Consider the following 111480-nt stretch of genomic DNA (forward strand, 5'->3'; position numbering starts at 1 on the left):
GTCGTTGAAATACCAGTCTGGTCGTGCTGGATGTCTAACCTGGGTCCGTGATCCGGATCAGGGACAGTGTCTGATGGGTAGTTTAACTGGGGCGGTTGCCTCCTAAAGGGTAACGGAGGCGCCCAAAGGTTCCCTCAGCCTGGTTGGCAATCAGGTGTTGAGTGTAAGTGCACAAGGGAGCTTGACTGTGAGACCGACGGGTCGAGCAGGGACGAAAGTCGGGACTAGTGATCCGGCGGTGGCTTGTGGAAGCGCCGTCGCTCAACGGATAAAAGGTACCCCGGGGATAACAGGCTGATCTTCCCCAAGAGTCCATATCGACGGGATGGTTTGGCACCTCGATGTCGGCTCGTCGCATCCTGGGGCTGGAGTCGGTCCCAAGGGTTGGGCTGTTCGCCCATTAAAGCGGTACGCGAGCTGGGTTTAGAACGTCGTGAGACAGTTCGGTCCCTATCCGCTGTGCGCGTAGGAGTCTTGAGAAGGGCTGTCCCTAGTACGAGAGGACCGGGACGGACGAACCTCTGGTGTGCCAGTTGTTCTGCCAAGGGCATGGCTGGTTGGCTACGTTCGGGAGGGATAACCGCTGAAAGCATCTAAGCGGGAAGCCTGCTTCGAGATGAGGACTCCCACCTCTATAAGAGGGTAAGGCTCCCAGTAGACGACTGGGTTGATAGGCCGGATCTGGAAGCACCGTGAGGTGTGGAGGTGACCGGTACTAATAGGCCGAGGGCTTGTCCATAGAGGCTCGTGTCCACTGTGTTGGTTCTGAGACAACGACCGTGTCATCGTCCGGTCGACAGTTTCATAGTGTTTCGGTGGTTATAGCGTGAGGGAAACGCCCGGTTACATTCCGAACCCGGAAGCTAAGCCTTACAGCGCCGATGGTACTGCAGGGGGGACCCTGTGGGAGAGTAGGACGCCGCCGAACAAATTGTAGGAAAGGCCCACGCCGTATGGCGTGGGCCTTTTCGCGTTTCAGGACGGGGTTACGAGTCCTGTGTCGTAAGCCAGGATCACCGCCTGAATTCGGTCCCGTGAGCCCGTCTTGGCGAGGATGCGGCCGACGTGGGTCTTCACCGTGGACTCGGCGAGGTGGAGGCGGGCGGCTATCTCTGTGTTCGTCCAGCCCCTGCCTACCACCGTGAGGATCTCGCGTTCGCGGTCGGTGAGGGGGGACAGACGTGCGTCCGGGGCCGTGGACTGCTGGTCGTCTGTGGAACTGCTGGGCGGTAGGTGGTGGACGTACGCGTCGAGGAGGCGGCGGGTCAGGCTGGGGGCGACCACCGCGTCGCCGGTGGCGACCGCTCGGACGCCGGAGAGGAGTTCCTCCGGTTGTGCGTCCTTGACCAGGAAGCCGGAGGCGCCTGCGCGCAGGCCGGCGTAGGCGTACTCGTCCAGGTCGAAGGTGGTGAGGATCAGGACCCGGGTGCGGTCGCCGGCGGCGGTGATGCGGCGGGTGGCCTCGATGCCGTCGAGGCCGGGCATGCGGACGTCCATCAGGACCACGTCGGGGCGCAGTTCCGCGGTCATGTGGACCGCCTCGCTGCCGTTGGCCGCCTCGCCCAGTACGGACAGGTCGTCCTGGCTCTCCAGCAGCATCCGGAAGCCGAAGCGCTGCAGGGGTTGGTCGTCGGCGATGAGGACGGTGGTCACTGCGGGGATTCCTCCGGGAGGTGAAGGTGGACGCGCCAGCCCTGCTCGGGGTGCGGGCGAGGGCCGGCCTCAAGTGTGCCGCCGTACAGGGCGGTTCGCTCCTGCATTCCGGGCAGGCCGCGACCGCCGCCGCGACGAGCTGTGCGGTCGGGGGCGCCGGTGCCGGTGTCGGTCACGGTCGCGGTGACGGCGCCTTTCTCCTCGTACGACAGCTCTATGTGGGCTCGTGTGCCGGGGCCGCTGTGTTTGAGGGTGTTGGTGAGGGACTCCTGGATGACGCGGTAGACGGTGAGTTGGCGGCCCGGGGAGAGGGTCGGGCTGCCGTGGGTGGTGGTGTGGACGGGGAGGCCCGCGGCGCGTACGCCGTCGATGAGTTGGGTCAGGTCGGTGAGGGTGGGTTGGGGGGTCAGTTCCGGGTGGGGGGCCCGGGTTTGTTCGTCCTCGCGCAGGACGTCGAGCAGGCGGCGAAGTTCGCCCAGGGCCTGGCGGCTGGTGGTGGCGATGGCGTGGAGGGCCTGGGCGGCGCGTTCGGGGGACTTGGCGGCCGCGTACTTGCCGCCGTCGGCCAGGCCGGTGATGACGGAGAGGTTGTGGCCGATGATGTCGTGCATCTCGCGGGCGATGCGGGCGCGTTCGGCGGCGGCGGCGAGCTGGGCCTGCTGGTCGCGTTCGATCTCCAGACGGCGGGCGCGGTCCTCGAGGGCCTCGGTGTGGTCGCGGCGGGTGCGGACGGTGATGCCGATGGCCGCCGCCACGGCGATCGACATCAGCACGGGGGCGATGTCCTGGTCGGGGCTGCCCTGTGGGTGGCGGGCCGCCATCACCGCGACGGGGGTGGTGATCAGGGCCGTCGCCCACCACAGGTTGCGTGCGGGGCGGCGCAGGGCGATGTGGAAGACGACCAGGAGCTGGAGCATGGTTGCTTGGAGCGCGATGCCGGTCCAGGCGTTGACCAGGGCGAGGGGGGCCAGCGCGAGGAGTACGGCGCGGGGGTGGGCGCGTCGGCCCAGGAGGGGGAGGGAGAGACCCAGGCTGAGGGCCAGGACCAGCCAATCCGGGTTGTCGCGGTCCCGGGTCACGTTGAGCCAGCCGCCGCCGTGGTAGTCGATCAGGGCCGCCGTCATCCAGAAGCCGGTGAGGTGCAGGTCCCATACGAGGGGGTGGCGGTGGTCGAAGGCGCGTATGCGCCGGCTGATGCGCTGGATGTGCTGGGTGAGGGGTTCCGTCGCCCGCTCCTGCCTCGCTCGCTCTTCCGTCACTGGTCCATGGTGCGCGATCTTGACGGGCGGTCCCAGGGCCCTGGGCAGTATTCCGGGTGAGGGATGTCGTACCCGGGTACTACGGTTGCCGTCATGTGCACCATGAGCCCTGGGGCCTACGTCATCCGGTCGATACGTGCCGACGAGTGGCCCGCCGCGAAGGAACTGCGGCTTGCCGCGCTGCGGGATCCCGTCGCGCCGCTCGCCTTTCTGGAGACGTACGAGGAGGCTCTCGCGCGGCCGGACTCCTTCTGGCAGGAGCGGGCCGCAGGGGCCTGTGAGGGGGCCGACGGGGCGCAGCAGATCGTGGCCGAGGGGCCGGACGGGGGCTGGGTCGGGACGTTGACGGTGCTGCTCGAGGAGCCGGGGGCGACCGACTGGGCCGGGTTTCCGGTGGAGCGCAAGCAGGGGCATGTCGTCGGTGTGTTCGTGCGGCCCGAGGAACGGGGCAGTGGGCTGACCGACGTGCTGTTCGACGCCGGTCTTGAGTGGGCCTGGGCGCGGGGTGCCGAGCGGGTGCGGCTGATCGTGCACGAGGAGAACGGGCGGGCCCAGCGGTTCTACCGGCGGGCGGGGTTCGTGCCGAGTGGGCTGGTCGTGCCGTTGACCGGGAAGCCGGAGGAGAAGGAGCTGGAGTTCGTTCTCGAGCGGCCCTGACTGGACGTCAGACGGGCAGTTCGTCGTGCGGCCAGCGGGAGCGGGCCTGTTCGCGGGACCGGAGCAGGGCCAGGGACGGCATGCCCCGGTCCGCTCCGGTGGCCAGCAGCTCCGGCAGCTGGGGGAGCGGAGCCACGGCGGCGACGTCGTCCAGGACGAGCGTCATTGGTGGGTCGAGGCGACCGGAGGATGACCGTTCGGCCATGCGCCGGCCGCGCTCGACCACGCTTGCGGCGAGGGCCGTCAACAGTGGCATGGCGCCCGGGTTGGCTCGGGGGTCCTCGATGGATTCACCCACCACATAAAGCGTGCCCCCTTCATGGACGAAGGAATCCAAGGTGAGGGCATCAGTTCGGTTTGGAGTGCAGGACTCGCGGATGTTGACCGTGGAGAGGGCGGAGAGCGCTCTGGTGGTCAACTCCTGGGCCATGTCGCGGCGTTCGGGGTGGGCCGTGAGGGCGGCTTCGAGTTCGCCGGCCGATCCCGCGGCGGCCTTCGGGTTCGTACGGAGGATGCGTACGGCGTCCTGGATCTGGGCGCCCTGGGACCAGCGGTGGACGTGGCGGATGGTGCGGCCGTCGATGGCCGCGGCGTGCAGATAGCTGCGGAGGAGCGTTTCGGCGGTGTCGCTGACCGCTTGGTCCAGGCGGGAGGTGGGGCGGACCGGGGCGAGGAGCGCGGTGGCTCTCGCGACCGCTGTCTGCTTGTCCTCGCAGGCCGTCGTGGGGGACCAGTGCAGGCGGGCCGGGGTGTCGCAGAGGTGGGTGGGGTCGTAGAGGAGGACCGGGCCCAGTTTTCCGCGGGCGTCCTTGGTGTCCTCCCAGAGGGAGGGGTTGGAGGTGACCACGAGGGCGGGGCCCTCGGCGTCGTGCACGGCCTGGGCCGCGGTCTGGTGGCGGGTTTCCTTCGGGGCCACGAGGATCTTCTCCCGGCCGACCACCGGTTCGGCGAAGAGTGGGGTCGGGGGCGCTGCGGCAGGCGCAGACACAGGCACAGGCGCAGGCGCCGGCTCCGCCTCCGTCCGCGGTGCCGGTACCTCGCGCTGGGGCGGCGCCGGGGCTGCGGGCGGGGGAGCCTTCTCAACGGTCTTCTCGATGGACTTCCCGACGGCCTTCTCGGCGGTCTCCTCAGCGGTCTTCTCGACGGCCGTCGCTCCCGTGCGCCGCGCCGCCCGGACCGCTCGCCAGCGTGCCACCGTGCCCATCACGAACACCGTCAGCACGACCAGCACCATCAACTGGCCGATGAACAGGCCCCAGAACAGGCCGTAGCCCGACAGCTGCCCGGTCGGGGTGTCCGGCCAGGCGCCCGGGATGTCGTGGGGCTCGGCGATCAGGGAGCGCATCGCCAGGGGTGTGCGGGTGAAGGTGACTCCGGTCGGCCAGGTGCCGTGGGCGAACCACGCCGCCAGGCCCGTCGCCGTCCAGACCAGCAGGGTCATGCCGAGGAGGAAGGCGAGTATGCCGATCAGCAGGCCGTCGGGGACGCCTCCCTGGCCGTCCCTGCCGCCTCGGCCATGCTCCCGGTGGTCCCGGCCGTGGTCCGGTCTCACGCTGCCTCCTACGCCACCGTCGACTCGGAGTCGCCCAGGTGTTGCTCCACGAAGGCCGCCGCCCGCTCCTCGGCCTCCAGCTCGGCGGCGTGCAGCGCGTCGTCGGTGAGGTCGGTGGCCGCTTCGGTCATCGCGCGGTCGGTGAAGACCAGGGGGCGCTCGGTCTCGGTGATCAGGTGTTTGACGACCTGGACATTGCCGTTGACGTCCCACACCGCGATGCCCGGGGTGAGGCTGGGGATGATCTCCACGGCCCAGCGCGGGAGGCCGAGCACCCGGCCCGTCGACCTCGCCTCGTCGGCCTTCTGGGCGTAGATCGTCCTGGTCGAGGCCATTTTCAGGATCGCGGCCGCCTCCTTCGCCGCCGCGCCGTCGACCACGTCCGAGAGGTGGTGGACGACGGCGACGAAGGACAGGCCGAGCCGGCGGCCGAACTTCAGCAGGCGCTGGAAGAGCTGGGCCACGAAGGGGCTGTTGATGATGTGCCAGGCCTCCTCGACCAGGAAGATGCGCTTCTTCCGGTCGGGGCGGATCCAGGTGTGCTCCAGCCATACGCCGACGATCGCCATCAGGATCGGCATGGCGATCGAGTTGCGGTCGATGTGGGACAAATCGAACACGATGAGGGGCGCGTCGAGGTCGATGCCGACCGTGGTGGGGCCGTCGAACATGCCCCTGAGGTCACCGTCGACCAGACGGTCCAGGACCAGCGCCACGTCCAGGCCCCACGCCCGTACGTCGTCTATGGCGACGTTCATCGCCTCGGCCGACTCCGGCTCGGGGTGCCGTAGCTGCTCGACGATGTCGCTCAGCACCGGCTGGCGTTCGACGATCGTCTCGTTGACGTAGGCGTGCGCCACCTTGAGCGCGAAGCCGGAGCGCTCGTCCAGGCCGTGCCCCATCGCGACCTCGATGATCGTGCGGAGCAGCGCGAGCTGGCCGGTCGTCGTGATCGACGGGTCGAGGGGGTTGAGGCGGATGCCGTGGTCCAGGGCGGCCATCGGGTCGAGGCGGATGGGAGTTATCCCCAGCTCCTGCGCGATGAGGTTCCACTCGCCGACGCCGTCCTCGCCCTGGGCGTCGAGGACGACGACCTGGCGGTCGCGGAAGCGCAGCTGCCGTAGGACGTACGTCTTCTCCAGGGCCGACTTGCCGTTGCCGGACTCGCCGAGGACCAGCCAGTGGGGGGCGGGGAGCTGCTGGCCGTAGAGCTGGAAGGGGTCGTAGATGTAGCCCTTTCCGGAGTACACCTCGCGGCCGATGATGACGCCCGAGTCGCCGAGGCCGGGGGCGGCGGTGGGGAGGTAGACCGCCTGGGCCTGGCCCGTGGACGTGCGCACCGGCAGCCGGGTCGTCTCGACCTTCCCGAAGAGGAAGGACGTGAAGGCCTCGGTGAGGACGGACAGCGGGTCCCGCATCAGGTCCTACCTCCGAATGCCGGTGGCGAAGGGGAGTGTGTTCACGAATGCCCGGTGGTGCTCGCGGTCGCACCACTCCAGCTTCAGATACGACTTTCCGGCGGACGCCCGGATGGTCCGCTTGTCGCGCGCCAGCGACTCGGGGGAGCGGGAGGAGACGGTGATGTAGCCGACCAGGTTGACTCCGGCCGCGCCGCTCGCGAGGTCTTCTCCGCGCTGGTCGAGGCGGTTGTGGGCGGCGACGTCGCGGGGGTCGACGGTGCGGTTCATCTTGGCGGCGCGGCTGGCCTCGGCCTCGTCGTTGGTCTTCTCGGTGAGCATGCGCTCGATGGCGACCTCGGTGGGTTCGAGGTCCATGGTGACGGCGACCGTGCGGATGACGTCCGGGGTGTGGACGAGGAGGGGCGCCAGGAAGTTGACGCCCACCGGGGTCATCGGCCACTCCTTCACCCAGGCGGTGGCGTGGCACCAGGGGGCGCGGGTGGTGGACTCCCGGGTCTTCGCCTGGAGGAACGTCGGTTCCATGGCGTCGAGCTCGGCCGGCCAGGCGTTGCGCTTCGTCATCGCCTGGATGTGGTCGATCGGGTGGTCCGGGTCGTACATGGAGTGGATGAGCGACGACAGCCGCCCCTGGCCGAGCGGCTGCCGTACCCGGATGTCGGCCTCCTGCAGGCGCGAGCAGATGTCGGTCAGCTCGCGCGCCATGACGACCGCGAGGCCCGCGTCCCGGTCGACCTTGCCGCCGCCGTGCGGGCGGGCGGCGCGGGCCATCGCGATGGCCTCGGCGGCCAGTTCGCGGGTGTAGTGCATACAGGCGACGAGGTAGGCGCGGTGCTGCTCGCTGCTCGTCGACACCATGGACTGGAGTTGGTCGTACGACTGCTGCAGCCAGGCCGGGGAGCGGTCGTCGCCGCGTACGGCGACGTCCTTGGCGTGGGCGTCCGGGTCGGCGGGGAGGGTGCGTGCGAGCATCTGAAGGCGGGTCACGAAGCCGTCGCCGTTGGCGACATGCTTCAGCAGGGTGCCGAAGCGGTCGACGAGGGCTTCCTGGTCCTCGGAGTCGCGCAGGCCGACGCCCGGGCCCTCGATCTCGATGGCGGCGGTGACGGTGCGGCGGTCGGCGTGCAGCAGTACGGCGATCTCGTCGGGGCCGAACGGGGCGGCCAGCCAGTTGATGCGGCCGATGCCCGGCGGCGGGCCGACCTCGACCTCGCGGCCGTCGAGTGCGGTGCCGGCCTCCATGGCGGCGGAGCGGTAGGCGGTGCCCTGGCGCAGGGTGCGCTTGTAGCTGCGGTTGATCTCGAACCACTTGTAGATGGTCCGCTGCTTGTACGGCACGTAGACCGCGGCCAGCGCGAGCATCGGGAAGCCCATGAGCAGCACGATGCGCAGGGACAGGACGGGGACGAGGAGTCCGCACATCATGCCGAGGAACGCGCCCGCGATGATCAGCGCGATCTCGCCGGTCTCACGGTTGCGGCCGACGATCGCGTTCGGCCGGGCGCGGCCGATCAGATATGTACGGCGGGGCGTGACCGGATGGGACACATGGGACTGAGTCGTCAACGCCCGTCACCTCCTGAACGATTGCTGCTGCTGTTGCGGGTGTTGCTGGCGTGCGGGGTGTTCACGGGGCTGCCCGAGCGGGGCGCGGGTGCGGCGGAGGGGACGGATCCGCCGCCTCCGCTCGAGGAGCGCGCGCTGTGTGCGGCGACGCCGCCGGAGGCGGGGTTCGTGGGGCGGGGGGTGCTCGACTGGCCCCCGCCGCTGTTGCTGTCCGCGCGGGAGCTGTGGGTCTTGATGCCCTGGGCCACGAGGGTCGCCGGGGAGCTGATCACGGCGGCGGCCTTGCTCTCGGCGCCGCGCATGATGCGGTTGTTGCGGGTGTTCGCGATCTCGTCGCCGAAGCCGGGGACGAAGCGGTAGATCATCGCCGAGGCGAAGATCGCGAGCAGGATGATGGCGAGGCCGGAGACCACGGCGGCGAGGGAGTCCGGGCCCTCTTCGGTGGCGAGGGCGCCGGCGAGGCCGAGGACGATGACGATGACCGGCTTGACCAGGATGACCGCGATCATGATGCCGGCCCAGCGGCGGACGTGGCCCCACAGGTTCTTGTCCACGAGGCCGGCGTAGACGACGACGCCGAGCAGGGCGCCGACGTACAGCAGTACGGCCCGCAGGTACAGCTCCAGGTAGAGGACACCTGCGGCGAGGATGCTGATCAGCGACACGATGATCAGCATGATCGGGCCGCCGCCGATGTCGTTGCCCTTGTTCAGGGCCTCGGAGAACGTGCCGAAGAACGTGTCCGTCTGGTTGCCGGTGGCCTTCGCGAGTACGTCGCTGACGGCGTCGGTCGCCGAGACGATGGTGTAGAGGATGAGCGGGGTGAAGGCCGAGGCCAGCACCGTGAGCCAGAGGAAACCGATGGCTTCCGACAGGGCGGTGGTGAAGGGGACGCCGCGGACGGCTCGCTTGGCCACCGCGAGGAGCCAGAGGAGGAGCGTGAGGATCGTCGAGGCGGCGAATACCACGGCGTAGTGCTTCAGGAACGTGAGGTTCGTGAAGTCGACGTTCGCGGTCTCCTTTACGGCCTCGCTGAGCTTGTCGACGGTCCAGGAGGCGGCGTCCGCGCAGCCCTTGGCGAGGGAGGAGAGGGGGTCGAGGGTGGAGGTGGGGTCGGTTAGGGAGGGGCCGCCGGAGCGGTTGCCGGAGCCGCCGTTGTCTTTTTCGCAGTAGTCCTTGGCGGGGCCGCGAATCAGGTCACAGGGGTCGCTGCTCCCCGAGGGGGTGGGCGAAGGGGTGGGTGCGGCGACAGCGCGGGTGGCCAGCAGCACGGCGGTCGCCTGGACGGCGGTGAGGGCCCCGGCGACCTTGAGGAAGCGGCGGTTAGCGCGCATACGTGAACCCTCCGTACTCCTCAACGGCCTTCGTCATGTCGTCGGACGAGGAGGCTCGCTGGTCTCGCCCGACCGGTACTGGACCGTCCTTCTGCTGGAAGTCGGTGACCTTCCAGTCATTGCTGACCCACTTCAGCTGGTAGGTCGTGGTGTACCAGCTCTCGGACACCGGGTTGGTCGAACCTTCACCGGACAGGCCGAAGAGCGACGTGTACCAGACCTCCACGGTGGCGGCGCTCGCGCTGAACGACGTGGTCTTGGTGCCCACCGGGATGACTCGGGAGACGAAGGTCTGGCCCGACGGCGCGGCACCGTTCTTGTCGAGGCCGATGTTCGTGAGGAACTTCTCGCTGGTGTACGCGCCGTCCAGGTCCGTCTGCCGCTTGGCGGCTACATCGGGTGCGTAGACCGTGTCGACGATCTCGTGCCGTCTGGCCGTGTTGAACATGTCCGCCGACCCCAGCGCCACGGAGTAGTTGGCCGCCGCACTCTGTGCCCCCTGCTCATCCCGAGCGAACCCCCCGGGGATCCCCGCCGCCTTCCCGTCCACCGGTCGGGTTCCGCTCGCCGCCGTCGGGGAGGATTTCGGCTGGTTTTCGTCCCCGCCGGTGGAACCGGAGTTGTCTCCTCCACGGTTCGCGAAGGCGATCGCGGCGATGAGGAGGACCACTACGCCGACCACGGTCACCAGGCTCCGGGACGACGAGCGGCCGCCTCTGCGGGCGCCGCCGTACACGTCGCCGCTGGTGTCGGGCAGCCGGGTGCGGGTCTGGCCGGTGCCTCCGTAGCCGCCGGAGGGATCCCGCTCGTCTCCGAGACTCATGCCGCGTACGCCCCCTCGACGTCGGACAGATACACGTTGGAGTACGACGGTAGCCGTGCTGGTTCCCGCATGGGCGCGGTGTGGTGACTCGACATCAGGGAAACGCAACCTCAGCCGGTGGGCACGACGGGTGGGTGGGGGACTAGGGGGACCGGGCGTGCCCGGAGCGGACGGAGGGGGTCGGGCGCGTCGGCGGGGCTAGACGGCCATGCCGTACACGATGGTGAACAGCGTGCCCAGTGAGCCGATGATGAAGACACCCGTCAGACCGGCGATGATGAGACCTTTGCCCTGCTCGGCGCTGAAGGTGTCGCGCAACGCCGTCGCGCCGATGCGCTGTTTGGCCGCACCCCAGATGGCGATGCCGAGGCAGATCAGGATGGCCACGGCCATCACGACCTCGATCATCACCTTGGCCTCGTTGCCCAGGCTGCCGAAGGGGCCCCAGTCCGGAGCGATCCCGCCGATGATGGTGTTGATGTCGCCCTTATCGGCCGCAAAGAGCATGTAAGTCACCGCCCCTGGTGGGTAGTTCCGCATCCCCTGCAGGTGCGCAGAGGTCAGGCCTCATTGTCGTTGATTCTCGCCGACATTGTCGCCGCCGTATGTCGACTTGGCGTCATTGATGGGCGGGATTCGTACGAATACCTCGTACGGTCACTCTGTGTATCACGGCAGGTCACCCCGGGCAACGAGGCCTGAGCGGAACCTGTGGTGCGGTCGCGTCGTTAGCCCTCTTCACCCTTGGGGGCCGTTTCTGACGGCCGGTCGGGTGAGTCGTCGTGCCGGTGTTCTGCGGGTGAAGGCTATCCCGGGGTGGTTCGGCGGGTGTCGCGGGGGCGTGGTCGGGTGAGGTGGCCGTGGGGTGTGACGGGCTGTCAGTGGGGGTGGTTCCCTGTGACGTTCGTCGTCAGCAGGCGCAGGAGTTGTTTGGCCTGGGCGTCCTGTCGGGGGGTCAGGCCCATCGCCTCGCCGATCGCGAGGGGGACGTCGCCGGCGCGGTCGCGGAGTTCGGCGCCGGCCTCGGTGAGGCGGATGGCGACCGAGCGTTCGTCGTCCCGGCGGCGCTCGCGGCGCAGCAGGCCGCCGGCTTCGAGGCGCTTGAGCAGCGGTGACAGGGTGCTGGACTCCAGTTGGAGGGCGCTGCCCAGATCGCGTACGGAGATCGAGTCCCGTTCCCAGAGGACGAGCATGACCAGGTACTGGGGGTAGGTCAGGCCCAGCTCGTCGAGGAGGGGGCGGTAGCGCGCCGTCACGGCGCGGGAGGCGGCGTAGAGCGCGAAGCAGAGCTGGTCGTCCAGGAGGAGGGAGCCTTCCCGGGTGGCCGATTCGGTGGCCGGTTCGGACGATGGGGTCATGGGGGCTCCTGGCTCCTGGCTCCTGGCTCTTCGTTGGTTCGCTCGATCTTATCGCGAGCCAACTCATCGAGCACTAACTAGTTGCGTACGACTTAATAGCGCGCTACTTTCATTGTGTGTCGCCGAACCCGGCCGTACCGGTCGGGCGGGTCTGCCCGAATGTGTGGGGCTCGCGGCACCCGATCCGAGGAGATCGCCATGACCGACACCGCCAACCCCGTCCGTCCCGTCCTGGAGCCCGCCGCCCAGGCTTTCGTCGAGGCCACCGCGAATCCGCCGTACCTGTTCGACCTGGGGCCGGCCGAGGGGCGCAAGACCGTCGACGAGGTGCAGTCCGGGGAGATCGCCAAGCCGGACGTCGACGAGGAGTGGGTCACCGTCACCGGCGGGCCGACCGGCGAGGTCAGGGCCCGGATCGTCCGACCGGCCGGGGCCACCGGGACGCTCCCGGTGATCGTCTACATCCATGGCGCGGGCTGGGTCTTCGGCAACGCGCACACCCATGACCGGCTCGTGCGCGAACTGGCCGTGGGGACGGGTGCTGCGGTCGTCTTCCCCGAGTACGACCTCTCGCCCGAGGCGCGCTACCCCGTCGCCGTCGAGCAGAGCTACGCCGTGGCCCAGTGGGTCGTCCGCGAGGGCGCGAGCAACGGCCTGGACGCCGGGCGCATCGCCGTGGCCGGGGACTCGGTGGGCGGCAACATGAGTGCCGCGCTGACGCTGCTGGCCAAGGAGCGCGGCGATGTTCCGCTGGTGCAGCAGGTGCTCTTCTACCCGGTCACCGACGCGTCGTTCGACACCGGGTCCTATCGGCAGTTCGCCGAGGGGTTCTTCCTGCGCCGGGACGCCATGCAGTGGTTCTGGGACCAGTACACGACCGACGCGGCCGAGCGGGCCCGGATCACGGCGAGTCCGCTGCGCGCCGGCGTCGAGCAGCTGAAGGGGTTGCCGCCGGCGCTGGTCATCACCGCCGAGGCCGATGTGCTGCGCGACGAGGGAGAGGCCTATGCGAACAAGCTGCGGGAGGCTGGTGTGCCGGTCACCGCGGTGCGGTATCAGGGCATCATCCACGACTTCGTGATGCTCAACGCGCTGCGGGAGACACGGGCGGCGCAGGCCGCCATCGGGCAGGCGATCAGTGTCCTGCGGGAGGCGTTCGGCGTCCGTTGAGCGGTCAGCGCGGCCTCAGGCCGTGCAGCAAGTGGTGGACCAGGCCCTCCACGCCCTCCAGGGCCGCCTCCGGCGTCAGCCAGCCGCCCGCGATGAAGGCGGCCATGCCGTGGAGGGCGGCGCCCGTGACGAGGTTGAGCTCCTCGGGGTCGCCCTCGATGATCTCGCCGCGTTTCTGGGCGTCCCCCAGGACGCGTTCGAGGCTGCCGACCGTGCGCTCGACGGCGGCGGCCATCTGCTCCGAGGCGTCCGGGTCGTGCTTGCGGGCGTACATGAGCTCCAGGAGCTCGGCGTTGTCGATGGCGAAGCCGAGGTAGGCGCGGGCCAGGGCGGTGAGCCGGGGTTCCACTGCCAGCGCGGGGTCGTCGGCGGCGCCCAGTGCCCGCCCGAGCCGGTCGTAGCCGGCCAGCGCCAGGGCGTTGAGCAGGGCCTGCTTGTCCTTGAAGTGCCGGCCCGGGGCGGCGTGGCTGACGCCGACCTCGCGGGCCAGTTCGCGCAGCGAGAGGGAGGCGACGCCCTTCTCACGCAGGGTGCGTTCCGCTGCCGCGAGCAGGGCGGCGCGCAGGTCTCCGTGGTGGTAGGGGCGGGTCTCGGGCATGCGGACCATCCTAGCTCGATGTTGCCTTCGGCTACTTTGTTGGCGTCGTCACCATTGTTGTCATTGACAGCATTGTTGGCGACGCCTACATTCGGATGCATGGCTGACAACACGAAGACCAAGAGCAGGACCAAGAGCGGGACCAAGGCGTGGGACGCGACCCGCCTTCCCGACCTCACCGGCCGCACGGCCGTCGTCACCGGTGCCAACAGCGGCATCGGCCTCAGGGCGGCGGAGGAACTGGCCGGGGCGGGCGCACATGTCGTGTTCGCCGTACGGGACCTGGAGCGGGGGCGGGCCGCGGCGGCGACCGTGAACGGCAGCACGGAGGTACGGCGGCTGGATCTGGCGGACCTGTCCTCGGTGCGGGAGTTCGCGGCGGGATGGGAGGGCCGGCCGCTGGACATCCTGATCAACAACGCGGGCGTGATGATGGTGCCGCAGCAGCGGACGCGTGACGGCTTCGAAGTGCAGTTCGGCACGAACCACCTGGGCCACTTCGCCCTGACGAACCTGCTCCTGCCGCACATCACGGACCGGGTGGTCACGCTCGCGTCGAGCGCCCACCGCATGGGCGACGGCAGGATCCACTTCGACGACCTGAACCTGACGGCGAACTACGGTCCGGGCCGCGCCTACGCCCAGTCGAAGCTGGCGAACCTGCTCTTCGTCCTGGAACTCCAGCGCCGGTTGACGGAGGCGGGATCCGCCGTCCGTGCGCTGGCGGCCCACCCCGGCTGGGCGGCCACCGGCCTCCAGAGCCACCACGGCAATCCGGTGATGCGGGGGATCATGCGGGTGGGCAACCGGTTCTTCGCCCAGGACGACCGGGCGGGCGCGCTGCCGACGCTGTACGCCGCCACGCAGGACCTTCCCGGCGCGAGCTACGTCGGCCCGGACGGTCTGGGCGAGTGGCGGGGCGCACCCACGCTCGTGGGGCGGACCACGGCGGCCAGTGACGCGGGCGTGGCGCGGCGGCTGTGGACGGCGTCGGAGGAGCTGACCGGGGTGAGCTGGCCGCTGGAGGCGGCGAGCAGCGGGGCCGGGGAGCGGGTGGCGGCCGAGCGTTAGTACGCGCCCCGCCGTCCCCGTCCGTGAACCCGCCCAGCCCTTGTACCCGGCCGGCCTACGACTCCGGCTGAGTCACCGTCAGCGCCCACCGGATGGTGTCCGCCGAGGCGTCGACGCCGATCACGAAGGACCCGGAGCGGACCACGCCGGGGTCCATGGTCACCGAGCCCACCGCGGCCTCCCCGGCCGGGCAGTCGACGGTGAACGCGGCGACCTCCGACTCCTGCGACATCGTCACCCGGACATCGCCGCCCCCTTCGCACGCCACCGTGAGCACGGTCGGCAGCTTCTCCCACGCGCCGCCGGACGCGACGCCGCCGTCCCCGGTCCACTCCTCCACCCACACCAGGCCCTCCGGCCCGGGATGCGGCAGCAGGACGTCGCCCGACGCGGCGGCGGGGCCGGTCGCGACGCCGATCAGCGCGCAGGCCGTGAGTGCCGTGACGGCGAGAGTGCGCTCGGTGCGTCTCATGGTCGTTCCCCCTGATGGTCGTATGGGCCCTGATGGTCGTATGGGCCCCACAGTCTGCCGTGCCGGATGACCTTGCGCCTGAGTACCCGTACTCAGGGGTAGGCCTGACACGGAGGTGGTCGAGCGATGTCGATGCCGAGCCTGCTCGGGGTGTTCGCGCACCCGGACGACGAGTCCCTGTTCTCGGGCGGCGTCCTCGCCCGGCACGCGGCCGCGGGCGCGCGTACCGGCGTGGTGACGGCGACCTGGACCCCGGACACGCCGCGCGGTGCCGAACTCGCCGAGGCGCTGCGGATCCTGGGCGCCGGAAGACCACGGATGCTCGGCTATGCCGACGGCGGCGTGCCGCACTCCGCGCCGGGCAGCCCGCGGCTGTGCGACGCGCCGCTCGACGAGGCGGTGGGCCGACTGGTCGCCCACATACGGCGGTTCCGGCCGGAGGTCGTGGTGACCCATGACGCCTACGGCGGCGTGACCGGCCACCCCGACCATGTGCACACCCACCGACTGACCACGCTCGCCGTCCAGGCGGCCGCGCTCGAACGGCTCTACCCGGACGCCGGCGACCCCTGGCGGCCGGGCGCCCTCTACCTGGCCACGCACCCCCACTCGGCCCTCGACGCGCTCAGCGAACTGGCCCGTGCGGGCAAGGGCATGAACACGGTCCCGGACGAGTGGATCAGCGCGACCGTCGACGTGCGCCCCTGGCTGGAGCGGAAGTGGGCCGCCGTACTGGCCCATCGCACCGAGGTGGAGCGGGGTGCCGCGCCGGGTCTGCTGGCCGGTTTCCCGGCGGCCGTACGGGAACGGATCCTCGCCACCGAGTGGTACATCCGGCAGGACACGGTGTCGTCGTCCGCGGCGTGCCGGACCGAGCTGACGGTTTGAAAGGGCGGCCGCTGAGTGAGACGCGCCAACCCCGGCGGGGCTACTCGGCCGGCGACGCGTCCCGCAGGGCCTTCGCGGTGACCGTCGGGTCGTAGCCGTCGGGGACGCCCTCGACCAGGATGATGTCGCCCGCGATGTGCCGTGAGCGCAGGGGTGCGATCTCCTGGTAGGCGGGCGAGTCCCACCAGGCCCGCGCCTTGGCGATCCCCGGGAAGCCGATCACCACGACGTGCCCGGGCCAACTGCCCTCCTTGGTCTCGTGCGGCGTGCCGTGCACCAGGAAGCGGCCGCCGTACGGCTCGAAGGTGGCGGTGATGCGCTCGATGTACTCGGCGATCTCCGGGTGCGGGGCGGCTTCCTGGAGGTGGGCGATGGCGTAGGCGGGCATGGCGTCCTTCCGTTCGGCTTCGTCCGGCTCGGCTTCGTCCGGTTGGGCTCCGTACGCCGATGAGAGTGGCAGGCGAGCCCGGTCGGCGTCGATGACCCGTCAGGTAAGGCGACGGTGTTTGACGCTCCTCTCACCTTCGTCGGACACAGTGACTCCGATGCCCCGGATGAAGCGCACCTCACGCCTGTCCCTGTACGCCGCCACCGTCCTCCTCGCCCTGCCCTCGGCCTCCGCCGCGGCCGCCGGCGCCGGCAGCGGTCCCTTCGGTGTGACCGTCACCGCCGTGGCGAGTGCGCACAGTGCGCGGGTCGGTGCGCTGTTCGCGGCCGGTCGGCGTGACCGTCTGCGCGGTGGCCACTTCTGCACCGCGTCCGTCGTGCACAGCCCTCACCGGGACCTCATCGTCACCGCCGCGCACTGCCTGGGCGGCGGAACGGCGGGCGAGCTGGTGTTCGTGCCCGGGTACCGGGACGGCGAGGCGCCGTACGGGGTGTGGCGGGTGGCGAAGTGGTTTCTGCCGGACGGGTGGGCCCAGGGGCGGGACGAGGACAGCGACGTGGCGTTCGCGGTGGTGCGGGATCGGGGTGGGGAGGGGGTCGAGGACGTGGTCGGAGGGAATCGGTTCGTCGTCGGTACGGCCGTCGGCGCCACGGCCGTGACCGTCACCGGGTATCCCAACTCCCGTGAGGTTCCGGTCAGTTGCAGTAACAAGCCCCGTCCTCACAACCGTACGCAACAACGCATCTCCTGCCCCGGCTTCGGCGGCGGGACCAGCGGCAGTCCATGGGTCGACGGAGAAGGGCAGGTCGTGGGCGTGCTCGGTGGGCACGAGGACGGCGGGGCCACGGCCGATGTGTCGTTCAGCGTGGTGTTCGGGGCGGAGGCGGCCGCGCTGTACCGCGAGAGTGTCGGTTGCGACGAGCCCCACGGGGGAAGCTCCTAAACTGGCGCGGGCGGACTCCGGCGGGGTGAGGGGCGGTTGACGGTGCGTAAGGCATGGATCGTGGCGGGCGCCGCTCTCGCGGCGGGGCTCAGCTTCGTGATGCTGCTCGTCATCGGGGTCTACCTCGTCGCCGGGAACCTCGCGGGCGGGATGGGCGGCGCCTCCAAGGCGCTGGCCAAGGGGGCCGTGCCCGCCGCCTACCAGGAACTCGTGCAGAAGTGGGGCAATCTGTGCCCCGCCATCAACCCCGCACTGCTCGCCGCCCAGCTCTACCAGGAGAGCGGCTTCAACCCGAACGCCAAGAGCCCGGCGGCGGCGCAGGGCATCGCGCAGTTCATCCCGGGGACCTGGGCCACGCACGGCATCGACGGCGACGGCGACGGCGACCGCGACGTCTGGGACCCGAAGGACGCGATTCCGTCGGCCGCGTCGTACGACTGCAAGCTCGCCTCCTACGTCAAGGACGTACCCGGCGACGCGACGCGGAACATGCTCGCCTCCTACAACGCCGGGGCGTACGCGGTCATCAAGTACCGGGGTGTGCCGCCGTACAAGGAGACCCAGAACTACGTGAAGACGATCACGAGCCTTCAGGAGAGCTTCGCGGCGCCCGTCAGCCGGGTGGATCCCAGCAAGCAGGCCGCCGGGGCGATTTACTACGCGCAGAAGAAGCTCGGCACGCCCTATCTCTGGGGCGGTGACGGAACCGCCGCGGACGGTGGGCGGTTCGACTGTTCGGGGCTGACGAAGGCCGCGTACGAAAGTGTCGGGATCTCGTTGCCCCGGGTGGCCAACGACCAGTGGAACGCGGGGCCGCATCCGGACCGGGACGAACTGCTGCCCGGGGATCTCGTGTTCTTCTCGGACGACCTCAACAACTCCCGGGCCATCCGGCATGTGGGGATTTATGTCGGTGGCGGATACATGATCGACGCACCGAGAACGGGTGCTGTGATCCGGTTCGACCCGATCGACACCCCGGACTACTTCGGAGCCACCCGGGTGACCGAAGATGGCGCGAAAGCGCTGCCGACGACGGTTTAGACGGAGCGTGAACCCACCCCCTGAGCTGCGGCGATGAGTATCTCTTCGATAACGTCTGCGTGATCATTCAGTGGAGTGTGGAACGTATCAACAGGGGCCGTGCGTTCCTGGTGTCGTAGCCGTCAGCGGATCTGCAACCACGGGGGTGGGAGAGCGGCGCACGTAAGTGTGCGCCGGAGGAACGACGAAGGGGCCGCGGCATCATGGCTGGACTCGCAGAATCCGGGTCGAACCCCGACGTCGAGCTGCTCTATGACATCAATGGCCTGGCCAAGGACGCGCCGCACTGGTTCGACCGGGTCATGGGCTACGTCGGTGAGTACGGAGTGCTGCTCGCCCTGGTCCTGCTCGTGCTGTGGTGCTGGTGGTCCGTGCGGCGGCGGGGCGAGGACGACGCCGCCTCGTCGGTGGCCGCACTGGTGTGGGCGCCGCTGGCCGCCGGGGTCGCGGTGCTGGTGAACGTGCCGATACGAGGGTTCGTCGAGCGGCCCCGGCCCTTCAAGTCCCACCAAGGGCTCGAAGTGCTCGTCACCGGCAAGACGGACTACTCCTTCGTCAGCGATCACGCGACCATCGCCATGGCCCTGGGTGTCGGGCTGTTCGTCGCGAACCGGAAGTTCGGGCTCGCCGGCATCGGGCTGGCGCTGCTCGAGGGGTTCTGCCGGGTCTACATGGGCGTGCACTATCCGACGGACGTCGTCGGTGGCTTCGCGCTGGGCACGGCCGTGGCGCTGCTGCTGTCGCCGCTGGCCATGGCCCTGCTGACACCGCTCATGTCCGCCATCGAGCGGTCGTCGCGGGGTGGGTGGCTGATCAGGGCGCGGGGGCGGTCCCGGGCGGGCGGCGGGCAGGAGCCGCTGATTCCGGAGGCGCGGAAGGACAGCGAGAGCGCGGGGGCGGAGGAGCGGGATCTGGCGGCCTAGCTGTACCCGGCCGGGAGGTTGGTGACACGCCCGCTACCGGTTGTTGATCATGGAGGGACCTCCGGGCGTAGTGGAGATTGCCGTCTTCACTCACCTCGGAGGTCCTGGTGGCCCACGCTAATGCCCGGCTGACCTTTCACGGCAGATGCCTGCTGGTGCGTCGCGTTGTCTTCGACCGGCGCCCGGTCGCGCACGTCGCCAAGGAACTGGGAGTCTCCCGGCAGTGTGCTCACCGCTGGGTCAATCGCTATCGGGTCGAGGGCTGGCCGGGGCTGCACGATCGCTCCAGCCGCCCCCGCACCTGCCCCACACGCACGCCGGCCGAGGTCGAGGAGCGTGTTCTTCAGGCCCGCCGACGCCTGCGCCGGGGACCCGAGCAGATCAGCGAGGCCACCGGGGTTCCGGCCCGGACCGTGACCCGGATCCTGCGCCGCCACCACATGCCGCCCCTGGCAGCCTGCGACCCGCTCACCGGGCAGGTCATCCGGGCGGTGCGCAAAAGCGCCGCACGCTACGAGTACAACCAGCCAGGCGGCCTGGTCCACGTGGACGTGAAGAAGCTCGGCAAAATCCCCGACGGCGGCGGCTGGCGCGCCCACGGCCGCAGCGAGGACGTCCGCGGCCGCGGCATCGGCTACGACTACGTGCACGCCGCCGTGGACGACCACTCCCGCCTGGCCTACGCCGAAATCCTGGCCGACGAGAAAGGCGTCACCTGCGCCGCGTTCCTCACCCGCGCGGCCGCGTTCTTCGCCGGCCACGGCATCGCCCGCATCGAGCGCGTGATGACCGACAACGCCCGCAACTACCGCACCTCCGGCTCCTTCCGCGACGCCTGCCAAACCCTGGGCGCACAGCAGAAGTTCACCCGGCCCCACTGCCCATGGACCAACGGCAAGGTCGAACGCTTCAACCGCACCCTGCAGGCCGAATGGGCCTACCACCAGGTCTTTGCCAGCAACACCGAACGCGCCGACGCACTCGCACCCTGGCTGCAGTTCTACAACACTGGCCGCCGACACACCGCGCTCGGCGGCCAGCCACCAATCAGCCGACTGTCACCAAAGTCATGACCGGGTACACCTAGCGCGTGTCTCTTTGATGGGTTGGTCGGTTGATCGGATGTGTCCGTCCGGTTAGTGATCACTGATGCGATGTGGGACCGGATCGAGCCGCTGATGCCGGCCGATCCGGTCCGCGGACGGCGATGGGCCGACCACCGCCGAACGCTCGAGGCCATCGCGTGGAAGTACCGCACCAACTCGCCCTGGCGGGACCTGCCCGACGAGCTCGGCTCATTCCAAACCGCTCACAAGAGGCTGATCAGATGGGCCGTCGACGGCACCTGGGAAATGATCCTTGCTGCCGTCCTGGCGGCGGCGGACGCCGACGACGACATCGACTGGACGGTGTCGGTGGACTCCACGGTCGTCCGGGCCCACCAGCATGCTGCCGGAGCACTCAAAAAGGGGCGGCTCACTGCGGCGAGCCCGCCGATCACGCGCTCGGACGTTCCCGCGGCGGGCTGAGCACCAAGGTTCACCTGGCCGCAGACGGCCACGCCCGGCCCCTCGCCTTCACCGTCACCGCAGGCCAGGCAGGTGATGCACCCGCCTTCGAGACGGTGATGTCCCGCATCCGCGTGCCCCGCACTGGCCCGGGCAGGCCCCGGACCCGGCCCCTGGCCGTTCTTGCCGACCGCGCGTATTCCTCACGTGCCATCCGCAGCCACCTGCGGCGCCGGGGCATCCGTGCGGTCATCCCGCAGCCGTCCGACCAAGTTGGCCACCGCCTGCGGCGAGGCCGACTCGGTGGCCGCCCGCCCGGCTTCGACAGCGAGGCGTACAAGCAGCGGAACACCGTCGAGCGGTGCATCAACCGCCTCAAGCAGTGGCGCGGCCTGGCCACACGAACCGACAAACTCGCGATCGCCTACCAGGCCGCACTCCACCTCGCGGGCATCCTCATCTGGACCCGACGCTGACCAAAGAGACAGAACCTAAAGCGTGTTGCAGAACGCTGTGATCAGGGCATTTCCCTTGCATGGGTGGGGTGTTGAGGGCTGAGCCGGTCTGGGTGGAGACGTTCACCGGTCTGCGGGCTGAGCAGTTCGGGCGGCTGCTAAGGGCGGTTCGGGAACGTGGTGGTGAGGGGTGCGGGTGGGGTCGTCCGTGGCGGCTTCCGCTGGCCGAGCGGGTGCTGCTGGTGGCTGTCTACTACCGCACGAACCTCACGATGCGGCAGCTCGCCCCGCTGTTCGGCATCTCCCCGGCGACCGTGTGCCGGGTGATCCAGCGGCTGGGGCCGCTGCTCGCGCTCGAGCCGGTACGTGCCCCGCAGGAGGCAGTCGAGCGGTTGTGGATCGTGGACGGCACCCTCATCCCGGTCCGTGACCGAGGTGTGGGTGCCTCCTCGCGTAACTACCGTTTCTCAGCAAACGTGCAGGTCATCGTGGACGCAGACACCCGGCTCGTGGTGGCCGCGGCCCGTCCGCTGCCGGGCACCACCGCGGACGCGCACGCCTGGCGGCGCTCCGGACTGGCCGAGCACTGCGAAGGCGTGACGGTGCTCGGCGACGGCGCTTATCTCAACACCGGCCTGATCGTCCCGCACCGCAAACGCCCCGGACGGCCGCTACTCAAGGGCGAAGAGGAGGACAACGCGGAGCACCGCAAGGTCCGCGCCCGTGTGGAGCATGTGATCGGACGGATGAAGAATTACAAGATCCTGCGTGACTGCCGGCAGCGCGGCGACGGCCTCCATCACGCCGTTCAGGCCGTCGCCCGCATGCACAACCTCGCCCTCACCGCGTGACCAGACGCGACAAACGCCCAGTTCAGCCTGCCTGATCACAGCGTTCTGCAACACGCTTTAGGCCCAGCGCGTCGGCCGCGGTGGGGCTGACGGTGGCGGTGGTCTGTGGTCTGTGGTCTGTGGTTTGTGGTCGTGCGGCTATAGCGCCTGCGGGTACGTGAAGAGACCCTCTGGGTCGTACTGCTTCTTCAGCTTCGTGAGGCGCGTCGCCGCGTCCCCGTAGTACGCCTTGCGCCAGTTCCGCAGGGTCGGGTCGGTGTAGTTCTGGTACGCGGCGCCCGAGGCGTACGGGCGCATCGCGTTGTGGGCCGACGTCAGCCAGGACTGGGCCGTGGTGCCCGAGGTGCCGGCGCGCCAGGAGGCGATGTACTGGGCCAGCACCCGGGAGCGGCGGTGCACGAACGCCGTCGCGGTGGGGGAGACGCGGTTGACCGCTCCGCCGAGGGCCGTGAGCGCGATGCTGCCGGAGCCGCCGCGGACCGACTCCATCTGCTTGAGCAGCGTCTGGATGCCCGCCGAGGACAGCGTACGGTCGAAGAAGTCCGACTTGGCGGTGTACGTCTCGCGGCCCAGCGCGCCCTGCGGGGAGCGGCCCGGGGTGGAGCCGGGGAGGTGGCACTGCGCGTCCGTGGCGAAGGACGAGCAGCCGGCGTACAGCTCCATCGACTCCTCGTACGAGCGGCGCTTGATCGAGACGTTGGTCGCGGGACCCGGGCCGCCGGGGCGGTCGGCCAGGCGGTCCACCGCGTTCTTGAGTTCGCCGTGGGTGCCCAGCGAGAACGCCGCCACGGTGATGGTCGGGGTGCCGCCCGCGTAGGCCGAGATGCTCAGGGCCGACCAGATCTCGTCGGGCTGGGTCGGGCCCCACTCCTGCCAGGACCTGATCAGCCTGGCCGCCTTGGACCAGGGCCAGGTCATGTACGCCGTGACGGCCTGCGGGGCGGGGTGGGTCTTGAACTGCAGTTCCGTGACGACGCCGAAGTTGCCGTTGCCGGCGCCGCGCAGGGCCCAGAAGAGGTCCTTGTGGGTGGTGGCGTTGGCGGTGAGCTGCTTGCCGTCGGCGGTGATGAGGGTGGCCTGGGTGAGGCTGTCGCAGGTCAGGCCGTAGGCGCGGGAGGTCACGCCGTGGCCGCCGCCGAGGGTGAGGCCGGAGACGCCGACGGAGGGGCAGGAGCCGGCGGGGATGGTGACGCCCTTGGCGGCGAGGGCCCGGTAGACGTCGATGAGCTTGGAGCCGGCGCCGACCACTGCGGTGTTGCCGGAGGCGCGGATGCGGTTGAGCTTGGAGACGTCGATGATCAGGCGGTTGTCGCCGGAGGACCAGCCGGCGTAGGAGTGGCCGCCGTTGCGGATGGCTGGGCGGAGGTTGTGGGCGCGGGCGTAGGCGAGGGTGGTGCGGATGTCGTCGGGGTGGGCGACGTAGGCGACCGCGGCGGGCTTCAGGGCGTCGAAGCGGGTGTTGTAGAGCTGGTGGGCGGACTTCCAGTCGGCGTCGCCCGGGCGGATGAGGGGGCCGTAGAGGTTCTGGGCGAGGGCGGTCCAGTTGGCGGGGGCGGCGGGGCGGGTGGCGGCGGTGGTTTGGGTGCGGGTGCGAGTGCCGGCGCTGTTGCCGTTGCTGTCGGTGCCGTAGCAGGCGGTTGCCGTCAGGGCGGTGAGGGCTGCTGCGGTGCCGCCGCCGATGAAGGTGCGCCGTTCCATGTCGCCTCCTGGGGGTTACGTGGAACGAGACGGGGTGCTGAGGGGCGGGGTTCCATCACGCGCCGACCCGTTACCCCACCCTGGGATTCTCGCCCCCGCCGCCCCTACCCGTCCCATCCCCAGGGGCGCTGCCCCTTCGACCCCCACTGGGGCTGCCGCCCCAGACCCCGCTCCGGCCCTGAAGGGGCCTTGTCCTCAAACGCCGGACGGGCTGGATGGCGCGGGCTGGCGTTGGAAGGTGGCGGCCAGTGGGTGGGGGGATGGTGAGAGTCCGTCCTTGGGCGCGGGACGGGCTGGATTGTGCCGGTCGGCGGTTCGACAATCGGGGGGTGTTGGGGCGGGTGGGGTGCGTGGGGGCTACAGGAACGCCAGGTGGACGATGCCGAACGCCCCGGCTGCCACCGCCGCCGCTGCCGGCATGGTGATGAACCAGCCCAGGACGATGTTCTTGGCCACGCCCCATCGGACGGCGTTCACGCGCTTCGTTGCGCCGACGCCCATGATGGCCGAGGTGATGACGTGGGTCGTGGAGATGGGGGCCTTGAAGAGGAAGGCCGTGGTGAACATGATCGACGCGCCGGTGGTCTCGGCGGCGAAGCCCTGGGGCGGGTCCAGTTCGATGATCTTGCGGCCGAGGGTGCGCATGATGCGCCAGCCGCCGGCGTAGGTGCCGAGCGAGAGCATCACGGCGCACGCGATCTTCACCCAGACCGGGATCGGGTCGCCGTAGTCCTCGACGTCGGCGATGACCAGCGCCATCACCACGATGCCCATCGTCTTCTGGGCGTCCTGGAGGCCGTGGCCGAGGGCCATGCCGGCGGCCGAGACGGTCTGCGCGATGCGGAAACCCCGCTTCGCCTTGTGCGGGTTCGCGCGGCGGAAGATCCACATGATCGCCGCCATCACCAGGTAGCCCACGCCCAGGCCCACGATCGGGGACACGAACATCGGGATGACGATCTTCTCCAGTACGCCGTCCCAGTAGACCGTCGTTCCGCCTGCCAGCGCCGCTCCCACCATGCCGCCGAACAGCGCGTGGGAGGACGACGACGGGAGGCCGAAGTACCACGTGATCAGGTTCCAGGTGATCGCGCCGACGAGGGCCGCGAAGAGAATGCCCATTCCCTTCGAGCCCTCGGGTGTCTGGATCAGGCCCTCGCTGACGGTCTTGGCGACACCGGAGCCGAGGAAGGCGCCGCCCAGATTCATCACCGCGGCCATCAGCAGCGCGGCCCGTGGGGTCAGCGCCCGCGTCGAGACGGACGTGGCGATGGCGTTCGCCGAATCGTGGAAGCCGTTGGTGTACGTGAAGAAGAGCGCGACCGCAATGGTCACGACCAGCGCGAAGGTGTCCATGGACGGGCCTCAGGACTCCTTGACGGCGATGGTCTCCACCGTGTTCGCCACGTGCTCGAAGGCGTCCGCCGCTTCCTCCAGCACATCCACGATCTGCTTGAGCTTGAGGACCTCGATCGCGTCGTACTTGCCGTTGAAGAGATGAGCGAGAAGCTTGCGGTGTATCTGGTCGGCCTGGTTCTCGAGGCGGTTGACCTCGATCCAGTACTCGGTGAGGTTGTCCATCGTGCGCAGGTTCGGCATCGCCTCGGCCGTCAGCTCGGCCGCCCGCGCCAGCACCTCGATCTGCTGCTCGACGCCCTTGGGGAGTTCCTCGACGTTGTAGAGGACGACCAGGTCGACGGCCTCCTCCATGAAGTCCATGATGTCGTCGAGGGAGGATGCGAGGGAGTAGATGTCCTCGCGGTCGAACGGCGTGATGAACGAGGAGTTCAGCTGGTGGAAGATCGCATGTGTGGCGTCGTCACCTGCGTGTTCCGCGGCCCGCATACGCTCTGCGATCTCGACCCGGCCGGCGGTGTCCGCCCCGAGCAGTTCCATCAGGAGCTTCGAGCCCGTGACGATGTTGTCCGCGGACGCGGCGAACATGTCGTAGAAGCTCGTCTCCCGGGGGGTCAGACGAAAGCGCACGTGAGGGTCCTCAAGAAGCGTCGGTTCGGTCAGGCTGATGCTAAGTGCATCATCCGGCCACGGCTAATGGGCCGTCCCCCAGTGTCGCCCATGAGGCACAGTGGTCGGCACGGGGGCTGCCCAGTGGTCCAGTCCAGCGGCCGTTCGCGGCATCGGCCACAGGCCCTATACCCAGCAAAGTTCGGTACGATATACCCAGTAGGGGTATGTGAAGCCGTATACGCGGTTTACGTCTGGAGGACGCGATGACGACCACCGAGGCCGGCGCGACGGCGCCCTCCGAGGAGACCGGGACCCAGGCCGTGGTGACGGACCACGACCGGGGCATCCACGGCTACCACAAGCAGAAGGACGAGCATCTGAAGCGGCTGCGCCGGATCGAGGGGCAGATCCGGGGCCTGCAGCGGATGGTCGACGAGGACGTCTACTGCATCGACATACTCACGCAGGTGTCCGCCTCGACCAAGGCCCTGCAGTCTTTCGCCCTCCAACTCCTGGAGGAACACCTGCGTCACTGTGTCGCCGACGCGGCCGTCAAGGGCGGTGCGGAGATCGACGCGAAGGTGGAGGAGGCCACGAAGGCGATCGGCCGCCTCCTGCGGACGTGAGGTCCGCCTCACTCACCGGCGGTGTCCCGCTCCTCCGCGACGCGCAGCACCTCGTCGATGCTTTCCAGACTGAGCCGGTCCTCGCGGGCGGCCGAGGCCGCGATGATCAGCTCTCCGCACAGCTCGATCTCGGCGAGGGCCACGTGGTCCTGAACTGCCGTACCGCCGACCGGAGCCACGTGCATCACCTCTTCTCTGCCGTTACCGACTTCCTAGAGTAGGGAGCGGCCTACGCACCGCGCATGGCACGGACGGGCTAGTTCTTGACGCCCGTCACGCACGCGGACGCCGACCCTCAGTCCTCGGCGATCTTGCCGGCGTAGATGTCGTCGCTGTCGGGCAACCGTACGTCGGCGGGGGCCCCGAAGTCGTACAGCACGGTCGTCGAGGCCACGGCGACGGCGCCGTCCTGCTGTCCGTTGACGAAGCTGAAGCGGTGGCGGACCTTGCGGATCCGGCCGTCCTCGTCGAGGAAGACGTCGAACGGGACCTGGTCCGTGGCGAACCCTTTCGCCGCCGCCGCCAGGGCCTGCGCGTTCCCCCTGGAGGCTTCCTCGGCGGCGATGCCCAGGTCAGCGGTGCCGCGGTAGTGCCGCACCGCCGTGCCGGCGACCTTCTCCTCGCCCACGTACGCCGCCTTCCGCGCCCCGCGCAGCACCTCGGCGGCGGCGAACGGGTCGGTGGCGCCGCCGGTGACGAGGTTCCCGTCGGACAGCGTCTGGGTGTCCACGCGCACCCATTTGTCCTCCGGTACGCCGGCGCCGCGGTTCTTCATGTACAGCGCGCCGGGGGCGAGCAGTTCCATGATCGGCCGCTGTGCGGTGGCGCCCGCGGGATCCTGCGGCAGCAGCACCTTCAGCCGCCCGAGCTGCTTGCGGAAGTTGTACACGCCCTCGCCGCGGATGGTGACGCGGGTGCCGCCGGTGGCCATCTCCATGGAGGTGTGGGCCTTGGAGCTGCGGGCCTCGACGAGGGCGTCCGCCGCTCGCCGTACGACCTGGACGGCCCCCTCGCCGTGCGCGTCCTCGGCCGCGGCGCCCTGCTCCGCGCACCCGCTGCCGGCGAGGCAGGCACACAAGACCCCGGCCGCAACGCCCGCCCCGCGCATCCGCCTGTGCTGCTGCCGCTCCGTCATCGCCTGCCTACCCCCAGCCGGTACGTTTGTCACGGGCCCCCTGTCGTTCCGGTTAACGACGGGTAGGTGCCCCCGTCACGCATGGCGAGGAGTCGCACTTACTTGCCTTGGGTAACGTTGCCGGTGTGGTGCAGCAGGACGGACCGACCTCCCCCGGCAAACAGAGCACCCCCTCGGGCCACCGCACGACGACGGTCGAGAAGGGTGCCTTCTGCACGGCCCACTGCACCTGCGGCTGGCGGGGCCCCGCGAGACGCGCGCGAAGCCTGGCCCGAGACGATGCCGCCGGGCACACGACGGCCTGAGATCCCGGCGAACAAAGACACGGGCCCGCCCCCCGGGAGCCAGGGGGCGGGCCCTTTATCTGCCTCGCGGTGGCACCGCCATGCAGCACCGCGAGGGGTCTGTCAGCCGAAGCGGCCGGAGATGTAGTCCTCCGTGGCCTGGACCGACGGGTTGGAGAAGATGCGCTCCGTGTCGTCGATCTCGATCAGCTTGCCGGGCTGGCCGACGGCCGCCAGGTTGAAGAAGGCCGTGCGGTCCGAGACACGCGCCGCCTGCTGCATGTTGTGCGTCACGATGACGATCGTGAACCGTTCCTTCAGCTCGCCGATCAGGTCCTCGATGGCGAGGGTCGAGATCGGGTCCAGGGCGGAGCACGGCTCGTCCATCAGCAGGACGTTCGGCTCCACCGCGATCGCCCGGGCGATGCACAGACGCTGCTGCTGACCACCCGAGAGACCGGAGCCCGGCTTGTTCAGGCGGTCCTTCACCTCGTTCCAGAGGTTCGCGCCCTTGAGGGACTTCTCGACGATGTCGTCCAGCTGCGACTTCTTGTACGAGCCGTTCAGCTTCAGACCGGCCGCCACATTGTCGTAGACCGACATGGTGGGGAAGGGGTTCGGCCGCTGGAAGACCATGCCGACCTCACGCCGCACCGCCACCGGGTCGATCCCGGTGCCGTACAGGTTCTCGTCGTCGAGCATGACCTTGCCCTCGACCCGCCCGCCCGGCGTGACCTCGTGCATGCGGTTGAGGGTGCGGAGGAACGTGGACTTGCCGCAGCCGGACGGGCCGATGAAGGCCGTCACGGAGCGCGGCTCGACGGTCATCGAGATGTCCTCGATGGCCAGGAAGGAGCCGTAGTAGGCGTTGAGGCCGCTGACATCAATGCGCTTGGCCATGGGAATCACTGCTTCTTTCGGGTCGCTGACTGTTCGTCGATGGCCGCGTCAGCGGCCCGTCTTCGGGGCCTTCCAGCGGGCGATGCCGCGGGCGCCGAGGTTGAGGATCATGATGAAGGCGATGAGCGTCAGTGCCGCCGCCCAGGCGCGGTCGTACGCCGCTCCGGAGCCACCGCTGTTCGCCCACTGGAGGTAGATGTACATCGGCAGCGAGGCCTGCGGGTCGGAGAAGGGGTTGGAGTTGATGAAGTTCGTACCCCAGACCAGCAGCAGCACCGGAGCGGTCTCGCCGGTGATACGGGCGATCGCGAGCATCACACCCGTGGTGATGCCGCCGATCGACGTCGGCACGACCACCTTCAGGATGGTGCGCCACTTCGGCACGCCCAGCGCCAGCGACGCCTCGCGCAGCTCGTTCGGGACGAGCTTGAGCATCTCCTCGGTGGAGCGGACGACCACCGGGATCATCAGGATCGACAGGGCCATCGAGCCGGCGAAGCCGGAGTAGCCCATGCCCAGGATCACGATCCACAGGCTGAGGATGAACAGACCCGCGACGATCGACGGGATACCCGTCATGACGTCGACGAAGAAGGTGACGGCCTTGGCGAGCTTGCCGCGGCCGTACTCGACCAGGTAGATCGCGGTCAGCACACCCACCGGCACGGAGATCAGCGTGGCGAGGCCGACCTGCTCGAGGGTGCCGAGGAGGGCGTGGTAGATGCCGCCGCCCGGCTCGGTGTCGGTGACCACGCCCATCGAGTGGGTGAGGAAGTAGCCGTCGAGGACCTTCACGCCGCGCTTGACGGTCTCCCAGACGAGGGAGGCCAGCGGAATGACGGCGAGCAGGAAGGCGACCCACACCAGGCTGGTGGCCACGCGGTCCTTGGCCTGCCGGCGGCCCTCGACGCGGGCCGAGATGCCGTATGTGCCGAGGACGAACAGCAGCGCGGCGATCAGGGCCCACTGGATGCTGCTGTCCAGCCCGGCCGCGGCGCTGATGCCGAGGCCCAGGGCGACGGAGCCGGCGGCGACCAGGTAGGGGAACCACTTGGGCAGGGTCGCTCCGCGCAGGGAGCTCGGACGCTTGCCGGAGAGGGTTGCGTTGCTCATGCGTTGGCCCCCGAGTACTCCTTGCGGCGGGCGATGATCATGCGGGCCGCGCCGTTGACCAGCAGGGTGATGACGAAGAGCACCAGACCGGAGGCGATCAGCGCGTCCCGGCCCATGGGGGTGGCCTCGTTGAACTTGCTGGCGATGTTCTGGGCGAAGGTGCCGCCGCCCGGGTCGAGCAGGCTGGCGTTGATGTCGAAGCTCGGGGACAGCACCATGGCGACGGCCATGGTCTCGCCGAGCGCGCGGCCGAGGCCGAGCATCGAGGCGGAGATGACGCCGGAGCGGCCGAAGGGCAGCACCGACATGCGGATGACCTCCCAGCGGGTGGCGCCGAGGGCCAGGGCGGCCTCCTCGTGCATCCGCGGAACCTGCCGGAACACCTCACGGCTCACGTTGGTGATGATCGGCAGGATCATGATCGCGAGCAGGATGCCGACGGTGAGCATCGAGCGGGGGGCGCCGCCGTTCCACTCGAAGATGCCGGTCCAGCCGAGGTACTCGTCCAGCCAGCCGTAGAGCCCGTCCAGGTGCGGTACGAGGACCATGAAGCCCCACAGGCCGTAGACGATGGACGGCACCGCGGCGAGCAGGTCGATCACGTACGCGATGGGGCCGCCGAGCCTGCGCGGGGCGTAGTGCGTGATGAACAGCGCGATGCCCACCGCGATCGGGACCGCGATGACCATGGCGATGATCGAGGACACGATGGTGCCGTAGACCAGGACCGCGATGCCGAACTGCGGCGGGATGCCGCTGGGGTTCCACTCGAAGGTGGTGAAGAAGTTGGCCTCGTCCTTGCTGATCGCGAGGGCGGCGCGGTAGGAGAGGAAGACCGCGATGGCGGCCATGATGACCAGCACAAGGATGCCGGATCCGCGGGAGAGCCCGAGGAAGATCCGGTCTCCGGGGCGGGTGGCGCCACGGGCGGCGCGCTTCTGTTCTGCCTGGGGTGGCTCGGGGGTGGGGGGAGCGCTTGTGTTCTGTGTGGATATGTCCATCGGGTTCTCCGGTCTGCGGAGCCGCCCGCTTGTTCGGGGGCTCCTGGCGGCGGTGCACCGGACGGTGCGGCCCGACCCGTTCGGGGCCGGGCCGCACGCTCAGGTCAGCTCAGGCCCGAAATGGTGGAGCGGACCTTGGTGATGATCTCCTCGGGCATCGGGGCGTAGCCCTCCTTCTCCAGAAGGGCCTGGCCGTCCTCCGACGCGATGTAGTTCAGGAAGGACTTGGTGGCGGGCAGGGACTCCGCCTTGTTGCCCTTGTCGCAGACGATCTCGTAGGTCACCAGGACGAGCGGGTAGGCGCCCTCGGCGGCCGGCGTGTAGTCCAGCTCCAGCGCCAGGTCCTTGCCGGTGCCGACGACCTTGGCGGCGCCGATGGCCGCGGTGGCGTTGGCGATCGTGGCCTTGACCGGGTCGGGGGCCTCGGTCTTGATGTCGACGGTCTTGATGTCCTTGGCGTAGGACAGTTCGAAGTACGAGATCGCACCCGAGGTCTGCGAGACCTGCTGGGCCAGGCCGGAGGAGCCCTGCGCGGACTGGCCGCCCTTGGCCTCCCAGGACTTGCCCGGCTCGTAGCCCCAGTCCTTCGGCGCGGCGGCCTTGAGGTACTTGGTGAAGTTGTCCGTGGTGCCGGACTCGTCCGAGCGGTGGAAGGCCTGGATCTTGAGGTCGGGCAGCTTCGCCTCGGGGTTCAGCTTGGCGATCGCCGGGTCGTTCCAGTTGGTGATCTTGCTGTCGAAGATCTGGGCGAGGGTCGAGGCGTCCAGGACGAGGGTGTCGACACCCGGGACGTTGAAGCCCACGGCGATCGGGCCGCCGACCATCGGCAGGTCGATGCCCTGGCCGCCGCTGCAGACCTTCTTGGAGGCCGTGACCTCCTCCGGCTTCAGCGCGGAGTCGGAACCGGCGAACGCGGTCTGGCCCTGGGTGAAGGCGGTGATACCGGCGCCCGAGCCGTCGGGGCGGTAGTTGATCTGTACGTTCTTGCAGGCCGCGGTGTACTGCGCGACCCACGCGTCGATCGCGTTCTTCTGCGCGGACGAGCCGGACGCCTGCAGCTGGCCGCTGGCGTCACCGCAGTCGATCTTGGCGGCGTTGGCGGGCGTGGAGGCGCCGCCCTCACCGCCGCCGGTGTCGTCCGAGCCGCACGCCGTGAGGGCCAGGGCGCCGGAGACGGCGAGAGCGCCGAGGGCGAGGGCACGCCGGTTCTTGCGCTGAAGCTTCACTTGAGGGAGTTCCTTCCAGGAGCCGCCGTCCTGAATTCGGCGGCGTGCGAAGACTGGGTGACGAGGAACGCGTCCCCCGAGGGCGCGATCCGTCATCGTGCACGGCCGAAACTAGGCAGAACAGGTGAAGGCGCCGATGGGCGTAAATGAACGAGGGGTGAACCCCTGGGGACGGTGCGGTGAGGTAACGGAACGCTCACGTTGAGGACACGGGCGTATTCCGAGGCTCTGTCCGGGTTGACCGGGGCTACGCCAGCCGGAGCGACGCCAGCAGGGCGTCCACGAGCGAGCGGTCCCTCGGCTGGGTCAGCCGGCTCCGGGCGCCCGCCGGGGACAGCCACAACAGGCGGTCCACCTCGGAGTTCGGGGCGAAGACGCCGGGCCCCGCCTCGGCCGCCCAGTAGCGGACCTCCTTGGGGCGGCCGTTCGCGAGGTACCGCAGCGTCGGCAGCTCGGCGCCCGGCCGGGCGGCGCGGCCGGTCTCCTCCGCGACCTCGCGCAGCGCGCAGGCGAGGGGCTCCTCGCCGCGCTTCAGCTTGCCCTTGGGGTGCGACCAGTCGTCGTACTTCGGCCGATGGATGAGGCATATCTCCAGCTCACCGTCTACCGGCGAGCGCCGCCACAGGACGCAGCCGGCCGCGTGCACGGTGAGGTTCTCCGAGTGAGTCACCGGGGGTATGCCTCCTTCAGGTCCTTCAGGGGGTACCTACCGTCTGCATCTGCCAGGACTGCTGGAACGCGAACCGCGCCGCCTCCACCTCGTGCCGCTGGTCGGCGTGCAGCACACCGAGGGCGTAGGCCGTCGCCGGGGCGATACGCGGGGTGCGGGCCGCCTGGGCCGCGGCGGCCGCCGCCTCGGAGGCGTCACGGTGCCGGTTGAGGGCCTGGCCGGACGCCAGCAGCCGTACGTCCACCGGGCCGGTGCCGCCGTGGAGGACCTCGAGGGCGTAGCGGTGCAGGCGCAGCAGCAGCCGGACCTGGTGCCAGGGCGCGTCCTGCGGATGCGGCGCCGGGTCCGGGGACAGGCCGTGGATCAGGGCCTCCGCGTTGTACGGGCTGCCCGCGGTGACCAGCGGAAGCGCCGTCACCGCGTCGGTGAGCCGCTCCTCGGCGGAGGCCGCGAGCGGGCGCAGGTCGGCGGTGGCCGCGGCCGGAGTGAGGGGGACCTCGCTGGCCAGTACGGCGATGTTGTCGGCGACGGCGTGGAAGCGGGAGGAGCCGATGGCCTGGAGGGCGCTGGAGTGGGCGCGGGTCCGGGCCAGGGTGAGCTGGCGCTCGAGCAGGGCGCCCGCCTTGGCCGCGCCCACGGTGAGGTTGCCGCGCTCCGGGGTGGCCGCCGGGTGGGTCGGGGGAGCGGCGTCGGCCGGTTCCGTCTTCTGCGGGACCTCCGCCCCGCCGGGCGCGCCGACCGCGCCCGGCTGCGTGGGCAGCACCGTCGCCCCCGACAGCCGGTGCAGCGCCAGCAGCAGGCGCTCCAGGCGGGCCGCGTACGCGTGCTCCATCGCCAGGGTGCCGGAGAGCCAGGCCAGTTCCGGGCGGATGGCCTCCGACCAGTCGGTGTCCAGCAGCGGGCGGAACGTGTGCAGGCTGGCGCTGATGCGGCGGGCCGAGCGGCGCAGCGCCCGGGCCGCGTCGACGGACTCCTCCGAGCCGTTGTCCCCCGGGCGCGCCCTCGTTCGCGCCGGGACACCCGCGTCGCCGCCGGTCTCCCGGTGCAGGCGCAGGGCGCGCAGGAACTCCGTGGCCTGGGCGCGCAGGTAGCCCGCGAGGGCGTCCCCCGGCACGGCCCCGGCCGTGGGGTCCGTCGGATCAAGGTGTTGCTGTGCCACGCCGGCGCCTCCGGGCGTCTATGAGCATCTCCTGGACGTTGCGCAGGGGCTGGCCCTCCGCGTCCGTCGCGTGCCGGGTCCACTCGCCGTCCGGGCCCAGGTGCCAGGACGCGGTGGTGTCGGACATACCGGTCTCCAGGAGCCGGTTCAGCGCGGCACGGTGGGCCGGGTCGGTGACCCTGACCAGGGCTTCGATACGGCGGTCGAGGTTGCGGTGCATCATGTCGGCGCTGCCGAACCACACCTCGGGTTCGCCGCCGTTGCCGAAGGCGAAGACCCGGGAGTGCTCCAGGAAGCGGCCGAGGACCGAGCGGACGCGGATGTTCTCCGACAGTCCGGGTACGCCCGGGCGTATCGCACAGATGCCGCGGACCCAGATGTCGACCGGCACGCCCGCCTGGGCCGCGCCGTAGCAGGCGTCGATGATTGCCTCGTCGACCATGGAGTTGACCTTGATGCGGACGTAGGCGGGCCGCCCGGCACGGTGGTGCTGGGCCTCCTTGTTGATCCGCGAGACCAGGCCGTCACGCAGCGACTTGGGCGCGACCAGCAGCCGCCGGTAGGTCTCCCGGCGCGAGTAGCCGGACAGGCGGTTGAACAGGTCGGACAGGTCCGCGCCGACCTGCGGGTCGGCCGTCAGCAGGCCCAGGTCCTCGTACAGCCGGGCCGTCTTCGGGTGGTAGTTGCCGGTGCCGACGTGGCTGTAGCGCCGTAGCGTCTCGCCCTCCTGGCGGACCACCAGCGACAGCTTGCAGTGGGTCTTCAGACCGACCAGGCCGTACACCACATGGCAGCCGGCCTCCTCCAGCTTGCGCGCCCACTTGATGTTGGCGTGCTCGTCGAAGCGGGCCTTGATCTCGACCAGGACCAGGACCTGCTTGCCGGCCTCGGCGGCGTCGATGAGCGCGTTGACTATCGGGGAGTCGCCGGAGGTCCGGTACAGGGTCTGCTTGATCGCGAGGACGTCCGGGTCGTCGGCCGCCTGCTCCAGGAACGCCTGCACGGAGGTGGAGAAGGAGTCGTACGGGTGGTGCAGCAGGACGTCCCGGCTGCGCAGGGCGGCGAAGATGTCCGGCGCCGACGCCGATTCCACCTCGGCGAGGTCGCGGTGGGTGCCCGCGACGAACTTCGGGTACTTCAGCTCGGGCCGGTCGATGGAGGCGATGCGGAAGAGGCCGGTGAGGTCCAGGGGGCCGGTGAGGGGGTAGACCTCGGCCTCGCTGATCTTCAGCTCGCGCACCAGCAGGTCCAGGACCTCCTGGTTGATGTTCTCCTCGACCTCCAGGCGCACCGGCGGCCCGAAGCGGCGCCGCATGAGCTCCTTCTCCAGGGCCTGGAGCAGGTTCTCCGCGTCGTCCTCCTCGACCTCCAGGTCCTCGTTGCGGGTGACCCGGAAGGCGTGGTGCTCCAGCACCTCCATGCCCGGGAACAGCTCCTCCAGGTGCGCGGCGATCACGTCCTCCAGCGGGACGAACCGGCCGGGGGAGGCCTCCAGGAAGCGGGAGAGCAGCGGCGGCACCTTGACGCGGGCGAAGTGCGGGGTGCCGGTGACGGGGTTGCGCACGCGCACGGCCAGGTTCAGGGAGAGGCCGGAGATATAGGGGAACGGGTGCGCCGGGTCGACCGCGAGCGGGGTCAGCACCGGGAAGATCTGGTGCCGGAACAGGGTGAACAGGCGGGCCTGCTCCTTCTCCGTCAGCTCGTTCCAGCGGACCAGGTGGATGCCCTCCTCCGCGAGGGCGGGGGCGACGTCCTCGTGGTAGCAGGCGGCGTGCCGGGCCATCAGCTCGCGGGAGCGGGCCCAGATCATCTCCAGGACCTCGCGGGGCTGCAGGCCGGACGCGGACCGGGTGGCGACACCGGTGGCGATACGGCGCTTCAGTCCGGCCACCCGGACCATGAAGAACTCGTCCAGGTTGCTGGCGAAGATCGCCAGGAAGTTGGCTCGTTCGAGCAGCGGGGTGTTCGGGTCCTCGGCGAGTTCGAGGACGCGCTCGTTGAACGCGAGCCAGCTGCGCTCCCGGTCCAGGAAGCGGCCCTGGGGCAGCTGGACCCCGTCGACGAGTGAGTCCTCGTAGGCGTCGAGGTCGGCGTCGATGTCGGGCTCCAGGTCGGAGACCATGCCCGACGACACCGTGTGCGGGCGGTGCGCCGCTATGGAGCCCACGGAGGGCTGCGAGTGCTGGACCTTGGCCTGGGCGTTGGTGGGCTGGCTCATATGCCCATTGTTCCGCGCATCCAGGCTTACGGGCGCGTCGGAAAGTGCGGGTGGGAGCGTCGCGGGGAGGCGTCGTGCGTCCCCGTTCCCCACGCTCCCCTGCGCGGGAGGTGAAGGCTCTGGCACGGCGGCGGTCATTGGCCGAGCGTGGCAAGCCCGTCTGAACCAATGGTTACGGAGACATGGCGTGCGGGATAGCGGGGGGCGGCTCGCGGGCGTCTACGTGACCGGATGCCGGTGTCGAGGCCGCACGTCCCTCCCCCCGTGGAGGGACGTGCGGCTGTCCCTACGGGGTGCGGCGGCGCAGGAGCCAGAAGGCGGTGAGCGTCGCGGCGGCGGCCACGGCCAGCACGATGCCTGTTTCGACGTACTGGAGCGGCCAGAAGTGGGACTGAGGGTGGAAGGTCGCTCGGGTGAAGTGCTCGTTCCAGTCGAGCTGCCAGGCCGAGCGCGGCAGCTCGAACTCGCCCGCTTCGACGCGGGTGACCGACGGCCAGAAGTCCTCGCGGGAACGCTCCAGCACGTTGAAGAGGACGAGGGCGGCCACGAGGCCCGCCCCGGCGGCGGGCAGCGTCCGGCGCAGCAGCAGTCCGGCGAGCGCGCCGAGGGCGAGGCCGGCCAAGGGGTAGGCGACGGCGGTGGGGCCGGTGCTGATGAAGACTTCCGGGAAGTACCAGTCCCCGACCAGGCTGGGGTTGTCGTCCCCCATGGCCCCCTTCAGCAGCGCGACCGTGCCGGTACCGGCGGTGAGCAGGGCGGCCGGGACGGCGAGCTTGGCGGCCAGCCAGCGGACCGGGGTGACCGACTGGGTCCAGGCGAGCCTCGCGGTGCCGCTCTCCAGCTCCCGCCCGATGAGCGCGCCGCCCGCCCAGGCTGCCACGGGGAAGATCAGGTACGACAGGGCGTCGGCGACGAGCGAGAGGACAGTGCGGTAGGTGTCGTCGGCGGTGATCGCCACGACCGAGGCACAGGAGGGCAGTCCGTCGGCTGCGACCGGTTCGGCGCACGCGCTCAGGCCCCGGCGGGCCTCGTCGCCGATGACGTACACCCAGATCAGCGCGGCCACGGCGGCGGTCAGCGCCAGGCCCCAGAAGATCAGCGCCGTGCGGTGCAGCCGCAGAACGGTCCAGGTCAGCCCGCGTGGCCGCGGTGACTCACGGCCGGTGCGGGCCGCCGTCGCGGTGAGCGTGGTGGTCATACGGCGGCTCCGGTGGCGATACGGCGCTTCAGCAGCCGGAAGGCGACCAGGACCGTCAGCGCCGCCACGGCGAGGACGATGCCCGTCTCCAGGAGCTGAAGGGGCCAGAAGTGGGAGGACGGGTGGTAGTCGCGGTAGAAGCCCACGATGTCGTGCCGGGCGAGGCAGGCGGTGTCGTCGACACAGAGGGGGTCCGGCACGCGGGCGCCGGACGAGGTGAGCGCGCCCTCGTCGACGACCACGCCGATGTACGGCGGGTACCCGTCCTTGCCGACGAGGGTCTCGACCGGCCACAGGTGCGGGCGCAGTGTGGTCAACGTGGTCATGAGGAGCGCGACGCCCACGGCCGCGAGGCCGAGCGCGGGCAGGGCGCGGCGCACGAGCAGGCCCACGAGGGCGCCGACCGTGAGGCCGAGGAGGGCGTAGGCGGGGGCGAGGGAGCCGTTGGCCAGGAAGATGTCGTCCTCGTACCACTCCCGCCAGGCCGTCACCTGCCGCAGTCGGCCGTCCGACGACCACGCCAGGCGGTGCAGCAGCATGAGCAGGGTCGTGCCCGACACCAGCAGGACGGCCGGGACGGTGAGCTTGGCGGCCAGCCAGCGGACCGGGGAGACGGACTGGGTCCAGGCCAACTGGGCGGTGCCGCTCTCCAGTTCACGCCCGATGAGCGCACCGCCGGCCCACGCGGCGGCGAGCAGCGGTACGAAGCTCAGGAGCTGGTCGCCGAGACTGCCGGCGAGGTTGTAGCGGCTGATGGCGGGACCCGAGTAGTCGCAGTTCGGACCCTGAACCAGCGGTTCGCAGCCCATCGCCCGGAACTCGTCCCAGGCGGCGTCCGCGCCCCATCCGTACACCCACAGCAGCGTTCCCGCGCCGACGGCCACCAGCAGCAGCCAGAGCCACAGCGCCCAGCGGTGCACCCGCAGCAGCACCCAGACCAGTCCGCGCGGCCCCCCGGAGGACGCGACGGAGGTGGACCTTTGAAGCGTCACGGCGGTCATGCGGCGGCCTCCCGCACGCCGTCGAAGCGGAGCGTCGGTGCCTCGGAGGCGCGCAGGTGGGCGAGGACGAACTCCTCCAGGGTGGGGGCCGTGACCTGCCATTCCTCGCCGAGAGGGCCCTCGGGCCGTACGAGGGCGGTGAGCTGGCGCCCCGTGGTGCGGGACTCGATCACGGTGTGCTGGTCCAGGGACGCGTCCGCCCGGCCCCTGACGAGCCGGTGCGCGGCGAGCAGCTCGTCCAGCGGGCCGGAGAGGCGGACGCGGCCGGCGCCGAGCAGCAGGAGGTGGTCGCAGGCGCCGTCCAGTTCGGCCACGACGTGCGAGGACATGACGACCGTGGTGCCGCGTTCGGCCGCGTCGGCCATGAGCGCGGCCATCAGCTGATGCCGGGCCAGCGGGTCGAGGTCGGCCATCGGCTCGTCCAGGAGCAGCAGTTCGGGGCGCTTGCCGAGGGCGAGGGCGAGCGCGACGCGGGTGCGCTGGCCGCCGGAGAGGGTGCGGACCTTGGCGCCCGGGTCGAGGTCGCCCTCGGCGACGATCCGCTCGGCGGCCTTCGCGTCCCAGCGGCCGGGGTTCAGCTCACGCCCGAAGCGCAGGGTGTCGGCGACGGTGAGCTGGGGGTGCAGGGGCTTGTCCTGGGCGACGTACGCGAGCCGTTCGCGCACCGTCGCCGGGGCCTCGCCGAGGACGGTGAGGGTGCCGTCGGTGGGGCGCTGCAGCCCGGCGGCGAGCGAGAGCAGGGTCGACTTGCCGGCGCCGTTCGGCCCGACGACGGCGCACACGGTGCCCGCGGGCAGCCGGAAGTCGCATCCGTCCAGCGCGGTCTTGCCCCGCCGCCCGAACCTCTTGCCCAGCGCGGCCGCCTCGATGGCGGTCCCGGTCATGACTCGTCCCCCTTGAAGTGCGTGTCCAGTACGGAAGTGAAGAGCGCGTCCACGTCGTCGCGGTCCAGCCCGGCCCCGCGGGCCCGTACGGCCCACGCGTCCAGTTCTGCGCGCAGCGGTGAGTCGGCCGGCGCGGTGTTCAGCCCGCGCCGTACGAAGGTGCCGAGCCCCCGCCGTGCCTCGACCAGGCCCTCGCGTTCCAGTTCGCGGTAGGCCTTGAGCACGGTGTTGGGGTTGATGGCGGTCGCCTCGACGACCTCGCGGGCCGTGGGCAGCTTGTCGCCCGGCTCCAACAGGCCCAGGCGCAGGGCCTGTTTGGTCTGCTGCACGATCTGCACGTAGGTGGCGACGCCGGAGCGCCGGTCGATGCGGTAGTCGACCATCCGTTCCACCACCCTTTCACTAATTGAGTAGTGAAAGGGTGGTGCAAAGAAAGGGGCGGCGTCAAGATCGCCGCCCCTTAGGAGAGTTATGTCGGGTATCTGAGCCGGATGTCAGGTCTCCGTGCGGTACATCAGGTCCGTCTCGTACGTCGTGAACCCCAGCCGCTCGTACACCGACACCGCCGCCTTGTTGTCCGCGTCGACGTAGAGCATCGCCGTCGGCAGCCCCTGGGCCGCCAGATGCCGCAGGCCGATCGTGGTCAGGGCCTTGCCCAGGCCGCCGCCCTGGGCGCCGGGCCGTACGCCGAGGACGTACACCTCGCCCAGGCCCTCCGCCGCGTGGACCTTCGTCCAGTGGAAGCCGATGACCTCGTCGCCGCGCTCCGCCAGGAAGAACCCGGCCGGGTCGAACCACGGCTCGGCCTTGCGGTCGTCGAGGTCGCGCTGGGTCAGGGAGCCCTGCTCGGGGTGGTGGGCGAAGGCGGCGGCGTTCACCGCGAGCCAGGCCGCGTCGTCTTGGCCGGGCACGAAGGTGCGCACCGTGACGCCCGCCGGGAGCACCGGGTCCGGCAGGCTCAGGTCCGCCAGCGGGCGCCGCATCTGGCGCAGTTCGCGGAACAGGGTGAGGCCGAGGACCTGGGACAGGTGCCGGGCGGCGGAATGGCCGCCGTGGGCCCACACCCGCAGCCGCTTGCCGGACGCGGCGAGCAGGGCCGAGCCCAGCGCGCGGCCGTGGCCGTTGCCGCGGTGCGAGGGATGGACGACCAGCTCGGCGGCCGGGGCCTCCACCGGGTCGGTGTCCTCGAGCTGGGCGTAGCCGACGAGTTCGCCGGCCACGGTCAGCAGGAGGTGGGACACGCCCTCGCGCTCCCCGCCCGCCCGTCTCCCACCACCACCCTCAACGGAGTCGCTTCGCGACGCCATGCCATATCGCAGCTGGAGCCGGCCCTGTTCGGACACCGCCTGCTGCCCGTCGTTGCGGGCGGCCTCCGCGAGCAGCTCCAGTACGGCCTCGGTCTGCTCCGGGGAGAGCGCGGAGTAGGTCTCGATGGAGCGGGAGGGCAGAGGCTGTGCGGTGTCGTCGCTGGTCATGCGTACGAGGGTAAGGGGCGGTTCGGGCAAAGTCCCGGCACAGAAGCAATCAAGGTGTAACCAGGAACCCCCTGTCGCGCTACGCGCGTTGACTCTAGGCTGCCGCCCGACGGGGTCATGTCACTCACGACGCATATCTCACGACGCATTGGGGGGCGGATGTCAGCCACATCCCACCAGAAGCAGCACCGCAGACGGCGTACGTACGCACTCGTCGCGTCCGCGGCCGCACTCGCCACCGCCGGAGCGCTGGCCGCCGCGCTCCCAGCCACGGCGTCGGCGGGGGAGAGCTCCAAGAAGCACGGCGGCGGGTACCACTTCAACCGCTACCAGGACGTCCAGCTGCTGTCCTTCAACGACCTGCACGGCAACCTGGAGCCGCCGTCCGGCTCCTCCGGCCGGGTCACCGAGGTCCACGAGGACGGCACCACCGAGACCATCGACGCGGGCGGCGTGGAGTACCTCGCCACCCACCTGCGCCAGGCGCGCGAGGGCAAGAAGTACTCCATCACCGCGGCCGGCGGCGACATGGTCGGCGCCTCCCCCCTGATCTCGGGCCTCTTCCACGACGAGCCCACCATCGAGGCGCTGAACAAGCTCGACCTGGACGTCACCTCGGTCGGCAACCACGAGTTCGACGAGGGCGCCAAGGAACTGGGCCGCCTCCAGAAGGGCGGCTGCCACCCGACCGACGGCTGCTACACGGACCAGGAGTTCGAGGGCGCCGACTTCCCCTACCTCGCCGCGAACGTCCTCGACGAGAAGACCGGCAGGCCGATCCTCAAGCCCTACTGGGTGTGGAAGAAGAAGGACGTCAAGGTCGGCTTCATCGGCGTCACCCTGGAGGACACCCCGGGTGTCGTCTCCGCGGAGGGCGTGAAGGGCCTGAAGTTCAAGGACGAGGTCGAGACGATCAACAAGTACGCCAAGGTGCTCCAGCGCCAGGGCGTGAAGTCGATCGTCGCGCTCATCCACGAGGGCGGGGCGCCGGCGTCGTCGGCGTACAACTACGACTGTGACGCCCCGGGCGCCGGCGACGGCATCTCCGGCCCGATCGTCGACATCGCCAAGAACATCACCCCGCAGGTCGACGCGCTCGTCACCGGCCACACGCACGCCGCGTACGTCTGCACGATCGACGACCCGGCCGGCAAGCCGCGCATGGTCACCTCGGCCGCGTCCTTCGGCCGCCTCTACACCGACACCACGCTGACGTACGACCGCTTCACCGGCGACATCGCGCGTACGGCCGTGAAGTCCGCGAACCGCGTGGTCACCCGGGACGTCCCCAAGGCGCCCGACATGACCCGGCTGATCGACGAGTGGAACACCCTCGCGGCGCCCATCGGCAACCGCGCCATCGGCCACATCTCCGCCGACATCGCCAACTCCGGCACCGAGTCCCCGCTCGGCGACCTGATCGCCGACGCGCAGCTCGCGTACGGCAAGGAGCTGGACCCGGAGACGGACCTGGCGCTGATGAACCCCGGCGGCATCCGGGCGCCGCTGACGTACGCGGCCAAGGGCAGTGAGGGCGACGGCGTGGTGACCTACGCCGAGGGCTTCACGGTGCAGCCGTTCTCCAACACGGTGAACCTCCAGGACTTCACCGGTGAGCAGCTCGTCCAGGTGCTCAAGGAGCAGGTCAGCGGCACCAACGCGGCCTCTCCGAAGGTCCTGCAGATCTCCTCGGGGCTGACCTACACGCTGGACCTGACGAAGTCCGGCGCGGACCGTGTGGTGACGGACTCGATCAGGCTGAACGGTGCGGCGATCAACCCGACAGCCACCTACCGCGTCGCCACCAACAGCTTCCTCGCGGGCGGCGGCGACGGCTTCCCGACCCTCGGCCAGGGCACCAACGACCTGGTCGGCACGGACGACCTGACGGCGCTGGAGCGGTACCTGACGGCCAACTCCTCGGCGACCGACCCGATCGCGCCGCCGGCGGCGGACCGGATCACCGTCGTGCGGTAGTACGCGCCCCGGTTCGTGAAGTGGCGTGAACTAGATCGCAAACCTCCGGTAGAGGTTGCGGGTGGGGGGCGTGCGCATGGTCGGATGGGCCGATGCGTTCCCCCCACCACATAACGGCGCATCCCTATACAAATCCCTACGAGGAGCTCGGCAGCCTGGACGACGGTCCGCTGGAGGAGTTCCTCGTCGAGGACACACCGGAAGAGCGCGCGGAGGCGGCGGCCCAGGACGACCCCTGGGCCCCGCCCAACCACCGCCGGGGCAGCCGCCGCAAGCGGCGCGGCCGTCTCGCGGGCCTGCCGTTGGCGATGAAGGCCGTGGTCGGCCTCGTCGTCCTCGCCGCCTTCCTCACCCTCGCCGACCGCTGGGCCCTGCTCTACGCCGAGCGCAGAGCGGCCGACACCCTCAAGGACCGGCTGCACCTCGCCGCCGCTCCCGAGGTGGAGATCGACGGCTTCCCCTTCCTCACCCAGCTCGCCGACGAGCGGCTGGACTCGGTCAAGGTGACCGTCCCCGACGTCGCCGCCGACCGGGTCTCGCTCGCCCAGGTGACGGCGACCGCCCGCGACGTACGGCTGGACACCGACGGCCCGACGAACGTGCGCGGCGCCGACGTCCCCGACCTGGAGGGCGACGTCCTGCTCTCCTTCGCCGACCTCAACCGCGAACTCGGCGCCTCCCAGGTGACGTTCACCCCTGACGGCCACGACCGGGTCCGGGCGCGCGGCACACTGCCGGTCGCCGGGCACGATCTGCGGCTGCGCGCCGAGGCCCGCATCGTGCGCGAGGGCGACCGCGGCATCGCCACCCACATCGGCGGAATGCGCCTGGACATAGGGGAGCTGGCCACGTACCGCCCGGGCGCCCGCGCGACGGAGGGACTGCACCTGAGCCGGGCGTCGGCGGCCCGGCTCGCACACGAGACCCGCAAGGCGAAGGCGCTGCTGTCCGTCCCGGCGGTGGTACGGCGCCTGGGGGTGTCCGACTCCCTCGTCCGCGAGGCCCTGCGCAACGAGTCCAAGCTCACCGAACTGACCGGCACTCCGCGCTTCGTGCACCAGGCCATGCGCCTGAACCTCATCGACCTGGCCCTCGACCACCCGCAGGTGCTGGCCCTGCTGGGCTTCGACCCCGCCCTCCTCGACGCCCTGCCCCGCCTCACCCGCCCGGTCCTCGCCGACCGGCTGTCCCTGGGCTTCCGCCTGCCCGAGCCGCCGAGCGGACAGGTGCGGCTGCGGGACGTGCGGGTGGAGCAGGACGGGATCAGGGTGCGGCTGGAGGGGGCGGGGCTGACCGTGGGGCGGTGAGCGTCAGCAGATGCGGTGCACGCGCTGGGTCGTCAGTTCGTAGCGGGCTCCGACGACCGCCAGCCGGCCGTCGGCGATCCTGGCGGCGAGGTCGGGCTCCGCGGCGAGGCGCGACCGGATGGCCCGTACGTTGGCGTCGATGGTCGCGTCGATACGCGCGGCGCCCTCCTTGGTGTGGTCGATGTTCGGGGCTATCTGGTCGGCCAGGTACTGGATGTGGGCGGGCAGCCGCTCACCGGACTCGTCCGCCTCGACGGCGGCGGTCACCGCGCCGCACGACTGGTGCCCGAGCACCATGATCAGCGGTGTGTCCAGTTCGAGCGGGCCGTAGGCGATGCTGCCGAGGACCGCCTCGTCCAGGACCTCGCCGGCGCTGCGCACGGTGAACAGATCACCGAGGCCCTGGTCGAAGACCAGCTCCGGCGGCACCCGGGAGTCGATGCAGCCGAGGACGACGGCGAACGGATGCTGACCGGACGTCAGGCTCTGCCGCACGGCGGGCGACTCGTCGGGATGCCGTTCGCAGAAGGTGCGCCAGCGCCGGTTGCCCGCGGCGAGCTCGCGCAGCGCCTCGTAGGGGGTCTCGGGCCGGCGCCGGGAGGGGGTGGTGGGGGCGGTGGGGGTGTTGTGGGGGGAGGCGGATGCGGGTGCCGCGCCGAGGGCGGTGGTGGCCCCCAGTGCCGCGGCCCCGGTCAGCCCGGCCCGCAGGAGTGCGCGGCGGGCGGGGGCGGCAAGGGAGAACCGCTTGTGGGCGGATGCGGTCGGCTTGGCGCCGACGGATCTGTCAACGTTCACGGCAGGGAAACGTACGCTCGAAACTTCAAGCAAACGTTCGGGTTGCCGAATCATGGCCGGGCGCGGGGAACTCATGATCGGCCGTTGGCCTGCTCTTGGTGTTCTCCCGCGCCCCCCTTGACCTCCCGGCCACCTTGCGTTTTCAGGAAGCCGTCGGCGTCCAGCCCCCGAGCCAGTCGGCGACCTCCTGGCCGGCGGCCTGCGCGTCGCTCAGCTGCGGGCGCTCGGAGCCGGCGCTGCCCGCGCCCGGTCCGGTGTTCCGGTACTCGGCGAACCGGTCCTGCTTCCAGGAGAACCCGCCCATGTCCGTCCAGGGCGTGGTGCGGACCGCGGCGCTCAGGCTGGTGTTGCGGACCGTCGTCTGCGGGTCGAGGGAGGCGTCGCCGCCCGCGTGCCAGGGGCGGCCGAGGTAGAAGCTCCGGTTGGACACGTCACCGTTCACGGCCGAGTTGGCGATGAGGATGCCCTTGCGGTTCGCGGCGGTGCTGGGGGCGGTGACATAGCCGGCCGACGTGCCGTCCCAGCGCTTCTTCAACGTGATGACGGACCGGTCGATCACCGCCGAAGCCCGCCCGAAGATGAAGTCGACGTTGCCCATGACATAGGAGTTCGTGACGTAGACCCGTCCGAGCTTGTCCTTCGCGGCCGTGTCCAGCAGCAGCGTGTCCTGGTCGCCGTCGACGATGACGCCGTCGAGGAACACCTTGTCGGCGGCCGTGCGCAGGGCGACCGCCTGATGTCCGCTCAGGTTCTGGTTCGCCTTCTCGTCGAAGTCGTTGGAGATGGTCAGGTTGCGGGCCTGGAAGTCGTCGGCCTCGGCGGCGACGGTCGCGCTGCCGGACGTGCCGTACGTGCCACCGCCGGGCTTGGGCGTTCCGGCCGCGTTGCCGTACACGATGACGGTGTCCTTGCGACTGCCCCCGGTCCCCTGGATGGTGACGTGCGGCTTGTTGGCGGGGACCTTCACCGTCTCGCGGTACGTGCCCGGCTTCACGGCGATCACGACGCGCGAGGGGTTGTTCGCCGGTACGGCGTTCACGGCGGCCTGCACGGTCGAGTACTGCCCGCTGCCGTCCTTGGCGACGGTGAGGGTGGTCGCGGCCGCCGCCTTGGTGCCTGTGGCAGCCGCCGTCGTACCGATGGAACCGCGCGGCCCCACACCCGACTTGACCTTCGCCGGCACGTCGGCCGTCTTGTCGAGCGTGTAGCCGTAGTAGCCCTTGGGGTCGAAGGCCGTGCCGCCGCTCTCGTTGCGCCCGCTGGTGCCGACGAACGTGTTGCCCTTCTGGACCAGGGCGGCGGTGCTGTCCTTGGTGACCGGGTTCTTCATGCCCTGGAAGTAGGAGTTCTCCAGGACCATTTTCGTCCTGCCGCGCGAGTAGTTGCCGTAGGAGGACTTGATCGTCGTCCCGGCGACGTCCTCCAGGAAGTTGTTGTAGAGGTGCGCGTGGGCGGCGTTGTCGGTCGACGGGTTGCGCTGCTCGGTCTCGCGGAACCAGTTGTGGTGGATGGTGATGTCGGTGACGACGTTGTCCGTCCACCCGATGCCGAAGGTCTTGTTGTTGTCGCTCAGCTTGTTCCAGGAGACGGTCACGTTCGTGCTGTCCTTGCGCACGTCGATGAGCCCGTCGGCCATGTGCCGCAGATCGTTGTGGTCGATCCAGACGTGATGGGCCCCGTCCATCTGGATCGCGTCGAAGTCGTGGTCCTTGTCGTTCCAGACGCCCTGGTACGAGTCCCGGATGGTGAGGTTCCGGATGATGACGTTGTGGACCCCTTGGCCCAGGAAGAAGCCACCGCCCACGATGTGCCCGGAGGTCCCGGCCCCGACGATGGTCTTGTCGGACTGGACCTTGATCTCCTTGCCGACCGGGTTCATGTTGATGGTCCCGGCGACGACGATGACGTACGGCTCGCTGGCCGTGGCGTACTTCTCCAGGTCGGCCTGCGTCTTCACGGTCACGATCTGCCCGTCGCGCCCGCCGTAAGTGCCGTTCTGCCCGAGGGAGTTGACGGAGGCGAAGCCGTCGGCGGTGGCGGTGGCCCAGGAGGGGGCGGCGGCGGAGGCGGTGGGTTCGGCGTCCTGGCCGAAGACGCCGAACGCGTCGCCGTAGGCCATGGTTCCGGCGGCGGTGAGGGCCAGGGGGACACCGATCGCCAGGGCCTTGCGGCTTCTGCGGTGCCGCCGGGCCTTGCTGTGCTGCTCACTCATACGGGGATCCGTTCCGTGCGGGGGGATGGTTGCTCCGCAGAGCGGTCGTCGCCCCGCACGGAATGGTTGCCGTCGTGAGTGAGAGTGTGAGTGCCCTACTCGCCTACTTGGTGCAGGTGTTGGGGTCCAGCTTCTCCTCGATCTTGTCCTCGCGGCCGTCCGGCTGGCCGTTGGGCAGGAGCTTGTCGGAGACGCCGTCGATGTAGTAGCCGTACGAGTAGATCGTCTTCCAGCTCGCGTCCCGGCCGCGCCAGGTGTGCGCGGTGACGTCGCCGTCGCCCTTGTTCCACTCGTAGTCCTCGACGTAGAACACCGGGTTCACGCGCACGACACGCTGGTACGGCGTCCAGGTCACGGCCACCTGGCGGCACGGCGGAATGGTCTTCTCGCTGCGGGTCTCGAACCGGGACTCCTTCTCCCAGCCCCACTCGTAACCCGCGCTGCCGCCCACGCCGCCCGAGAAGATGCTCTTGGCGACGGAGAAGCTGATCTCGCCCCCGACGCTCTTCTTGGCGAACGTCTTGGTGCTGTAGCTGCTGACGAAGGTCTCCTTGTCGTCCGCCGAGCCCCGGTTGCCGATCCACCGGGAGGTGCGGACCGGTTCGCCCTTGATGGACCAGGTCGAGGCCTCGGCGTACCCGCACCAGCCGCGGAACAGCTCCCACGGCCCGGCGGGCTTCCACAGCCCGAAGACGTCCCGCAGATATTCGTCCCGGGTCTTGAACTCGCCGGTGTCGACGTTGAGGGCGCCGTACACGCCCGTCAGGCTCCCTTCCTGGTTGCAGAGCCGCTCGATCATCAGGTCGGTGTTCCCGGGGTCGACACCCCGGACGTTCTGGGCCCCACCGGGCCCGGCCGCCTGGGCGGAGCCGGCACCCGCCAGCACGCCGGTGATGGCGAGGGCGGCGGAGGCGATGGCTGTTGTCGCTGTGCGAATGAGTCGCATGGGGGTTGGCTCACTCCTGTGGTCTGTGCACAGGTGCCTGGCAGTGCTTGGCAGACACCTGCCTGTCTGACGGCCAGGAAGATTCCAGAGAACTCACGGGTAGGGTCGGAGTCAGGTGAGATGACAGGACATCGACAGGTGGGTGGGGGTGTGTGTCGGGGTTTATCGGGTTTGGCGGACTCGCTTGCGCTCATCAGGGACGTACTGGAGGAGCACAGACCATGACGGTCACCCCCGACCTCCGCAACGCCGTCTGGCGCAAGTCGAGCTCGGGGCGTCGTCCTGGTCCGCGTTCACGGAGGGCGTCAAGGGGTAGGCCGGCCGGAAACCGGGGCGCCGCGAGCGGACGCCGCGCCGCTGAACAGCGGGTTCTGGAACACCCAGCCGTTCCGTGCTCGCCGGGCGGTCAGGGCGCTTCCGGCGGCGGTGTGGGTGCCCCGGGCAGCCGTACGGTCGCCACCGTGCCGCCGCCCTCCGCGTGGGCCAGGGTGACCTGGCCGCCGGCCTGCTCGACGGTGCGGGCCACGATGGACAGGCCCAGGCCGGAGCCGGGCAGCGCGCGGGCCGAAGGGGAGCGCCAGAAGCGGTCGAAGACGTGCGGGAGTTCGTCGGCGGGGATGCCGGGGCCGTGGTCGCGGACGGTGAGGGCGCCGTCGTGCAGGGCGACCTCGATCGTGCCGCCGTCGGGGCTGAACTTCACCGCGTTGTCGAGGATGTTGACCACCGCGCGTTCAAGGGCAGCCGGTTCCGCTCGGACGTACCAGGGCTGGAGGTCGGCGTTGATCGTCAACTCCGGGCCGCGGAGGCGGGCGCGACGCAGGGCGGCCTCGACGGTGTCCTCCAGGGAGATCACCTGGACGCGTTCGCCGCGCTGGCCCTCCGAGCGGGACAGTTCCTGCAAGTCGCCGATCAGGGACGCCAGTTCGGTCATCTGGGCCTTCACCGAGGAGAGGAGCGCCTTGCGGTCCGCCTCCGGGATGGGGCGGCCCGTTTCCTCGCTGCGGGTGAGGAGTTCGATGTTGGTGCGCAATGACGTCAGCGGCGTACGGAGTTCATGTCCCGCGTCCGCGATGAGCTGTTGCTGCAGCTCGCGGGAGCTGGCCAGGGCGGAGGTCATGGAGTTGAAGGAGCGGGACAGCCGGGCCACCTCGTCCTCGGAGTCGGCCTCGACCGGGATGCGGATGTTCAGGTCCTCGGTGCGGGCCACGTGTTCTACGGCGTCGGTGAGCTCGTCGACGGGCCGGAGCCCGGCACGGGCCACCGCCAGGCCGGCGGCACCCGCGCCGATCACTCCGACGCCGGAGACGAGGAGGAGGATCAGGGCCAGTTCGTTGAGGGTGGACTGGGTGCCCTTGAGAGGGACGGCGACCGACAGCGCCGCGTCGGGGTAGAGAGCCGGCGGGCCGCCGATGCCTTGGGTGACGATCAGGGGGACGGTCAGCACGCGTACGGCATTGCCGTCCTCGTCCGTACCGTTTCGGAAGTGGCCGTCACCACTGCTCGCGTTCTTGATCACGCTCTTGTCGGCGTCGGTGACCTTGACCTTGCCCTCGGAGTTCGAGGAGACGCAGGCCGTACCGTCCGCCTTGACCAACTGGAGGTAGATGCTGTGGGAACGGAGGGTGCTGGTGTTGCCCTCCGGGGTCTGCGGGCACGCGCGGAGCAGGAGTTGGACCTGCCCGAGGGACTGTGGTTTGGCCCCGTCCTGCAGGTCGTCGTTCAGCTGCTCGTAGAGCTTCCCCTGCACGATGAACCAGCACGTCACCGCCACCGCCGCCACCGCGAACGCCACCGCCGCCGCCACCAGCAGTGCGAGCCGGGAGCGAATGGGCAGCGACCTGAACCGGCGTAGAACCCTGGTCACTCCGCCCCACCCTGCCGCAGCACGTACCCCACACCCCGCACCGTGTGCACCAGCCGCGGCTCGCCGCCCGCCTCGGTCTTGCGGCGCAGGTACATGACGTAGACGTCCAGCGAGTTGGAGCTCGGCTCGAAGTCGAAGCCCCACACCGCCTTCAGGATCTGCTCACGCGTGAGCACCTGGCGCGGATGCGCCATGAACATCTCCAGCAGCGTGAACTCCGTACGGGTCAGCTCCACCGGCCGCCCACCCCGCGTGACCTCCCGCGTCGCGAGGTTCATGCGCAGGTCGGCGAAGGACAGCGCCTCGTCCTCCTCCGTCGCCCCCGCACCGGCCGCCGCCGCGTACGAGCTGCGCCGCAGCAGGGCCCGGACCCGGGCGAAGAGCTCGTCGAGCTCGAAGGGCTTGACCAGGTAGTCGTCCGCGCCGGCGTCCAGGCCGGTCACCCGGTCGCCGACCGTGTCGCGGGCCGTCAGCATGAGGATCGGCGTCGTGTCGCCCGCGCCGCGGATACGGCGGGCGGCGGTCAGTCCGTCCATGCGGGGCATCTGGATGTCCAGGACCACCAGGTCGGGCCGGTAGGCGGTCGCCTTCTCCAGGGCGTCCGCGCCGTCGACCGCGACCTCGGTGTCGTACCCCTCGAAGGCGAGGCTGCGCTGAAGTGCTTCACGCACGGCCGGCTCGTCGTCGACGATCAGGATGCGCTGGGGGTCACGGTCGCCATCGGCGGGGCTCATGGGCTCGGGATCCTCGGGTGCGGTGGGGACGGGGGCTGGAAAGCGGGGCGGGAGGGCTGAGCAGGCTCGGAGCTCTCAGCCTCGCATGTTCTCAGCCTCGTACGGTACGGCGGCGACCGCGGGCGGCGGCGTTCCGGCGACCGGAGCGGGGGCGGGCGGTCACCAGCTCCGGCGCCCGGGACGGGACGGTGGGCGCGTGCAGGGCGCCGGCGATCGCGAGGGCCAGGGTGAGGTCGGCCGGACCGACGCCGGTCGCGGCGTGCACGACCTGTTCGACCTGCTGGGGCATGTCGTGCTCCTTGAGTTCTGCGAGTTCAGTTCTGCGAGTTCAGTTCTGCGAGCCGCTGCGCAGCTTCGCCAGGTCGGACTTGACGGTGTTGATCGGGATGGCGAAGCCGAGGCCCACGCTGCCCGCGTCGGACGAGTTCGAGCCGGCGGCCGAGTACATCGCCGAGTTGATGCCGATGATGTTGCCGTTCATGTCGATCAGCGCGCCGCCGGAGTTGCCGGGGTTCAGGGAGGCGTCGGTCTGGATCGCCTTGTACGTCGTCGTGGACGACCCGGTGTCGCCGTTGAACTGCTGACCGCCGAACTCGAACGGCCATCCGCCGCCCGGCTGCTGTTGCTGCTGGCCCTCGTCCGTCGAGACGGTGACGTCACGGTCGAGCGCGGACACGATGCCGCTGGTGACGGTGCCGGTCAGGCCCTCGGGGGAGCCGATCGCCACGACCTCGTCGCCGACCTGGACCCCGTCGGAGTCGCCGAGGGTGGCCGCCGTGAGCCCGGAGGCGTTCCGGAGCTTGATCAGCGCGAGGTCCTTGCCGCTGTCGGTGCCGACGACCTCGGCGGTGTACGTCTTGCCGTCGCTGGTCGTCACCTTGACCTGCGAGGCACCGGAGACGACGTGGTTGTTGGTGATGATCTCGCCGTCGCTGGTGATGATCACGCCGGAGCCGGTGGAGGAACCGGCGTTGGACTGGGCGTTGATCTCGACGATGCTGGGGCTGACCGCCTTGGCGACCCCGGAGACCGTGCCCCTCTGGCTGGAGGGGACGACATTGGTGCTGGTGGAGCTGGTGGCGGCGACGGTGTCGTTGCCGGTCAGCTCCTGGATGCCGTACGCCGTGCCGCCGCCGACCGCCGCGGCGACGATCGCCACCGCGGCGAGGAGTGCGACGGGGCCGCGGTTCCGCCTGGCCCTCCGCGGCCGCGCGACGGGCTCGGTGAGGAGAGCGGTGGGGGCTCCGCCGCCCGCCTGCGCCGTCGGCTCGTGCGCCGGCGGGGGCGGCCACTCGGGGTTGACGGGCGAGGAAGCGTGCTGCTGGGCGCCCTGGTACGGGTTCTGGTGATCGCCGCTGCGGCGGAGGCTCTCGGTCATGGAAATGAGCTTGTCGTCCGACCATGAGAGCTTCCTGAGTGCTGACTGAGAAGCCCGGCAGAAGGTCGTATGCCCGTTGTAAGGACGGTTCTGGCGCCGCGCAGAGCCTTCTCAGAAAGGCTTCATCAAGCCTCTTGAATCAGCCCGCCGATGAGTTCCGGCGGGGGCGCGGGTCTCCTCTCGTGACCGCCGCAGAGCACACCGGATACCCCGAACGCACCGGAGGACCCCATGACGACCACCCCGCTGCCCGGCCGCCCGCCCGTCGTCGACCTCGCCACCTGGCAGGCCGCCCGCGACGAGCTGCTGGTCCGCGAGAAGGCGCACACCCGCGAGGGCGACGCCATCGCCGCGGCCCGCCGCCGGCTGCCGATGGTGGAGTTCGACGGGACGGTGGAGGTCGTCGGACCCGACGGCCCGGTGCCGTTCCTGGAGCTGTTCCAGGGCCGCGACGAGCTCGTGGCCTACAAGCACATGTGGTACGACGGCGCACCGCACCAGGGGCAGTGCGAGGGCTGCACCACCACCGCCTGGCACCTGAAGGACGCCGTCTACCTCAACGCCCGCGGCGTGTCCTTCGCCGTCCTGACCACGGGCCGCTGGGAGGAGGTGGCCGCCTACGTCGAGTTCATGGGCTACACCCAGCCCTGGTACTCGGTGCGCGACGTGGCCGGCCCGGCCGGCGGCGACATGGGCTACCTCACCTGCTACCTGCGCGACGGCGACCGCGTCTTCCTCACCTACTCCACGACGGGCCGTGGCAACGAGCGGGTCAACGGATCCCTCGGCCTGCTCGACATGACGCCCTACGGCCGCGGCGAGGCCTGGGAGGACAACCCCGAGGGCCGGCCCGAGGGAGGCAGCCCGTGCTGGTCCTGGCGCTCGGACGCGGACGGCAACGCCACCTGGGGTCCGACCAGCCGCCCGGTACCCCAGTGGACCCGCCCCGGCGCGACCCCCGTGGAGACCCTCGGCCGACACGGCCACTGTCACTGAGGCCGGTGCACAGACTCTCTCGCGGCGCTCAGGCGCACCCGCACGACCGCCGCGCCACCAGCCGCGACGGAAACACCTTCAACCGCTCCCGCCGCGACCCGGCGACCCGCAGCCCGTCGTCGAGCACGAGGTCCACCGCGGCCCGGGCCATGGCCGACCGGTCGGAGGCGACCGTCGTCAGCGGAGGATCCGCCAGCGCCGCCTCCTTGATGTCGTCGAACCCGGCGACGGCCAGCTCCGTCGGCACATCGATGCGCAGTTCGCGGGCCGCCCGCAGCACGCCGATGGCCTGGTCGTCGGTGGAGCAGAAGATCGCGGGCGGGCGGTTCGGCCCGGAGAGGATGCCGAGGGCTATGCGATACGCGTCGTAGCGGTTGTACGGCGCCTCGAACAGCCGCCCCTCGGTCGGGATCCCGGCCTCGGCCATCGCGCGCCGCCAGCCCTCGACGTGGTCGGAGACCGGGTCGCCGACCGCCGGGGTCTCCGCGGTGCCGCCCATACAGGCGACGTACCCGTAGCCGTGCTCCAGCAGATGCCGTACGGCGAGCTGGGCGCCTCCCAGGTCGTCGGTGACGACGGCGACGTCGTCTATGGCCTCCGGCCGCTCGTGCAGGAGCACCACCCGGGCGTCCCAGGCCTCGATCTCGGCGGCGGCCAGGTCGTTCAGCGCGTGCGAGACGAGGATGAGCCCCGAGACCCGCATTCCGAGGAACGCCCGCAGATAGTGGACCTCGCGCTCGCCGACGTAGTCGGAGTTGCCGACGAGAACCATCTTCCCGCGCTCGGCGGCGGCCCATTCGACCGCGTGTGCCATCTCCCCGAAGAAGGGCTGGCGCGCGTCCGGGACGATCAGGCCTATGAGATCCGTGCGCCGCGAGGCCATCGCCTGGGCGACGCGGTCGGGCCGGTAGCCCAGTTCCTTGATCGCGGCGAGAACACGCTCGCGCGTGGCCGGGGCGACCGGCCGGGGTCCGTTGTTGATGACATAGCTGACGACGGCAGTGGAGGTCCCTGCCAGCCGCGCAACGTCATCGCGAGTCACCTTGGCCACGCGCGGAGTCTACGCGGATGGACCCGCTCTGGGCAGGGCGTGAAGGAGCTTCCTGTGCTCCCGCTGTCGCTTCGCTGTGCGAACGCAACGGCGGTGGCGCCCCGCGCGGGCGCCCGCCGTGCCTTTCTACGCCTCGGCCCGGACCTCGACGCCCTCCGGGGCGGTCACCTCGTCCGTATCCTCCGGCTTTGCCTGGTCGGACTTGGCCTTCGCCTCGTCGGCGGACCGGTCCGCCTTCTCCGGCGTAACGAATCGATAACCGACGTTCCTGACGGTCCCGATGAGCGACTCGTGCTCGGGGCCGAGCTTGGCGCGCAGTCGCCGTACGTGCACGTCGACCGTCCGGGTGCCGCCGAAGTAGTCGTAGCCCCAGACCTCCTGCAGCAGCTGCGCGCGCGTGAAGACGCGGCCCGGGTGCTGTGCGAGGTACTTGAGGAGCTCGAACTCCTTGAAGGTGAGGTCGAGGACCCGCCCCTTGAGCTTGGCGGAGTAGGTCGCCTCGTCGACCGACAGGTCGCCGTTGCGGATCTCCATGGGGGAGTCGTCGTTGACGATCTGCTGGCGGCCCATGGCGAGCCGCAGCCGCGCCTCGACCTCGGCCGGGCCCGCGGTGTCCAGCAGCACGTCGTCGATGCCCCAGTCGGCGGTGACGGCGGCGAGGCCGCCCTCGGTCACGACGAGGACGAGCGGGCAACCGGGTCCGGTGGACCGGAGGAGCTGACACAGGCTGCGCACCTGGGGCAGATCGCGCCGGCCGTCGACGAGGATGACATCGGCGCCCGGGGTGTCGACGAGGGCCGGTCCCTCCGCCGGAGCCACGCGCACGTTGTGCAGCAGCAGGCCGAGAGCCGGGAGCACCTCCGTCGACGGCTGGAGGGCATTGGTCAGGAGCAGCAGCGAACTCATACGTCTGGTTCCTCCTCGGTCCCTGCGAGGACGTGGGCGGTACGTCATCTGCTCTGCGATCCCGGGGCCCCGTACACCTGCGGTCATCCGGTCACCTGGAGTTTCCCGCTTCGTATACAACGCTTCCGAAAGCACAAAAGGACCCGGGGGCTACGCTGCCCGAGTCCTCTGTCCAGCAGAATAGCCGACATGGGCGCTGGTACGGCAGGTCATGTGGCACGATCGACGGTTCGTCCGAACTCTGAGACGACCAGACGTACACCTTTGCGGACGATTCTGGCCACCGACGACGGAGTGACGATCGATTCCGTATACGACCCGGGTGCGGTCGTATACGACGCCTCCCGTCCATCCGCCGGTGACCTGGCGTTCGTCGTCGCCCACGGCTTCACCGGCGATGTGGACAAGCCGCATGTGCGGCGCGTGGTGGACGCCCTCACCCGGCACGGCGCCGTCGTCACCTTCTCCTTCCGCGGGCACGGGGCGTCGGGCGGACGGTCGACGGTCGGGCACCGCGAGGTGCTCGACCTGGCGGCCGCGGTGCGCTGGGCCCGCGAACTCGGGCACGCGCGCGTGGTGACGGTCGGCTTCTCCATGGGCGGCTCGGTGGTGCTGCGGCACGCGGCGGTCTACGGCGCGCAGGGCGTGGGCGGCGAGGAGGTCGGCCGCAGCGGGCGCGACGGGGCGCACACGGACGCCGTGGTGTCGGTCAGCGCTCCCGCGCGCTGGTACTACCGGGGCACGCCCCGTATGCGCCGGCTGCACTGGCTGGTGACCCGGCCCGAGGGGCGCCTGGTCGGCCGCTACGGATTCCGTACCCGGATCCAGCACGGCGGCTGGGACCCGGTGCCGATGTCCCCCGCCGAGGCGGTTCCGCACATCGCCCCGACCCCGCTGCTGATCGTGCACGGCGAGCTGGACGGCTACTTCCCCCTCGATCACCCCCGCATGCTGGCCGCCGCGGCCGGTGACCACGGCGAACTCTGGCTGGAGCCCGGCATGGGACACGCCGAGCACGCGGCCGCCGACGAGCTGCTGGCCAGGATCGGGGGCTGGGCGGCCGGCCGGGCGGGCTAGCCTGGTCGATGCTCACCGCCGCCCGGTGTCTCCTGGCGGTGATCACGTCAACCGATTGAGGAACCAGATGGCAAAGGTCACGGTGCGCTACTGGGCCGCCGCGAAGGCCGCCGCCGGGGTCGCCGAGGAGCCGTACGACGCGGCCACGCTCGCCGAGGCGCTCGACGCGGTGCGTGCGCGACACCCCGGGGAACTGACGCGCGTACTGCGGCGATGCTCGTTCCTCGTCGACGGTGACCCCGTGGGCACCCGCGGACATGAGACGGTACGGCTGGCCGACGGCGGCACGGTCGAGGTGCTCCCGCCGTTCGCAGGAGGGTGAGATGACCAACCAGCCGTATGGGCACGAAGGGTACGAGGGGTACGACCCCTACCGGCGGCAGGCGCCGCAGGGATGGCCCGCGCAGCAGCAGGCGTACGACGATCCGCAGGCCGCGCAGCAGTACACGCAGCAGTGGCAGGGGCAGACCTGGGAGACACAGGTGCAGCCGCCGGCCCCGGCGGAGGAGACGGCGTATCTGCCGCCGCAGGGGGCGTATGCCGCCGGCTACCAGGGGGCGTCTTATCAGGAGACGTCGGGATACCAGGGCGGGGACTCATCGCCCGGCTATCAGGCGGGCAACTGGAACGGCCAGGCCCAGCAGCATTCGCATCCGCAGGCCCAGCCCTCTCACGCGCAGGCGCCCGAGTCGGACACGGAGGACCAGTCGGGTGACGGGCCCTCCTACGGTCCCGCGACCGTCGCCGGGAACTCCCGGATCACGGACGCCCAGCGGGCGCGGCTGGAAGGCCGCTCCCCGATCATCGAGCCGGGGATGCAGCCGGCCGGGCTCACGGCGCTGCTCGGGCTGCTGCTCGCGGTGGCGGCGGCGATCGGGTCGTACGCGCTGCTCGTACCGCTGGTGGCCCTGCAGGCGGTGACGGCGGCGGGCTGGTTCCGGCTGAACGGCATGTGGCCGGCCCGGCAGGGCATCGCGCTGGCGTTCGCCGGGGCGGTGACGGCGGACGTGGCGCTGCTCGTGGCCGACCGTGCGCCGGCGGCGATCCTCGGCACGCTGGGGGTGTGGGTGCTGCTGGCGCTGGTGCTTCAGCTGCGCTCGCATGCCGATCCGGACGAGCGGATGTACGGCCTGATGGCGAGCGTCGCCTCGGCGGCGCTGGCGATCGTCGCGGCGGGGTATCTCGCGGCGGAGGCGGATGCGGTGACCGTGGGGGCGGTCGCGGTCGCCGTCGCGGTCGTGGTGCGGGCGCTGCCGTTGCCGACGGTGGCGTCCGTGGTGGCGGCGTCGCTCGCGGGTGTGGGCGCCGGGGCCGTGGTCGGGGCGATCACCGGGGTCGGCTCGGGTGGGGCCCTGCTCGGTGCGGGTGCGGCGGTGTGTGCGCTGATCGGGCACCGGGTGGCGAGCTATGACTACCCGTCGAGGTTCGTCCACTTCACGGCGGGCGTGGCACTGCCGCTGGCTGCCGCGGCGCCGGTGATCTATGTGCTGGGGCGGGCGCTGGTCTGACCTGCCCATCGGTTGAATGCCCCAGGAGAGGAAATTCCATCCCGGGAGATGGAAAGGTTCTGATGCCGGAGAAATCGTCTCCGCTGTGGTGGCTGTTCGCCGCGATAAGCGTGGCTCTCTACCTTCTCGCGATATTTCCGGGAATGGTGAACCGAAGGCAGAAGATCTGGGTTTCGTGCGGCCCGGTGGCGGGTTTCCTGGCGCTCATGGCCTTCAGTGCCAACTACGGATGGTCACCGACCGAACTCTCCCCGCCTACTGCGGACTCATGCTGGCCTTCGCAGCCGGTGTCGTGGGGCACACGAAGGCGATGCGGACGTTCATGATCTGGCGGGAGGAGAACCCCGGCAAGCCCGATGACGAGGGGCCCGGGGTCCCCTGGATACTGCAGATGGCGTTCACGCTGCCGGTTTTCCTCGGCGGCGCGATCTGGTACGTGAACAATTCCTGAGCAGGGTCGGGGACTGGCGCGGTGGCGAAGGCGGGTGCCTCGCCTGTCACAGGTGATCGACAATCTCCCGGCCCGCCCTCGCCCCGGGGTTACCCTCGCGCTGGACGGCCACTCGGTCGTCAGTGACCGTCGTCGTTGATGACCACTCAGGTGGGGGGAACACCACAACATGCGCGCCCTGCGGATACTGCTCATAATCGTCGTGATCCTGGGGGGCCTCTTCGTGCTGGCCGACCGGCTCGCCGTCGGGTTCGCCGAGGACGAGGTCGCCGGGAAGTTGCAGGCGAGTGAGAACCTCGCCGGCGCCCCGGACGTGTCCATCAAGGGCTTCCCGTTCCTCACCCAGGTCGCGAGCGGCTCGCTGGACGACGTCGAGGTCGGTATCAAGGACTACGAGGCCGCCACCGGCACCGACGGCAAGACGATCCGGATCGACGACCTCACCGCGAACATGAAGGGCGTCGAGTTCTCCGGCGACTACAGCTCCGCCACCGCGGCCACCGCCACCGGCACCGCGTCCATCACCTACGCCGAGCTGCTGAAGACCGCCAAGTCCGAGCCCACCCAGGTCGCCCCCGGCGTCACCGCCGGCGTTGTCGGCCTCTCCGACGGCGGCAACGGCAAGATCAGGGTCGCCGTCGAGGCCACCGTCCTCGGCACCAAGCTGCCCGAGCCGGTCTACGTCCTCAGCTCCGTCACCGCCAAGGGCGACACCGTGCGGGTGCACGCCGACGACCTGCCCGACTTCGGCGGCGTCGACATCGCCGAGAACCGCGCCCGCGCGATCACCGACTTCGAGCAGAAGATCGACGGCCTTCCCGGCGGCATCCAGCTCGACCAGGTCCAGGCGGCGAAGGACGGCGTCGAGATCACGGTGAGGGGTTCGAACGTCCGCCTCGCCGGGTAGTACGGAGACCGAACGGACCGCTGTGTCCGACTGGCGAGACAGCGCCGTCCGCACCGTAGATGTGCCCGCGGCCACACCGACCCGCAGGCCGCTTCACTACGCCCTCCCGAGTGATTCATTCCCGCATCCCGGACGATCCTGTCTCGGTATGTGACACACCGGTGACACGCCCGCCCGTCCGTCCCTACGATCGACGCCATGAAGCGACAGGCGGATCTCACGAAGCGGCGGGCAGTAGACCTCTGCCGCGTTGCCGCCATGCTCTGTCGCCCCTTCTGAGCGGAAGCTCCGACTTCCGCGTTTCCCCTCGCCCTGACCAGGGCACAGGTGCGCCGTCTCGGCATGAGCGCGCGCACCCCCTCGCACTCGCACGCCCCGCCGCAACTGCCCCGGAGGAGAGAAGAGCATGAGCCGCAGCGACGTCCTCGTCGACGCCGACTGGGTCCAGGAGAACCTGGACAACCCCAACATCGCGATCGTGGAGGTGGACGAAGACACGTCCGCCTACGAGAAGAACCACATCAAGAACGCGATCCGCATCGACTGGACCAAGGACCTGCAGGACCCGGTCCGCCGCGACTTCATCGACCAGGAGGGCTTCGAGAAGCTCCTGTCGGCGAAGGGCATCGCCAACGACACCCTGGTGATCCTCTACGGCGGCAACAACAACTGGTTCGCCTCCTACGCCTACTGGTACTTCAAGCTCTACGGCCACGAGAACGTCAAGCTCCTCGACGGCGGCCGCAAGAAGTGGGAGCTGGACGCGCGCGAGCTGGTCGAGGAGGTCCCGGAGCGGGCCACCACCGACTACAAGGCCAAGCCGCAGGACACCTCCATCCGTGCCTTCCGTGACGACGTCGTCGCCGCGATCGGCTCGCAGAACCTGGTCGACGTGCGCTCGCCCGACGAGTTCAGCGGCAAGCTGCTCGCCCCGGCCCACCTGCCGCAGGAGCAGTCGCAGCGTCCGGGCCACGTCCCGTCCGCCCGCAACATCCCGTGGTCCAAGAACGCCAACGACGACGGCACCTTCAAGTCGGACGAGGAGCTCAAGGAGCTCTACGCCGAGGAGCAGGTCGACCTGGCGAAGGACACCATCGCCTACTGCCGTATCGGTGAGCGCTCCGCGCTGACCTGGTTCGTGCTGCACGAGCTGCTCGGTGTGGAGAACGTCAAGAACTACGACGGCTCCTGGACCGAGTACGGCTCCCTCGTCGGCGTCCCGATCGAGCTCGGCGCCAACAAGTAACCCATCCCTCGCAGGCAAACCCGACCGGCCTTCCTTCCGGTCAGACCCCAATCTGGAGAAAGACATGTGTGGAGCGAAGGCCGGCGGCCCCGACGCCTCGACGATCAAGCCCGGTGAGACCACCATCCAGGGTCAGGTGACCCGCGACGGCGAGCCGGTGACGGGCTACGTCCGTCTGCTGGACTCGACCGGCGAGTTCACCGCGGAGGTCCCCACCTCCGCCACGGGCCAGTTCCGCTTCTACGCGGCCGAGGGCACCTGGACCGTGCGCGCCCTGGTCCCCGGCGCCACCGCCGACCGTACGGTCGTCGCCCAGAAGGGCGGCCTGGCGGAGGTCGCGATCGCCGTCTGACGGCCGCGAGCGCCTGAAGGGCCGCACCCCACGGGTTGGACTCCCGGGGTGCGGCCCTTCGGCATGTACGGGCCTACTCTGGACGTATGTACGCACGGCGGCGTCACATCTACTTCGCCATGATGGGGACGTGCCTCACGCTCTTCGTCCTGGCCTGGGGCGTCGTACGGCTCTGGTCGGTCCCGGCGGCCGTGGCCATGTGCCTGGTCGCCATGGTCATCCCGCCGCTCGCCGCGATGGTCGCCAACCGGCGGGGGCCGGAGGACCGCTGGTGGGACGACCCCTCCGGCGACCCGCAGTCCGACGAGTGGTGGGACGAGCTGGACGGCAAGAAGCGCCCGCGGTCTCAGTAGACGAGCGCCTGCGTCTCGTCCCCGAGGGCCTCCTGCACGAAGACCTGCGCCCCCGCGATGCGGACGCCCTCGATGACGTCCTTCTCCGTGATGTCCCGGCGGGCCGCGCACTGGGTGCACAGCGTGAGGCGGCCGGCGGCGAGGACCGAGTCGATCAGGTCGGGCAGCGGCGCCGCGTGCGGCAGCTCGAACTCCGCGGCCCGGCCCGGCAGCGCGAACCAGGAGGACTCCCCGGTCAGCCACACGGAGACCTCGACACCGCTGGCCACGGCCACCGCCGCGACCGTGAACGCCTGTGAGCAGCGCTCGGGGGCATCGGCCCCCGCCGTCACCTTGATCACCAGCTTCTTCGCCATGGCCGAATCGTAATCAACTCCCTTACAACTTCGGTCATCACCCGTGGGTCTCCTGTGCGCGACGCATACGGAATGCGTTCGTCACGTTCTGTGGGGGGACGTCTTGGAAGTACCCGAAGTTCCGGAAGAAGCGAGAGAGGCAGGAGAGGCGGGGCAGGCAGGACGTCGCCGACGCGGGCGTACGACGCTGCTGATCGCCGTGGCCGCCGTGCTCGGGGTCGTCGCCGGGACCTGTGCCGGCTATCTCGTACAGGCCGACCGCGAGCCCACGAAGCTGCCCCCGCTCTCGCAGCCGACGCTGACGCAGGCCAAGGGCGAGGCGCCCGAGCCGCTGTCGGCCGCCCAGGACCGCCGGGTGCGGACCGAGGGCGATCTGCGCAAGCTGCTGCTGAAGAAGCCGGCCGGGGCGAAGAACGCCGAATGGCTGGAGGGCCTGGACGGCTGGATGGACATGGCCGCATACGCCGACACGTACGAGGAGCCGGAAGGCGCTTTCGGCGAGCTCGCGGACAACGAGTTCCGCCGCGCGGCCGTCACCGGCTGGGCCGTCGGCAACTCCTACTCCGTGGAGATCCGGCTGATCCAGTACCGGCAGGAGGAGACCGTCGTCGCCGCCGACGCGGTCGCGGCCGAGCAGTACTGGCTGGAGTCCGAGGACAGCCGGAGCTGGCCGATACCGGGTACGGGGGACGGGTTGGCCTACGTCCACAAGGAGCCCACCACCGAACCCGGCTACCTGCCGCTCTACAGCGCGGAGGCGCATGCCTCGCGGGGTGACATCGCCATGCAGATCTGGCTCTACGGCACCAAGCCGTTCAAGAAGAAGACCGTCATGGACCTGGCCGAGCGGCAGATGGAGCGGCTGTGAGCGACAACGACAAGCCCCTCCGCAAGGGCCGTATCGCCGCCGTGGCCGGGTCCGTGCTGCTGGTGGCGGCCCTCGTCGCGGGTGTCGGGTACACCGTCGTGACCGTGCGGGACGCCGACCGGGACGCCGGTGCCCCGGTGTGGAAGCTCCCGGCCGCCGGCAAGGCCGGTGACACCAAGGCGGCGCACGCCTCCGGGCTGGCCGGGATGCTGGTGCCGTACGACACCGACGGCTGGGTCCGCGGGCCGGACCTCGGCGAGTTCGGCTCGGACGTGTCGCTCAGCGGCGCCCAGGCCGCCGCGCTGCGGCGGGAGTCGCTGAGTGATCTGCCCCGGTCGCAGCGGCGGAAGCTGGAGAAGCAGTTCGACAAGCTGCGGGTGAAGGGCATGGCCATGCGCAGCTACCTCAGCGCGGCCGGCACCGGTGGGAACGACGAGGCCGTCACCCTGTCCATCGTGCTGAGCCAGATGGGGAGCGAGGCGGCCGTCCGGAACATGGCGACGGTCCAGAGCGAGTTCCTCGAGGCCCTGGACATCTTCCGCAAGGGCCCCGAGATCAAGGGCCACGACAACGCCAAGTGCTTCCTGCCGCCCAAGGACGCCGACACCGAGCTCGACACCATGTTCTGCTCCGCGTACGTCGGAGACGTCCTGGTCACCGCCACCGCGGACGGCGAGAAGCCACTCGACACCAAGGAGGTCGCGGTGCTGCTGCGCACCCAGCTCGACCGCATCGCCGAGCCGGGGGAAGCGGTATGACCGACATGACCGGCGGGGACGACAGGACCGGCATGACCGAGCAGCCGCCGCCCCTGATTCCCCCCATGCCCGAGGCGCCGCCCCTCATACCGCCGGCCCCGGCCGGGCCCCCGGCGCCGAAGGACCGCCGCGTCCTGCGCGCCGTGCTGCGCTGGACCGCGGCCGTCGTCGTCTTCGCGGTGGTCGGGGCGGGCACGGCGTACGGGATCACGCGGCTGGAGCGGACGGACGTACCGGGACTGGCGACCGAGTCGGACGGGCGCTGGGAGTACCCGACGCTGACGAAGCCGCCGCTGCCCTCCGGCAGCCCGGGGCCGCTCGACGGGACCAACACCGCCGGCACCCACCACGCCGACCTGCGCGCCCTGCTGCTGCCCGCGCCCAGGGGCGCCGAGGAGGACAGGGCGCTGCGCGGAAAGGACGGCTGGCTGGCGACCGGGGACTTCCTCGCGGAGTACCCGGACAAGGAGGAGCGCGCGGAGCTGCGGCAGCGGCTCGTCGACAGCGGGCTGCGCCATGTCGCCGCCCGCGGCTGGACCACCCAGGACGGCACCCACACCCGCGTCTACCTGCTGCACTTCGGCACCGCGGCGGTCGTGGACGACATGGTCGGCGCCCTCGCCTCGTACAACGCCCCGAACCACACCGTGCGCGGCGCCGAGGCCTTCACCCTCGACGAGGACTTCGCCGAGGCGCCCCAGCCGGACGGCACCACGCGGCTGGCCTACGTCGAGGCCGCGCCGTCCGGTGCCGAGCAGGTGCGGCAGGCGTATGTGTCCGCCGGTGACGTCCTCGCGGTGATCGTCCAGTCCAGGAAGGGCACCGCGCACGCCGTCCCCTTCCGGCAGACGGTGATGCTGCAGACCCAGCTGCTCGGCTGACCTCGCCGGGAGGGCCGGTCCCCGGCCGCGTAAGCTGGGGCCCGGCCCTGTGTACGTACCGCACAACCTCCGCTCAATCGAGGAGCACCCCGTGGAGATCTTCTTCGAAGCCCTGCTCGTCCTGGTCTGCGTCGGCGTCCTCGCCTTCGCCGGGCTGACCGTGAAGAAGCTGTACCAGGGCCAGCGCTGACCGACCACTTCCAGGAAAACCTCTCCTCATGATCGAGATCCCGTCCGACCTCCACAAGGACCTCGTCCCGCTCGCCTTCCTGCTCGGCAACTGGGCGGGCGCGGGTGTGCACGACTTCCCCGGCTCCGAGAAGTGCAACTTCGGACAGGAGGTCGCCTTCACCCATGACGGCCGGGACTTCCTGGAGTACCAGTCCCACACCTGGGTGCTGGACAACGACGGGAACAAGGTCCGTCCCCTGGAGTCCGAGCACGGCTTCTGGCGCATCGACGCCGACCGCAAGGTCGAGGTGACCATGGTCCGCCACGACGGTGTCGTCGAGGTCTGGTACGGCGAGATGGCCGCCAAGAAGCCGCAGATCGACCTGGTCACGGACGCGGTGGCCCGCACGGCGGCCTCCGGCCCGTACACCGGCGGCAAGCGGCTGTACGGCTACGTCAAGAGCGACCTGATGTGGGTCGGCGAGAAGCAGACGCCGGACGTCGAGCTGCGGCCCTACATGTCGGCGCATCTGAAGAAGGTCGTCACCCCGGAGGAGGTCGAGCGCTGGGCCAAGGCCCTCCCGGACGACCTGCCGGACGACGGCATCGCCTTCTTCAAGTAGGCAGCCGTTCGAGTAGCTCTAGACTTCAGGTGTGGTGAGCACCGACTGGAAGAGCGACCTCAGGCAGCGCGGCTACCGGCTGACGCCGCAGCGGCAACTCGTGCTCGAAGCCGTGGACACCCTGGAGCACGCGACCCCCGACGACATCCTCGTGGAAGTGCGGAAGACGGCGTCGGGGGTCAACATTTCCACCGTGTACCGGACCCTGGAGCTCCTGGAGGAGCTCGGGCTGGTCAGCCACGCCCACCTCGGGCACGGCGCGCCGACGTACCACCTGGCGGACCGCCATCACCACATCCACCTGGTCTGCCGGGACTGCACCAACGTCATCGAGGCGGATGTGTCGGTGGCCGCCGAGTTCACCGCCAAGCTCCGGCGCGAGTTCGGCTTCGACACGGACATGAAGCACTTCGCGATCTTCGGCCGCTGCGGGGACTGCGCGCTGAAGGGTGCGAACGGCAAGAGTTCAACTACCGAGTCGTAGGCTTGTGCCCATGAAGAGCCCCCTGCTGACCCTGCCCGGCGCCGTGCCCGCCGAGGGCGTGGACGAAGGCGTCGCCGCCCACTACGGCGATCTGTTCCGCGAGCAGCGCGCCCTCGCCGACGGCACCGGTTTCGTCGACCTGTCGCACCGCGGAGTCATCACCGTCTCCGGGGACGACCGGCTGAGCTGGCTGCATCTGCTGCTCACCCAGCACGTCAGCGAGCTGCCCACGGGCGAAGCCACCGAGGCGCTGATCCTCTCCGCCCACGGCCACATCGAGCACGCGCTGTATCTGGTCGACGACGGTACGACGGTCTGGGCCCATGCCGAGCCCGGCACCCAGGAGGCGCTGCTCGCCTACCTGGAGTCGATGAAGTTCTTCTACCGGGTCGAAGTCGCCGACCGGACGGCCGAGTTCGCGGTGGTGCACCTGCCCGCGGGGTCGATCGCGGAGGTGCCGGAGGGCGTCGTCGTACGGGAGACGCCGTACGGCCGTGACCTGTTCCTCCCCCGCCCCGACCTGGAGTCGTACGCCGAGAAGGCCGGCCCGCCGGCCGGAATCCTCGCCCACGAGGCCCTGCGCGTCGAGCACCACCGCCCCCGCCTCGGCTTCGAGACCGACCACCGCACCATTCCGCACGAGCTGGGCTGGATCGGCACCGCGGTGCATCTGCAGAAGGGCTGCTATCGCGGCCAGGAGACGGTCGCCCGGGTCCAGAACCTCGGCAAGCCCCCGCGCCGTCTGGTCTTTCTGCACCTGGACGGCAGCGAGGTCCATCTGCCGCCCCACGGCACCGGGATCCACCTCGCGGACGAGGGCCCCGACGGCCGCAAGATCGGCTTCATCACGACGTCCGTACGCCACCACGAGCTGGGCCCGGTCGCGCTCGCGCTGGTGAAGCGGAACGTGGCCGTGGACGCGAGGCTCCTGGCCGGAGAGACGGCGGCGGCGCAGGAAGTGGTCGTCGAGCCGTAGCCGTGCGCTAGATCTCCAGCAGCACCGTGAACGGGCCGTCGTTCGTGAGCGAGACCCGCATCTTGGCTCCGAACCGGCCCGTCGCCACGGTCGCGCCCAGGCCGCGCAGTTGGGCGACCACTTCCTCGACGAGCGGCTCGGCGACATCGCCGGGGGCGGCGGCGTTCCAGGTGGGCCTGCGGCCCTTGCGCGCATCGCCGTAGAGGGTGAACTGGCTGATGACGAGGAGCGGGGCGGCGATGTCGCTGCACGACTTCTCGTCGTCCAGCATGCGGATCGACCAGAGTTTGCGGGCGAGTTGGGCGGCCTTCTCCTTGGTGTCCTCATGGGTCACTCCGACGAGGACGCACAGCCCTTCGCCGCTGATCTCCCCGACGGTCTCACCGTCCACGACGACACTCGCGCCGTCCACTCTCTGCACCACAGCTCGCATGCCGCCATCATGCCGGGTGGGGGCGAGTACTCGGTAAGGGGCTTCCAAGGGGCTTCATTTTGGAGCCCTAAGCACCCATCTGGGGCTGTTCACGGGCACTCGGTCACATAGCGGCCCTTTGGGATGGCACGATGCTCCCACACGCCGGTCGAGGGGACGGTAGAGGCACATGAGCACACCGAGTACCGGGCAGCCGCCTGGGGCTGTCGTGCTGACCCAAGCGGGCCAGCCGACCGCCCTCAGGCCGCCCACACAGCGCACCGCCGACGATCCGGGTCCGGGCCCGCACGCACGGCTGCCGGTGGAACCGCCCGAGCGGGACCTGACCGTGCTCAGCCTGCCGGAACTGCGCACCCTGCGGCGGGACGCCCAGCGCGACGAGGCGGACCTGAGTTATGTACGGCGACTGCTGCAGGGCCGGATCGACATCCTGCGGGCGGAACTCGCGCGCCGCTCTCCCGCGGGCGCGGCGTCGGTCGTGGACCGCCTCCCGGAGATCCTCACCGACGCCCCGGCCCGCCACCGCTCCTCGGCCCGTCATGTGACGCTGGGCACCCCGCAGAGCGAGGAGTACCGGCGGCTGGCGTCGGAGATGCTGGCCGAGGTGGAACTGTCGGACCTGGCCGCCCGTACGGACGCCGAGCTGAACACCGCGATGGGACGACTCGTGCGCTACGAGCACGAGGTGTCGGGCCGCCGCCAGACGCTGCAACGCACGACCGACGAGTGCAGCGCGGAGATCGCCCGCCGCTACCGAGACGGCGAGGCCCAGGTGGACGACCTGCTGACGTAGCAGTACGCCTCGACGCCGGTCGGCGCCCTCCGACCCGTCCGGCGCCCGAGGACATGCCCTCACCGTCCGCAGCCCCCACCCACCCGCTGAGGGCGCCTCCTTTCGGCGCCGGTCGCCGCCTTCCAGCCCGTCCGGCGCCCGAGGACATGCCCTCACCGTCCCGAGCCCCCACCCACCCGCTGGGCGTCACCTTTCAACGCCGGCCCGCACCTCTCAGCCCGTCCGGCGTTTGAGGACAAGGCCCCTTCAGGGCCGGAGCGGGTCTGGGGCGGCAGCCCCAGCGGGGGTCGAGGGGCAGCGCCCCTGGGGATGGGACGGGTAGGGGCGGCGGGGGCGAGGAAAAACTCGGCGACACCCCCGCGGCCGCCCACCTACCGTGGCCCCATGACCCGCCCCGAACCCCACATCGACGTCCGCCCCATCACCGTGGCCGACATCCCCGACTGGATCCGGGCCCTGAACACCGGCTTCCTGCGCACCCCCGACGTCACCGAGACGGAAATCGCGGACCGGGCGTCGTACCTGGAACCCACCCGCACCCTCGGCGCCTACGACGCCGGCCGCTGCGTGGCCACCTTCCGCTCCTTCGCCCAGCAGCTCACCGCGGTCGGCGGCACCCCCGTCCAGGCCGACGCCATCTCCAACGTCACCGTCAGCCCCACCCACCGCCGCCGAGGCCTCCTCACCCGGATGATGGCCCACGACCTCGCCGCGGCGAAGGAGAGGGGCGACGTCGTGGCGACCCTGATCGCCGCCGAGTACCCGATCTACGGCCGCTACGGCTTCGGCCCGGCCACCTGGACCGCCCAGTGGACCGTCGACGTCCACCGCACCGGCCTCGACCCGAGATGGTCCGGCCCCGACGACGGCGGCCGTATCGACCTCGTGGACGGCGCGGACGTCCGCAAGCTCGGCCCGGAGCTGCACGAGCGGGTGCGCCGCGCCCAGCCGGGTGCCGTCGACCGGGACGAGAGGTGGTGGCAGACCAACACCGGAGCGCTGCGCCCGGACAGGTCCCCGTGGACGGAGCCGTTCTTCGCCGTGTACCGCTCGGCGGCCGGCGAGGTCGAGGGCATGGTGTCGTACAAGGCGGACGACCACTGGGGCGACGGCAAGCAGCCGCTCAACACGGCCACCGTCAACTGGCTGAGCGCCACGACCCCGGCCGCCGAACGCGCCCTGTGGCGCTACCTGTGCTCGATCGACTGGATCGCCACGGTGAAGAGCGACTGGCGGGCCCCCGACGACCTGCTGCCCTTCGTCCTCCCCGACCCCCGGGCCGCCATGATCACATCGCTGGCCGACTGGCTGTGGGTGCGGGTCCTGGACGTCGTACGGGCTCTGGAGGCGCGTACCTACGGCGGGGAGGGCGTTCTGGTGCTGGAGGTCGTGGACCGGTCGGGCCTCAGCGGCGGGCGGTACCGGCTGGAGGCGGCCGCGGACGGGGCGTCCTGCACGCCGACCACGGCCACCGCCGACCTCACCCTCGACGTCGCCGAACTGGGCACGCTGTGGCTCGGCGACGAGTCCGCCGTACGGCTCGCGGCGCTGGGGCGGGTGCGGGAAGAACGAGCGGGCGCCGCCCGGGTGGCCGACGCCCTGCTGCGTACGTCCAGGCGACCTTGGTGCCCGGACATCTTCTGACACTCCTCTCTGCCGACGACAGGTCTGCTCATCCGTAGCGAGCTGTGCGGTTGTTGTTCAGTTGTGGCTGTGCGAGTCGCTGACACTGTTCGGTTGTCGCTGTTCAGTTGTGACTGTGCCGACCGACCGGGCTCCCGGCTCCCCTCCGGAAGGGAGCCCGGACGGTGCTAGTGGGCGAGCAGCATGACGAGGATCACCGCGCCGATGCCGCCGATCATGGTGTTCTTGGCCTTGATGCCGATGGTCAGGGCGAGGAAGGCGATGATGCCCATCGGCCCGTACTTCCACTGGATGAGTTGTTCGAATCCAATGACGAGCGCGGCGACGGCGAGGTAGACGAGCGGCATGCTGGTCTCCTTCGGTGACGATGGTCGACAGAACCGACCCTTGTGGCCAACCCTCCTGAAGTTTGACCATGTTGCTTAAGTTGGCGACCAACTTCACTGTACTTATGACCGCCTGGAAGCGTCTTATAACCACCATCCCTGGAACTGCCCAAAGATGGCGGGAAGTTGTAATGTTTGGTCGTGGAGCCGAAACACGCCTCCGCCAATGGGCGGAAGAGTTCACAGCGGCCACAGAAGTCACATCGGGAGGTGGCCGACGAGCTGCGCGCCCGGATCACCTCGGGCGAGTTGCGGCCTGGCCAGCGCATGCCCACCCAGGCCAGGCTGGCGGACGAGTTCGGCGTCGAGCGCGGAGCCGTACGGCAGGCGCTGCGCATCCTGCAGTCCGAGCACCTGCTCACCAATGTGTCCAAGGGTGCCCCGGCGACCGTCGCCCCCGACCTCGGCAAGGCGCTGACCGGCCCCGGAGCCCCGCCGGCGCCCACCATGGTGGCCCTCGGCCCGCGTATCGCGTCCGCCTTCGCGGCCCCGCACGTCGAGATCGACGCCCTGTGCCTCACCTCGGTCTCCCTCACCCTGGCCATCGGCGAGCCGCTCCGTCAGATCCACGCCGGGCAGCTGAAACCGGCCAAGGTCGACGTCCGGGTGCTGCTGCCCAGCCGTGACATCCCGCTCGCCTTTCCGACGCCGGTGGCGGGTTCGGCCGACGACGACCCCGTCCACCAGCGCTGGCTGGCGATGCGCAACGCCCAGGGGCAGGTGCTCCGGCACAACCTGCTGGCGCTGCGCTCCACGCACGGCATCGATGTGCAGGTCACCTTCCGCGCGCTGCCGTTCACGCCGCCGGTGAAGCTGTACCTGCTCAACAGCACGGAGGCGCTGTTCGCCTACTACACGCTCAGCCGCCGTGAGGTGGAGATCGGGCAGCGGCAGCTGGAGATGTACGACGCCCCGGGCATCCAGTCCATGCTGTTCGCCTTCGAGCAGGGGGCCGGGCTGCGGGACATGACGTTCGTGGAGCAGTCCCATGTGTGGTTCAACGCACTGTGGGAGACGATCAGTTCGGAGCTGCTGCTCTCGAGCTGATCATCCCCCACAGCGTTTGATCAGGGTGTTTGCCGCTTGGATCATAGGGCGGGCCCCGAGACGAGGATCGCGAGGACGACGGCCCCGATGGAACTCACGGCCGGGCTCTTGGCCTTGATGCCTATGGTGAGCAGCAGCAGGCCGATGATGCCGGTGGCGCCGTACTTCCACTGGAGGGTCTGTTCGACGCCGACGACGAAGACGGCGGAGAGGAGTGCGAGGACGGGCATCGGTGTTTCCTCCTTCGGGCTTCTGGGGATGGAAGGATTACTTCCGCCAACTCAACCAACTTGACGCCAACTCTGACTAAGTTGTCCCCACTTGGCCCCCACCTTGAAACAAGGCGCCAACAACTCCCGCTAGATGGATGTGAGTTGTAGCGTTTGGTCGTGACTCAGGAGAACGTGGCAGTGAACGGCAGCAGGAGACTCTCGCCCCAGGAGATCGCCGACGTCCTGCGGGAACGCATCCGTGTCGGAGACCTCAAGGCGGGCGACCGTCTGCCCACCCAGGCCGAGCTGGCCGAGGAGTTCGGCGTCGAGCGAGGCACCGTCCGCCAGGCCCTGCGCGCGCTCCAGGAGGACGGCCTGCTCACCAACGTGAGCAAGGGAAGCCCGCCGCGCATCGCCCTGCCCACCCCCACGCGGGGCGCCCCGCAGCCGACCATGGTCAGCCTGACCCCCCGGCTGACGGAGGCCTTCTCGGCATCGCGCGTGCGCGTGGACGTCGTATGCCACACCTCCGAGACCCTGATGCTGGCCCTCGGCGGGCCGCTGCGCCTGATCCACGACGGCTCCATCCACCCCGAGTCGATCGACGTCCGCATCCTGCTGCCGTCGCGGGACATCCATCTCGCCTTCCCGGTGCTGGTCGAGGGGCGCGGCGACGACGACCCCGTGCACCAGCGCTGGCTGGAGATGCGCAACGCCCAGGCCCAGGTGCTGCGCCACAACCTCCAGGCCCTGCAGTCGACACACGGGGTCGACGTGCGGGTCACCTTCCGCGCGCTGCCGTTCACCCCGCCGGTGAAGCTCTACCTGCTCAACGGCGACGAGGCGCTGATCGGCTACTACGTCCTGACCGAACGCCAGGAGGAGTACGAGAGCCGGACCCTGGACATGTACGACGCCCTGGGCTCCCAGTCCCTGCTGTTCTCCTTCGTGCGACAGGCCGGACAGCGCGACGCCGCGTTCGTGGAGGAATCCCAGAAGTGGTTCGACGCCCTCTGGGAAACCATCACCACTGACCTGACACTCTCCTAGTGACTTCTGATACGACGCAGACTGAACCCGTGACCTCCGAGACCGAGAACGAGACGGAACAGCTCCGGGACCTGATCACGCGCGCTCGCGTCGTGCTCTGGGACTTCGACGGACCGATCTGCCGGCTGTTCGCCGGGCACAAGGCCGAGCGGGTGGCGATCGATCTGGTGGACTGGCTGGAGGGGCGGGGGCTGCACGGGCTGCTGACGGAGGAGGAGCGCGAGTCCCTCGACCCGCACGTCGTCCTGCGCGCCGTGGACCGCCGGCACCCCGGCAGCGACCTGGTCGCGGAACTGGAGGAGCGGCTCACCCAGGAGGAACTGCGGGCGACCTCCTCCGCGATGCCCACCGCGTACGCCGATCCGCTGATCCGCACCTGGTCGGCGGTCGGATCCCGGTTGGCCATAGCCACCAACAACTCCCCCCGCGTGGTCCGCGCCTATCTGAACAGCCGCGGTCTGCTCTCCTGCTTCAGCCCGCACATCTACGGCCGCACCCAGGACCTGCACCGGCTGAAGCCGGACCCGCACTGTCTGAACCGGGCCCTGAACGCCATGGGCGCGGCCCCCACCTCGGCCCTGATGATCGGCGACACCCCCTCGGACCTCGTCGCCGCGAACAGCGCCGGAGTCCCGTTCCTGGGCTACGCGCGTAACGACCGCAAGGCGAAGCTGCTGCGGGAGGCCGGGGCCACCGCGGTCGTGGACTCGCTGGGGTCGGTGCTGCGAGGGGTGCGGGCTCAGGCCTGACTCATCAGGAACACGAACAGCACGACCGCCCCCACCGCGAGCTGGTTGTGCCGGGCCCGGATGCCGATGAAGACGGCTGTCAGGACGACCAGTCCAATCACCCCCAACCTCGCTTGCGCCACCAGGCTCAGCGTCAACTCGGTTAATGCGCACAGCGCCTGGAACAGCACCATGTCCCCCACCCGCACCCTTCGAATCATCGAGGCGCCCAACTGGCCGTCCAATTGGGCTGGTTGGCCTGCAATTGGTTTTCCCTGGCGGCTAGATCCCTTAACTGGACCGGCGGTTGGACCGGTCGGTTGACTGAAATCGGTGTGCAGGCGGAGGAGAAGCGGTACGGTCGGCGGGTGGGTGGACAGCGGGCCGCCGAGGGGGGCGGCAAGGAGTTCGAGCGAGTGCTGGACGCACTCCTCCTCCGTATGTCCGACGGCACCTACGCCCTGGGCTCCCTGCTGCCGCCGCAGCGCGAGCTGGCCCAGGACCTGGGGGTCTCCCGGGACACCGTCCAGCGGGTGCTGAGGGAGCTCTCCGAGCGCGGGCTCGTCGAGTCCCGGCAGGGCAGCGGATCCCGGGTCATCGGGTCGCCGCCGCCCCAGGCCCAGCAGCCGCAGCCGGCCGGCCGCTCGGCGCATCCGGGCCGTACGACACTGCGGCCGCACATGGCCAGGGCGTTCGAGCGGCCCGAGGTCGCCCTGGACGTCTTCACCTTCACCTCCGAGTCCCTGGCCGCGCACTTCTGGATCCAGGCCGAGCGGATCCGCTCCGGGGAGATCACCCCGCAGCGGATCGCCCTGCGCATGCTGCTGCCCTCGGAGGACCTGCCGTTGCCCTATCCGCGGGCCACCGGCGACCCGGACGATCCCCGCCCGCAGGAGCGGCTGCGCGGCATAGCCCGGCGCCACCTGCAGTCCCTGCGGCTCGTCCTGGAGGAGCTGAGGGCCGAGCAGCTCGTGGCAGACGTCGACGTCGACATCCGGTGGGTGCCGCTCACACCGACCTTCAAGCTCTACCTGTTCAACCGCACGGAAGCCCTGCACGGCATGTACAAGGTGGTCGAACGCCCCATCGTGCTGGACGAGGAGACGATCCCCGCCCTCGACGTCGTCGGGCTCGGCGCCGTCCTGGAGCGCCATGTGAAGGACGACGACCCCAACTCGCCGGGCTCCGTCTTCGTGACCGAGCGCCAGGAGTGGTTCGACTCCGTCTGGAGGCACCTGACCGAGTGACCGGAGCGGGGCTCAGTGCGTCAGGGGCGGCGACAGCGCCCGCATCAGCGGCTCGAACGAGCTGACCACGCTCCGCGCGCCGCGGTGCCTCATCCGTGCCGCCGTCCCCTCGTGCCGGGTGAGGCCGAGGAACGGCACCTTCGCGCTCTCGGCCGCCGCGAGGTCGGTGAGCTGGTCGCCGATCAACAGGGTCCGGGACGGGTGCGGGCCGCCGAGCTCGGCCAGGGCGCGGTCGACGACGTCGGGATGCGGCTTCATCAGACGCGGGTCGTGCGGGTCCCGGCCCAGCACGGCCGTGAAGTGCCCGAGCAGGTTCCGTCGTTCGAGGTACTCGCGCACCGGTCCCTCGGCGTTGTTGGTCACGATCAGCAAGGTCTTGCCGAGCTGGGCCAGCTCGCCCACCAGCTCGCTCGCCCCGGGCGTGGGGGCCGCCTCGAGCACCGCCGCGTACTCGTGCCGGGTGACGATGCGGTCCGCCCAGTCCAGCCGCGTCCCACGGCGGCCGCCCGGGCGCCGTACCGCCATGTCGGCCAGGTGGCGCAGCACCCCGTGGGAGTCGGCGCAGGCCTCCACACGGGGGTCGAGCCGCCCCCACTCGTGCCGGGCGCGCTCCTTGACCTCGTCGGCGATGTACGCGGTGCAGGCACCGCCGAACAGGTCGCACACGGGGCCGTCGAAGTCGAGCAGTACGGCGTCGGCCCGCTCGAGGAGGCGGCGCGGCGTGTCCCGGTCGCCGCGGCCGCCGTACTGGGTGCATGTCGTCGTCACCGGGACAGTGTGGGGCGGCACGGTCGGACGCCGGGCGCCCCGGGCCGTGGTGTCGGACGCGCCACCGCCCGTTCGGGTGAACATGACGCGCACCCGCCTCAGGGGTTCGGTGCGAACGGCCGCATCACTTCTGGCACGATGCGCTCTCACAGGGGGATGCCGTGCAACACGTCCCCGCCACTGGCGCGGGACCGGTCGAGAGAGCGGGCGATGTCAGCAGAAGGGGTGTCCCCGACACGGGAACGAGCCGTTCGGATGAGCGGCGGTGACGCGAGCGCGGTCGAAGGGCCGCTCGAGGGCTATCACCACGAGACCTATGTGATCCCCCTGCCCGACGCGGCGGGCGAGGAGGACGACGAGGACGCCGCTCCCGTCCGGGCCAAGTGCCGTGCGCCGCGCGGCGGCCTGCTGTGGTTCGACCGGCGTTGCTTCGTCTCGGAGGAGCAGCTGCTGGCGGCGCTCCAGGGCCGGATCACCGGTATCCCGGACCTGATCGAGGTCGGCGAGATCCGGTTGCAGCGGTTCATCGAGGGCCGCACGCTGGGCTCGCGGTACGCCGCCGGGCGGACGGTCCCCGAGCCCGTGGTCGACCAGATCCTGGACCTGTTCCGGCAGTTGATCGGTGTCTCCCCCCGGTCGCTGGCGGCCGAACGGCGCTGTGTGCCCGAGGACCGCGCCGAGGACGGGGACTGCGCGGGGTTTCTGGAGGGGCTGGTCCGGTTCGTCGAGGAGCGCGTCTACCAGGACAACCTCGCCTCCTTCGAGGAGCTCTTCGCGGCGCTGGGCGTGGACGAGGACTCCTTCCGCGCCCTGCGCAAGCACGTCGTCGTCCCGGGACTGGCGGAACGACCCTTCAGCCTGCTGCACGCCGATCTGCACCGCGAGAACTTCGTCCTCGACCCGGCCGGCCGCCTGTGGACCATCGACTGGGAGCTGGCCATGCTGGGGGACCCGCTCTACGACCTCGCCACGCATCTGTACCTGATGCGCTATCCGGACCATCAGCAGGAACGGTTGATCGAACGGTGGTGCGCAGTGGCCGAGGAGGTCCGGCCCGGCAGCACCGAGGGCCGGCGGGAGGACCTGCCGAGGCTGCTGGACTTCAAACGGGCCCAGAGCGTGTTCACCGACGTCATCCGGGCGACCGAGATCCTGGACACCGGCAGATCGTTCAACTGGCGGCGCTGGCCCACCGAGGCCATGCGGGTGCAGCGGGTGCTGACCCGGGCGGCCGTACCGCTGGGGCTCGACGAGGTGCCGAACCTGCGGACCGTGGCCGCCGCGCTGCTCGACTGGTACCGGCTGCGGGGGCGGCGCACCTCATAGGGTCGACAGAACGACTTCCGGCCGCGCGACGCTCCCAGTTGCTCTACAGTCTCGACTACCTGTTCTTCCTCCCCCAGGAACGCGCGGCACAGGAAAGCCATTTGAACGCAGCACTCGCACGTCCGCCCACCGTGTACGCGGAGTTCGTCCGGTACGCCGAGGAAAACGGGCGGCAGCTCCAAGGGCATCACCACACCAACTACTGCGTGCCGCTGACCCCCGAGATGGCGTCACTGCTGCGGCAACCGGTGAACGATTCCGTACTGGTGCGCATACCCCGCCCCGACACCCTGCGTGTGGTGTTCAAGACCTGGGCGGACGAGGCGGCGGTGCTCGACGCCATCAGGGGAACGGTGGAGCACGCTCCGGTCTGCCTGGCCCACGACTGGATGACCTCGGCCGTCCACACCTATGTGCAGGGCGTCCCGCTGTCGAAGACCTGCCGTGACGTCGCGAAGGTCGACCGCTCGCTGGTCGCGGCGATGGCCGAGGGGCTCGCCCGGCTGACCCGGGTCGACCGCGACGCGGTTCCGCCGCTGCCGCACGGGTGGCCGAGCCCCCCGGAGAGCCGGGAGTTCCTGCGCACGGTCGTGGAGCTGACGGAGCGGGACGTCAGAAAGCCCAACTGGGACCGCTACCAAGGGATGTTCGAGCGACTCGGAGTGCGGTCCGGCGCCCTGATGAGACTGGCCGGCCGGGTGCCCCCGATGGCCAGGCGGCCGTTCAGCCTCCTCCACGGCGACCTGCACCGCGACAACGTCATCGTGACCCGCGACGGCGATCCGCCGCTGGTCTTCGTCGACTGGGAGCTCGCCTCGTACGGCGACCCGCTGTACGACCTCGCCGTCCATCTCGTGCGCACGGGGCACACCCCGGCCCAGCGGAACGCGGCGATCGCCGCCTGGGCCAAGGCCGTTCGGCAGTGGAGCCCCGAGGCGGCGAACGGGCTGGACGACGACCTGAGGCACTACATCGCGTTCGAGAGAGCGCTGTCCGTCTTCCCGGACGTGATGCGCGTCCTGCACACCCTGGAGCTGCGCCTGCCGAGCGAGCGGCGGCTGAGGGACGCCACGGTCCGGGTGCACGGCGCGCTGACCGTCGCCGCCGGACTGCTCGACATCGACCCGGTGCCGCCGCTGGGCGATGTCTGGTGGCTGCTGAAGCGGTGGACGGAGTTCGTCCACGGCGCCCCGGTCGACCGGGTCCGCCGGGTGCCCGTGCAGTGGCACCCGGACCGGGCGCATCCGGGCCGCCAGGACTTTCCCGACCCGTGCGTGGACAGGGCGCTGGCCGACGAGTGCCGGGCCCCCGAGGGCCGGCGGATGCGGGGCACGCGCCATCTCAACACGGTGGTCGTGTCGCGGGTCGACGGGGCGGACGTCCCGGTGGTGGTGCGCCGCCGCGTGGCGGGACCGGAGCGGCGGAACGATTCGCGGACGCTCGACGAGCACACGGTCCTGCGGGCCCTGGAGGAGGAGGGCGTGCAGGTCCGGGCGCCGCGGGTGCTGGCGCTGGGGGAGGGCGGCCGGCGGCCCGGCGCCTTCGCCGTGGAGACGTATCTGGGCCCGCGTGACGGGTCCGCGCCCGAGCATCCCGCGGACGGCCTGCGGCCGCACGAGGCCGAGAGCGTCGTCGACCAGCTCTACGAGCTCACCAGGGTGGACTACCTGGCCCTCGACCCGACGGCGTCCTCCGACGGTTTCTACCAGCAGCGCGTGGACGAACTCGGCGACCTGGTCCGGCGGCTGCCCGACGAGGTGCGCGCACTGGCCGAGGGACTCGGCCTGCCCGGCCATCGGCAGCTGCACGCCATCCTATCGCGGCACACGGTCGAGCGGCGCACGCCGACCCTGCTGCACGGCGATCTGAACCCGTGGAAGCTGGTGCGCACCCTCGACGAGCGGTTCGGCATCGGCCTCATCGGCTGGGACCGGGCCCGGGTGGGCGACCCGCTGTACGACCTGGTGCGGCACACCTGCCTGGCCCGGACCGACGACCGTCGCAAGCACTTCATGAAGCGCCACTGGGAACGCACACTTCCCCGCCACTACACCCGGGGCTGGCTGTCCGACTGGAGCAAGTACGAGCGCCTGGAGATCGTCCGCGCCGCCTACGAGGACCTCGACCACCTGGTCTCGGGCAGCCACCTGAACGTGCCCCGCGTCCGCACGGCCGTGGAGTCCTACGCCTGGACGCTGCAGGCCGCCCTGGCCGAACTCAACCTCGAACCGCGCCGCGACAATCCCTACCTCCTGCGCGCCCTGCCGCAGTAGCCGCCGGGGGCGGCGGCCGGCCGCGCGTAGGCTCGCGGGCATGAGTGACGACGGTGACGCCGAGATCGGTCTGCGCGAGCGCAAGAAGCGCCGTATGTACGAGACCGTGTCCGAGACCGCCATCCGGCTCTTCGTGGAGAAGGGCTTCGACGCCGTCTCCGTCGCCGAGGTCGCCGCCGCCGCCGAGATCTCCAAGCCGACGCTGTTCCGGTACTTCCCGGCGAAGGAGGACCTGGTGCTGTACCGGATCGCCGATCACGAGGGGGAGGCGGCGCGGGTGGTGCGGGAGGGACCCTCGCCCCTCGAGGCGCTGCGGCGGAACTTTCTGGACGGCATCGAGCGGCTCGATCCCATCACCGGGCTCAATGACCATCCCGCGGTGCTCGCCTACCACTCGCTGGTGTACGGGACCCCGGCCCTGGTCGCCCGTATGCACGCCTACCTGGAGCGTTCGGAGGCCGCGCTCGCCGAGGCGCTGGGCGGGGACCTGGACGCGCGGCTGGCGGCGGGGCAGATCGTGGCCGTACAGCGGATCCTGGCGCAGGAGAACTGGCGGCGGATCTCGGCGGGCGAGCCGGTGGCCGAGGTCAAGGCGGACGCGGTGGTGGCGGCCGAGCGGGCGTTCGGGCTGCTGGAGGCGGGGCTGCCGCCGTTGACGGCTGTGCCCAGCCCCACCATGTGAGATCGGGTAAAAAATTTAACCCGGTCTCATTCTTTCGGTACGCTTGCTGGAATGACGCCGACCGACCCTGCCCTCCACCACACCCTCCGCCAGGAACGAACCCACCACGACCGCTGCCGCACCGCCCTCGCCGGCATGCTCGAAGGCGCCGACGAACAGGTCGTCATCGGCGAGAACGCCTCCGCCTCCGGAGCCGACGCCGAGGTCCTGGGCTACCGGCTGCGCAGCCAGGCCAAGGCGCTGCGCGAGCTGCCCGAGGGCCCGCTGTTCTTCGGGCGGCTGGACTTCACCGACGCAGATCACCAGGCGCTGCACATCGGACGGCTGCGGATCAGCGAGCATCCCGCCGAGCCGCCCCTCGTCGTCGACTGGCGTGCCCCCGTCTCCCGCGCCTTCTACCAGGCCTCGGCCCGGGACCCGCAGGGCGTCGCCGTACGACGCCGCTTCGGCTGGGCGCCGGGCAGCCGCGGCGCCGCCACCGACCTCACCGGCCTGGAGGACGAGCACCTCGACCGCGGCGAGTCCCGCGCGAGCGACATCGTCGCCCGGGAGATCGAACGCCCCCGCGTCGGGCCCATGCGCGACATCGCCGCCACCATCCAGCCCGAGCAGGACGATCTCGTACGGGGCGACCTCGCCGTCTCCCTGTGCGTACAGGGCGCCCCCGGCACCGGCAAGACCGCCGTCGGCCTGCACCGCGCCGCGTATCTGCTCTACACCCACCCGCAGCGCATCCGGCGCGGCGGACTGCTGATCCTCGGACCCAACCGCACCTTCCTGTCGTACATCTCCGAGGTGCTGCCCGCGCTCGGCGAGACCGGCGTGCGCCAGTCCACGCTGCGGGACGAGATCGCCCGGCATCCGGTCGGGGGGACGGACGAGGAGCGGACGGCCGTCGTGAAGCACGACGCCCGGATGGCCCAGGTGCTGCGGCGGGCCCTGTACGCGAGGGTGGGTGGGGGCGAGGGGATCGGTCCGCTCGCCGTGCCCGAGGGGTCGTACCGGTGGCGGGTTCCGGAGGGGGAGCTGCTGCGGATCGTGGCGGGGGTGCGGGCCGAGGAGCCGCCGTACGCCGTGGGGCGGGAGCGGGTGCGGACGCGGATCGTGCGGCGGATCCTGGAGCAGGCGGAGCGGCGGGGCGGGCCGCCGGGCGCCGCGTGGGTGCGGAAGATGTCGCGGGCGCGGGCGGTCGGGGAGTACGTCGAGGCTGTGTGGCCGAAGGTCCGGCCCGAGGAAGTCGTAGGCCGACTGCTCATGGATCCGGACGGGTTGGCCGCCGCCGCCGACGGGGTGCTGGACGCCGACGAGCAGCAGGCGCTGCTGTGGGCGAAGCCGCCGCGGTCCTGGAAGTCGGCCCGCTGGTCGGCCGCCGACCTCGTGCTGCTCGACGAGGTCGCCGGGCTCATCGAGCATCCGCAGGGGTACGGCCATGTCGTCGTCGACGAGGCGCAGGACCTGTCCCCGATGGAGTGCCGGGCGATCGCCCGCCGGGCCGCCTTCGGGTCGGTGACCGTGCTGGGGGACCTGGCCCAGGGGACGACGCCGTGGGCGGCGCGCTCGTGGCGGACGGTGCTGGCCCATCTGGGCAAGCCGGACGCGGCGGTCGTACCGCTGACGGCGGGGTTCCGGGTGCCGGGCGCGGTGCTGGAGCTGGCCAACCGGCTGCTGGAGCGGGTGGACGTGGAGGTGCCGGCGGCCCGTTCGCTGCGCGGGGACGGGGAGCTGCGGTTCCGGGCGGCGGACGGCGATCTGCCGGGCGCGGTGGTGGGCGCCGTACGGGATGCGCTGGGCCGGGAGGGATCGGTCGGGGTCGTCGCCGCCGACGCGGACGTGGCCCGGGTGCGTCAGGCGCTGGCGGCGGCCGGGATCGAGGCCGGGGGCGCGCAGGAGCTGGGGGCACGGGTGGCCGTCGTGCCGGCGGGTGTGGTCAAGGGGCTGGAGTACGACCATGTCGTCGCTGTGGAGCCGGCGGCGATCGTGGCGGGGGAGGAGCGGGGGCTGCGGCGGCTGTACGTGGTGGTGACGCGGGCGGTGGCGGGGCTGGAGGTGGTACACGGAAGGCCACTGCCGTGGTGAGCTGTTCCGGACCGTCCGCGCCGGCGTTCATCTCCTGGCGTATCAGGGCCAGTTCGCGGAAGGAGCCGGGTGTCTTCCGGGACCTCACTCGGAGGCCGGGCGACACCCAACTCGCTCACGGCACAAGGCCGATCCGGCAGTCGTGGGCGGACGGTAGCGCAGCCCGCCCGCCGAGGGTGATCCTGTCTTTCGATGCTCCTTTTCCTCGACGTCGACGGAACCCTGGTCCCCTTCGGGGCGGAACGGCCGTACCCGCGGTACGAGCCGCCCCGCACCCTGCCCGAGCCGGACGCCCACCCCCTGCTCACCCGGGTCGACCCCGCCCTCGGCACCCGCCTGGAGCGGCTCACCGCACTCGGCGTCGAGCTCGTATGGGCCACGACCTGGATGGACGACGCGAACACCGCCCTCGCGCCCTGGCTCGGCCTGCCCCCGCTGCCCGTCGTGGACTGGCCGGAGGAGGACGCGGACCCCTCGCTCGGGCCCCGCGCCCCGCACTGGAAGACCCGGCCGCTGGTGGCCTGGGCGGCGGGGCGGCCCTTCGCCTGGGTCGACGACGAGATCACCGACGTCGACCGCGCCTGGGTGGCCGCCCACCACCCCGCGCCCGCCCTGCTCCACCGTGTCGACCACCGCTACGGACTCACCGACCGCGACTTCGCCGTACTGGAGGAATGGCTCACCGCCGGGAACGGCCCAGCAACTCGGTGACCCGCATGAAGCCGTCCGTCCCGTGGCCGAGCCCGACGACCCGGCGGGCCTGGCCCTCGGCGGCGCGCAGCACGGCCGCCTCGATGCCGTGGGACTCGGAGGCCTCGACGATGTGGGCCATGGAGGAGACGGCGGAGGTGACGGGGTTGAGTTCGCCGGAGTAGGTGCCGTCGTCGACATCGCCCGCGAACTCCTCGAAGAGCGGCGGCAGGATCGCGCCGATGCCCTGTGCGAAGGGGGCCAGTTCCCGGGCGGTGATGCCCTCGGCCCGCGCCACGGCCAGGGCGTGCGCGTAGCCGGCCATCGCCGTCCAGAAGATGTCCAGCAGGGCGATGTCGTAGGCGGCGGCCCGGCCGATGTCCTCGCCGAGGTGGGTGTGGGTGCCGCCGAGCGCGTCCAGGACGGGCCGCTGCTCGCGGTACAGGTCCTCGGGGCCGCTGTGCAGGAACACCGCGTCGGACGTCCCGATGGTGGTGGTCGGGGTCATGATCGCGCCGTCCAGGTAGCGGATCCCGTGCGCGGCGGCCCAGTCGGCCGCGTCCCGGGCGCGGGCCGGGGTGTCGGCGGTCAGGTTGACGACCGTACGGCCCTTGAGCGCGTCGGTGACGGCGTCCTGCCGCAGGACGGCGTCGGCGGCGTCGTAGTTCACCACGCAGACGACGGTCAGCGGACCGGCGGCGACGGCCTCCGCCGCGGACGCGGCCGCTGTGGCGCCGCGGTCGAGGAGTTCCCCGTCCCGCCCCGGCGTGCGGTTCCACACGGTGACCCGGAGGCCCGCGTCCAGGAACGCACCGGCCAGGGCCCGGCCCATCGGCCCCAGACCGAGGACGGTGACGGCGGGCTCGTCGGCGTATGTGGACATGACTCAACTCCCTGTAGGGTGACGATAATTGCTGACAAAAGGGGTGGGTTTGATGAGGGACGGACATGGCGAGGGATGGGCATGACGAGTCGGCGCCATGACCCGAACGTCTGCGGGGTGACCGCCGCGATCTCGGTGATCGACGGCAAGTGGAAGACGTCGCTGCTGTGGCTGCTGGAGTCCGGCCCGCACCGCCCGGCGGAACTGCGCCGCCGGCTGCCGGGCCTCAGTGAGAAGGTGCTGACCCAGGCGCTGCGCGAGATGGAGACGGACGGCCTGGTGCACCGCGAGGTGTACGACGTGGTGCCGCCGAAGACCGTCTACTCCCTGACCGGCTTCGGCCGCGACCTGGCCGAGGCTCTCGGCCCGCTCTCCGACTGGGGCCACCGCCGCCTGGAGCGGCTGACCGGGGCCCGGTCGGCCTCCTGACCCGTACCCCACCTCCGTCCGCCGCCTCGTCGATCACCCACATCAAGGGTCGGACGGCGGGGCGGTGCTGCCAAGTACCCACAAATAAGTGGGTGTCGGCGCCGCCCTGGCCGGGGCCTGGGTGGCGCTAGAGGACGCGGAGGTTGGCGAGCGGGATGTTCCACTCGTTCCGCTCGATGTTTCCATGGCCGTCCCGAGCCGCGGCCGGTACCGCGACCAGCATCAGCCCGGCGACGACAGCGGCCAGAACGGCGGCGACACGACGCTTCACGGTTCCTCCTCGACGACGCCCGTACCGACCACCCTGCGCCGGGCACCCGGCCCCGCCCGCCCGGACACGCCGCTCGGCCCGCGGGTTCAGCCGCTCGGTGGCGGCCCGGCTCAGCAGAAGTCGTACGCCACCCAGTCGGCGAGTCCGCGATAGCCGAGGCGCTGGTAGAGGGCGTTGCTCGTGGGGTTGGCCACGTCCGCGAACAGCACGACGTCCTTGGCGCCCGCGGCCAGCGCGGCCCGGCTCACCTCCGCCGTCACGGCGCCCGCGTAGCCGTGACCGCGCAGATGGGCCGGGGTGTAGACGACGTCCACCTGGATCTGGCCGCCGATCAGCGGGTTCATGCCGGCGACGGAGACCGGGGTGCCGTCCGGGGTCTCCCAGAGCGTGTAGCGCTTGTCGGCGTAGCGCGTGCCGGCCCAGGAGCCGGCGTCGATGGAGACGTCCTCCCCGACGGCCTTGGCGAACTCGCCGCACCAGAACATCACCTGGTCGAGGTCCTGCTCGCCCAGCAGCCGGGCCCGGCCCGCCGGCAGCGGCCGCGGTGGGGTGAGCGTGCCGAGGCGGTAGAGGCGGACTCGGGTGCCGCGGAGTTTCGGCGTCGCGCCGGTGCTCCGCTGCCAGGCGTCGGCGAAGGCGGTGGCGGTGCCGAGGTCCCCGCTGGCGGAGGGCAGGGGATGCCCGAGGGCGGCCAGCCGGGCGGCGAGGGTGTCGGCCTGCTCGGGGGTGAGCGGGGAGAGACCCAGACCGCCGGGTGGGAGGTGGTAGAAGCTGCCGTGGACCTCGCCGGCCCGCTCCAGCACGCCGAATACGGGAGCCTCGGCGCCGAACGCGGTCGCCCCACGGGTGCGCACTCTCTCGGCCCACGTGAGCTGCATGACGTGGGTGCCGGGCCGGGAGCGCAGGAAGTCTCCGGCGCGGGCGAGAAAGTCGTCGACGTCTTCGGTGAGGTACCAGTCGTCCAAGGCCATGCCTCACCCTTCCCCGGCAGGACCGCGCGCTCACATCAACTGGGCGGCCGGGGGGTGCTCCAGCGCGGCGTACGTCAGCTCTTGACGGCCTCTGCGATCTGCCGGGCGGCCTCGGCGGGCGTGAGGTGCGTGGTGTCGATGACCTCGGCCTCGTCGTGCAGCCATGTGCGGGCCGCCTCGGCGTAGGGCTCCAGGTACTTGAGGCGGAAGGAGGAGTTCGGGCCGACAACGGTGTCTTCCGCGATGCGCCCGCGCAGGGTGTCCTGGTCGGCGTGGAGGACGAAGTGCCGTACCGGGATGGCATGGTGGGCGAGGCCCGCGCTGATCTCGCGCCAGTACTGCTCGACCAGGACGGTCATGGGCACCACCAGAGTGCCGCCGGTGTAGTCGAGTACGCGCCGGGCCGTCTCGACCACGAGCGGCCGCCATGGAGGCCAGTGCTGGAAGTTGTCCGTCCCGGGCAGCCCCGGCTTGATGTCCATGAGTGTCTCGCCGACCTTCTCGGCGTCGAATACCCGTGAATCCGGGAGGAGCCGCTGCACGAGCGGACTGGTCGTCGTCTTGCCCGCGCCGTGGGTGCCGTTGAGCCATACGATCACGGAACCCGAGGCTAGCGCTGTGCGGGCCGTGGGAACGGGCACGGCGGAAATCCGATACGGCGGCTGCGGCGTTTCCCGGACGGTGTCAGCCGGGCCGAGCAGGGCGTCGCCGTCGGCCGTGCCGCCGTGGCGGAAGGCCGTCGAGGACGCGGCGGGCTCTCGCCGGGCAGGCGGGCCGTGTCCTGCGCCGTTCCGGGCCAGCACCTCAACCGGTGCGCCGGTCGCGTGACGTCGCGCGGCCAACTGCTGCGCACAGGCGCGGGCGAAGGTTCGCTCGCTCTGCTCGTACCGGCCATGGATCGCCGCGGATCGCCACGGCCCGTCACCTGGCCCGGCGGCTGCCAGGTGGGTCGTCCAGCGGGACTAGGTGTACCCGGTCATGACTTTGGTGACAGTCGGCTGATTGGTGGCTGGCCGCCGAGCGCGGTGTGTCGGCGGCCAGTGTTGTAGAACTGCAGCCAGGGTGCGAGTGCGTCGGCGCGTTCGGTGTTGCTGGCAAAGACCTGGTGGTAGGCCCATTCGGCCTGCAGGGTGCGGTTGAAGCGTTCGACCTTGCCGTTGGTCCATGGGCAGTGGGGCCGGGTGAACTTCTGCTGTGCGCCCAGGGTTTGGCAGGCGTCGCGGAAGGAGCCGGAGGTGCGGTAGTTGCGGGCGTTGTCGGTCATCACGCGCTCGATGCGGGCGATGCCGTGGCCGGCGAAGAACGCGGCCGCGCGGGTGAGGAACGCGGCGCAGGTGACGCCTTTCTCGTCGGCCAGGATTTCGGCGTAGGCCAGGCGGGAGTGGTCGTCCACGGCGGCGTGCACGTAGTCGTAGCCGATGCCGCGGCCGCGGACGTCCTCGCTGCGGCCGTGGGCGCGCCAGCCGCCGCCGTCGGGGATTTTGCCGAGCTTCTTCACGTCCACGTGGACCAGGCCGCCTGGCTGGTTGTACTCGTAGCGTGCGGCGCTTTTGCGCACCGCCCGGATGACCTGCCCGGTGAGCGGGTCGCAGGCTGCCAGGGGCGGCATGTGGTGGCGGCGCAGGATCCGGGTCACGGTCCGGGCCGGAACCCCGGTGGCCTCGCTGATCTGCTCGGGTCCCCGGCGCAGGCGTCGGCGGGCCTGAAGAACACGCTCCTCGACCTCGGCCGGCGTGCGTGTGGGGCAGGTGCGGGGGCGGCTGGAGCGATCGTGCAGCCCCGGCCAGCCCTCGACCCGATAGCGATTGACCCAGCGGTGAGCACACTGCCGGGAGACTCCCAGTTCCTTGGCGACGTGCGCGACCGGGCGCCGGTCGAAGACAACGCGACGCACCAGCAGGCATCTGCCGTGAAAGGTCAGCCGGGCATTAGCGTGGGCCACCAGGACCTCCGAGGTGAGTGAAGACGGCAATCTCCACTACGCCCGGAGGTCCCTCCATGATCAACAACCGGTAGCGGGCGTGTCACCAACCTCCCGGCCGAGTACAACTAGGGCAGCGGGTGTCCGCGCCAGGTCCACGACAGGGGCACGGGCGTGACCACCACGTCCACGCGCGGCTCGTGCACCTCGGTGAGCGGCGCCGTCCCGGCATCCTCGGGCACCCCGAGGATGGCGACGCGTCCGGCCCCGCGAGCTCGCGGCAACCCCACGACCGCGACGAGCGTCTCCAGCGGCACCTCGCAGATCCCCTCCGGTCGCGCCGGCCCACCCGTGCCGTCAGCCGTGCGTGCGGAAGATCCGGTCGAGGTGGTGGTCCAGGACCGCGGCGGCGTACTCCGGGCTGCGCTGGCCGACGAGGATGCTGGTGCCCAGGCCCGCGGACATGGCAAGCAGGCTGACTGCTTCCAACCGCGTGTCCAGACCGGGGTCGAGCAGACCCGCCTCTCGCGCCTGCTGGAGGAGTCCGGCCACGGCGTCCTCGGCGGCGTCCGGGTTCTTGATGAAGGGCTGGGCGGCGAGGGCCGGGTCGTTGACGGAGAGGACCGCGTACGAGGTGTAGAGGTGGTGGAAGGTGCGGCTCTCCTCGTCGGTCGGCAGGGCCGCCATCAGCACTGCCTCCACCGTCGCGCGCGGGCCCGGGCTGTCCCCGGCGGCGCGGACGCGGGCGGAGACCCGTTCCCTGAATCTCTCCGTCAGCTGCTCCAAGCCGAAGAGCAGCAACTTCTCTTTCGTCTCGAAGTAGTACTGCACGAGCCGCAGTGACACACCCGCCTCCGCGGCCACGTCGCGCATCCCCACGGCGTGCAGGCCGCGCCGCCCGGCGACGCGGACGAGCGCCTCGGCGATCTGGGTGCGCCGTTCCGCGTGATCCACGCGCTTGGGCATCGTCCGGTCCTTTGCTCCTAGGGCTCCTGGAAGCTTTTGATGATACAGCCGTACCAGGTCTCGCGAGCTTTTCATGGTACGTTCGTATCACGAAACCGAGCCCCGGAGGTGGCCGTGCCCGAGACCACTGCGCGTACCCAGGCCGATGTCGGCCGCTATGTGAGCGACGCCTGGCGTGAGCGTTACTTCGCGGCCTGCGACGCGGTCTACGCGCTGGGCGCACCGGCCCTCGCGGAACAGGACGTGGAGACCTCTTTCGGCACCACCCACGTGTACCGCTACGGCCCCGCCGAGCCGGCGGCCCAGTCCCGCACCCCGGTCGTACTGGTCCATGGGGCGGGCTCCTGCTCCGCCATCTGGTACCCGAACACCCCCGACCTCAGCGCCGAGCGCCCTGTCTACGCCCTCGACACCCCCGGGGACCCCGGACGCAGCGTCCAGCGCGCCCCGCTTCACCGGCCCGAGCACGCCGCGCAGTGGCTTGAGGAGACACTCGCCGGGCTCGGCCTCGACCGCGTCCACCTTGTCGGCACGTCCTACGGCGGCTGGCTCGCGCTGAACCAGGCGCACCGCAGGCCGGACCGCCTCGCCTCGGTCACCCTGCTCGACCCCGGTGGCCTGGAGAAGGTGGGGCCGCGCTTCTTCGTCTGGCTGTTCGTCAGCCTCTTCGCGACCTTCGCGCCCAAGGCGCTGCGTCCGCGCCTCGCGGCCTGGCTGGAGCAGCCGGTCCTCGTCATGCCGGAGCTGCGCACCATGATCAGGACGGCTGTGCGTGCCTTCCGCATCCGCCGCCCGTCTCCGCTGCCCCTGTCCGAAGACGAACTCTCCACCATCCGCACCCCGCTCTACCTGGTACTCGGCAAGCGCAGCCTCTTGCTGCACCCGCACCGGCAAGTGGAGCGCGTGCCCCGCCTGATACCGGGCGCCCGCGCCGAGATCGTCTCCGGCACCGGCCACGGCCCACAGATCGACCACGCGAAGGAGACCAACCGCCGGATGCTGGACTTCATGGCCTCCGTCGACTGAGGGACGACGGGCGACGCCCCTTCCCGGAAGTTCCCGGCGGCGTTCGGAGCCGTTCTGCTCGGATCGCGCCTCGGCGATGGTGATGGCTTTGCGGGAGCAGGGGTCCAGGCGATGCGCTCGGCCGCTTGGGAGGCGCCCGTGCTCAGCCGGGTGCCGAACGACCCGTGGCTCAGTGCTTGAGTCGGCCCCGCTCGGCGGTGGCCGGCTCTCTCACCCGTGTGCCGATAGGACGTCGCGGAGAGTGAGGGGGAGGCGGCCGGTCAGCTGGGTGTAGTCGTTGCGCACTCGATCCCAGCGCTGCTCGCGCACCGAGGCGAACATGGACGAAAAGGCGTAGAGCCACCAGGGATCCAGGCCGGTCGCCGCCGTCTCGGCACAGTACGTGTCAGCCGGGATGTCCACGTAGGCGACAGGCGTCTCCCACGCCTCCGCCGTGATCGAGGCGATGCCTGCCAGGTCCACCGACTCGGGTCCCGTGATGTCATGGTGACGACCGGTCGGCTCACCCAGCGCGAGTGCGGCGAGGGCGCGCGCCACGTCGTCGCGCGCCACCAGGGAGACCCGGCCATCCGCTGCCGGAAGCCTCAGCAGCCCGGTCGCACGCGCCTCGGTGAGCCAGCTCCGGAAGAACTCCATGTACAGCGAAGCCCTGGCGAACGAGCATGGCACGCCGGAGGCCAGAAGCAGATCCTCGGTGAGCCGGTTGACCACCGCGTAGCAGAACGGGGACGCCGGGTCGGCGTCGACGCTGCTCAGCGCCGCGACATGACCGACGCGCTCAGCCGCCGCAGCGGCGACGACGTTGCGGTGGTGCAGCAGCACCCGGGCATCGGGCCCGTCACTGGAGATGAAGACCAGCACGTCCACGCCCTTCAGCGCCGCACGCAGAGCGGGCAGATCGGCGTAGTCGGCAACGGCGACCTCCACCTGCGGCGGCAACGCGTCCGCAGGCGGCTTCCGCCTGGTCATCGCTACCACGTCCACGTCGGCCCGGCCCGCGAGCAACCGCACCACCCGCCCGCCCAGGCTGCCAGCCGCCCCCGTCACCGCGATGCGCATCGTCGCCCCCGTCGCCTTGTCGTCAGTCACACAACCGTAGGCAGTCAGGCGCGGCAGCGGCACGGCCCAGTGTCCCGTCTCGCTGAAGTTGAGGCAGGGCAGCGCTCTGACCTGGGGTGCTTCAGGCTGAGCGAGACGTTGGATATTCGTCGGTCTCGCTCAAACTGAGGGATTCCGTCACGAGCCCCTGGGCTTGTGAGCAGGAGGAAACCTTGCTGGCCCTGCAAAGGTTCCTCGCTCTCGTCGGATGTGCGGACCATCTGAGCCCAAGACGCTGGCTTGCTCATCAGGTGTTGACGTGTTCAGGGGACACGGACTGCTGGCTGAGCTAGGGCTGACTGTGTGCGAAGAGGACCGCCCCTGGAACGCTCTCGTCGAGGTCGAGGAGCATGTGGGCCTCGACCGTGAAGCCAGCATCGCGAAGCCAGGTTGTCACTTGATCAGGTTGGCGGCGGTGGACGTAAACGTTCATCGGGTGACCGCCGTAGCCCTGCGTCTTCAGCCTCGACTCGTCACCGACGTGGAAGCCGACCAGCAGTTGTCCACCAGGGCGTAGCACCCGGTGGAAGTGGCTGAAGACCGTGGGCACGGCATCGTCGGGGACGTGTATCAACGACCAGAAGGCGAGCAGGCCGGCGAGCGAAGCGTCTGCGAGGTGGAGATCCGTCATCGAGCCGACTTCGAACCGCAGGCTGGGGTGGTCGCGCCGAGCGAGGTCGATCATCGCGGGTGAAAGATCGATGCCGAACGCGTCCACGCCCAGCTCGTGCAGGTGAGCGGTGACGTGTCCAGGTCCGCAGCCCACGTCCGCCACCGGCCCGCCGCTGGTGGCGTGCACCAACTCGGCGAACAATGCCAGAGCTGCTCGAAGGTAGGGCTCCCCGGCCAGAGCCTCGCGCAGCTGGTCGGCATAGCTGACCGCGACCGTGTCGTAGGACGCGCGGGTGTCTGCTAACCACTGGTCCGTGTTCATGCCTCGACACAGTAGCCCCAGTGATCAGGATGTCGTGCAGAGTCGGTGTGACGGATGATCACCGCTGACGAACCCGAACAAGTCCGTGAGGTCCTTTCGTCCCTGACGCCGGACAGGTAGCGCCTCGACCTTCGACCGCGTGGTGTTTCACCGTGCATGAGAGGGGGTGTGTCGCAGAAGTCTGCGCATGATGAGTGGAGGCCACCACTCTGGCGTGCCGGGTGCAGCCGACGCCACCCGCATCAGTTGACGTTCCTGTTCGTCCATCCGTTCATTGATCCTTTCCGCGACCCGTGTGATTTCGCTTGTGAACCATGGGATGGCGGTCGTTCTCAGCCGTCGTTCGGGAGGCAACCGCCGCTCGAACTCTCGGTGAAAGAGCTGAACATCGCGGGGGCTGCCGAGAGCTCGGTGGCGCCAGACCGGAGACGCGTAGATCCCCAGGACTTCGACGAGGTCTGGCAGGAGAGCGGCCTCGCGCATTGCGTAACTTCGGCGAGCAAGGGGCTTGTTGGGAGCGATGAGGTCGAGAAGGCGTTCGGTCCTGTTGACGGCATATCCGTGCTTGGCCAGCTCGCGCCAGAAGTCGACGCATTCCTGGTAGGCAGCGAGAACCCTTCGGGGTGTCCGCCGTCGAAAGAGCCGATGGAGTCTCCGCTGCGCATGGACGATCTCAGGGGCCCGGTTGAGGCTGAACTGTCCGTCGATGGGACCGGCGAAGTTGGCCATGTAGTGCCCGTGGTGGGTGCCCGTCCATCGGCGGTGTTTGACACAGAGGTGATGGTGTCCACTGATGACCCAGATTTCGACTTTCCAGTCGTCCTGTCCGGTGCGGGCCGCAACGCAGGGATGGCAGGCCCAGCTGCGGGCGAGACCTTCGTACTGCTCGTGGGGCCAGGGGCCTGGAGTGGCCAGCTCGGGCAATTTCCGCATCAGCAGAAGAGGGGCCTGCCCGCTGCGCGTGGCTAGGAGTTTCACGTTGTCTTGGGGCGATTCCGCTGTGTAGAAGCGGCGGAGTATGCGTTCGGGCGGCAGCCTGTTGAGCAGGGCGAGCCGTGCAATGTAGGATCGCAGGGTCTCGTTCGGGAAGGGGGTGGTGGTCAGGGGGAGCGGCCAGGCTGGTCCGTAGAGGTCCGCGGAGGGGGTCATGCCGATGTCCGGTAGGCGCTCTCGCTGGCGTGGTCGACGTGAATGGTGTGCAGCTGGCGGCGGGTGATCCGCTCGCTGCCGTCGAGGATTGCCGAGATGGCGGCGGCCCGGATCAGGTGAGAGAGGCTGCCGATCATGCCGCCGGTGCGTTGGTGGAGGTAGGCGTGCAGCTTGGCCAGGGTTCCTGGAGTGTGGTGATGCAGGCGGAGGGTGTCCTCCATGGTCGCCACCAGCCCTTCCCACTCCGCTCCGGGCGGGAAGGGGCCGGTGTGCAGGAGTGTGCAGCGGCCAGCGATCTGGCCGCCCCGGATTCCGGTGAACAGCCCGGAATGCTCGACGTCGATGCCCGCATAGACGAATGTGGCGGGCAGGTGCTCGGTGAAGTACTTCAGATGGTCGGACAACTCCTCACCCGCGATGGTGGCGAGGTTCATCAGGTGGATCTCATCGACCAAGACGAGATCGGTGCGGGCCTCCGTAAGCACTTGGCAGACGGAGCTGGTGATGTCGGCGGTGTTGTGCCTGGGGGAAATGGTCGGCAGCTTGAGGAACCGGGCGAACTCCAGCGCGAGCTTGCGGGCCGAACCCTTGGGCGGGGCTGTCACATAGACCACCGGGATGCGCCGGCTGTCTCCGTAACGCTGCCGGATGCGAAGCTCGTGTAGGCGGCCGAGTTGCCGCAGTGCGGTGGTCTTCCCGGTGGTGCGCTCCCCGGAGATGATCAGGCCGCGGCGGGCGCCGTGCTCGCGCCGGTTCAGCAAGGTCAAAAGGCGCCCTTGGTGGGCGACCTCTTTGACAGTGGAGGTGCGCACGACCTGGAGTTCGGAGTGGTAATCAATGCGGGCCTCGTCGTAGTCGGCGCGCGCTTCGTCGTCCATGGACTCCCACTGCTTGGGCGGGGCGAGATCGAAGGTCGCGAGGTCCTTCTCGACGAAGCGGCGCCAGCCGCTCAGGGAGGTGGGCGGTTCGATCCGCTCGTCGTCGCCCGCCGGTGGTTCGCGTTCGTCGGGGGTGTTCACCGCCATCGTTTTGCCTCCTCACGGGCGTCGAAGATGCCCAGTGGCACCACCTTGGCCACCTCCTCGTTCTCCTCGGCGGCTTCGGGATCCGGGTCCGGTTCGGGCTGGGGTGCCTGGTTGGCCGCCGGCAGTTCGGGACGGGGCCAAGTGGTGGTGCTCGTGGCACGGGTGCGGGCGGCGACCTTGCGGTCGCGCCGGTTGACCGCCCGGCGCCTGCCCTTGCTCTGGCCTGCGGACCGCTCGGCTCCGCCTTCGGGACCGTCGGCCGCGCGGTCCAACAGCTTGACGGCGGCCTGTGCGACTTCCTCCTCGTGCGGTCGGCGTCGTTCGCGTTCGGTCAGTACTTGGTGGGCTCGGTCGAAGACCAACTCGCCCATCGGGACCGGAGAAGTGCGCAGGTGGCGCCAGGTCGTGGTGATCCACCCTTGGCCGCGGTGGTTGCGTACCCAGACGCAGGAGATGTCGTAGGGGTCGTAGTGGACTTCCCATCTCTTGCCGTCCGGCCCTGCCCCCGAGGGCTGTCTCCGGTAGGGTCTGAGTTCGCGGGCGTCGTAGGTTCGGTTGTTGATCCGCACCCCGCCGGCGCCGATGACCCGCCACTCGCGCGGCATGAGCTTGATGTACTCCTCTGGGCTGAGTGCGACTGGGACGTATCCGGCCGCCGACACCAGCGCGGCGTACTTCTCGTTCGGAGTCAGCGGACGGTCCGGCATCAGCGGGTCGCGCAGTCCGTCATGGGGCCTGGTCTGCCAGATGGCGACGACCCATTCCTGCAAGAGTTCCTGGAGTTCGTGGATGGACCAGGCTGCCTGCGCGGCCGGGTCTTTGCCGCGCGTCTCCGCGCTGCGGCCGGTGTAGCCGGCCACGTACTGGGCGAACATCGTCGCCACCGAGCCCAGCGTTCGCTCGACGTGCGGTTTGTCAGTCGGGGTGTCCGGGTGCGCGGGCTGGAACGAAATCCCCAGGTGGCGGCAGGCGTTGCGGAAGTTGTCCGAGATGTATGCCTTGCCGCGGTCGCTGACCACTGTCTCCGGGACGATCACTGGTTTCGCGGCGGCCTGGGCCAGCCGCTCGTCCAGCGGCAGCAGTGAGGTGTAGGGCAGCACCGAGCGTGACATGCGCAAAGCGTCCGACCAGCCCGGCCGCATCGGCTCCGGCGTCATCGCGCGCGCCAGCAGGAGCGCGGCGTCCACCGCCTTCGTCGACGGCCGCAGCACCACCGCCGTCAGTGTCCTGGTGGCCACGTCCACCAGCCCAGTCAGCTCGCAGCGGTCCACCTTGCCGTCGTCGTGGATCACCATGATGTCCAGCGGCGTGGAGTCGATCTCCATGACCTCGCCCGGCCGGGCCGCTGTCAGCTGTCCGAACATCCGCTTCGGCTGCTTGCCCAGCGAGCGGCGAGTGCGTGCCGACCCCAGCAGATGCCGTCCCGTCGAAACCGCCTCCAGTAGCCGGTAGAACGCGGCCCGCGACGGCATCATCACCGCTCCGGCGCCGTGCTCGGCCGCCAGGAGCCGTTCGACCTTGCGCCGCAGCACCTGCGCGGACACCGTCGCCTCATCGGTCCGGCTGTTCACGACCTGCTCGATCGCGGCCACCACCCGCGGATCGGCCCGGCTCGTGCCGGTGGAGGGCTTGACCAGCCGCCGGTCCACCAGCCCCGCCACCCCCTCGCGCTCGAAACGGGTCCGCAACCGCTGAAGGGTGCTCAAAGACACCTCCTCACCGGCCTCGCGCAGCTCGGCGAGCTTGGCCAGCTCCCGCTGGCGCACCGAGTGCACCTCCGGGTCGTACTCGCGCCTCACGGTCGTGCCAGGAGTCGCGTCCGGGCGGCCCGTCATCAGCTCGGTCAGGTGCCGCTGCCACCAAAGGGCCCGCTCCGCCACCTCCTCGGGCAGCCCGTCCAGCACTCCCTCCTCGGGCAGCGGCGGCCGGGCCGGGCCGGTGCTGAGCACTGCGAAGCCCTCCGAAGCCAGCAGATGCCCGAGCAGCACGACGCTCGCCGCATGGGCGTCATCGACCAGGCGAACCGATGTGCCGTGCAGGGCGGCGACGGTGTGCTCACGCCCGTCGTAGTGGACCCGGTCACCCAGCGACAGCAGCCGCGGACGCGTCGACATCCCAGCCCACCCCCTTCACCGCCGCAGGCACCAGCCGCACCAGCGACGCGGCTGACAAGCGCTCCGTCCGCAGTTCCGTCGTCAACTCGTGGTGCCAGAGCAGGTGGTAGAGCACCGGCAGCACCGCGAGCGGATCACCGACCGCCCGAGCACCCGCCAGCAACCCCAGTGGCTCGCTGAACACCGCCCGCAGAGCGTCGGCCACTGGTTCCCGCCGCACTCTGGGATGCCGGTAGCCCGACAGCCACCGCAGGTTCGCCACCGACACCGGATCGAGCACTCCGAGCCGTTCATAGCCCCAGCCGACCCGGGGGCAGGCCGCAGCCGTCGCTGCGAACTTCGCCGCGTCCTCGGGCTCGATGCGCTCGTCCGGACGCACATCCAGCACCACGGCCGTGCCGTCCCGTCTGCGCACGAAGTAGTCCGGCGTGTGCCTGATCCGCCGACCCCGGCCGCCGTACCGCCACGACAGCCGGAACGGCTGTGAGGCCACCGCCACCACGTCCGGCTCGGCATCCAGCCGCATCAGGTGCCCGAGTTCCGCCCGGGACTCGTAACCCACCAGCTCGGAGCAGGTTGCAGCCCAGTACCAGCCGGGGAAGTTCCGCTGCCCGCGGTACGACGGGAACGCACGCACCTGCCCGGCCGCCTCGAAAAGGGTCGGCCACATCACCTCAAGCGGCCCGCCATGCACCTCACCTCGGGCGTCGGTGTACTCCAGCCAGAATTCCTCCGCCTCCACCCGCCACCCTCACTCGGCGCTGACCAGGTGGAACGACCGTAGGGGGCGCAAGAAGCCAGAACCTCAGATTGATCGAGACGTCACACCAGATGCCCGAGATTGAGCGAGACGTGCGGGCGGATGCCTCACGATGACCGGGACTGCCTCAACTTCGCAGAGACAGGTCACTCAGGCTCAACACGATGTCGACGTGTCGTGGCGCACTTTTGCAAGCAGGCGCTTGCAATAGTTAGCGGAGATGCGGCAAGCTGGAGGCATGGCATCGCTCAACGTCGGCAATCTCGGTGACTATCTGCGCGAGCAGCGGCGCAACGCGCAGCTGTCGTTGCGGCAGCTCGCCGATGCCGCCGGGGTGTCCAATCCGTATCTGAGCCAGATCGAGCGCGGGCTGCGCAAGCCGAGCGCGGAGGTGTTGCAGCAGGTCGCCAAGGCCCTGCGGATCTCCGCCGAGACGCTGTACGTCCGGGCCGGCATCCTCGACGCCGAGCGGGACCGTGACGAGGTGGAGACGCGCGCCGTCATCCTCGCCGATCCCACACTGAACGAGCGGCAGAAGCAGGTACTGCTCCAGATCTACGAGTCCTTCCGCAAGGAGAACGGGTTCGGGATATCCCCCGAGGCGGAGGAGGCGGTGGCCGAGTCGGTCAAGGCCGTCGGGCTGGACCTGGACTCGCCGTCCCCGCCGAGCGACACCGAGGGCGCCGACACGGCCGTACGCCGCAGCCGTACGCCCCGCGAGAGCGGCACGGATGCCGCGGAAGCCACGGCCGACGGCGGCCGTAAGTCTCCCGCACGCCGTACTCGCACCACCCGCACCACCCGCAACACCGGAAAGACCCGCACCACCCGCACCACCCGTACGTCCGACGGCAGCGACGCCGACCCGGAGAACCCGACCGACCCCCAGCAGTCGGACGGCTGACCACGCACCGCCCGAGCCGCCGCACGCACGACGCGCACCGGCGTCGGCACGCGGCAGGCAGCAGTCGTCAGAAGTCAGCAGTCCGGCAGGCCGCGGGGACCCAAAACCCTCACTGAAAAGCAACCCGGGAGGACCACCACCATGGCCATCGCCGACGACCTGCGTAAGACCCTCAGCGACCCGACCCCGCTCTACTTCGCCGCCGGCACCGCCGACCTCGCCTTCCAGCAGGCCAAGAAGGTGCCCGGCCTGGTGGAGCAGCTGCGCGCCGAGGCGCCGGCCCGGTTCGAGGCCGTTCGCAACACCGACCCGAAGGCGGTCCAGGAGAAGGCCACCCACCGCGCCAAGGAGGCGGGTGCCAAGGCCAAGGAGGCGCAGGAGACCTTCCAGACCAAGGTCAACGAGTTCGTCAGCAACCTGGACGCCGACGTCAAGAAGTTCGGCAGCAACCTCGACGCGGACGTCAAGAAGTTCGGCAGCAACCTCGACGCCGATCTGAAGAAGTTCGGCGAGAGCGCCCAGGACTTCGCCCTGCGCACCCTCGGCGTCGCCGCCGAGTACGCCGTGAAGGCCCGTGAGACCTACGAGAAGGTCGCCGAGCACGGCGAGCAGGCCGTGAAGACCTGGCGCGGCGAGGCGGCCGAGGAGATCGAGGAGCTCGCGGTAGCCGTCGAGCCGAAGGCCGAGCCGGTCGAGGCCAAGGAGGACAAGGCCGAGACCAAGGCGGCCGAGCCCAAGCCCGCCGAGGCCAGGCCCGCCCCGGCGAAGAAGGTCACCGCCAAGAAGGCCCCGGCGCGCAAGACCACCGCCAAGAAGACGACCCCGCCCGCCAAGTAACACGGACGGGTGAAAAGGGACCGTACGGCACGGGCCGGGCACTCGGGGAGTGCTCGGCCCGTTGTTCGGGTAGCGGTCCTGCGGTTGCGGGTACGGTGACCGCGTGGATACGAGCCGAACCGGGTGGTGGACGTTGTGCTGATGCAGGGCTTCGCGGGGTTCATGTGGCTGCTGAGCATGGCCCTGATCCTTTTCAGCGGCTTCGCGCTGATTGACGCGGCCATCCGCCGCGAGGACGCTTACCGAGCGGCCGACAAGAAGACGAAGCCGTTCTGGCTGATCATCCTCGGTCTCGCCTTCGTGGTGAACCTGATCTTCAACATCCTGTCGTTCCTGCCGATCATCGGCCTCATCGCGACGATCGTGTACATGGTCGACGTCCGGCCCGCGATCAAGGGCCTCCCGGGCGGCGGTCGCAGCAGAAGGGGCTCAAGCAGCGACGGCCCGTACGGCCCGTGGAACGGGGGACGGTAACGCCCTGGGGGGCGACGACGTAACCCCCAGCGGGGAGCCGTTCAGACCCCCCGGTCCAGCAACAGCACAGCCACGTCATCCGTCAGCTCACCGCCATTGAGGTCCCGAACCTCATTGACGGCGGACCGCAGCAGCGCCTCCCCGCGCAACCCCTCGGAGAGCTGGCGGCGGACCATCTCCACCATGCCGTCCTGCCCGAGCCGCTCCCGTCCCTCGCCGATACGCCCCTCGATCAAGCCGTCGGTGTAGAGCATCAGACTCCACTCCGCCCCCAGCTTCACCTCCATGCGCGGCCACCGTGCCCCGGGCAGCAGACCGAGCGCGGGCCCGTTGTTGTCGTACGGCAGCAGCTGCGCCGGCCGCCCGGGCCGGGCCAGCAGCGGTGACGGATGCCCCGCCAGGCACAGCCCCGCGCGGCGGCCGTCCGGTGCGATGTCCACCGTGCACAGGGTCGCGAAGATCTCGTCGTCGGCGCGCTCGTGCTCAAGGACCTTCTGCAGCGTCCCCAGCAGCGCGTCCCCGCACAGCCCGGCCAGGGTCAGCGCCCGCCAGGCGATCCGCAGCTCCACACCGAGGGCGGCCTCGTCCGGCCCATGCCCGCAGACGTCGCCGATCATGGCGTGCACGGTGCCGTCGGGGGTCCGCACGACGTCGTAGAAGTCCCCGCCCAGCAGGGCACGCGAACGCCCCGGCCGATACCGCGCGGCGAACCGCAGCGACGAGCCCTCCAGCAGCGGCGTCGGCAGCAGCCCGCGTTCCAGGCGCCGGTTCTCCTGCGCCCGCATCCGGCCCTCGGCAAGCCGCCGCTCGGCGGTGTCGGAACGTTTCCTCTCCACGGCGTACCGGATCGCCCGGCTCAGCAGCCGCCCGTCCAGCTCGTCCCGGAAGAGATAGTCCTGAGCGCCCACGCGTACCGCCTCGGCGCCGCGCTCGGCGTCGCCGGAGGCGGTGAGGGCGAGGACGGCGTGCCGCGGCGCCAGCTCCAGGACGTGCCGGAGCACGGCCAGCTCGTCCTCGTCGGTGTCCCGGCCGGACGCCGACAGGGCGAGGTCCAGCAGGATGCAGTGGACGTCGTCGGTGAGCAGCCGCTCGGCCTCGGTGAGGTTGCGGGCGGTGCGCACCCGGATGGGCTTGCCGGCCGAGTCGAGCAGCTCGGGCACGAGCGCCGAGCCGGCGGGATCGTCCTCGATCAGCAGCAGGGTCAGGTTGGCAGGGGTGGTGTTCTCGACCGTTTCTTCCTTACGCGGGGCCACCTCCGGGGAGGTGCCGCCTGGGGACGCGGCCGGCGCCTGACCTGTCTCCACGGCCGGGATCGCTCTCTGCCGCGGTACGGGTACGGGCATCGTCTTGAGTTCCTTCCCTCCCCCCGAGGGCATGGTGGGAACGAGGGGCCTCGATCCACCGACGGGGACCATAGCGGTTGTCGGCGCCGCAACGGAATGGCGTGGAGCACGCCATATGGTCGCTGGCCACTGTCATATGCCGCGTTCCCTACCGCAGTTGGACAGGCCGACGGAGCGTGGGGGATGACGAACGTCACGTCGGTGCGGAGTTTGAGAGGGAGATGACGTGGGGCGGGTCACGTGGCGCGAGTCACGTGACGCCCGTCCCAATCCGCCCTGAATCCTCATGCATCGGGCCGAACCACCCCGAGGATCCGCATCGACCCGGCCCCCGCCACCGTCACCGTCCGCCCCGGACGCGGGGCGTGGATGATGGCGCCGTCGCCGACGTACAGGGCGACATGGCTGGCATCGTCGTTGTAGATGATGAGGTCGCCGGGCCGCATGTCCTCGATGTCGATGCGCCGCAGCTGCTTCCACTGCTCCTGAGAGGTCCGCGGAATCCCCTGCCCCGCGCTCGCCCAGGCCTGCGACGTCAGCCCCGAACAGTCGTATGTCCTGGGCCCCTCGGCGCCCCATTCATACTGTTTGCCCAGCTGCTTGGTGGCGTACTCGACGGCCTTGCGTCCCGACTCGGACGCCTCGCCCTTGACGTCGTCGAGGATGCCGGAGTCCAGCCAGTCGCTCTGCGCCTTGTGGGCGGCCTCCTCCTCCAGCTTGGCGAGGCGCTCCCGCTCCTCCTTCTCCAGCTGGGATTCGAGCTGTTCGGCCGCCTTGATCCGCTTCTCGATCCTCTTCTGGGCGGTGGCCTTGGCCTTGCGTCCGGCCTCCAGCTTCTGCCACTGGGCGGAGGCGTCCTTGGCGTACTGCTCCAAGTCCTGCTGGGTGCGGGTCATTTCCCCCAGCAGCCCCTTGGCCGCCCGCTCACCCTGCAGCACCCGCCGCGCACCGTCGAGGAACGTCTGCGGATCGTCGCTGAGCATCAGCCTGGCCTCGTCGGGCAGTCCCCCCGAGCGGTACTGAGCGGCGGCCGCGGCTCCGGCGCGCTTCTTCAACTCGGCGAGCTTCTCCTGGCCTTCGACGATCCTCTTCGCCAGCGACACGATCTCGGCGGACTGCTTCTCGGCCGCCTCCTCGGCGGCGTTGTACTCGTCGGTGGCGACGGCCGCGTCGTGATAGAGCTCGTCGAGCTTCTCCCGGACGACCTCGAGGTCCTTGTTGGAGACAGCGGCCGATGAAGAGGGCGTCGGGGACGGTGAGGGAGCGGCGAACGCCACACCAGGAGCCGCCCCCAGTACGGTGACCGCGCAAACGACGGTCACGGCCGCGGCGATCAGACCGCGCTTGCCCGTACCCATACCCGTGCCCCCAAACTGATGTCCCGTCAGTAACTTATGAGCGTCCGGGGGATCGTGCCATGACGGCGCGCAAAGTGACAGAGGTCTGCTTCCCCCCGTTCCCTCCCCGTCATGACGATCTCCCCGGCTTTGTGACGAACAACTCGCCGAGATCGTTCCGCGATCCACGCCCGCCCGGCCATACGAGGGCAAATCACCGGCGGCGAGAAGAGCCCTACCCCCGAGGCGCCAACGCCCCCCACCGCACGGTCACTTCCCCCTGCCGCCACCGCCCCGGCCCATCCGTCACCGGCCAGTGCTCCGCCAGATCCCGCACGGCCCGCATCCACCGCTGACGCGCGCCGTACGAGGCGTAGGGCGCGGCGGCGGCCCAGGCGCGGTCGAAGTCGCGCAGAAACGCATACACAGGCTCACCGGGCACATTGCGATGAATCAGCGCCTTCGGCAGCCGCTCCGCAAGATCCGACGGCCGCTCCAGCGACCCCAGCCGCGTGGCAAAGGTCACCGTGCGAGGCCCGTCCGTCCCCAGCGCGACCCACACATGCCGACGCCCGATCTCGTCGCAGGTCCCCTCGACCAGCAGCCCACCCGGCGCCAGCCGCGCACACAGCCGCTCCCAGACCCCGGCGACCTCCCCCTCCTCGTACTGGCGCAACACGTTCGCCGCACGCACGAGCACCGGCCGCTGCGCGATCGGCATCTCGAACCCCCCGTGCCGAAAGACAAGCCCCTCCCGCTCGTACGGCAGCGCGGCGGCAACCCGGGCCGGCTCGATCTCCAGCCCCACCACCCGCACCCCGGGCGCGACGGCCCGCAACCGCCCGAGCAGTTCCACGGCGGTCCAGGGAGCGGCGCCGTACCCCAGATCGACGGCGACCGGATCCCCGGCCCGCCGCAACGCGGCCCCATGCGTATGGGCGATCCACCGATCCATCCGCCGCAGCCGATTGGGATTGGTGGTCCCGCGCGTAACGGTGCCCACAGGGCGGGCGAAGGCACGGGCGGTCATGCGTACGAGGGTATGCGCCCACCCGTCCGCGACCGGAGCCGCCGCCGTGCGGTGTCGACGTGCCACCCGCACCCCCAACGCACCCGACCTCCGAACAGTTGAGCGACCCTCGGTAATGCCTAGGCAAAAACCGCCCCGCCAGGAATGGGAACCCCGCCCTCCGGCGTTGCACCGCCTTGGAGGGCGCTCAACCCTCCACCCGGCATGCCCGAAGCCAAGGAGGACCGCTACGTGAGCCAGTACGTCAGCAGGCTCGGGCGCCGCTCCCAGGCCACCCCCCACCGCCTCCGCCTGCACCGCCGCCCCCGCCGCGTGGCGATGCTCTCGGTCCACACCTCCCCTCTGCACCAGCCCGGCACCGGCGACGCCGGCGGCATGAACGTCTACATCGTCGAACTCGCGCAGCGCCTCGCCGCGATCAACATCGAGGTCGAGATCTTCACCCGCACGACCGCCGCCGACCTCCCGCCCACCGTGGAACTGGCCCCAGGCGTCCTGGTCCGGCACATCGACGCGGGCCCGTACGAGGGCCTCAACAAGGAAGACCTCCCCGCCCAGCTCTGCGCCTTCACCCACGGCGTGATGCAGGCCTGGGCCGGCCACCGCCCCGGCCACTACGACCTGGTCCACTCCCACTACTGGCTCTCCGGCCACGTCGGCTGGCTCGCGGCCCAGCGCTGGGGCGCCCCCCTGGTGCACGCCATGCACACCATGGCCAAGGTCAAGAACGCCAACCTCGCCGACGGCGACACCCCGGAACCCGCGGCAAGGGTCATCGGCGAGACGCAGATCGTCGCGGCGGCGGACCGCCTCATCGCCAACACGGCGGAGGAAGCGGACGAACTGGTGCGCCACTACGCCGCCGACCCGGCCCATGTCGCGGTCGTCCACCCCGGCGTGAACCTCACCCGCTTCTCGCCCGCGGACGGCAGGGCCGCCGCCCGGGCCCGCCTCGGCCTCCCCCAGGACGCGCTGATCCCCCTGTTCGCCGGCCGCATCCAGCCCCTCAAGGCCCCGGACGTCCTCCTGCGCGCCGTGGCCGTCCTCCTCGACGAGCACCCCGAGCTCCGCTCCCGCACCCTCGTCCCGATCGTCGGCGGCCCCAGCGGCAGCGGCCTCGCCAAGCCGGAGGGCCTGCAGAAGCTCGCCGCCCGCCTGGGCATCGCGGATGTCGTACGGTTCCGCCCGCCCGTCGGCCAGGAGCAGCTCGCGGACTGGTTCCGGGCGGCGTCGGTGCTGGTCATGCCGTCATACAGCGAGTCCTTCGGCCTGGTGGCCATAGAGGCACAGGCGACCGGCACCCCCGTGCTGGCCGCCGCGGTGGGCGGTCTGCCCGTCGCGGTCCGGGACGGGCAGACCGGCTTCCTGGTCGAGGGCCACCACCCGGCCGAGTACGCGCGCGTGCTGCACGCGTTCGCCGCCGACCCGCACCTGTCCCCGCGCATGGGCGAGGCCGCCGCACGCCACGCCCAGTCCTTCGGCTGGGACACCGCGGCCGCCGCCACGGCGGACGTGTACACGGCGGCGGCCCAGACCCATCGCCGTCGCGTACGCTCCCACCATGGCTGACGCACACAAGGCGGCGCAGGCCGTCGAGGGAGCCCTGAAGGACGCCGACCTGGAGTGGGAGAGCCCCGCCCCCGGCAACTACGTCGTCAAGCTCCCCGGCACCCGCAAGCTGTCGACGACGGTGTCCCTGCTCGTCGGCCGCCACTCCCTCTCCCTCAACGCGTTCGTCATCCGTCACCCCGACGAGAACGAATCCGGCGTCCACCGCTGGCTCCTGGAGCGCAACCTCAAGCTGTACGGCGTGAGCTACGCCGTCGACCGGCTCGGCGACATCTACGTCACCGCCAAGCTCCCCCTCGCCTCCATCACCCCCGACGAGATCGACCGTCTCCTCGGCCAGGTCCTGGAGGCGGCGGACGGCGCCTTCAACACCCTCCTGGAGCTCGGCTTCGCGTCGGCGATCCGCAAGGAGTACGCGTGGCGCGTGGCACGCGGCGAGTCCACCCGCAACCTGGACGCGTTCACGCACCTGACCGAGCGCGCCTCCGGGTGACGTAAAGGTCCGCACCAACTCACCCCGCGCGACCCCTTCCGCACTCCCGAGGGGCCGTGGCATGCTCACGCCCATCGCACTTCTGAACGTCGTTCACATCCATGAAAGCCATCGAGAGCCGCATGGAAGGACGTACGGACATGGGCAACGCACATCTCACCAGACGGGCCCTGCTCGGCGGAGCCACCGCCGCGGCGCTCGGCGCGGCCACCGCAACGGCCACCGGCACGGCACGCGCGGCCGCCGCCGAAGTCCCGCCGCTCTGGCACGAGTTCACCCGCGCCCCCTTCACCCACCCCCAGATCCCGTTCGTGGGCCGGGCCGGCTGCCGCGGCGGAGCGCGCCGCTTCCCCCGCCGCCGCGTCGTCGCCGACGTACGCGACTTCGGCGCCGTCCCGGACGCCACGACCGACTCCGCCCCCGCGATCAACCGTGCCATCGCCGCCGCCGGAAGGGCCGGCGGTGGCACGGTCACCATCCCGCCCGGCACGTTCCGCATCGACGGCCTGATCCGCATCGGCCACTCGAACGTGGTCCTCCGCGGCGCCGGCAGCACCCGCACGAAGCTCTACGCGACGAAGAACCTCACCGAGCTCATCGGCGTCTACGGGTCCCGCTACGGCGGCGACAAGTCGTCCTGGTCCTGGGCGGGCGGCCTGATCTGGCTGGCCCCCGAGGCCCGCTGGACCTCCCTCGTCACCGCGATCAGGGCGAAGGCCTGGCCCTTCGAGGGCTGGACCGGCAACAAGCGCGACGAGTGGCGCACGCTCACGACGCTCGCCGCCCCCGCCCGCCGCGGCGCCTGGACGGTGACGGTCACGGACCCCTCGGCACTGCGCCCCGGCACCCTGGTCCTGCTCCGCCTCGCCGACGACACCGGCCACACCCTCCTGGAGCACATGTGCGGCGGCGGCCCCGGCCCCGAGGCCTACACCTGGGACGACAAGACGAAACTGACGTCGTACGTCCCCTACGAATGGCCGGTCCGCATCACCCGGGTCCACGGCCACCGGGTCACCCTGGAACGCCCGCTCCCCCTCGACATCCGCCCGCAATGGGACCCGCGACTGACCACCCACGTACCCGAACTGACCGGATCGGGCGTCGAAGGCCTGACCCTGGAGGCGGCGGAGACCCCGCAACAGCCCCACCTCCTCGACAAGGGCCACAACGGCGTCGTCCTCCAGTGCGCCTACGACTGCTGGGCGCACGACGTGACCGTCCGCCACGTCGACAACGGCTTCGGCCTGGTCGCGGCCTCCGCCTGCACGCTCCGCCACACGCGCGTGGCGGGCCGCGGCAGCCACCACCCGTACTTCTGCCGCGAGGGCTCGCACGACAACCTGATCGAGGACTTCACCGTCGAGGCCCGCACCACCCCCGCCCCCTCCGGCACCCAGCTGCACGGCATCAACGTCGAGGGCCTGTCCTCCCACAACGTCTGGTCCCGCGGCGACATGCGCATGGGCACCTTCGACAGCCACCGCGGCCTGCCCTTCGCCAACGTCCGCACCGACATCACCGTGCACAACAACGGCCGCCACGGCGGCGACGCGAGCGCCGGCCCGCTCTTCGGCGCCCGCTTCACCCACTGGAACGTCCGGGTCACCAACGGCCGCGCCGGCATGATCCGCCTCGACGGCCTCGCGCCGTACTCCGCCACCGTCGGCATCAACGAGGTCAGGGAGTTCGACCAGATCGACGTACCCGACTTCGCCGGCGACCTCCACTCCCGGCTGGAGCTGTACGGCACCACGGACGCGGTACGCCCGCGCAATCTGTACGACGCTCAGCGCGCGCTGGCGCGATAGCGCCCCGGCGGCACGCCGACCAGCTTCCGGAAGTGCCGGGTGAGATGGGACTGGTCGTAGAAGCCGGTCGCGACGGCCACCTCGGCGGGCGAGCGGCCCTCGAGGAGCAGCCGGCGGGCGCGGTCGACACGGCGGGACATCAGGTACTGGTGCGGGGCGATGCCGTACGCGGTGCTGAACGACCGTACGAGATGGGCGGGATGGGCCTGGAGGAGCCCGGCGGCCTCGTCGAGGGCGATGCCCGGCACGACCCGCTCGTCGAGCAGTTCGCGCAGCCGGCGGGCGAGGGCCGGGTCGTCGCGCGGTACGTCGGTGACCGTCCTCGGCCGCAGGTGCGCACGCAGCCGGTCGCCGATGAGGGTGAGCCTGCTGTCGGCCTCCAGCTCGTCGCCGGGCCGGGCGAGGGCGGTGTGCAACTGGCCGACGCGCAGCCGGAGCACGGGATCGCGGAGGTCGGGGGAGTCCACGGCCGGACCGATGAGATCGTCGCCCAGCCGGGTGCCGTCCAGATACAGCACGCGTTTGCGGAAGCCGTGCGGGGTGGCGGGGGAGCCGTTGTGCGGCACGTGCGGCGGCAGCAGCGACACGGTGTCGTGCGGGGTGCCGTGCTCGTGCCGGTCGAGGTCGTAGCGCACGGCGCCGTCGTCCACGATGAGCAGCGTCCAGGCCTCGTGGACGTGCATCGGGTACGCGTACTCGGTGAAGTGGGCGTGGAACACCTCGGTGACGCCCGGGACGGAGGGGCGCCACGCGGAGACTTCCTCGCTGTTCCGGGCGGCGGCCATGCAAAGAACGTACAAGACGGAGTCCTGCGGCGGCCGCCAGTCTCGACCCATGAGTGATGACGCACCTGTTCGTTTCGACACCAAGATCGCCGTCCTGCTGCGCGCGGACCTGGAGCCCTGGCAGCGCCTGAACGTGACCGCGTTCCTGGTCAGCGGCCTGGGCACCCAGCTCCCCGAGGTGATCGGGGAGCCTTACGAGGATGCGGACGGGGTGGGCTATCTGCCGATGTTCCGCCAGCCGGTGCTGGTCTTCGAGGCCACGAAGGAGACCCTGACGACGGCCCACGCGCGCGTGCTGTCCCGTTCCCTCCCGCGCGCGGTGTTCACCTCCGACCTCTTCGCCACGGGCAACGACCGCGACAACCGGGCGGCGGTGCGGGCGGTGCCGACGGGGGAGCTGGATCTGGTGGGGCTGGCGGTGTACGGGCCGAGGAACGCGGTGGACAAGGTGGTGAAGGGGGCGCGGATGCACCCGTGAGCGGCGCCGTGGCCGCTCAGGCGGGGCTGGCCTCGGACTCGGCGGCGGCCGGTGTGCCGTCGGAGGTCTCCGGTTCCGCCGCGGACAGGCGGCGCATCAGGACGCCGTATCCGATCGCCGCCACCGTGCCGACGACCGCGCACAGCCCCCACAGCCACTGGGCGCCGTAGCGGTCGATGACGAGGCCGGACATCAGGGGTGCGACCAGGGCGGCCACCGACCAGGACAGGGTGTACATGCCCTGGTAGCGGCCGCGCCCGTGGGCGGGGGAGAGGCGGACGACCAGGCCGGTCTGGGTCGGGGCGTTCAGCATCTCGCCGAGGGTCCACACGCACACCGTCAGCGCGAAGACGCCGACCGACCCGGCGAACGCGGTGAGGCCGAAGCCGTATCCGGCGAGCAACGACGACACGACGAGGATCCGGGCCGTGTCCCGGCGTTCGATGAGCCGGGTGACCGGGATCTGGAGCGCGACGATCAGGACGCCGTTGAGGGCGATGGCCAGGCCGTAGTCGGCGGGCGAGAAACCGGCGTCCCCCATGGCGATCGGCAGCCCGACCGAGCCCTGCTGGAAGATGAGGGCGACCAGGAAGGACAGCCCGACGACGCTCATGAAGCGCCCGTCGCGCAGCACCGTCCCGAGCCCGACCTTGTCCTCGGCCACCTGGGTGTCCTGGACGGTGGGCCGCGACTCCGGCAGCTTCACGAACACCACGACCGCGCAGACGGCCGTCATCCCGGCCTCGATCAGGAACCCGGCGCGATAGCTGACCTCGGCGATGAACCCGGCGGCCATGGAGGAGACGGCGAACCCGAGGTTGATGGCCCAGTAGTTGAGCGAGAAGGCGCGCACCCGGTCCTCGGGCCGCACGATGTCGGCCATCATCGCCTGCACGGCGGGCCGGGAGGCGTTGGAGGCGGCGCCGACGAGGAAGGCGACGCCGGCGATGGCGACGGGGTGGTGCACGAAGCCGAGCGCCGCCACGGACACGGCGGTGGCGGACTGGGCGATCAGCAGGGTGGGCCGCCGCCCGAGCCGGTCGGTCATGACACCGCCCCCGATGGACGAGACGACCCCGCCCAGCCCGTGCAGCGCGGCGACGAGACCGGCGTAGGAGGCGGAGTAGCCGCGGTCGAGGGTGAGGTACAGGGCCATGAAGGTGGCGACGAAGGCGCCGAGCCGGTTGACGAGTGTGCTGGTCCACAGCCACCAGAACTCGCGGGGCAGCCCGGAGACGGTCTCTCGGGTGGCACGTCTCAGGGCGGCGAGTGGCATGGAAACCCTCAAGAAGCTGGAGATGGAAGAAGCGGAGATGTAAGAAGCGCAGACAGCTCCCGCACCTTACGATCCCGGCCCTCCGAAGGGCCACTCAATTAACAGATCCCGTCAACCGTCCGCCCTTCGGGCGGGGGCGCACCCGGCCAAAGCCTTGGATTACGCTCGGACGCATGGCCGACGCACCGTACAAGCTGATCCTCCTCCGCCACGGCGAGAGCGAGTGGAACGCGAAGAACCTGTTCACCGGTTGGGTGGACGTCAACCTCAACGAGAAGGGCGAGAAGGAGGCGGTCCGCGGTGGCGAGCTCCTGAAGGACGCCGACCTCCTGCCCGACGTGGTCCACACGTCCCTCCAGAAGCGGGCGATCCGCACGGCGCAGCTGGCCCTCGAGGCCGCCGACCGCCACTGGATCCCGGTCCACCGCAGCTGGCGCCTGAACGAGCGCCACTACGGCGCCCTCCAGGGCAAGGACAAGGCCCAGACCCTCGCCGAGTTCGGCGAGGAGCAGTTCATGCTGTGGCGCCGTTCCTACGACACCCCGCCGCCCCCGCTCGAGGACGGCACGGAGTTCTCCCAGTCGGACGACCCGCGCTACGCGACGATCCCGCCGGAGCTGCGCCCGCGCACGGAGTGCCTCAAGGACGTCGTCGTCCGCATGCTCCCCTACTGGTACGACGGCATCGTCCCGGACCTCCTGTCCGGCCGCACGGTCCTGATCGCCGCCCACGGCAACTCACTGCGCGCCCTGGTCAAGCACCTGGACGGCATCTCCGACGCGGACATCGCCGGCCTGAACATCCCCACGGGCATCCCGCTGTACTACGAGCTCGACGCCGACTTCAAGCCGGTGACGACGGGGGGCAAGTACCTGGACCCGGAGGCGGCTGCGGCGGCCATCGAGGCGGTCAAGAACCAGGGGAAGAAGAAGTAAGCACAGCTGATCGGGCCCCCTGTCCCCGGGTTTCCGCGGCAGGGGGCCTTCCGGTACCCCGCCCCTGAGGGAACGGGACGCACGGGACGCTACGGACAGGAGGCCGGTGTGGCAGAGGTGGCGTTGGGTGAGGTGATGGCTGAGCTGGCCGCGCTCGAGGATCCGAAGGCGCGGGCGGTGAACGAGCGGCACGGTGACGATCACGGTGTGAACCTCGGCAAGCTGCGTGCGCTCGCGAAGCGGCTGAAGACGCAGCAGGAGCTCGCGCGGGAGCTCTGGAAGACGGGTGACACCGCGGCGAGACTGCTGGCGCTGCTGATCTGCCGGCCGAAGGCGTTCGACGGGGACGAACTGGACAGCATGCTGCGCGAGGCACGCGCACCCAAGGTGCACGACTGGCTCGTGAACTACGTCGTGAAGAAGAACCCGCACGCCGAGGAGCTGCGCCTGGCCTGGTCCGCCGATCCGGACCCGGTCGTCGCGAGCGCCGGCTGGGCGCTGACCACCGAACGCGTGGCGAAGAAGCCCGAGGGCCTCGACCTCCCGGCACTGCTCGACGCCATCGAGGCGCAGATGAAGGACGCCCCGGACCGCCTGCAGTGGGCGATGAACCACTGCCTGGCCCAGATCGGCATCGACCACGCCGAGCACCGCGCCCGTGCGATCGGGATCGGCGAGCGCCTGGAGGTGCTCAAGGACTATCCGACCTCCCCGGGCTGCACGTCTCCCTTCGCGCCCATCTGGATCAACGAGATGGTGAGTCGGCGGGGCGGTAGGTAGGAGCCGGGTGGTCGGGTAAGGGACTCAAGTCCCCGGAGCCAGGTCCGTCGGCCCGTACATCGCCCGCGCCGCACCCGTCGCGAGCGCCCAGTACCGGTCGCCGTACGACCAGTGCCACCACTCGGTCGGGTAGTTGACCAGCCCCGCGGCCCGCAGCGCCGCCCCGAGCATCCGTCGGTTGTCGCGGGCCCGGGGTCCGACAGCGCGGGCGTGTGTGTAGCAGGCGCCGTCGCTCTCCTCCGGGCTGGCGTTCACCCGTGTCCCCATGTCGAGCTCCCTGCCGTCGGCGGACAGGAGCGTGAGGTCGACCGCCGCACCGGCGCTGTGCGGCGCGATCTCGGGCGGGGACACGTACCGGCTCGCGGCGTCGCGCACCTGGGCGGGGGACCAGTCAGGGTTGGCGGCGCGCAGTTCGTCGGCGTAGCTCTCGAAGTAGTGCCGCTGGAGCGAGGGCGGCCGGTACCCCTCGACGAACAGCAGGCGGACGCCGTCCGGCAGCAGTTCCTGCGCCTTCAGCAGACGGGACAGGACGCCCTCTCGCAGATGCGCGAACGCCCCGGACGCGTCGTCCTTGCGCGGGTCGACGACCACGGACTCCCGCGTCCGGACATCGACCAGCCGTTCGCCGCAGTCGGCCACGGGTATCGCCGCGACCCTGGGATCTGACATCAGCACGATCTCGGTCATCCGCCGATCATGACGCAAGTCCGGCCCGTCCCGGAGCGTCACCGTGCATCGCCGGCACCGCGGCGTCGGGATACGAGAGGGCGGAACGCTCCAGGCAAAGGGCCCCGGCACGTCCTCCGCGCCGAGACCCTCACCGTCGTAGCGGACCTACGGCGTCGTACGCCGCCGCAGTGCCTTCCGCGTCCTACACCCTCACCCGCACTGGCAAGGGCCCCCGGACTGGCACCCGCACCCGCAGCCCGAGCCGCAGCCGCAGGCGCCGAAGAGCGGGAGGCTCTTGATGTCGGCGGGCTGTTCGGTCGGACGTTCCTGGGTGGGGTCGGGTGTCGTGCCGGGTGTGCTGGGGGATTCGGCCATGGTCCCTCCTCGGAGGCTGGTGCCTGTGCCCATTGCATGCCCGCCCCGCTGGGCGCATCAACGGCGCACGGAGGCTTGCGCACGCCCCCGAAGGAACCCCAGAGAGGTCTACGCCCCCTCCACCCCCGAAACCGGCTGGATCTCCGGCTGGATGTCGGCCTGAAGCTCATCCGCGTGCTCACCCGTCACCAGGTAGACGACACGCTTCGCCACCGCCACGGCGTGGTCGGCGTACCGCTCGTAGTAGCGGCCGAGCAGCGTCACGTCGACCGCCGTCTCGATGCCGTGCTTCCAGCGCTCGTCCATCAGGTGCTGGAACAGCGTGCGGTGCAGGAGGTCCATCGCGTCGTCGTCCTGCTCCAGCTGCATCGCGAGGTCGACGTCCTTGGTGACGATCACCTCGGCCGCCTTCGCCATCAGGCGCTGCGCCAGCTGACCCATCTCCAGGATCGTGGCGTGCAGGTCCTGCGGCACCGCCCGCGAGGGGTAGCGCAGCCGCGTGAGCTTCGCCACGTGCTGGGCCAGGTCGCCCGAGCGCTCCAGGTCCGCCGACATACGGAGCGAGGTGACCACTATCCGCAGGTCCGTCGCCACCGGCTGCTGGCGTGCCAGCAGGGCTATGGCGCGGCCCTCCAGGTCGTGCTGGAGGTCGTCGACCTTCTGGTCGCCCTCGATCACACTCTCGGCCAGCTTCAGGTCGGAATCGAGGATCGCCGTCGTGGCGCGCCCGATCGCCGACCCGACCAGCCGGGCCATCTCGACCAGACTGTCGCCGATCGAGTCCAGTTCCTCGTGGTACGCGTCCCGCATCAGGGTCCCTCTCTTACGTCTGCCTCGGGGTTCCGGAGGCCAGGAGACTGTCGTCCGACCGGCAGTCTTACTGTCATCACCTCCGACAGTAAGACCGTCTCGAAAACGACAGTCGGACTGTCGTGAAACCGCCAGTGCGATCTCTACGCTAAACCGCCTGTGCGAACCCCACGCCCCCACCATCCGGTCTCTACGCGTCCGTTTCCGCCACCCCAAATGAACCAATACTGGCTCCAAGGTGAACTCTGGGCGACGAGTGTTCGAGCTCGCACTCCGACGGCTGTGGGCACCGCCCGCGACATGCCTAACCTGGATGCATGGACGTGAACGCGGCGGTCGCCGCAGCGGCAGCGATCGCCGGGGTTCTCACCGGCGTGATCGCCATGCTGGCGTTCCGCTGGAGCGAACGCGACCTCAGGCGGCCCACCCGGACCTCGCTGCACACCGACCCGGTCCTGCCGCCCGGTGTGGACACGGTCCTGTCGGTGCTGCGCTCCTCCGCTGTCGTCCTCGACGAGGGCGACGCCGTCGTCAAGGCCAGCTCGGCGGCCTACGCCCTCGGTCTGGTGCGCGGCGGCAAGCTCTCCGTCGAGCCCATGCTGCAGATGGCCCGGGACACCAGGCGGGACGGTGAGATACGGCAGGTCGAGCTGGACCTGCCCCGGCGCGGCACCGGCCGCGGCGAGGCCCTCGCCGTCTCCGCCCGGGTCGCCCCCCTCGGCTCCCGCCTCGTCCTCCTCCTCGTCGAGGACCTCACCGAGGCCCGGCGCATAGAGGCGGTGCGACGGGACTTCGTCGCGAACGTCAGCCATGAGCTGAAGACCCCGGTCGGCGCGCTCTCCCTCCTCTCCGAGGCCGTCATGGACGCCTCCGACGACCCCGAGGCCGTGGAGCGCTTCGCGGGCCGTATGCAGATCGAGGCGACCCGGCTCACCAGCCTGGTGCAGGAGCTCATCGACCTGTCCCGGGTGCAGAACGACGACCCGCTGGAGGACGCCGAGCCGGTCC

General features: G+C 70.4%; 116 protein-coding genes and 2 rRNA genes (2 of these 118 cut by a window edge). 55 read left to right on the forward strand and 63 right to left on the reverse strand.

Going from position 1 to position 111480, the window contains the following annotated elements:
- Together IM697_RS02650 and rrf are read left to right on the forward strand one after the other, a co-directional pair.
- A 23S ribosomal RNA gene (locus tag IM697_RS02650) occupies positions 1 to 739 on the forward strand; it begins 2381 nt to the left of the window's first position.
- A gap of 72 nt (positions 740 to 811) precedes the next feature.
- A 5S ribosomal RNA gene (rrf, locus tag IM697_RS02655) occupies positions 812 to 928 on the forward strand.
- A 47-nt stretch (positions 929 to 975) separates the two neighbouring features.
- Here the strand turns inward: rrf and IM697_RS02660 are convergent.
- Both IM697_RS02660 and IM697_RS02665 read right to left on the reverse strand, forming a co-directional pair.
- Complete coding sequence (locus IM697_RS02660; RefSeq protein WP_194044310.1) at positions 976 to 1653, reverse strand: response regulator; 678 nt, start codon at positions 1651 to 1653, stop codon at positions 976 to 978.
- Positions 1650 to 2912, reverse strand: a complete 1263-nt coding sequence (locus IM697_RS02665; RefSeq protein WP_228044471.1) for a sensor histidine kinase — start codon at positions 2910 to 2912, stop codon at positions 1650 to 1652. Before IM697_RS02665 ends, IM697_RS02660 begins: the two co-directional genes overlap by 4 nt.
- A 93-nt stretch (positions 2913 to 3005) precedes the next feature.
- Between IM697_RS02665 and IM697_RS02670 the strand changes: the two genes are divergently transcribed.
- Positions 3006 to 3569 carry a GNAT family N-acetyltransferase gene (locus tag IM697_RS02670; RefSeq protein ID WP_228044472.1) on the forward strand — a complete coding sequence of 188 codons (564 nt, stop codon included), beginning with the start codon at positions 3006 to 3008 and terminating at the stop codon, positions 3567 to 3569.
- Between the two features lie 7 nt (positions 3570 to 3576).
- Here IM697_RS02670 and IM697_RS02675 read toward each other — a convergent pair whose 3' ends face one another.
- The 7 genes from IM697_RS02675 to IM697_RS02705 all read right to left on the reverse strand — a co-directional run bounded on the left by IM697_RS02675 (position 3577) and on the right by IM697_RS02705 (position 11620).
- The gene (locus IM697_RS02675) at positions 3577 to 5121 is read right to left on the reverse strand and encodes a type IV secretory system conjugative DNA transfer family protein (protein WP_194044314.1); all 1545 of its coding nucleotides are present in this window, start codon (positions 5119 to 5121) and stop codon (positions 3577 to 3579) included.
- A gap of 8 nt (positions 5122 to 5129) precedes the next feature.
- Positions 5130 to 6539, reverse strand: a complete 1410-nt coding sequence (locus IM697_RS02680) for an ATP-binding protein (protein ID WP_194044316.1) — start codon at positions 6537 to 6539, stop codon at positions 5130 to 5132.
- A gap of 6 nt (positions 6540 to 6545) precedes the next feature.
- Complete coding sequence (locus tag IM697_RS02685) at positions 6546 to 8105, reverse strand: SCO6880 family protein (protein ID WP_194044318.1); 1560 nt, start codon at positions 8103 to 8105, stop codon at positions 6546 to 6548.
- On the reverse strand, positions 8102 to 9439 hold the full coding sequence (locus IM697_RS02690) for an energy-coupling factor transporter transmembrane component T family protein (RefSeq protein ID WP_194044320.1): 1338 nt from the start codon (positions 9437 to 9439) through the stop codon (positions 8102 to 8104). Before IM697_RS02690 ends, IM697_RS02685 begins: the two co-directional genes overlap by 4 nt.
- A complete protein-coding gene (locus tag IM697_RS02695) occupies positions 9429 to 10262 on the reverse strand; it encodes a hypothetical protein (RefSeq protein WP_194044322.1) in 834 nt (277 codons plus the stop codon). Before IM697_RS02695 ends, IM697_RS02690 begins: the two co-directional genes overlap by 11 nt.
- Positions 10263 to 10460: 198 nt before the next feature.
- The gene (locus IM697_RS02700) at positions 10461 to 10769 is read right to left on the reverse strand and encodes a hypothetical protein (RefSeq protein ID WP_004000049.1); all 309 of its coding nucleotides are present in this window, start codon (positions 10767 to 10769) and stop codon (positions 10461 to 10463) included.
- Between the two features lie 371 nt (positions 10770 to 11140).
- On the reverse strand, positions 11141 to 11620 hold the full coding sequence (locus IM697_RS02705) for a MarR family winged helix-turn-helix transcriptional regulator (protein WP_194044324.1): 480 nt from the start codon (positions 11618 to 11620) through the stop codon (positions 11141 to 11143).
- 198 nt (positions 11621 to 11818) lie between these two features.
- On the opposite strand from IM697_RS02705, the gene IM697_RS02710 reads away from it, so the two are divergent.
- Complete coding sequence (locus IM697_RS02710; RefSeq protein WP_194044327.1) at positions 11819 to 12790, forward strand: alpha/beta hydrolase; 972 nt, start codon at positions 11819 to 11821, stop codon at positions 12788 to 12790.
- 4 nt (positions 12791 to 12794) lie between these two features.
- On the opposite strand, the gene IM697_RS02715 is transcribed toward IM697_RS02710, so the two are convergent.
- Positions 12795 to 13397, reverse strand: a complete 603-nt coding sequence (locus IM697_RS02715) for a TetR/AcrR family transcriptional regulator (protein WP_194044329.1) — start codon at positions 13395 to 13397, stop codon at positions 12795 to 12797.
- Between the two features lie 90 nt (positions 13398 to 13487).
- On the opposite strand from IM697_RS02715, the gene IM697_RS02720 reads away from it, so the two are divergent.
- Positions 13488 to 14459 carry an oxidoreductase gene (locus tag IM697_RS02720; protein ID WP_194044331.1) on the forward strand — a complete coding sequence of 324 codons (972 nt, stop codon included), beginning with the start codon at positions 13488 to 13490 and terminating at the stop codon, positions 14457 to 14459.
- Between the two features lie 55 nt (positions 14460 to 14514).
- Here the strand turns inward: IM697_RS02720 and IM697_RS02725 are convergent, their stop codons facing one another.
- The gene (locus tag IM697_RS02725) at positions 14515 to 14931 is read right to left on the reverse strand and encodes a hypothetical protein (protein WP_194044333.1); all 417 of its coding nucleotides are present in this window, start codon (positions 14929 to 14931) and stop codon (positions 14515 to 14517) included.
- A gap of 126 nt (positions 14932 to 15057) precedes the next feature.
- On the opposite strand from IM697_RS02725, the gene IM697_RS02730 reads away from it, so the two are divergent.
- Complete coding sequence (locus tag IM697_RS02730) at positions 15058 to 15819, forward strand: PIG-L deacetylase family protein (protein ID WP_194044340.1); 762 nt, start codon at positions 15058 to 15060, stop codon at positions 15817 to 15819.
- Positions 15820 to 15859: 40 nt separating this feature from the next.
- On the opposite strand, the gene IM697_RS02735 is transcribed toward IM697_RS02730, so the two are convergent.
- Entirely contained in the window at positions 15860 to 16207 is a 348-nt protein-coding gene (locus tag IM697_RS02735; RefSeq protein ID WP_194044343.1) for a DUF1330 domain-containing protein, read from the reverse strand.
- Positions 16208 to 16373: 166 nt separating this feature from the next.
- On the opposite strand from IM697_RS02735, the gene IM697_RS02740 reads away from it, so the two are divergent.
- The 6 genes from IM697_RS02740 (at position 16374) to IM697_RS02765 (ending at position 21931) form a co-directional block, all read left to right on the forward strand.
- Positions 16374 to 17150 carry a trypsin-like serine peptidase gene (locus IM697_RS02740; protein WP_194049557.1) on the forward strand — a complete coding sequence of 259 codons (777 nt, stop codon included), beginning with the start codon at positions 16374 to 16376 and terminating at the stop codon, positions 17148 to 17150.
- A gap of 36 nt (positions 17151 to 17186) precedes the next feature.
- Positions 17187 to 18194 carry a C40 family peptidase gene (locus tag IM697_RS02745; RefSeq protein WP_228044473.1) on the forward strand — a complete coding sequence of 336 codons (1008 nt, stop codon included), beginning with the start codon at positions 17187 to 17189 and terminating at the stop codon, positions 18192 to 18194.
- A 203-nt stretch (positions 18195 to 18397) separates the two neighbouring features.
- On the forward strand, positions 18398 to 19117 hold the full coding sequence (locus IM697_RS02750) for a phosphatase PAP2 family protein (RefSeq protein WP_194044355.1): 720 nt from the start codon (positions 18398 to 18400) through the stop codon (positions 19115 to 19117).
- Positions 19118 to 19224: 107 nt separating this feature from the next.
- Positions 19225 to 20190, forward strand: coding sequence for an IS481 family transposase (locus IM697_RS02755; protein WP_194049558.1), 966 nt, complete (start codon positions 19225 to 19227; stop codon positions 20188 to 20190).
- 81 nt (positions 20191 to 20271) lie between these two features.
- A protein-coding gene (locus tag IM697_RS02760) for an IS5 family transposase (protein ID WP_265582736.1) occupies positions 20272 to 21101 on the forward strand; the annotation gives its coding sequence in 2 pieces (ribosomal slippage) (positions 20272 to 20589 and positions 20592 to 21101; 828 coding nt in all).
- Between the two features lie 59 nt (positions 21102 to 21160).
- Positions 21161 to 21931: a transposase family protein gene (locus tag IM697_RS02765; protein WP_194038123.1), complete on the forward strand. Its 771-nt coding sequence runs from the start codon at positions 21161 to 21163 to the stop codon at positions 21929 to 21931.
- 138 nt (positions 21932 to 22069) lie between these two features.
- Here the strand turns inward: IM697_RS02765 and IM697_RS02770 are convergent, their stop codons facing one another.
- From IM697_RS02770 to IM697_RS02780, 3 genes are all read right to left on the reverse strand, one after another.
- Positions 22070 to 23629 (reverse strand): FAD-binding oxidoreductase, encoded by a 1560-nt coding sequence (locus IM697_RS02770; RefSeq protein ID WP_194044356.1) that lies wholly within the window; start codon positions 23627 to 23629, stop codon positions 22070 to 22072.
- 357 nt (positions 23630 to 23986) lie between these two features.
- On the reverse strand, positions 23987 to 24985 hold the full coding sequence (locus tag IM697_RS02775; RefSeq protein ID WP_194044357.1) for an inorganic phosphate transporter: 999 nt from the start codon (positions 24983 to 24985) through the stop codon (positions 23987 to 23989).
- A 9-nt stretch (positions 24986 to 24994) separates the two neighbouring features.
- Positions 24995 to 25615 carry a DUF47 domain-containing protein gene (locus tag IM697_RS02780; RefSeq protein WP_194044358.1) on the reverse strand — a complete coding sequence of 207 codons (621 nt, stop codon included), beginning with the start codon at positions 25613 to 25615 and terminating at the stop codon, positions 24995 to 24997.
- Positions 25616 to 25860: 245 nt separating this feature from the next.
- Between IM697_RS02780 and IM697_RS02785 the strand changes: the two genes are divergently transcribed.
- Positions 25861 to 26223, forward strand: coding sequence for a metal-sensitive transcriptional regulator (locus IM697_RS02785; RefSeq protein ID WP_194044359.1), 363 nt, complete (start codon positions 25861 to 25863; stop codon positions 26221 to 26223).
- Positions 26224 to 26231: 8 nt separating this feature from the next.
- Here IM697_RS02785 and IM697_RS02790 read toward each other — a convergent pair whose 3' ends face one another.
- From IM697_RS02790 to mshD, 14 genes are all read right to left on the reverse strand, one after another.
- On the reverse strand, positions 26232 to 26408 hold the full coding sequence (locus IM697_RS02790; protein WP_194044360.1) for a hypothetical protein: 177 nt from the start codon (positions 26406 to 26408) through the stop codon (positions 26232 to 26234).
- Between the two features lie 110 nt (positions 26409 to 26518).
- Complete coding sequence (locus IM697_RS02795; protein ID WP_194044361.1) at positions 26519 to 27358, reverse strand: SCO4651 family lipoprotein; 840 nt, start codon at positions 27356 to 27358, stop codon at positions 26519 to 26521.
- Positions 27359 to 27765: 407 nt separating this feature from the next.
- A complete protein-coding gene (gene pstB, locus IM697_RS02800) occupies positions 27766 to 28542 on the reverse strand; it encodes a phosphate ABC transporter ATP-binding protein PstB (protein ID WP_194044363.1) in 777 nt (258 codons plus the stop codon).
- Positions 28543 to 28590: 48 nt separating this feature from the next.
- Positions 28591 to 29655, reverse strand: coding sequence for a phosphate ABC transporter permease PstA (gene pstA / locus IM697_RS02805; protein WP_194044365.1), 1065 nt, complete (start codon positions 29653 to 29655; stop codon positions 28591 to 28593).
- Positions 29652 to 30656: a phosphate ABC transporter permease subunit PstC gene (gene pstC / locus IM697_RS02810; RefSeq protein ID WP_194044367.1), complete on the reverse strand. Its 1005-nt coding sequence runs from the start codon at positions 30654 to 30656 to the stop codon at positions 29652 to 29654. Before pstC ends, pstA begins: the two co-directional genes overlap by 4 nt.
- Positions 30657 to 30760: 104 nt before the next feature.
- The gene (pstS, locus tag IM697_RS02815) at positions 30761 to 31882 is read right to left on the reverse strand and encodes a phosphate ABC transporter substrate-binding protein PstS (RefSeq protein ID WP_194044369.1); all 1122 of its coding nucleotides are present in this window, start codon (positions 31880 to 31882) and stop codon (positions 30761 to 30763) included.
- 247 nt (positions 31883 to 32129) lie between these two features.
- A complete protein-coding gene (locus IM697_RS02820; RefSeq protein WP_194044371.1) occupies positions 32130 to 32552 on the reverse strand; it encodes an NUDIX hydrolase in 423 nt (140 codons plus the stop codon).
- A 25-nt stretch (positions 32553 to 32577) separates the two neighbouring features.
- Positions 32578 to 33711 carry a CHAD domain-containing protein gene (locus IM697_RS02825; RefSeq protein ID WP_194044373.1) on the reverse strand — a complete coding sequence of 378 codons (1134 nt, stop codon included), beginning with the start codon at positions 33709 to 33711 and terminating at the stop codon, positions 32578 to 32580.
- The gene (locus IM697_RS02830; protein ID WP_194044374.1) at positions 33692 to 36067 is read right to left on the reverse strand and encodes an RNA degradosome polyphosphate kinase; all 2376 of its coding nucleotides are present in this window, start codon (positions 36065 to 36067) and stop codon (positions 33692 to 33694) included. The genes IM697_RS02825 and IM697_RS02830 overlap by 20 nt, the downstream gene beginning before the upstream one ends.
- 148 nt (positions 36068 to 36215) lie before the next feature.
- On the reverse strand, positions 36216 to 37127 hold the full coding sequence (locus IM697_RS02835; protein ID WP_194044375.1) for a hypothetical protein: 912 nt from the start codon (positions 37125 to 37127) through the stop codon (positions 36216 to 36218).
- Entirely contained in the window at positions 37124 to 38128 is a 1005-nt protein-coding gene (locus IM697_RS02840; RefSeq protein WP_194044376.1) for an ABC transporter permease, read from the reverse strand. The genes IM697_RS02835 and IM697_RS02840 overlap by 4 nt, the downstream gene beginning before the upstream one ends.
- Positions 38125 to 39012, reverse strand: a complete 888-nt coding sequence (locus IM697_RS02845) for an ABC transporter ATP-binding protein (RefSeq protein ID WP_194044377.1) — start codon at positions 39010 to 39012, stop codon at positions 38125 to 38127. The genes IM697_RS02840 and IM697_RS02845 overlap by 4 nt, the downstream gene beginning before the upstream one ends.
- Complete coding sequence (locus IM697_RS02850; RefSeq protein ID WP_194044378.1) at positions 39009 to 39395, reverse strand: GntR family transcriptional regulator; 387 nt, start codon at positions 39393 to 39395, stop codon at positions 39009 to 39011. The genes IM697_RS02845 and IM697_RS02850 overlap by 4 nt, the downstream gene beginning before the upstream one ends.
- Before the next feature lie 111 nt (positions 39396 to 39506).
- On the reverse strand, positions 39507 to 40487 hold the full coding sequence (mshD, locus tag IM697_RS02855) for a mycothiol synthase (RefSeq protein WP_194044379.1): 981 nt from the start codon (positions 40485 to 40487) through the stop codon (positions 39507 to 39509).
- Between the two features lie 159 nt (positions 40488 to 40646).
- On the opposite strand from mshD, the gene IM697_RS02860 reads away from it, so the two are divergent.
- Together IM697_RS02860 and IM697_RS02865 are read left to right on the forward strand one after the other, a co-directional pair.
- On the forward strand, positions 40647 to 42464 hold the full coding sequence (locus IM697_RS02860) for a bifunctional metallophosphatase/5'-nucleotidase (RefSeq protein WP_194044380.1): 1818 nt from the start codon (positions 40647 to 40649) through the stop codon (positions 42462 to 42464).
- A 92-nt stretch (positions 42465 to 42556) separates the two neighbouring features.
- Positions 42557 to 43771 carry an LmeA family phospholipid-binding protein gene (locus tag IM697_RS02865; RefSeq protein ID WP_194044381.1) on the forward strand — a complete coding sequence of 405 codons (1215 nt, stop codon included), beginning with the start codon at positions 42557 to 42559 and terminating at the stop codon, positions 43769 to 43771.
- A gap of 3 nt (positions 43772 to 43774) precedes the next feature.
- Here IM697_RS02865 and IM697_RS02870 read toward each other — a convergent pair whose 3' ends face one another.
- The 7 genes from IM697_RS02870 to IM697_RS02900 form a co-directional block, all read right to left on the reverse strand.
- On the reverse strand, positions 43775 to 44566 hold the full coding sequence (locus IM697_RS02870) for a carbonic anhydrase (protein ID WP_407699598.1): 792 nt from the start codon (positions 44564 to 44566) through the stop codon (positions 43775 to 43777).
- A 142-nt stretch (positions 44567 to 44708) separates the two neighbouring features.
- The gene (locus IM697_RS02875; protein WP_194044383.1) at positions 44709 to 46778 is read right to left on the reverse strand and encodes a pectinesterase family protein; all 2070 of its coding nucleotides are present in this window, start codon (positions 46776 to 46778) and stop codon (positions 44709 to 44711) included.
- A gap of 103 nt (positions 46779 to 46881) precedes the next feature.
- Positions 46882 to 47724: a hypothetical protein gene (locus IM697_RS02880; protein ID WP_194044385.1), complete on the reverse strand. Its 843-nt coding sequence runs from the start codon at positions 47722 to 47724 to the stop codon at positions 46882 to 46884.
- A gap of 406 nt (positions 47725 to 48130) precedes the next feature.
- On the reverse strand, positions 48131 to 49588 hold the full coding sequence (locus IM697_RS02885; RefSeq protein WP_194044387.1) for a sensor histidine kinase: 1458 nt from the start codon (positions 49586 to 49588) through the stop codon (positions 48131 to 48133).
- Positions 49585 to 50322: a response regulator transcription factor gene (locus tag IM697_RS02890; protein ID WP_194044389.1), complete on the reverse strand. Its 738-nt coding sequence runs from the start codon at positions 50320 to 50322 to the stop codon at positions 49585 to 49587. The genes IM697_RS02885 and IM697_RS02890 overlap by 4 nt, the downstream gene beginning before the upstream one ends.
- A 91-nt stretch (positions 50323 to 50413) precedes the next feature.
- Positions 50414 to 50611, reverse strand: a complete 198-nt coding sequence (locus tag IM697_RS02895; RefSeq protein WP_194044391.1) for a hypothetical protein — start codon at positions 50609 to 50611, stop codon at positions 50414 to 50416.
- Between the two features lie 39 nt (positions 50612 to 50650).
- Positions 50651 to 51700: a S1C family serine protease gene (locus IM697_RS02900; protein ID WP_194044393.1), complete on the reverse strand. Its 1050-nt coding sequence runs from the start codon at positions 51698 to 51700 to the stop codon at positions 50651 to 50653.
- Positions 51701 to 51931: 231 nt separating this feature from the next.
- On the opposite strand from IM697_RS02900, the gene IM697_RS02905 reads away from it, so the two are divergent.
- Positions 51932 to 52696: a DUF899 domain-containing protein gene (locus IM697_RS02905; RefSeq protein ID WP_194044395.1), complete on the forward strand. Its 765-nt coding sequence runs from the start codon at positions 51932 to 51934 to the stop codon at positions 52694 to 52696.
- A gap of 28 nt (positions 52697 to 52724) precedes the next feature.
- Here IM697_RS02905 and IM697_RS02910 read toward each other — a convergent pair whose 3' ends face one another.
- Both IM697_RS02910 and IM697_RS02915 read right to left on the reverse strand, forming a co-directional pair.
- On the reverse strand, positions 52725 to 53747 hold the full coding sequence (locus tag IM697_RS02910; RefSeq protein ID WP_194044397.1) for a LacI family DNA-binding transcriptional regulator: 1023 nt from the start codon (positions 53745 to 53747) through the stop codon (positions 52725 to 52727).
- Between the two features lie 126 nt (positions 53748 to 53873).
- A complete protein-coding gene (locus IM697_RS02915; protein WP_194044399.1) occupies positions 53874 to 54653 on the reverse strand; it encodes a winged helix-turn-helix transcriptional regulator in 780 nt (259 codons plus the stop codon).
- A 189-nt stretch (positions 54654 to 54842) separates the two neighbouring features.
- On the opposite strand from IM697_RS02915, the gene IM697_RS02920 reads away from it, so the two are divergent.
- The 9 genes from IM697_RS02920 to IM697_RS02955 all read left to right on the forward strand — a co-directional run bounded on the left by IM697_RS02920 (position 54843) and on the right by IM697_RS02955 (position 60547).
- Positions 54843 to 55730, forward strand: coding sequence for an alpha/beta hydrolase (locus IM697_RS02920; RefSeq protein WP_194044401.1), 888 nt, complete (start codon positions 54843 to 54845; stop codon positions 55728 to 55730).
- 67 nt (positions 55731 to 55797) lie between these two features.
- The gene (locus IM697_RS02925; RefSeq protein WP_194044403.1) at positions 55798 to 56052 is read left to right on the forward strand and encodes a MoaD/ThiS family protein; all 255 of its coding nucleotides are present in this window, start codon (positions 55798 to 55800) and stop codon (positions 56050 to 56052) included.
- A 1-nt stretch (position 56053) separates the two neighbouring features.
- A complete protein-coding gene (locus tag IM697_RS02930) occupies positions 56054 to 57238 on the forward strand; it encodes a hypothetical protein (RefSeq protein WP_194044405.1) in 1185 nt (394 codons plus the stop codon).
- A 268-nt stretch (positions 57239 to 57506) separates the two neighbouring features.
- The gene (locus IM697_RS02935; RefSeq protein WP_194044407.1) at positions 57507 to 57689 is read left to right on the forward strand and encodes a hypothetical protein; all 183 of its coding nucleotides are present in this window, start codon (positions 57507 to 57509) and stop codon (positions 57687 to 57689) included.
- Between the two features lie 169 nt (positions 57690 to 57858).
- Positions 57859 to 58596 carry an LmeA family phospholipid-binding protein gene (locus IM697_RS02940; RefSeq protein ID WP_194044409.1) on the forward strand — a complete coding sequence of 246 codons (738 nt, stop codon included), beginning with the start codon at positions 57859 to 57861 and terminating at the stop codon, positions 58594 to 58596.
- A gap of 198 nt (positions 58597 to 58794) precedes the next feature.
- A complete protein-coding gene (locus IM697_RS45820) occupies positions 58795 to 58875 on the forward strand; it encodes an Ms5788A family Cys-rich leader peptide (RefSeq protein ID WP_350751515.1) in 81 nt (26 codons plus the stop codon).
- 127 nt (positions 58876 to 59002) lie between these two features.
- Positions 59003 to 59842 (forward strand): sulfurtransferase, encoded by an 840-nt coding sequence (locus IM697_RS02945; RefSeq protein ID WP_194044411.1) that lies wholly within the window; start codon positions 59003 to 59005, stop codon positions 59840 to 59842.
- Positions 59843 to 59906: 64 nt separating this feature from the next.
- Entirely contained in the window at positions 59907 to 60194 is a 288-nt protein-coding gene (locus IM697_RS02950; protein ID WP_028421436.1) for a DUF1416 domain-containing protein, read from the forward strand.
- Between the two features lie 86 nt (positions 60195 to 60280).
- Positions 60281 to 60547, forward strand: a complete 267-nt coding sequence (locus tag IM697_RS02955) for a DUF3099 domain-containing protein (RefSeq protein ID WP_194044413.1) — start codon at positions 60281 to 60283, stop codon at positions 60545 to 60547.
- On the opposite strand, the gene IM697_RS02960 is transcribed toward IM697_RS02955, so the two are convergent.
- On the reverse strand, positions 60541 to 60903 hold the full coding sequence (locus tag IM697_RS02960) for a DsrE family protein (RefSeq protein WP_194044415.1): 363 nt from the start codon (positions 60901 to 60903) through the stop codon (positions 60541 to 60543). The genes IM697_RS02955 and IM697_RS02960 overlap by 7 nt on opposite strands.
- A 199-nt stretch (positions 60904 to 61102) precedes the next feature.
- On the opposite strand from IM697_RS02960, the gene IM697_RS02965 reads away from it, so the two are divergent.
- The 6 genes from IM697_RS02965 (at position 61103) to ygfZ (ending at position 65664) form a co-directional block, all read left to right on the forward strand.
- The gene (locus tag IM697_RS02965) at positions 61103 to 61771 is read left to right on the forward strand and encodes a hypothetical protein (RefSeq protein WP_322734546.1); all 669 of its coding nucleotides are present in this window, start codon (positions 61103 to 61105) and stop codon (positions 61769 to 61771) included.
- A complete protein-coding gene (locus IM697_RS02970) occupies positions 61768 to 62529 on the forward strand; it encodes a hypothetical protein (RefSeq protein WP_194044417.1) in 762 nt (253 codons plus the stop codon). Before IM697_RS02965 ends, IM697_RS02970 begins: the two co-directional genes overlap by 4 nt.
- A gap of 5 nt (positions 62530 to 62534) precedes the next feature.
- A complete protein-coding gene (locus IM697_RS02975) occupies positions 62535 to 63410 on the forward strand; it encodes a hypothetical protein (RefSeq protein ID WP_407699645.1) in 876 nt (291 codons plus the stop codon).
- A gap of 218 nt (positions 63411 to 63628) precedes the next feature.
- On the forward strand, positions 63629 to 64204 hold the full coding sequence (locus tag IM697_RS02980) for a heme-binding beta-barrel domain-containing protein (RefSeq protein ID WP_194044419.1): 576 nt from the start codon (positions 63629 to 63631) through the stop codon (positions 64202 to 64204).
- 31 nt (positions 64205 to 64235) lie between these two features.
- Positions 64236 to 64688 carry a Fur family transcriptional regulator gene (locus IM697_RS02985; protein ID WP_194044421.1) on the forward strand — a complete coding sequence of 151 codons (453 nt, stop codon included), beginning with the start codon at positions 64236 to 64238 and terminating at the stop codon, positions 64686 to 64688.
- Between the two features lie 10 nt (positions 64689 to 64698).
- Entirely contained in the window at positions 64699 to 65664 is a 966-nt protein-coding gene (gene ygfZ / locus IM697_RS02990; protein WP_194044423.1) for a CAF17-like 4Fe-4S cluster assembly/insertion protein YgfZ, read from the forward strand.
- A gap of 7 nt (positions 65665 to 65671) precedes the next feature.
- Here the strand turns inward: ygfZ and dtd are convergent, their stop codons facing one another.
- Positions 65672 to 66097: a D-aminoacyl-tRNA deacylase gene (dtd, locus tag IM697_RS02995; RefSeq protein ID WP_194044425.1), complete on the reverse strand. Its 426-nt coding sequence runs from the start codon at positions 66095 to 66097 to the stop codon at positions 65672 to 65674.
- Positions 66098 to 66266: 169 nt separating this feature from the next.
- Here dtd and IM697_RS03000 point away from each other — a divergent pair, with 169 nt between their 5' ends.
- On the forward strand, positions 66267 to 66890 hold the full coding sequence (locus IM697_RS03000; protein WP_194044427.1) for an RsiG family protein: 624 nt from the start codon (positions 66267 to 66269) through the stop codon (positions 66888 to 66890).
- 384 nt (positions 66891 to 67274) lie between these two features.
- Positions 67275 to 68534 carry a GNAT family N-acetyltransferase gene (locus IM697_RS03005; protein WP_194044429.1) on the forward strand — a complete coding sequence of 420 codons (1260 nt, stop codon included), beginning with the start codon at positions 67275 to 67277 and terminating at the stop codon, positions 68532 to 68534.
- Positions 68535 to 68701: 167 nt separating this feature from the next.
- Here the strand turns inward: IM697_RS03005 and IM697_RS03010 are convergent, their stop codons facing one another.
- The gene (locus IM697_RS03010; RefSeq protein ID WP_148000080.1) at positions 68702 to 68881 is read right to left on the reverse strand and encodes a hypothetical protein; all 180 of its coding nucleotides are present in this window, start codon (positions 68879 to 68881) and stop codon (positions 68702 to 68704) included.
- Positions 68882 to 69055: 174 nt separating this feature from the next.
- On the opposite strand from IM697_RS03010, the gene IM697_RS03015 reads away from it, so the two are divergent.
- Positions 69056 to 69967, forward strand: a complete 912-nt coding sequence (locus tag IM697_RS03015; RefSeq protein ID WP_194044430.1) for a winged helix-turn-helix domain-containing protein — start codon at positions 69056 to 69058, stop codon at positions 69965 to 69967.
- A gap of 41 nt (positions 69968 to 70008) precedes the next feature.
- Here IM697_RS03015 and IM697_RS03020 read toward each other — a convergent pair whose 3' ends face one another.
- Positions 70009 to 70197 (reverse strand): hypothetical protein, encoded by a 189-nt coding sequence (locus IM697_RS03020; protein ID WP_062723799.1) that lies wholly within the window; start codon positions 70195 to 70197, stop codon positions 70009 to 70011.
- A gap of 153 nt (positions 70198 to 70350) precedes the next feature.
- Between IM697_RS03020 and IM697_RS03025 the strand changes: the two genes are divergently transcribed.
- Together IM697_RS03025 and IM697_RS03030 are read left to right on the forward strand one after the other, a co-directional pair.
- Complete coding sequence (locus tag IM697_RS03025; protein WP_194044431.1) at positions 70351 to 71229, forward strand: winged helix-turn-helix domain-containing protein; 879 nt, start codon at positions 70351 to 70353, stop codon at positions 71227 to 71229.
- The gene (locus IM697_RS03030; protein ID WP_194044432.1) at positions 71229 to 71978 is read left to right on the forward strand and encodes an HAD family hydrolase; all 750 of its coding nucleotides are present in this window, start codon (positions 71229 to 71231) and stop codon (positions 71976 to 71978) included. The genes IM697_RS03025 and IM697_RS03030 overlap by 1 nt, the downstream gene beginning before the upstream one ends.
- On the opposite strand, the gene IM697_RS03035 is transcribed toward IM697_RS03030, so the two are convergent.
- Entirely contained in the window at positions 71969 to 72151 is a 183-nt protein-coding gene (locus IM697_RS03035) for a hypothetical protein (RefSeq protein WP_194044433.1), read from the reverse strand. The genes IM697_RS03030 and IM697_RS03035 overlap by 10 nt on opposite strands.
- A gap of 174 nt (positions 72152 to 72325) precedes the next feature.
- On the opposite strand from IM697_RS03035, the gene IM697_RS03040 reads away from it, so the two are divergent.
- Entirely contained in the window at positions 72326 to 73204 is an 879-nt protein-coding gene (locus IM697_RS03040) for a winged helix-turn-helix domain-containing protein (RefSeq protein WP_194044434.1), read from the forward strand.
- Between the two features lie 12 nt (positions 73205 to 73216).
- On the opposite strand, the gene IM697_RS03045 is transcribed toward IM697_RS03040, so the two are convergent.
- Complete coding sequence (locus IM697_RS03045; RefSeq protein WP_228044476.1) at positions 73217 to 73972, reverse strand: HAD family hydrolase; 756 nt, start codon at positions 73970 to 73972, stop codon at positions 73217 to 73219.
- A gap of 255 nt (positions 73973 to 74227) precedes the next feature.
- Here IM697_RS03045 and IM697_RS03050 point away from each other — a divergent pair, with 255 nt between their 5' ends.
- The 5 genes from IM697_RS03050 (at position 74228) to IM697_RS03070 (ending at position 81040) form a co-directional block, all read left to right on the forward strand.
- Positions 74228 to 75298, forward strand: coding sequence for a phosphotransferase family protein (locus IM697_RS03050; protein ID WP_228044477.1), 1071 nt, complete (start codon positions 74228 to 74230; stop codon positions 75296 to 75298).
- Between the two features lie 101 nt (positions 75299 to 75399).
- Entirely contained in the window at positions 75400 to 77571 is a 2172-nt protein-coding gene (locus IM697_RS03055; RefSeq protein WP_194044438.1) for an aminoglycoside phosphotransferase family protein, read from the forward strand.
- Between the two features lie 40 nt (positions 77572 to 77611).
- Entirely contained in the window at positions 77612 to 78253 is a 642-nt protein-coding gene (locus tag IM697_RS03060; protein WP_194044439.1) for a TetR/AcrR family transcriptional regulator, read from the forward strand.
- Between the two features lie 51 nt (positions 78254 to 78304).
- Positions 78305 to 80329, forward strand: coding sequence for a HelD family protein (locus tag IM697_RS03065; protein WP_194044440.1), 2025 nt, complete (start codon positions 78305 to 78307; stop codon positions 80327 to 80329).
- A gap of 192 nt (positions 80330 to 80521) precedes the next feature.
- Positions 80522 to 81040, forward strand: coding sequence for an HAD domain-containing protein (locus IM697_RS03070; protein WP_194044441.1), 519 nt, complete (start codon positions 80522 to 80524; stop codon positions 81038 to 81040).
- Here IM697_RS03070 and IM697_RS03075 read toward each other — a convergent pair.
- A complete protein-coding gene (locus tag IM697_RS03075) occupies positions 81009 to 81902 on the reverse strand; it encodes an NAD(P)-dependent oxidoreductase (RefSeq protein ID WP_194044442.1) in 894 nt (297 codons plus the stop codon). The genes IM697_RS03070 and IM697_RS03075 overlap by 32 nt on opposite strands.
- A gap of 81 nt (positions 81903 to 81983) precedes the next feature.
- On the opposite strand from IM697_RS03075, the gene IM697_RS03080 reads away from it, so the two are divergent.
- On the forward strand, positions 81984 to 82331 hold the full coding sequence (locus tag IM697_RS03080; RefSeq protein ID WP_194044443.1) for a winged helix-turn-helix transcriptional regulator: 348 nt from the start codon (positions 81984 to 81986) through the stop codon (positions 82329 to 82331).
- Positions 82332 to 82458: 127 nt separating this feature from the next.
- Here IM697_RS03080 and IM697_RS03085 read toward each other — a convergent pair whose 3' ends face one another.
- From IM697_RS03085 to IM697_RS03110, 6 genes are all read right to left on the reverse strand, one after another.
- Positions 82459 to 82602 (reverse strand): hypothetical protein, encoded by a 144-nt coding sequence (locus tag IM697_RS03085; RefSeq protein WP_194044444.1) that lies wholly within the window; start codon positions 82600 to 82602, stop codon positions 82459 to 82461.
- A gap of 110 nt (positions 82603 to 82712) precedes the next feature.
- Positions 82713 to 83573: a GNAT family N-acetyltransferase gene (locus IM697_RS03090; protein WP_194044445.1), complete on the reverse strand. Its 861-nt coding sequence runs from the start codon at positions 83571 to 83573 to the stop codon at positions 82713 to 82715.
- Positions 83574 to 83647: 74 nt separating this feature from the next.
- Entirely contained in the window at positions 83648 to 84172 is a 525-nt protein-coding gene (locus IM697_RS03095) for a P-loop nucleotide/nucleoside kinase family protein (protein ID WP_194044447.1), read from the reverse strand.
- Positions 84173 to 84549: 377 nt separating this feature from the next.
- Positions 84550 to 85515, reverse strand: coding sequence for an IS481 family transposase (locus tag IM697_RS03100; RefSeq protein WP_194049558.1), 966 nt, complete (start codon positions 85513 to 85515; stop codon positions 84550 to 84552).
- A gap of 107 nt (positions 85516 to 85622) precedes the next feature.
- Positions 85623 to 85811, reverse strand: a complete 189-nt coding sequence (locus IM697_RS03105; RefSeq protein WP_194044449.1) for a hypothetical protein — start codon at positions 85809 to 85811, stop codon at positions 85623 to 85625.
- Between the two features lie 40 nt (positions 85812 to 85851).
- Entirely contained in the window at positions 85852 to 86460 is a 609-nt protein-coding gene (locus IM697_RS03110; protein WP_194044451.1) for a TetR/AcrR family transcriptional regulator, read from the reverse strand.
- Between the two features lie 114 nt (positions 86461 to 86574).
- Between IM697_RS03110 and IM697_RS03115 the strand changes: the two genes are divergently transcribed.
- On the forward strand, positions 86575 to 87486 hold the full coding sequence (locus tag IM697_RS03115) for an alpha/beta fold hydrolase (protein WP_407699599.1): 912 nt from the start codon (positions 86575 to 86577) through the stop codon (positions 87484 to 87486).
- A 210-nt stretch (positions 87487 to 87696) separates the two neighbouring features.
- On the opposite strand, the gene IM697_RS03120 is transcribed toward IM697_RS03115, so the two are convergent.
- Both IM697_RS03120 and IM697_RS03125 read right to left on the reverse strand, forming a co-directional pair.
- Entirely contained in the window at positions 87697 to 88575 is an 879-nt protein-coding gene (locus tag IM697_RS03120) for an NAD(P)H-binding protein (RefSeq protein WP_194044454.1), read from the reverse strand.
- Between the two features lie 298 nt (positions 88576 to 88873).
- Positions 88874 to 89518 carry a class I SAM-dependent DNA methyltransferase gene (locus IM697_RS03125; protein ID WP_194044455.1) on the reverse strand — a complete coding sequence of 215 codons (645 nt, stop codon included), beginning with the start codon at positions 89516 to 89518 and terminating at the stop codon, positions 88874 to 88876.
- Positions 89519 to 89764: 246 nt separating this feature from the next.
- On the opposite strand from IM697_RS03125, the gene IM697_RS03130 reads away from it, so the two are divergent.
- The gene (locus IM697_RS03130) at positions 89765 to 90487 is read left to right on the forward strand and encodes a hypothetical protein (RefSeq protein ID WP_194044456.1); all 723 of its coding nucleotides are present in this window, start codon (positions 89765 to 89767) and stop codon (positions 90485 to 90487) included.
- 176 nt (positions 90488 to 90663) lie between these two features.
- Here the strand turns inward: IM697_RS03130 and IM697_RS03135 are convergent, their stop codons facing one another.
- From IM697_RS03135 to IM697_RS03145, 3 genes are read right to left on the reverse strand one after another with little or no spacing between them, the layout of a single operon-like run.
- Positions 90664 to 91692 carry a TniB family NTP-binding protein gene (locus IM697_RS03135; RefSeq protein ID WP_194044457.1) on the reverse strand — a complete coding sequence of 343 codons (1029 nt, stop codon included), beginning with the start codon at positions 91690 to 91692 and terminating at the stop codon, positions 90664 to 90666.
- On the reverse strand, positions 91683 to 93806 hold the full coding sequence (locus tag IM697_RS03140) for a Mu transposase C-terminal domain-containing protein (protein WP_194044462.1): 2124 nt from the start codon (positions 93804 to 93806) through the stop codon (positions 91683 to 91685). The genes IM697_RS03135 and IM697_RS03140 overlap by 10 nt, the downstream gene beginning before the upstream one ends.
- A complete protein-coding gene (locus IM697_RS03145; protein ID WP_194044464.1) occupies positions 93772 to 94548 on the reverse strand; it encodes a TnsA-like heteromeric transposase endonuclease subunit in 777 nt (258 codons plus the stop codon). Before IM697_RS03145 ends, IM697_RS03140 begins: the two co-directional genes overlap by 35 nt.
- Before the next feature lie 256 nt (positions 94549 to 94804).
- Here IM697_RS03145 and IM697_RS03150 point away from each other — a divergent pair, with 256 nt between their 5' ends.
- From IM697_RS03150 to IM697_RS03160, 3 genes are all read left to right on the forward strand, one after another.
- Complete coding sequence (locus IM697_RS03150; RefSeq protein ID WP_194044466.1) at positions 94805 to 95470, forward strand: helix-turn-helix domain-containing protein; 666 nt, start codon at positions 94805 to 94807, stop codon at positions 95468 to 95470.
- 141 nt (positions 95471 to 95611) lie between these two features.
- Positions 95612 to 96307, forward strand: coding sequence for a hypothetical protein (locus tag IM697_RS03155; RefSeq protein WP_194044468.1), 696 nt, complete (start codon positions 95612 to 95614; stop codon positions 96305 to 96307).
- A gap of 141 nt (positions 96308 to 96448) precedes the next feature.
- Entirely contained in the window at positions 96449 to 96781 is a 333-nt protein-coding gene (locus IM697_RS03160; protein WP_194044470.1) for a DUF2516 family protein, read from the forward strand.
- A 41-nt stretch (positions 96782 to 96822) separates the two neighbouring features.
- On the opposite strand, the gene IM697_RS03165 is transcribed toward IM697_RS03160, so the two are convergent.
- The 3 genes from IM697_RS03165 to IM697_RS03175 form a co-directional block, all read right to left on the reverse strand.
- On the reverse strand, positions 96823 to 98124 hold the full coding sequence (locus IM697_RS03165) for a PP2C family protein-serine/threonine phosphatase (protein ID WP_194044472.1): 1302 nt from the start codon (positions 98122 to 98124) through the stop codon (positions 96823 to 96825).
- Positions 98125 to 98408: 284 nt separating this feature from the next.
- On the reverse strand, positions 98409 to 99482 hold the full coding sequence (locus IM697_RS03170; RefSeq protein WP_194044473.1) for a C40 family peptidase: 1074 nt from the start codon (positions 99480 to 99482) through the stop codon (positions 98409 to 98411).
- Between the two features lie 214 nt (positions 99483 to 99696).
- Entirely contained in the window at positions 99697 to 100491 is a 795-nt protein-coding gene (locus IM697_RS03175) for a class I SAM-dependent methyltransferase (protein WP_194044474.1), read from the reverse strand.
- 231 nt (positions 100492 to 100722) lie between these two features.
- Between IM697_RS03175 and mshA the strand changes: the two genes are divergently transcribed.
- From mshA to IM697_RS03190, 3 genes are all read left to right on the forward strand, one after another.
- Entirely contained in the window at positions 100723 to 102060 is a 1338-nt protein-coding gene (gene mshA, locus IM697_RS03180) for a D-inositol-3-phosphate glycosyltransferase (protein WP_194049562.1), read from the forward strand.
- Positions 102053 to 102553 carry a type III secretion system chaperone family protein gene (locus IM697_RS03185; RefSeq protein WP_194044475.1) on the forward strand — a complete coding sequence of 167 codons (501 nt, stop codon included), beginning with the start codon at positions 102053 to 102055 and terminating at the stop codon, positions 102551 to 102553. The genes mshA and IM697_RS03185 overlap by 8 nt, the downstream gene beginning before the upstream one ends.
- 140 nt (positions 102554 to 102693) lie before the next feature.
- The gene (locus IM697_RS03190) at positions 102694 to 104364 is read left to right on the forward strand and encodes a glycosyl hydrolase family 28-related protein (protein WP_194044476.1); all 1671 of its coding nucleotides are present in this window, start codon (positions 102694 to 102696) and stop codon (positions 104362 to 104364) included.
- Here IM697_RS03190 and IM697_RS03195 read toward each other — a convergent pair.
- The gene (locus IM697_RS03195) at positions 104343 to 105149 is read right to left on the reverse strand and encodes a helix-turn-helix transcriptional regulator (protein WP_194044477.1); all 807 of its coding nucleotides are present in this window, start codon (positions 105147 to 105149) and stop codon (positions 104343 to 104345) included. The genes IM697_RS03190 and IM697_RS03195 overlap by 22 nt on opposite strands.
- 49 nt (positions 105150 to 105198) lie before the next feature.
- Here IM697_RS03195 and IM697_RS03200 point away from each other — a divergent pair, with 49 nt between their 5' ends.
- Complete coding sequence (locus IM697_RS03200; protein ID WP_194044478.1) at positions 105199 to 105627, forward strand: DUF2000 domain-containing protein; 429 nt, start codon at positions 105199 to 105201, stop codon at positions 105625 to 105627.
- A gap of 16 nt (positions 105628 to 105643) precedes the next feature.
- On the opposite strand, the gene IM697_RS03205 is transcribed toward IM697_RS03200, so the two are convergent.
- Complete coding sequence (locus tag IM697_RS03205) at positions 105644 to 106903, reverse strand: MDR family MFS transporter (protein ID WP_194044480.1); 1260 nt, start codon at positions 106901 to 106903, stop codon at positions 105644 to 105646.
- Between the two features lie 173 nt (positions 106904 to 107076).
- Here IM697_RS03205 and IM697_RS03210 point away from each other — a divergent pair, with 173 nt between their 5' ends.
- Together IM697_RS03210 and IM697_RS03215 are read left to right on the forward strand one after the other, a co-directional pair.
- Complete coding sequence (locus IM697_RS03210) at positions 107077 to 107838, forward strand: phosphoglyceromutase (RefSeq protein WP_194044481.1); 762 nt, start codon at positions 107077 to 107079, stop codon at positions 107836 to 107838.
- 135 nt (positions 107839 to 107973) lie between these two features.
- Positions 107974 to 108618 carry a DNA alkylation repair protein gene (locus IM697_RS03215; RefSeq protein WP_194049563.1) on the forward strand — a complete coding sequence of 215 codons (645 nt, stop codon included), beginning with the start codon at positions 107974 to 107976 and terminating at the stop codon, positions 108616 to 108618.
- A gap of 24 nt (positions 108619 to 108642) precedes the next feature.
- On the opposite strand, the gene IM697_RS03220 is transcribed toward IM697_RS03215, so the two are convergent.
- Complete coding sequence (locus tag IM697_RS03220) at positions 108643 to 109305, reverse strand: M15 family metallopeptidase (protein WP_194044482.1); 663 nt, start codon at positions 109303 to 109305, stop codon at positions 108643 to 108645.
- Between the two features lie 465 nt (positions 109306 to 109770).
- Positions 109771 to 110472 carry a phosphate signaling complex protein PhoU gene (phoU, locus tag IM697_RS03225; RefSeq protein WP_194044483.1) on the reverse strand — a complete coding sequence of 234 codons (702 nt, stop codon included), beginning with the start codon at positions 110470 to 110472 and terminating at the stop codon, positions 109771 to 109773.
- Positions 110473 to 110789: 317 nt separating this feature from the next.
- On the opposite strand from phoU, the gene phoR reads away from it, so the two are divergent.
- A protein-coding gene (gene phoR / locus IM697_RS03230) for a two-component system sensor histidine kinase PhoR (RefSeq protein WP_194044484.1) crosses the window boundary here: on the forward strand, positions 110790 to 111480 show its 5' portion. 587 nt of this gene lie beyond the right edge of the window; 691 of the gene's 1278 nt are visible here — the first part of the coding sequence; the start codon lies at positions 110790 to 110792; the stop codon falls past the right edge of the window.

This window comes from Streptomyces ferrugineus (assembly GCF_015160855.1).
In the GTDB taxonomy this organism is placed as follows: Bacteria; Actinomycetota; Actinomycetes; order Streptomycetales; family Streptomycetaceae; genus Streptomyces; species Streptomyces ferrugineus.

Coding starts and splice junctions, on each gene's coding strand:
- IM697_RS02880 (WP_194044385.1), bottom strand. CDS start 47,724: ATGCGACTCATTCGCACAGCGACAACAGCCATCGCCTCCGCCGCCCTC.
- IM697_RS02940 (WP_194044409.1), top strand. CDS start 57,859: ATGCGCGCCCTGCGGATACTGCTCATAATCGTCGTGATCCTGGGGGGC.
- IM697_RS02670 (WP_228044472.1), top strand. CDS start 3,006: ATGTGCACCATGAGCCCTGGGGCCTACGTCATCCGGTCGATACGTGCC.
- IM697_RS03210 (WP_194044481.1), top strand. CDS start 107,077: ATGGCCGACGCACCGTACAAGCTGATCCTCCTCCGCCACGGCGAGAGC.
- IM697_RS03175 (WP_194044474.1), bottom strand. CDS start 100,491: ATGACCGCCCGTGCCTTCGCCCGCCCTGTGGGCACCGTTACGCGCGGG.
- IM697_RS03165 (WP_194044472.1), bottom strand. CDS start 98,124: ATGCCCGTACCCGTACCGCGGCAGAGAGCGATCCCGGCCGTGGAGACA.
- IM697_RS03000 (WP_194044427.1), top strand. CDS start 66,267: ATGAGCACACCGAGTACCGGGCAGCCGCCTGGGGCTGTCGTGCTGACC.
- IM697_RS02935 (WP_194044407.1), top strand. CDS start 57,507: ATGCTGGCCTTCGCAGCCGGTGTCGTGGGGCACACGAAGGCGATGCGG.
- IM697_RS03090 (WP_194044445.1), bottom strand. CDS start 83,573: ATGGCCTTGGACGACTGGTACCTCACCGAAGACGTCGACGACTTTCTC.
- IM697_RS02860 (WP_194044380.1), top strand. CDS start 40,647: ATGTCAGCCACATCCCACCAGAAGCAGCACCGCAGACGGCGTACGTAC.
- IM697_RS03185 (WP_194044475.1), top strand. CDS start 102,053: ATGGCTGACGCACACAAGGCGGCGCAGGCCGTCGAGGGAGCCCTGAAG.
- IM697_RS02720 (WP_194044331.1), top strand. CDS start 13,488: ATGGCTGACAACACGAAGACCAAGAGCAGGACCAAGAGCGGGACCAAG.
- IM697_RS02875 (WP_194044383.1), bottom strand. CDS start 46,778: ATGAGTGAGCAGCACAGCAAGGCCCGGCGGCACCGCAGAAGCCGCAAG.
- IM697_RS03220 (WP_194044482.1), bottom strand. CDS start 109,305: ATGACCGAGATCGTGCTGATGTCAGATCCCAGGGTCGCGGCGATACCC.
- dtd (WP_194044425.1), bottom strand. CDS start 66,097: ATGCGAGCTGTGGTGCAGAGAGTGGACGGCGCGAGTGTCGTCGTGGAC.
- IM697_RS03200 (WP_194044478.1), top strand. CDS start 105,199: ATGAGTGATGACGCACCTGTTCGTTTCGACACCAAGATCGCCGTCCTG.
- IM697_RS02795 (WP_194044361.1), bottom strand. CDS start 27,358: ATGACGGAGCGGCAGCAGCACAGGCGGATGCGCGGGGCGGGCGTTGCG.
- IM697_RS03125 (WP_194044455.1), bottom strand. CDS start 89,518: ATGAACACGGACCAGTGGTTAGCAGACACCCGCGCGTCCTACGACACG.
- IM697_RS02905 (WP_194044395.1), top strand. CDS start 51,932: ATGACGACCACCCCGCTGCCCGGCCGCCCGCCCGTCGTCGACCTCGCC.
- IM697_RS02770 (WP_194044356.1), bottom strand. CDS start 23,629: ATGGAACGGCGCACCTTCATCGGCGGCGGCACCGCAGCAGCCCTCACC.
- IM697_RS02850 (WP_194044378.1), bottom strand. CDS start 39,395: ATGGTCGACTACCGCATCGACCGGCGCTCCGGCGTCGCCACCTACGTG.
- IM697_RS03010 (WP_148000080.1), bottom strand. CDS start 68,881: ATGCCGCTCGTCTACCTCGCCGTCGCCGCGCTCGTCATTGGATTCGAA.
- IM697_RS02960 (WP_194044415.1), bottom strand. CDS start 60,903: ATGGCGAAGAAGCTGGTGATCAAGGTGACGGCGGGGGCCGATGCCCCC.
- IM697_RS03170 (WP_194044473.1), bottom strand. CDS start 99,482: ATGGGTACGGGCAAGCGCGGTCTGATCGCCGCGGCCGTGACCGTCGTT.
- IM697_RS03005 (WP_194044429.1), top strand. CDS start 67,275: ATGACCCGCCCCGAACCCCACATCGACGTCCGCCCCATCACCGTGGCC.
- IM697_RS02915 (WP_194044399.1), bottom strand. CDS start 54,653: ATGAGTTCGCTGCTGCTCCTGACCAATGCCCTCCAGCCGTCGACGGAG.
- IM697_RS02725 (WP_194044333.1), bottom strand. CDS start 14,931: ATGAGACGCACCGAGCGCACTCTCGCCGTCACGGCACTCACGGCCTGC.
- IM697_RS03110 (WP_194044451.1), bottom strand. CDS start 86,460: ATGCCCAAGCGCGTGGATCACGCGGAACGGCGCACCCAGATCGCCGAG.
- IM697_RS02890 (WP_194044389.1), bottom strand. CDS start 50,322: ATGAGCCCCGCCGATGGCGACCGTGACCCCCAGCGCATCCTGATCGTC.
- IM697_RS03160 (WP_194044470.1), top strand. CDS start 96,449: ATGCAGGGCTTCGCGGGGTTCATGTGGCTGCTGAGCATGGCCCTGATC.
- IM697_RS02845 (WP_194044377.1), bottom strand. CDS start 39,012: ATGACCGGGACCGCCATCGAGGCGGCCGCGCTGGGCAAGAGGTTCGGG.
- IM697_RS02690 (WP_194044320.1), bottom strand. CDS start 9,439: ATGCGCGCTAACCGCCGCTTCCTCAAGGTCGCCGGGGCCCTCACCGCC.
- IM697_RS45820 (WP_350751515.1), top strand. CDS start 58,795: ATGAAGCGACAGGCGGATCTCACGAAGCGGCGGGCAGTAGACCTCTGC.
- IM697_RS02920 (WP_194044401.1), top strand. CDS start 54,843: ATGGGCGCTGGTACGGCAGGTCATGTGGCACGATCGACGGTTCGTCCG.
- IM697_RS02740 (WP_194049557.1), top strand. CDS start 16,374: ATGAAGCGCACCTCACGCCTGTCCCTGTACGCCGCCACCGTCCTCCTC.
- IM697_RS03215 (WP_194049563.1), top strand. CDS start 107,974: ATGGCTGAGCTGGCCGCGCTCGAGGATCCGAAGGCGCGGGCGGTGAAC.
- IM697_RS02840 (WP_194044376.1), bottom strand. CDS start 38,128: ATGACCGCCGTGACGCTTCAAAGGTCCACCTCCGTCGCGTCCTCCGGG.
- IM697_RS02980 (WP_194044419.1), top strand. CDS start 63,629: ATGATCGAGATCCCGTCCGACCTCCACAAGGACCTCGTCCCGCTCGCC.
- pstA (WP_194044365.1), bottom strand. CDS start 29,655: ATGAGCAACGCAACCCTCTCCGGCAAGCGTCCGAGCTCCCTGCGCGGA.
- pstB (WP_194044363.1), bottom strand. CDS start 28,542: ATGGCCAAGCGCATTGATGTCAGCGGCCTCAACGCCTACTACGGCTCC.
- IM697_RS02865 (WP_194044381.1), top strand. CDS start 42,557: ATGCGTTCCCCCCACCACATAACGGCGCATCCCTATACAAATCCCTAC.
- IM697_RS03070 (WP_194044441.1), top strand. CDS start 80,522: ATGCTCCTTTTCCTCGACGTCGACGGAACCCTGGTCCCCTTCGGGGCG.
- IM697_RS02730 (WP_194044340.1), top strand. CDS start 15,058: ATGTCGATGCCGAGCCTGCTCGGGGTGTTCGCGCACCCGGACGACGAG.
- IM697_RS02735 (WP_194044343.1), bottom strand. CDS start 16,207: ATGCCCGCCTACGCCATCGCCCACCTCCAGGAAGCCGCCCCGCACCCG.
- IM697_RS02715 (WP_194044329.1), bottom strand. CDS start 13,397: ATGGTCCGCATGCCCGAGACCCGCCCCTACCACCACGGAGACCTGCGC.
- IM697_RS02750 (WP_194044355.1), top strand. CDS start 18,398: ATGGCTGGACTCGCAGAATCCGGGTCGAACCCCGACGTCGAGCTGCTC.
- IM697_RS02710 (WP_194044327.1), top strand. CDS start 11,819: ATGACCGACACCGCCAACCCCGTCCGTCCCGTCCTGGAGCCCGCCGCC.
- IM697_RS02975 (WP_407699645.1), top strand. CDS start 62,535: ATGACCGGCGGGGACGACAGGACCGGCATGACCGAGCAGCCGCCGCCC.
- IM697_RS03050 (WP_228044477.1), top strand. CDS start 74,228: ATGAGCGGCGGTGACGCGAGCGCGGTCGAAGGGCCGCTCGAGGGCTAT.
- IM697_RS03065 (WP_194044440.1), top strand. CDS start 78,305: ATGACGCCGACCGACCCTGCCCTCCACCACACCCTCCGCCAGGAACGA.
- IM697_RS02835 (WP_194044375.1), bottom strand. CDS start 37,127: ATGACCACCACGCTCACCGCGACGGCGGCCCGCACCGGCCGTGAGTCA.
- IM697_RS03075 (WP_194044442.1), bottom strand. CDS start 81,902: ATGTCCACATACGCCGACGAGCCCGCCGTCACCGTCCTCGGTCTGGGG.
- IM697_RS03035 (WP_194044433.1), bottom strand. CDS start 72,151: ATGGTGCTGTTCCAGGCGCTGTGCGCATTAACCGAGTTGACGCTGAGC.
- IM697_RS02930 (WP_194044405.1), top strand. CDS start 56,054: ATGACCAACCAGCCGTATGGGCACGAAGGGTACGAGGGGTACGACCCC.
- phoU (WP_194044483.1), bottom strand. CDS start 110,472: ATGCGGGACGCGTACCACGAGGAACTGGACTCGATCGGCGACAGTCTG.
- IM697_RS02925 (WP_194044403.1), top strand. CDS start 55,798: ATGGCAAAGGTCACGGTGCGCTACTGGGCCGCCGCGAAGGCCGCCGCC.
- IM697_RS02705 (WP_194044324.1), bottom strand. CDS start 11,620: ATGACCCCATCGTCCGAACCGGCCACCGAATCGGCCACCCGGGAAGGC.
- IM697_RS02900 (WP_194044393.1), bottom strand. CDS start 51,700: ATGACCGAGAGCCTCCGCCGCAGCGGCGATCACCAGAACCCGTACCAG.
- IM697_RS03060 (WP_194044439.1), top strand. CDS start 77,612: ATGAGTGACGACGGTGACGCCGAGATCGGTCTGCGCGAGCGCAAGAAG.
- IM697_RS03140 (WP_194044462.1), bottom strand. CDS start 93,806: ATGTCGACGCGTCCGCGGCTGCTGTCGCTGGGTGACCGGGTCCACTAC.
- IM697_RS02945 (WP_194044411.1), top strand. CDS start 59,003: ATGAGCCGCAGCGACGTCCTCGTCGACGCCGACTGGGTCCAGGAGAAC.
- IM697_RS03205 (WP_194044480.1), bottom strand. CDS start 106,903: ATGCCACTCGCCGCCCTGAGACGTGCCACCCGAGAGACCGTCTCCGGG.
- IM697_RS02790 (WP_194044360.1), bottom strand. CDS start 26,408: ATGCACGTGGCTCCGGTCGGCGGTACGGCAGTTCAGGACCACGTGGCC.
- IM697_RS02950 (WP_028421436.1), top strand. CDS start 59,907: ATGTGTGGAGCGAAGGCCGGCGGCCCCGACGCCTCGACGATCAAGCCC.
- IM697_RS02695 (WP_194044322.1), bottom strand. CDS start 10,262: ATGAGTCTCGGAGACGAGCGGGATCCCTCCGGCGGCTACGGAGGCACC.
- IM697_RS02765 (WP_194038123.1), top strand. CDS start 21,161: ATGGGTGGGGTGTTGAGGGCTGAGCCGGTCTGGGTGGAGACGTTCACC.
- IM697_RS02830 (WP_194044374.1), bottom strand. CDS start 36,067: ATGACCGCCGCCGTGCCAGAGCCTTCACCTCCCGCGCAGGGGAGCGTG.
- IM697_RS02700 (WP_004000049.1), bottom strand. CDS start 10,769: ATGCTCTTTGCGGCCGATAAGGGCGACATCAACACCATCATCGGCGGG.
- IM697_RS03150 (WP_194044466.1), top strand. CDS start 94,805: ATGGCATCGCTCAACGTCGGCAATCTCGGTGACTATCTGCGCGAGCAG.
- IM697_RS02895 (WP_194044391.1), bottom strand. CDS start 50,611: ATGCCCCAGCAGGTCGAACAGGTCGTGCACGCCGCGACCGGCGTCGGT.
- IM697_RS03080 (WP_194044443.1), top strand. CDS start 81,984: ATGACGAGTCGGCGCCATGACCCGAACGTCTGCGGGGTGACCGCCGCG.
- IM697_RS02785 (WP_194044359.1), top strand. CDS start 25,861: ATGACGACCACCGAGGCCGGCGCGACGGCGCCCTCCGAGGAGACCGGG.
- pstC (WP_194044367.1), bottom strand. CDS start 30,656: ATGGACATATCCACACAGAACACAAGCGCTCCCCCCACCCCCGAGCCA.
- IM697_RS03195 (WP_194044477.1), bottom strand. CDS start 105,149: ATGGCCGCCGCCCGGAACAGCGAGGAAGTCTCCGCGTGGCGCCCCTCC.
- IM697_RS02955 (WP_194044413.1), top strand. CDS start 60,281: ATGTACGCACGGCGGCGTCACATCTACTTCGCCATGATGGGGACGTGC.
- IM697_RS03020 (WP_062723799.1), bottom strand. CDS start 70,197: ATGCCCGTCCTCGCACTCCTCTCCGCCGTCTTCGTCGTCGGCGTCGAA.
- mshD (WP_194044379.1), bottom strand. CDS start 40,487: ATGACCAGCGACGACACCGCACAGCCTCTGCCCTCCCGCTCCATCGAG.
- IM697_RS03190 (WP_194044476.1), top strand. CDS start 102,694: ATGGGCAACGCACATCTCACCAGACGGGCCCTGCTCGGCGGAGCCACC.
- IM697_RS02775 (WP_194044357.1), bottom strand. CDS start 24,985: ATGGACACCTTCGCGCTGGTCGTGACCATTGCGGTCGCGCTCTTCTTC.
- IM697_RS03135 (WP_194044457.1), bottom strand. CDS start 91,692: ATGGCGGTGAACACCCCCGACGAACGCGAACCACCGGCGGGCGACGAC.
- IM697_RS03155 (WP_194044468.1), top strand. CDS start 95,612: ATGGCCATCGCCGACGACCTGCGTAAGACCCTCAGCGACCCGACCCCG.
- ygfZ (WP_194044423.1), top strand. CDS start 64,699: ATGAAGAGCCCCCTGCTGACCCTGCCCGGCGCCGTGCCCGCCGAGGGC.
- IM697_RS02680 (WP_194044316.1), bottom strand. CDS start 6,539: ATGCGGGACCCGCTGTCCGTCCTCACCGAGGCCTTCACGTCCTTCCTC.